This window comes from Chromobacterium sp. Rain0013, assembly GCF_015291765.1.
GTDB lineage: Bacteria > Pseudomonadota > Gammaproteobacteria > Burkholderiales > Chromobacteriaceae > Chromobacterium > Chromobacterium haemolyticum.
Map to the genome: position 1 here is coordinate 3801606 of NZ_CP031514.1, position 115343 is coordinate 3916948.

Genomic DNA, 115343 nt, shown 5'->3' on the forward strand with positions numbered 1-115343 from the left:
GGCGGCGTGATGCTGGCCGGCCACACCGATGTGGTGCCGGTGGACGGCCAAGCCTGGAACAGCGACCCTTTCCGCCTCCAAGTGCGAGACCAACGCGCCTACGGCCGCGGCAGCGCCGACATGAAAGGCTTCATCGCCGCCGTGCTGGCCGCCGTGCCGGACTTCGCCGCCGCCCGGCTGCGCACCCCGCTGCATATCGCGCTCAGCTACGACGAAGAAATCGGCTGCATCGGCGTGCGCCGGCTACTGGACGTGCTGGGCGGGCTGCCGACGCTGCCCAGAATGGGCATAGTCGGCGAGCCCACGCTCATGCGCGTGGTGGCCGCCCACAAGGGCAAGCTCGCCTATCAAGTGCGCCTTCGCGGCAAGGCCGGACACTCCAGCCTGCCCCAGGCCGGCGTCAATGCCGTGGAATACGCGGCGGAGCTCATCGTCTTCATCCGCCAACTGGCGCGACAGCGCGCAACGGAAGGTCCGTTCGACCCGTTATATCCCGCGCCTCACACCACCCTTCATGTGGGCGCCATGCGTGGCGGCAGCGCTCTCAACATCATTCCCGAATACAGCGAATTCGAATTTGAAATCCGCCACCTGCCGGAAGACGAGCCGCAAACGCTGCTGGCCGCCATCATGGACTTTGCCCGCCAGCAACTGCTGCCCGCCATGCGCGCGGTGGACCCCGACGCCGACATCGTCTTCACCGAACGCAGCGCCTACCCCGGCCTGCTCACCGCGCCGGACGCCGAAGTGGTGCGCTTCGCGCAATCGCTGCTGGGCGACACCCGTCCGCCGGCCAAGGTCTCCTTCGGTACGGAAGCAGGCTTGTTCTCCCAACAAGTAGGCATCCCCACCGTGGTGCTAGGCCCCGGCAGCATCACCCAGGCGCACCAGCCGGACGAATGGCTGGCGCTGGAACAACTGAGCGCCTGCGACAGGCTGCTTGCCGTCCTGAGGCAGCGGCTTAGCGAGCCCGTTCCCTGACCGTAATGCGCCACGCCGGAACCTTCCCGCGCTTGCGGGGGCCTACCACGGTTACATCTCGCCCCGGACCGCCCCGCATGAAACCCGATACCCCCCAGGCCCAGCGCCTGAACGCCGCCATCGCCTGGGCGCACAGCCGCCCGGACGTGGACGCTCTGATCCTCACCGGCTCCTTTGCCCGAGACGACGGCAGCGTCGACATCCATTCCGATCTGGATTTGGAAATCATCAGTCCGAACCCGGCGGCGCTGGCCGACGACGACGGCTGGCTGCGCGACATCGGCCCCCTGATCACCGTGCTGCACCTGGGAGAAGGCCAAGCCTGGCCCACCCGCCTGGCCATCTACGCAGACGGCGTCAAAATCGACTTCACCCTGGCCGGCCCCGCCCGGCTGCAAGCCATGCGCAAGGACGGGCTGGACCCGCTGTACCAGCGCGGCTACCGCGTGCTGCTGGACAAAACCGGCGTGGCCCAAGGCCTGCCCGCGCCGCAAGGCCGCCCCGCCACGCCGGCCCTGCCCTGCGAGGAGCGCTTCCGTGAACGGGTGGAGGAATTCTGGTTCGAGGCCTTTCACATCCCCAAATACCTGGCCCGCGGCGAGCTGTTCGTCGTCAAATTGCGGGACTGGACCATGAAGGAACTGCTGCTGGAAATGCTGGAATGGCACGCCCACAGCCGCCCCGGCGCGGCGGCGGACTGCTGGCATATCGGCACCCGGCTGCAACACTGGGCCGAGCCTGAACACTGGCAGGCGCTGCAACAGGGGTTTGGCCGCTTCGACGCCGCCGACGCCGAACGCGCCTTCCACGCCACCCTGCGGCTATACAGCCAAGTGGCGCGCGAAGTGGCCGCCCGCGCCGGCTTCGACTACCCGGAAGCGGTGGAGGCCGGCATCCGCGACTTGATCCGCGCGCCGGCCTAAGAACCTGTTCAAAGTCTGCTGCGCTTCGTGAAGCGTTGCACGGTGAGTACGGCTTCGAAATGCTCATGTACCATTTGTACACTCCGCTTTCTCAGCCGCAACGCCTTGTCTCGCACTAGCTCGCGAGATCGTAAACCGGCTCTAAACCAACGGCGGCGCGGCGGCCCCCACCCGTCTCGCCAGGCGGGGGCCGCTTCCTTGGGCTTGACCTTTGGTCATGGTTAGATAGAATGCTCTATCTTTTAGGCGTTCGCTTCCGTTCGCCTTTCTCAGCCACGCGCCTCCTCTCAACGGAAGCACGCCAGCCAAGCCATACCGCAAACCGCCACGCCTCCCGTGGCCAGATACTTTGTCAGGAAATAAGATGCGTATCCACGCCCTTCTGCTGCCGCTAGCCCTTTACAGTGCGGCAGTTACCGCGGATTCATTCTCCCCCTCTCACCCGGCTTTTACCCAAATCAACAAGGCCATGACGGATAGTTTTCGCATGCAGCAACAACTGATGCGGATGCCCGCCCCGCCCGATAGGTTCAAGAGAGAGAATAAAGAAACACCGCCGCCTCAGGACGAGGCGGAGAAGGTTGATCGCCGGCAGGCGGAATCAGTAATAACGCCCCAACCACAGCCACGCACTGATGAGCAGAGCGATTAAAACAGGAGCGGAGTAAGCCCTGTCCCGCTTGGCGCCTTCGCCACCGGCGGCGCCGGGCTGAAACAGCGCCAAACGGGCACTTACAGTGGGGATATCTCGCTGACCTGATGCTGAAACACATAAGGATCGGACAACAGCTCAAACTGCTCATCGTCCGGATAAGTGACGGCGATATGGTAGTTGTCGCCGGCAAACGCCTTGACCGCCCCCAGATCCACCCAATTAAGAGCGGCTAACAAAAATCAGTTTCACGGCTGAGGCAAGGCGCGCCGACGCAGGCAGTACTTGAGTACGGCAAGTCGGCACAACGCAGCATCAGGAGTTTTGTTAGCCGCTCTCAAAGTGGCCAAAAAGAAATGCATCCACTCTCTCCGCACTTCCTGGCGGACAAAAGCGCCTAAATTGCCCTTGATGCTTCTGGAGTGCTGGACGCCAGTCCGTTCCAGATGCTCGGCAAACCACGCCTCACGCCCCAGGCATGCGCATCAACGCGCATGCCTGCGCTTTGCCATGCTTTAACGGCAGGTACATAGAGAGCGCTATGCACTCGCCGGTCGCAACGCTCGGTAATGCCAATCCCATCACGCGCCTGCCAAATCCTCTAGCGGATAGGCAGCTTGTTAATCTTGTTTCATCGCAGGAGTAACGACATGCCGCAATCTCTCTTCCCGCGCCGACGGCGCTACCGTACCCCGATCCTCGAAGCCCAGGAAGTTCTACTGCCCTTCGTCAGCCGCCTTCCCGGACGCACCTACCCGCACTACTGGCAAATGCCGCCCGCGCCGCCGAGGCCCACGCCTACGGCCGGGAATGCGCCGCCCACGTGCTGCAATGGTTCAAGGACAACCCGGCCTACGTGGGCCAGGGCCTGCTCAGCCGCATCGCTCGCGATATCGACTTCAGCCTAAGCGAGCAGCGCGGCTACTGGCTGGGCTTCTTCAATCATCTGGAATTGCTGATCTCGCTCAGCGCGCGGCGGATGAATGTCTACGCCTACACCGACCATCAACACCAGATGATGGACGCGCAGGTGGAGCGCTCCTTGCTGGAGCGACGGGTGTTGAAGAAGAGTAAGTAAAGGGAGGCCCCCGGCGAAAGCCGGGGGTTTGGTGTTATGGGCGCTTTGAGGTAGCACGTGCACTCGTCGGAGAAGCTAACTTTTCTTATGCTTTTCTGTATGAATGCACGAATCCCTTCCTCCCTGAACTGGCTGATCAACAAACGCGCCAGGCTCCTGAGTGACTTGCAGCAGTTAGAGGAGTCTCTCTCAGTGCAGCGTCAGTCGTTAGCGGCTGACGTACAAAAAGCCGAACAAGCTTTGGAGATGGCGCGCCATCGACTCCTGACTATGCCCGAGCACCTCGCAAGGGTGGTTGAAAATGCAAGGGCCAATCTAGCCGCAGTTGATGCTACCATTCGGCTGCATGAAGTGCAGATCGATCCGGAGATCATCCCACCTATCCGCAGTCATACGAAGAGAAGATGTTCCCGTTACGGCAACATGACAAGGATGGTCATTAATGTCCTACACGAAGCACAAACGACTCCCTTGACGACAGGCCAAATAGCGCTGTTGGTAGGGCCTGCCATGGGTGTCGAATTAGGCGGGAAGGAGTTCTCAGAATTTAGATTGAGTGTGCGATATCGTCTTAAGGACTTATGTAAGGAGGGACGGGTGCATCGAGTGGAACCGGGTCTCTGGATATTGCCAGGCTATCTCAGAGACCCATCCAGCTAACTAGCAATTAGCCTTTAAACAAAATTTCATTCTCACGATGATGGCCCTGCCAATATCCGCGCCACCATACGGATGGACCTTGATTGAAGAGTACAGTTAGCAGCAACTCCAGCTTTTGTCCGAATGCAACTCGCCGATTGTCTTCACGCCACGCAAACTCCGTTGCCCGATCTGCCATATATTTCGGCGTCGCCCGATGGGAAACCCCTTTGACCCATCTGCGCATCCGCGAGAAATAGCTTTCACACTGGTTATCATTCACCCCTTCGGGTGAAGAAAATTCAATTGAGTGATTAACAGTGCCATGTTGCCATTTTTTGCGCATTGCGACAGGGTCGACTTGATCGTCTAGCTTGGTATACGCAGGATTTTCGTCGGTCATGATATGCGAGCCAGGCGCAATATAACGATTCGCCAGGGCAGTGACATCAATCATATTTTCGCTTTTGCAGATGGCGGTAATGGTTCTTTCTCCGCCCTCTCCACGATTGAGTGATACCTGCCGCAATACGATCACAATCCGCCTATTTTTTCTGCATCGTTCCCAGTTTGTCCGATTGGTTCGCGAGCGTGGGGGCGTATCTTTAGCATTTCCCTTTTTCTTCTCGAACTTCTCTTTGACTCGGCCAGCAATTTCAACCAAACGATCAGATTTCCTGCGGCGCCGACCAAACCGTGGCATCCCACCAAAATGCGCGCCATCAATCTGGACAAGGCCAGATAGCGGCGTAAGATCTTGTGCCGTCATGAGTGCTTCTCGGATCTTTCCACCAAAGACGTGCGCTGTTTTGACCTGTACATCCATTTCATGGGATAAGCGATCGGTTGCAATGCCATTTGCGGCCTGTACGTACTGCATTAGACCTAACAACATTTTCTTATATGTCATTTTATGGCCATGGAGGGGCGTGCCAGATGTGACTGAAAAATAGGCATCGCAGTCTTTACATCGCCATTGGCGGCGTGCTTTGCGATAGTAATGGCGATTGATTGATCCGCAACTTGGGCAAACTTGCTGCTCGATAGATCGCCAGCGAACCTTGCAAAAATACTGGTGACATTCGTCTTCACTCATGTTTGCAACATGCATCAGGGTCAGGTCGCGAGCTGCGGCCGACTTAGTAAAAGGTTGAGCCATATCGATGTCCGGGAAAAATTATTCCTGGGCTGCGCGACAAACACAGCCACCCGCACCAGCGGTATCACCACTGGTGACCGGACCAGGTAGACGCGACAACGCGCATCGAGCGTAACTCGATGGTTGACATCGCATTCATTTGCACCGATACTAGTTCCAGAACGCCTCAGAAACGTTACTGAAACACCGCATCTAAAGCCCAGAGCTCCTCTGCAAAAGGAATTTGGGCTTTGTGCTTTCTGGTGTCCGGGTTTTGCGAAAAGCTATCTATCCGGATTACGTCATCCTGTTTTCCTCCCCTTCGTATCTTCCTGTCCTGCGGGTTCCGCGGCCCTGTTGGCCAGTGCTTCTAGCCAATCGGCAACCTCAGTAGTCAATGCAAACTTTCCACGCCTTCCAGGCACGGTGATAAGACGAACCTCTATCTGCTTCAGGCGTACAGCACGCCGAAATGATGCCGGCGAGGTAAAGCCAAGCGCCTGGTATAGGTCTGCCCTTCCAAGCAGCGGGCCATACCGCTCAAGAAGCAGCGCTCGGTAGTCAACTGACATATTCGCTCCTGTGCGTACGTTGACGTTCAAGCACGGCAACGAGTCCATTGAAGCAGGCAGCCCCTTCATCCGTCCTCCACTACATCTACGTCATTTCTGGTACTACTCATGTCACAGCACAAATCGTCAAAAACTCACTGAAAAATAAGGATAATTTTTATGACTTTGTGTTGGCGCGCCGGGGTGTATTTAGTATATTTATGTAATTTATGAACCCAAGCTAGGCGTAGATGGCGCAGCGGAAAAAGCAGGATTCAGAAGAGACCAAGAAAGGGCCGGCAGACAGTGAGTACTGGGAGTGGTTTGCCCCAGGCGCGGCCGAGCTTGAGCAGTTCGTTCAGCGCGCCAAGCTGCCTGGTGCGGCCCTGGCAGATGTGCATCCCGCCAAGCGGAGGCCTGGGCGTCGTCCAACTCCAATGCCGGAGAAGCTGCGGGCCTGGGTGTGGTATACGGAGGTACATGCTCGCACCCACCTAACGGACTATGCGCTCGATGGCCTTGTTAGCACTCGAAAAGGGGCCGATAGGGACAGAGTCTTCGAACGCATTAAACTTCGCGGAGCACTCCCCTCATCAGGTGCCGGCCAAATGCCAGGCATCTCACTTGGGAAGGAGATAGAAGCTTACCGTGATGATGAGGGAGGTCAGCCATTTGCGGGAACTTTGCCCCTCTTGGACTCACCTTTCTGGCATCTACTGTCCGATCAAAGGCTAGATCTGGCATGCACGAGGAATATCATTTCTAAGTGCTTGCTACTGAATGGGCTACAGCGTATTACAGGAAAATCTCGTGACTTCCTTGACTTGCAGCTCATCGGAACGGAGATTAAGGCTGGGCCAGGGGTGCCGAGTACACTACTTCAGCGTTACTTGTTCGTACTAGAGCAGGCGATGGAACGCATCCACCGTCCTCTGGATCGAGCTGGACTAGTCGGGGCACTCTTTCGTGAGGCCCATCTATTGTCCATCCTAGACCTATCATTTTGTCTGGCGGAGAAATTTCGAGAAGAGTTGCAGCGGCTTTGGGAGTTCCACTGGATGCAAAACTATGGCCAAGACCTTATCGATTATTCGATAAGGCAAGTCCTCTACCGAGAAATAGGGGCGCACCTAGACAGAACAGGCGGCGGCCTTCCCTCTTTTGAGACAGTAGTAGGCTTTATTGTCCCAAAAGAATAACTTTTCCTACGGGGGAATAGCACCTTAAAAAAACTATAGTTATCTGTGCGTATTCAGTGGCATGTACGACCATAGATTACACTGGTTCTATGCATGAGAGCGCATCACAGACAGTTGAAATCCGGTATGAAACAGAGAACAAGTTTGTATTCATCCTGTTCGGCCCCGCCATAAATTCGCAATATTCCTCGAACGTTTTGCACCGCTTTGTCGGGAAGTCGCCAGACGAACTCCGATAGCAGGCCTTCACAGTGACGCCCTTATCTAAGCGCTTCCTTTTGTCACGTGCATATCTCTCAAGAAGGCCACCGACAAATCCTTCTAGGGCTTGAGCACGAATCAAAACCCCATTTGAACCCTCATTACTACCTGCGGCCTCTGGGTACTTTTTATTCAACTTTCCCCAAATACTTGAGCGGAAGTCGTTTCTACAGAATGCTTTTTCTTCGATGATGCATACGTCGTCACTGGTGAGGAATCCTTTCTTGATGAACTGGATGATGCGGATTTTGCTGGAGTTGTCGCTGGAGTTCGACACGAAACTGAATTCGCAGATGCTCAGCGCGCTTAGCCAAAGCTCGCCGTTCATCCATAACCCTCTCAGAGGCTCGCATTCCGTGCCAAAAGTGTACAGATTGTAGATGTCGCCGGGATAGTCTCTGCTGGCGAACAATGTGCCCGTTTCAGCAAGGCTTGGCACGGACAATGCCCTAGTTTGGACCGAGACTTTTGGCAGGCTGGAAATAAGTAGTCCCGACTTAACAAGTTTCTTCTTCGGTCTTTCCTCTGGTCGAATAAATGGTAGGTACTTCCAATCGAAACAATTGATCGTAAAGCTGAAAGCGTCGCTACGATTAAGCCTGTCGTTGTACTTCGGGTTAAGAGTGTTTATCAGATATCTCTCCTGAATTGTCATATCTGATTCGCTTAGGCATCTAGAATAAATGACTATTTCCGTCTCATTGTAGCATTCGTCAGGAAGATGACCGCTATCTGTAAAATGGGTGCTCCGAATTCGACCCGTTAGGTTTTTTGTCTTTCCGACGTAAAGTGTTTTTTGATTAACATCGAGAAACTGGTAAACGAAGAAATTTTCTTTTTTCGGCACTATCTTCAATTTAAACTTCCTTATGCATCATTCTCGAATGGCATACTCTAATGTATGTATTTTTTAATCATTGATTCACATAGTTCAAGGTGCCCATAGGGATACTCGGTATCCAGCATTGACCCATCGCTCCTGTACCACTCCAGCAGAAAATTTTGAAATAACATCCCACGCACGACGGCAGGGGTGGCCTAACTCGAGTGCATCGAGCGATGCGCAATAGACAGGGTACTGCTCGATGAACAGATCCTTGCGGGCTGTTCTAGGGTTACTGAGCTGCTTTTCAAGAATGTCGAGTGTTGGCAGAAGCAAACCTATCAAACTCTCAAACTGCCCGGCAATTGCAATACCAGCAGGATCTGCATCCATGAAGGCGAGCACAGGAAGTTTAACGTTGGAGAGGAAACTAAGGACGTTATCAAACCTACTCTCGAAAGGGTCTCCACGATAAATCACCAAGGGCGATTGGAATTCTTCTGGCAAGTCGAACAATGTTTCATGGATTCGATTGAAGTTTTCGTAGTTTTCAACCACCAAAATACACGTATGCCCAATCTTGTCGGCAATCGCAGTCCAATCTGTGTCTAAATGGCTGCTCGGAGGCAGGAAGAGTTTCCTGTCCCCGATAACCAGCGGAGCATCCCCTAGGGCTTTAATAGATACACGGCCCCGCTTCAATGGGCTGCCTCCTGCTTTTTCATTTGGCGTCACAGCCAAACGTTCTCCACGAGACATCTCGGACACGTCGATAGGCCTGAGCGCGTAACCCTTCTTTGAAAGCCAGTCGCGCATCTCGTCCTTATCTTTGGCCGTGAAGTAAGCAGACCGCCCCCGCTTAGTTCCGAGCCCGCTATCGATCAATTCTTGGAGCGCATTAGTCAATGTGAACCGTTCTACATCCCGGGACACAATGCGCTGCATGGTCTTAGCCATTTTCTCGCTTAACATCATGGGACTCTTTTCATAACGATGGCGTCGCTGATCAACACATTGCCATCGAACATGGAATCTGAGTGACTGATCAAGCGAAGCATCCAGTCGGCCTCTTTCCCCTTGGTGTCATGCTCGGCCAACACCCGGAGTAGCCAGATATCTTCCGAAAAGCCACCTAAAACATCTGGATTTGCCCCCCACCACTCTCTCGCAGAGACCCCCTCGATCGACTTGGCTGCTTCTCGGAAAAAAAGCCGGATTGCCTTGCGGATTGGAGATTCAGGAGCCTTGAGTGCCTCATTGGCCAAGTCTTCTTCGATAAAGCCCGCCGGTCGCGTTCTTCGGCTCTTGCCAGCGTCGACATATGGCACTGCTCGTGCGATTTCAGCGAGGAACTCTTCATTCTCTGGCGAGCTGACATCCGGGTGTGTGCTTAGATTCAGCGGATTAGCATAGGTCAGCCATTCGGCCGGATTAGCGTCCTCATCCCAGTTCTTCGGTTCCCAGTCTAGATTTCGGTTGAGGTAAAGCGCGAAGGCCCGAAGGCGTTTGGCCCGCTCCTCAATCTTTCGGAACTCAAACAGGTATTGGTTGAGCGTGCCAAGAATTGACCACAACGACTCGGTAAACGCTGGTATCCGATCAAGTAGCAATGAACGGAATGACAAAGATAGTTCTTCGTGGCCAGCAAGTTGAAGTCCGATATCAGAGAAATGGAAACTTTCCAGGAGATCTACAAGTTGTTGCGTACGGTGCTGATAATGGAGATTCTGCGCCTTCTTTTCAGCGATCGTAGAGACCGCCGCAAACTTGGTGGCAACTTGGGCTTGTAGCACTGTCAGTTCATCATCGATGGCATCGGCGATATCACTGATTGCTTCCCGCGTTTCAACTTCGTAACGCTCACAATCTGAATCACGCCCCTCATCGAAGGCCACAAAGAAGCCATCTACTAGCTTCGTAAATCGCTCAAATCGCTCCCCCACGTTGGCGCCAATGGAGAACAAACGCTCGGTATTTAACGCCGCATTGAGGAACTGCCGGAAACTGGCACGAAGCTGGTACTCTTCTCTAATGTATGGTGACAAAAGCCGGTTTTGCAGGAGCTTTGCGATGTCCTTACTGTTCTCGTCGGTCTTTTGGATACTGCCTTGATGGTACGCAGAAGCAATTGTCCCACTAGTGGCGCTAAGCTTCTCCATCAGCAGAATTACCGGATCGATACCACTCATAGCAAGTGCCTCTGCTCTGGGTCGACCGCTTCCTCCCCCGCTGGCTCAGTGATGCCTTCGTTTTCCATCAAGAAGTCGATCACCTGATAGTAGTAGTCGAGTTTGCCTGTGAACCGATATAAGAGTTGCTCACGACTAATCTGGATCAGGTAGCCCCACCTCTCCATCTGCAAAATTACCTTGTCCAGCATGCTCTTTGGCGACGCATCCGAAACGACAAAATCTTTTGACAGCGATCCGAATTCCCGCAGCATCTCCGCTAAATGTGGATTCTGTGTGGCCGCGCTGAGTAGCATGGTGTACTCAAGACGATCCCCTGGCACCGGGCTGCTGTCTTTCTTTTCTACTTCCATGCATAGCGTAAGGAACTGCACTAATGGCCGGATCGTTTGCTTGATGCTGGCGAATACGCGCTTTATCTCTTGGCGCTCTGCGGTAGACGTTCTTTTCCATGTGACATAATACGCTTGCCCATTTGGCGTCATGGCCAATCGTCGGCCAAGCCTTTCCAAGAAAGTTGATACCTCTTGCCGTGCCGAGTCTGTACTGAGCCACCGAAAAGCCTCCGGTGTTGTCGTTTCACAAACAAAAGCCCCTTCCAGTAACCGAGTCGTGACCAGTTCAAACATGACTTACCTCCTTGTTCTCGGTACTAACTTCATCGAGACTAATCATCCCGATTTTCCTGCCAGGTAGGATTTTGTAGTTCTTGCTAAACAACTCGGCCAAGTCAAGATCCACATCAGGAAATGCGGAGATCATGGTGATATGATTTTGACTCATGAGGCGAAGTAACGTTTTCGCATTTGGAAAACTTAAATCCTTCAGCTCATCGACGACAAATGGGACCACTACTGGTTCTGTACCACGGATACGGTTTACAAACCCGATCAGCACAATACAGAGAATAATGTACGAAAGACCATTGCTACTCATCTGGGCAAGCTCTTGCTCATTACTGGCAGTTTTGTTGCCCTGATTGTTCACATTAGCACTTATCTTCAGGCTAATAAGATCCACCGGATCGGCTATCAGCCCGGTCTCTTCACTGACCACTCGAGCAACCGCTCGGGCCGCATCCACAAAACTTGCTGGGGGCAACACATATGAACCGGCCGCATGCCATGCATCGTATTCTCGATGCAGGTTACCGACGGCTTCCCAATAATCTTGGGTATCGATATTCGCCCGGATCTCGGTGTTCACATCAGAGATGCTTGCAAAAGCGGAGCCCTGCCCGAGACTGTCACGTAGCTGGCTGGCAAAGATGCTGACATTTTTCTTGAAATCGTTGAGATTATTCCAGAAGGCAGAGATTTTCTGGGCCATGGTCTTGCCTTGCTGCAATAGGGAGTTTCGATTTACCACATGCTCTTCGTTGAACCAGCTACGGAAGACCTCTAGCCATTCGTACTCTTTGCCTGGTACGGGATACCCCAAACGGGTCAGCTCCGTAGTGTAAAATTTCTCCGGACCGGTGCCGGCGTATGCCGACATCTGCCGTCTTAATTTCTCGACTCCACGTCGAATAACATCTCGATGTTGAGATAATTCATCCTGTAGGCGCTTGCGTTGGCTGGAAATCTGGTCGATATCAAACTCCAGCACATCACCGGCCAACGATTCCAGGATGTCGATATCCAACGGCCAAGCAGAGAGCTCCCTTAGCTGATTCTGCGTTTTAGTCAATAGTGCGCGGGTAGTGACGATATGCTGCTCTATCTGATGGATCTTCTCCTGCTGTGCGCCTAGATCCTCATCGCGCTGCCTAGCCAGAGCAGTCAACCTCATCTCGCTCTGCACTTCTTTCCCTTTGGCTCCTTCTAGCTCCTTTTCCTTTGCAGTTTTTTGCGACCACGTGTGATCCAACCACTCCCGATACTGAGCCACTTCGTGGCGCAGATCCTGGGCTTCTGCGATGCGCCTTTCGAGGGTTCTAATCCTGTCACGAATACTTTCAAGAACGTCAGTGGCAACGCCTTTGCTTTTCAAGCTCGCGGTTCTATCCTGGTCGATTTGGGTGAGCCTCTCTTCCAGTTCACTCGCCAAAATGTGCTCTTGTTCCGTGATTTGTTCCAGTTCCTCCCTCTCTGATGCATTGAGTGCCCGTAATGCGGCATCATAGGATTGGCTGGCATCAATCAGTTCGGCCTTGTGCTTCTGCTTGATTTCCAGAACATGGGTGTTAGCCATCTCAAGGTTATTATTACAATTAGCTAACCTTTCTTTAGCCCCTGCAACGGCCAGGGCATGGCTTTGCTGTACCTTGATTGTCGCGCCCCTGACCGCTTCCTCGGCCGCTGTTCTGGCATTTTTAGCTGTCAGTACCTGAAACTCATGCTGGCCCAGGCTGGCTTTTGCATCTCTGATCAGCCCCCCTTTATCCTCTAGCGCCGCGTGTAGCGCATGGAGCTCTGCTGTTTTTACCTCGAGACGATTCTTTGCTAATTTGATTTCTTCTTGTATGGCTTCTTCGTTGCTGAAAAGCCCGGCCTGAAGTTTTTCGAGATCGATCGCTACACCGTAGAGGTTATCTCCTTCGCTCAAGGCAGGGGACAAGTCTGTCCGTAGCAGCGTCTCCGCAGACACCAGTCGGCCAATATTCGATGCCCAATCAGGCTTGTGATGCCGCAAGAAACCGAGAAGCGTGTGTTCTCCAGCATTGTCGGCGGCAAGTAGGTTATCCAGCTCTAGTTGGGCCTTCTCTATCGCCTGATTGTGTGTAGTGATCTGCTGCTCAAGGGAGCTAAATTCTCGAGTCAGCTTTTGATAGGTATTCCTTAGCGGCTCTTCCTGTTCGCGCAGCGCCTCGAGGTCGTACATAGCGGTCTGCTGACGCTCGCGAGCGGCTCCCAAAGCATCTTCAAGAGCAGATTCAGCGCGGGCATTATTCACTTCGCCTTCCAGGCGTGCCTTTTGGCCCGTCAGATCAGTGACAGCCTTCTGCGCCTTTTCCAACTCCACCACATGGGCTTCACGAATATTGTTCGTACTTTCCTTATCTGCCGCAGCGAGAGCGGTTTTCTCTTGGGAATATGCTGTAATCACACGACTTCGCGCTTGCTCAAGAGTGGATTTTCTCGCTCCTGAGACCGTCTTCGCTTGATCTGCCATCTCATCGAAGACTTGAGTGATCGACTTAACCTGGCTTTCCAGATCACTAAGTTGCTTTACAAGTGGTGCTCTCTCATCGTTGAGGCTGTCCAATGCATCGACTTTTACCACTTTGCCGGCAAGATTATTTTGGTCAAAGTAGGATTTTCGGGCCAAAAGCTGTGCAAGAAAATCTCGAATACTCTTGGTTGCGCCCTGAGCAAGGGACAATTGATCAGCCAGATGCTGGTATTCACCAGAATACTTGGACTGGCTCGCTGACAAATTATTTTTTGCGGTGAGCAACGAGCTCTCGGCTTCATCAATTTGCTGCCGGTAGTAGTCGTGTAACAGCTTTGTTTGCGAGTGGAGCTTGGTGAAACCGATTTCGGCAATGCGCCGGTGATGGTCCGATGTTTCAAGCTCAGACATCAAAGGTGACATTGCCATTAATTCAAAATGCGCTTCGTATTCAGCTACCCAATTGGTTAGATCCCGCCGCCCCGTACGTAGCATGAAGCCTTCGTCATTTGGCAGTACCGCTGAAACAATCATTCGCTTCAAGTCAAAGAAAGTGGTGGCTCGCTGAAGGATACCGGTAACAACCCGCTCAAGATGCGTGAGCCGGCCAGTGCCACCAGCAAATGAAAAGCGTGCAGCCAGGTTGCGAAATTCACGGCTGGCGGTGTTTTGGATGACCTGCTGGTATTGATGTAGAGACAGCGCCTTCGAAATGAACACACCCTGCTTGTCAACATGCCGATAGAGGTCGCGAGACTGGACAACCTGGCCGCTGTCCTTGAACAGCTCCAACTTGAAGGCGCTATCGATAAAGCGGTACTCGACCCCATCCCCAGTCTGTCCACTCGCATGGATGATGGCCAGGGCCTTCTGCCCTCGACGCTGATACTCGAAGACGACATAGGAGGCTGTCGTCGGGAAGTAATATCTTCCGAACCGCTCCGTCACAGCATTGCCTTTGATAATTCGCGACGGGCGCTCGCCAAAGAACATTGGCAGGAGCCGCAGCAATGTGGTCTTCCCGGCACCATTCTCACCATTGATCGTAATGTGGTCGCTGACATCAACCTCGGCAATACGATTCCGACAGTAAGAGTCAATGAGGATGATGCGCAGTAGTCGATAGTCCAAAGCCTGCCCCTTTGATGATACGATGTTATCGTATAAGATAAGTTATCGTATATGATAAATGCCAAATGCACAATGGGTGAAGTATGTCAAACAAGCCTGCGCTGAGAGATCATCGTTTGAGAATTATGGAGGGGGTGCTTGCCTGGGAGGGGGAGATCGGCAACACACGCGTTCGCGAGCTGTTCGATATTCAACCCGTCCAGGCTAGCCGCTTATTAGCAGATTTCCGGGCGCTGATGAGCAACCGAATCGTGGAAGATGGGCGAGCAAAGGTACTTAAGCCATCGGACAAGGAAGGATTGATGACGGACATCCCACTAGAGGATTACGTCCGACATACATCAGCTTTTGCAGACCCACGTCCATACATCATTGATGCCAGAGTCGACCTAACAGAGGTGAAGCCTGTCACTTTCGCCACGCTACGAAGTGCCGTCAAAAACGGGACTGGTGTAAAAATCCGCTATACATCAATGAGCAATCCAAACCAAAACGACAGAGTTATTTTTCCTCACTCGATTATTCTCATAGGCCGTCGATGGCACGTGCGGGCTTGGTGTGTAACTCGCCATGAATTCCGTGATTTTACATTAGGTCGAATTCTGCAAGCGTCGCCAGTTTATGATGCTGCCCCATTCGGGAGAAGAGAGGACAAAGCTTGGAATGAGATCGTTTCCCTAAAGCTCTTTGCACACAGAAAGCTTTCCCCCGAACAGCAACAAGTAGTAAGAATTGAGTATTTCAATGGCGAGGAGCATAGAATACTTCCTACTAGGGCTTGCTTGGTGCAGTATGTAATTCAAGACTTACGTGTTGCCATTAATCCAGAAAAAGAGTTGCCGCCAGATTTTCAGCTTGAAATATCGGCAAAAGAGCCTCTGATCAATTTCCTTTTTTAGCGATTCTTGGATTGTTTATAGACCTTGCCATCCACAAACACGATTTAAAGAATTTACATTTAAAGACAAACGGCGTATTTTCAATCCGGTGCCAGCGACAATCACAAGGATATTTTATGAAAGTATTCAAATTAAGACCTGAAGAGGATGACTGTATCGCATTAACCGATATCAATTATCGTCGAGCAACAAGCTCCGATGCTCCATGGGTAGTTTCGAAAAATGGTAAGCCTGCGCATTATGCAGTGTGTCCGGAATGTAGCAACCCAATTATTGTCATTGGTCTGGATGCCGACAACAGACAAGATAAGAATGGCAAACCTCTATCACTCCATGCAAGGCATTGTGCTGGTGATGTAGCACCGGTGGTAGCTCATTATCATCAAGATGCTTATGACAATTGCCCTTTGGCAAATCCAAAAGCCTTTACGGGTGACCCTATTAAACGAGAACCAGGGGCATTTTCGCAGGAAATATTGGAATTACTGCAAAATGAAGCTGACACAGTAAAATCCTTTATGGAAAGTAGCCTTGGCATCATATTAACCGATGAAGTTTTTCAACAGATAATTGAAAAATTTGTTGCGCAAGAAGGTTATCTATACCGTTCCATCGGCAAACTAAATCTACCATATGCTGTTTTGTTCATGGCAAAAAATCAGACAGTTGCCCCAAAGAAAAAAGCTTGCAAACTTAGAAGTAAAGGCGAGAACTCGCCGTTCAAGCAAGCGGTACTTCGTAGCAAGTATTTTGAAATTGACCAGAGCTATCATTTCATCAAAGCCAAAAAAGATGCTCCTCGTGGAGTGAGGCTTAACTTCTTCTTTGACAAGCATATTATTCCAGCCAGCGAGGATAGGCCGCAGGTGCTTGGGCTGGTGATAGAGGAGGAGTACAACGGCAATAAAGAATTTTTAATTCAATGCAATGTAGAATTTGATCTTTATTATTTTTACAATACGATTACAAAGAAACGGCGGGAGCGTAAAATTGCCGCAACCATTTTAAAAAAGCTACTAATAGCGCATTAAGGTTGTTTTGACAAAAAAGGGAAATATTCCTTAAATTTAATGGCTTGCGCCTTTGGCTTGTTTGGGTTTGAGATTTAGTCGCCCTCCATCTATCGTTTTGTTCGACCAACGCTTGCCAGAGCCAAGCCTATCTACATGCTTTTGTAAATCGCACCCCCAAGGATAACCACTACTAAGCCCGAGATCTCTGACAAGTCTGATTACTTTGACACGAGTACAGTGCAACAAGAAGTCATCGAGAACACTTGGGCGCATACCGCTAAGCATCACAACCAAATTGAATGCTTCTTCTACTGATTGACTCTTACCTATGTCGCTTGCCAACTCAACTAAAGCACGCTCAGGAATCGAGACCAGTACGCAGGGGTTACCGTTTGGTAATGGTTTGAGCCCCTTTCCACAATGGAGTGCATCATCGAACAGTTTGGTTGTTTGGTAAGTGAATGGCATGTACTTCACAACCCACGGAGGGAAGTCATATGGCCTTCCACCCCAAAGTCGAATTTGCTCGCGAAAGGCAATGTTGTGGCGGACGCCATGCCAGTTCAGGGCGGTTTTTCCACCAACATGTAAGTTGGGAATACGCTTACTCAAAAAAGCGATGATCCCATCTGTCGTTGGTGTATCACCTGCCAATAAGTAGGCACCACGTGACAGGCGTTGCAACCAACCAGCCCGAGCCAAGAGAGATGCTTGTGAGGGACTAATATCCATTCTGCGTAGCATCTCGACATCAAGAGGCTGTCCACGTGGTGCGGTGCGCATCAACTGCTGCACGACCTGATTAACCATTCCTGTGATCTGCGTTATTTATTTGGAGAAACTCCGGGAATATTTGTAATTTTTCAGAAAATTTAATGCATCGCCTTGCCGAGGCCCCATCCTCTTCCTTGTACGGTCGGCACAGCTTGTGCTCATCAGGTCATCCATTAGCGGACAGAGTCAATGTCCCGTCCATCCTCAAACAGAATCTCTTGCTGTAGAGCACCTAGCACCCGTCCTTCATGTGTATCTACCTTGAGAACGAAGGGATGACTGCCTCTGCACCCGAGAAAGTATGCCCCCTCAAGGTAGCGGCCAGTGAGCTGATACGGATCTGTATAGACATATGTCATGGCACTGACAATCCGGCTTTCATCGCGGATCAAACCATTCCCTGGGGCAAAAAGAGCGATCTCACCGCCACGACGTGAACACTTTGCATACGACCAGGCGAGCGATTCAAGCCCATTTACCATCAGGCTGTTGGCACCGAGTGTTTTGCCATCCAAACGTCCGTTAGGTGGCAAGTCATCTTGCTCATAAATCGCTTTGGCCTTTCCTTTCCATACAGGTGACTGACTGACAAATGCCTTAAACATGACGGGTTGCCGTTGCCCCATGAACGTGTTCCTAAGATTCGCAACGAGTTGGAACTCTTGGGCACATTCTGTTCCCCCGACCTTAAAAATATTCTCTGCGGCCTGCTTCCCATACAGTCGCTCAGAGGTGCTGATAACGCGTCCCGTCATGGCATCGTGGGTGTTATTTGTAAACATCCAGCCGGAGGAGCACACACTTGCCACCGCCTCATGAAACATGCGGTCGGTGACTCCATGTGGTGTGAATAAGGAGTTACTTCCTTTGGTCACCAGCGTCATCGTTCTACCTAGCGGTACAACGGACTCAACCTCAGGCAGAGCGGCAAGTGACTCGCGCAATGATGGGCTTGAGGCTACGGCTGGATGTGCTGCCAGCAGGAGGTTGGCCAGCAACAAGGTACAAGTTTTCGTCATAGACACCACGCGCATACGTAGATGGCCTAGTAGCAACCTTAGGCCATACGAATAAAAATGCTAATCGTAGTATGTAGAATCATGGTATGCAACAACGGACATTCAGAAGATGTCCGTCAAACCCAATCAATGTGCTCTGGTCGCCGTTTTTGCGGCAAACGTAAGGCGCAGGCGTCTCGAACTAGGCCTCTCTCAAGAAGAGTTGGCCGAAGCTGCTGGCGTGCATCGCACTTATGTTGGAATGCTGGAGCGTGGGGAGAAAAACGTTACGATCTATAACATTGAACGGATAGCAGTTGCGTTGGGGGTTGAACCGCCACGCTTGCTTGAAAAGCTCTAAGGAAGATCGAAGCCACCAGGGCCAAATCAGTTCACCGGATGTTGCAACCGATTGTTGTTGTCAGCCGGATGAGCGAGGAGTGTCACCAACGCTAATCTCGCGTCTGGCGAAAGAAATGGACGTGGAAATTAACTGCTTGCTAGCGCCTGCGGCCAGGCCTGTCTGACGCTCTCTTGCAGAGTCATGATCGATATTGGGCATAGCGTGCAGAGATGCGCTCGCCGGTTGAAGTCAGCTGCACGACACAGTTGTTCGGCGAGTCGACGAAGACGCCGTGCAGCATCTCCCCGAACTTGTCTTTCGAGTACGACATGTCTGGGCCGATGTCAGCAAGTGTGCCTGCCAGGTAGTCCGGTAGCCGGATGAGTGCATCGAACCGGTGCTGGCCTGTTTTCTCGGGGAGCTCGAAGAAGGTCTTCGGCAAGTCGAGTATCAAGTTGCCCTGGTCGCTGAGCTCCAGACCTGGCTGAGTTGATGATATGAGCACGAAGTAGAGGTAGGCCAGGTCGTACACGACGGTGTCATTGTGCTCAATCAGCTTATCCCGGTCAGAAATCCACCGCAGATAGCCAGCTTGGGTCGACTGCGTCACGAGATAGAACATCGTGGCCGCAAATCCAGAAGCCAAATGAATCTGGCGTGACAGCTTGGCATTAAGTCCTTTCCGGGCCAAATCTTTCTCAAAGATTTTAAGACGCTGAAGCACTTCATCGAAGTAGGCCGGGTTCAAGGTAGCGCTGGCCGGCGAGTTCTGTCGAAAGATTTCCACCAGTTCGCAGGCATCAGGGATGAAGCTCGCCATGTGTTCGACCCGCAAGTAGTCGCGCAGGAGCGCTGACTCCCGATCAATGACGAATGACACGCTAAAGGTTACCGGTTGGGGACACGTCAGGTACTGCATCAACCCCAGCGGTACTTGCCGGACCTTCTTAATGTCCCGCGGTGCCACGGCTGAGATGTACTCAATAATGTTCTCCGTCTTGTCGTGATTTGCAATAACCACAAACGAGAAAACATCGTTCTTTTTGCCATCGTCACCAACGCAGTAGTCCGAGACGATTGTCCAAGGCATACCTCTGGGATATCCAGCGAACCACTGCGCCATCAGTTGCTGCACCGTCTTTGTTGCAGTTATCAATACGGGTAGCAAATCAACCATTTCTGGACCTTCTTGATAGAGGCGCAGCATATCCACTTGCTGGGGGATGCGTCATTTTGGCGAATCAACCGGATCGTACTTCCCTAGCTTGCCTTAGAGACTGCAATCCAGCCTGCACGATGTGCGTGAGCATCATGCAGCGAGTGATGCCATGATTGGCCAGTAGTCGCATGATATGCGGCTACTGCGCGATCAAATACCGGATCGACTTGGCATTCTCGCAAATCGAACCAACCGGATAGGTTTTCGGGCCAAAGCCCATCCAGTACATCGGCCAGCAGATCGCGGTCATGTTGAGAGTCGCATGCCAACACCACACCAGGTGGAAGTGAATCGAACCACTCATGCAGCCTGCCAGGTAGAGCTGCTTTGCTTATGCTTGCCCCATCTATCTGGCCAAGCTGGGAGCACACGGCAGCCTGCACAAAAGCATTGCACTTCAAGCGATCGAAGTCCTGTACCTCCAGGTAGAGCACATGCTGGCCATCCTCACTGACCATGCCAATACTGATCAACTCGCAATCGATGAAGTCGGTGAACTCGGTATCTAAGAAGATCAACATGCGCTTCCCTCCTAACAAACCTGCTCGCTTGGCTGTGTTCCATGCACTCCTGACCGGGGCCAGTATGCAAGGGGTCTAGGGCCGGACTTATCGCCGGTACGACCTTCGTTCAATCTTTAACATATCAATGTCCTAATTGCCGTGTTCGGTGTCAGATAGACGGTGCACCAAGATGAACGTTTGACAAGTCTCTTCGGCTGACTTGATCAGAGTCAACGCTGGACCTCGAAGCTTCTATGCATGCATCACGGCTGCATGTAATGCCAATTGAGTTTTTATGGCTAACATTTTAAGCTGTGTAGGTCACTAAACGCTGATACTAACGCTTTAACTTTTTAGAACATTTGAATTAAGCGAGGCTACTTGCATGTTGACATGGCTAGACCAATTTTGCCGGCGCGCAATGGAAGAATGCGATGTGGAGAAACACGGCAATGATCCGCGTAAGGCGATGGCATTCATCATCATGCAGATAATCCATGCAGCTCAAACTGGCCGTCGCCCTTTCGAGGGCCTAGTCGACGAAGCGTTCTACACAATCCTGTCACCAATCGTCGCCCCCTATCTACCTAAAGAGGTAAGCTTCGGATTCAGCGATGGTGCTCCACCGGAACGACCGCTAGGCCTAGTTTTAACTAGACAGACTGCAAGTCTCTTATCCGCCGTCAAAAGCTTCGATGCCCCAGACGAGCTATGGCGCGAAAAAATTGGGACTCGACGCACAATTTATGTAGATATTCCGCACGGGGCGCTGACATTCGACGCTAACCCGGGAAAGAACGATATTGTGCAATTGAGAGCAATTCTCGCGGCACCTTATCTCCCACAGGATATGGATGGGCATACGTACTTTGTCGTGCAGCTTACTGAACGTGGCTCAGAGCAGGGACGAGGAAGGATCGCCGGTGTGCTATGCCCAGATGGAACTATTAAGCTATCTGCCAACGAGAACAAATTACTGGCCACTGACTTTGAGTTGCAACCGCCATTTGTGCACCCAGATTTGCACAAGGCAGTATTGGGGCGTGCCGGGACATTCTTGAGGTTGGTGTTGGCCTACTATCTTTTCGGCCCACCTGAAGTACGTGAAGACATCGCTGTTACACCTTCTGAACGTCTCAATAAAGGAAAGCCTCGCAACGGACAGGGCTTGTTTGCGATGACTAGGTTACAGCCGTCTGCAAAAGTCGGAAGACCTCAGAATACCATTCCATCTTCATGGTCGTTGTCAGAACGGCAGGAGGTGGATGGTCACTTTAAGCTTCAAGCCTATGGCCCACAGTGGTCTCAACGACGCATGATTTGGGTATCCAGCTATGAGCGCGGACCTACGGGCACGCCGGTTCGGGCCAAAGGGGTCCACATATAAAAAACATCCATGCTATTTGGAAGCGCTGACGATAGCGCAGAAGGCTTCCAGACGTTGCGTGAATCGGTGCCAATGAAGGTGTATCAGCGCCTGTTTAGCTCGTGCCACAGGCAAGTATCATCTGCCGGGCTGCATACAACTATTTGAAAGTTAAGATTGCGTTGTGCGACGCAGTCGATGGAACGGAAACGATGCTGCTGCCCGATATAGATTTCGCTTCAATCCGTCTTCACCGCAAAACCCAGGCAAGTGCCTTTGAAGAACTTTGCTGTCAGCTAGCCGGCGATGAGCAGTTAACCCCTGCGAGAGCCAGCTTCGATCGAAAAGGCCCCGGAGGCGATGGTGGCATAGAATGCTTCGCCACCCTGTCTGACGGGACCGAGACTGGCTGGCAGGTGAAGTACTATTGGGACATGGCAAGTGCTATCAAGTCGCTCGACGAGTCCCTAAGTCAAGCGCTCACCAAGCATCCGCGGATGACGCGGTTCATCGCATGCCTCCCGATTGATCTGGCCGATTCACGCAAAGCCGACGTCAAGACCGCACTGGATCGATGGAATGCTTGGAAGAATGATCGCATCGCCAAGGCCGCGCTGGCGGACCGAAAGATCGAGATCGACCGTTGGGATGCCTATGAACTCAAAAAGCGCTTAACGGCATCAAACCCTACCGCCGCTGGCCGAGTTGCCTACTGGTTCGACCAGACCCTTTTAACTACTGAGTGGTTTCGCAAGAGCTTCGAGCGGACCCGCATCGGGCTTGGTGAGCGTTACAGCCCCGAAAGCCACATCGACCTGCCCATTCGGCGCGTAATCGAGGCCACCGCGCTGGACCCCCGGCTCTTCACTGATTTGGCCAAATTCGGCCATGCCATTGCACAGAAGCTGGCGGAAACCAACCACGCCGACGTAGCTGCCGTCGCCGCTTGCAACGATGCCATCAAGGCGCTCATTCTGGCGGCTGTAACACCAAGCGAAACGATCTCTATACCTGCGCTGCGCAAGGCTGTTGAGGTGGCGCGGAACACGGTTATGATTTGGTATAGCGTCCAGAGGGATGCAATTCCTTCGAATCAGCCTAATCCTCTGGCGACCGCCATCTCGAATCTATTATCAATCATCAACAGTGTTACGCGTGAACTGGCCGAACAGCACTGGAATCATATCGACACCCGTGCGCTATTGGTGATTGGAGAGGCGGGCTCTGGTAAGTCACATCTTTTGGCTGATGTATGCGATCACGCAATTGAAGAAGAGCGGCCTGCCGTTATGGTTCTCGGTGGCAAGTTGCCGGATGCCGAACCTTGGGAAGAGATTCTGAAGGATCTAGGCCTACCGCGGGATCTTCAGGCTGGGACCTTCTTGGGGGCGCTAAACGCTGCTGGTCAAGCTGCGGGCGTTCGCACCTTGCTGATGATTGATGCCCTCAACGAAAGGAATGGTCATGCGATCTGGCCCGAACGCCTGGCTGGGCTGGTGCATGACGTAGGCCGATTTGAGTGGATTAGCCTGATTTTATCTTGTCGCTCGACTTACGAGCGCTTGGTCATCCCTGAGGAGCTGGGTAAGGAAAGACTGCCGAGAGTCAAGCATGGGGGCTTCTCGGAGCGCCAGGCGCGCCAATATCTCAAAAAGCGCGGGATCAGCTTGGCCGAGGAGCCCAACTCGATCGAAGAGTTTGAAACACCGCTGTTTCTGCGCATTTGTTGCGATGCACTTTTGCTTGAAGACCAGGCAATCTTGACGAGCAGGCTTGGCGGTGTCACGGAGATATTCAAGCTTTATACAGATGCCATAGTAAAACGCGTGACCAAACAGATCGGCGCCGCGCCCCAGCGTCGCTTTGCTGAACGTGGCATCGGCGCCCTCGCACAGGAGATGGCCGACACAGGGCGCGAAGAGGTGGCCGCTAGCCGTGCTTACGATCTCATTTCCGCGTTCTTTCCATCAACGATCGCAGCCGAACACGACCTCCTATTTCAACTTCAGAACGAGGGCCTGCTGACCGCGCAGCCATCTTGGACGGATGAGGCAGAGGAGGAGTATCGATTTACCTTCCAGCGTATGAGCGATCACGCCATCGCCAGCAACCTCCTTGATCGCAGCATTGTCAGCGGCAACGTAGTTGCGGCTTTCACAAGCGATACGGCGCTTCGTAGAGCTGTTGTGGATGCATACTCGTCGATAACGCTTGGCTTGATCGAAGCACTTGCCGTACAACTGCCCGAACGGTTCGGCGTCGAATTGAATGACATGCCTGGCCTACCGGATCGATGGGCAGTGTCCGCGGCTTTTGAAGAAAGCCTGCTAACTCGAAGCGACAAAAGTTTCAGCGATCGGACATGGACGCTAATTGAGGAAGTGGGTGGGGCTCGACTACGGTTTGAAACCCTTATTGCGCTATCGACTGATCCTGGGCGAGACCACAATGCGGAGTTGCTCGACAAGGAATTACTCACCTTGCCAATGCCTCATCGAGACGCCGTTTGGTCAACACATTTGGCCGAGCACAGCAATCAGACCAAGCGTCTCATCGATTGGATACGCGAGGCCGATCAGGAGGCGATACGTCCGGAACGTGCAGCCTTGGCAGGACTTCAACTTTGCTGGTTTCTGACCACCTCGGCTCGAACAGTGCGTGATACAGCCACCAAAGCGCTGGTGGTACTTCTAGCCAGCCGTCCAGAATTGGCAAGAAGCCTATGGTCGCACTTCAAGATCCTCGATGATGCATATGTCACCGAGCGATTGGTCGCTGCAATTTATGGTGCGGCCATGCAGGGGCGTTGGAGCGCCGATGAGCTTTTGGGGGTTGTCAAAAACCTTCATGCGGATCTCTTTGTCAGTGTCGACTTTCCGGCCAATATCCTGACTCGCGATCATGCGCGTGGTCTTGTTCTATATGCCGAACATCAGGGAGCTCTGCCCAAAGACTTCGATGTGTTTCTTGCCAATCCGCCCTACGGGAGCGACTGGCCCATAGAGTACGTCACCGAAGAACAGATCGACGCCTATAAACGGTCTTACCGTGGTGGAGCAAAGCACCGCGATGAGATCACGAGCTCTACCGTTTTTGACGGCGACTTCGCTCGCTATCAGCTTGACTACGCTGTCAGCGATTGGAGTGTGGCAACTAAGGGCTCGGGGCCTATCCCTACGGCAAAAGAGCTTGCTCAACGCTGGCTTGAGAGATTCTGCACAACGGCATCACCAGAAATGCTCGCCGCTCATGAGGCGCTTATGAGCGTTATGTCCGCAGTTACCAACGCCAACCATTGGGAGAAGCGCCAGGCTGTCGACCAAGCAAAAGCCGCTTTCCGAGCTGCCGTCGGGGAAGAGATATACGCCCAATGGAGTGCGGAGGCATCTGCCTGGCGTGAAGAAGGCATGTTCCAACGGATGGGCAATCGCCGTGATGAACCTGCCGAGTTCAATCTCGCTTGGGCTCGACGCTGGGTGTGCAAGCGTGCCCATGATCTCGGATGGTCCGAAACCCTGCACGGCGACTTCGATGCCTCAATCAGTAATGATCGCCACACTCATAGGGTGGAGCGCATTGGTAAGAAGTATCAATGGATTGCGCTTTATGAGCTCTGCGCGAGAATGGCCGATAACCTCCAGCCTTTACCAGGTAGGGATGATGCGGGCGACATCTTGCGCCTGCGCAACATTGATCCCTCTTTGCTAGTGACGCAAACCGAAGACGATGGTTGGCGTCGTTTTGATGAGGCGAGTTTCTGGCTCCCACCGGGGCCTGATTTCAAACCTGTAACGGTCAGCCAGGCGCTAGATTGGCTTGATACCAATCAAGATGTATTCGATGGACAAGATAACATTGAGGTTACCAATCCGGTCGATGGCAGGAGATGGCTGGTACTCAATGGGTTTGAAACGTGGCGTGGCGGTAGCGAAGCTATTGAGCGGGAAACCTGGCGTCGGATCGGGTGTTTTGTGGTCAGGCAAACCGATCTCAAGAAGGTTTTATCCCTGCTGGAGTACCAGCACTTCCAGGGCAGTGGTGATGTGCCTTCGGCCCGCAGCGGCGGCCTACATGCCTATTTAGGGGAGCATCCTTGGTCTTGGCGGTTTGATGACGACGAAGACAAGCCCGACGACGAATGGATAAGAGGGTGGCACCCCGTTAGGGGGGCAAAGCAAGCGATCAGAATCCGTCCAACCACGGCAGAATATTTGGCCGAGTCCTCAGGTTACGACGCCTCGATTAACCAGAACATCAACCTCAACCTTCCCGCTGGTTGGTTGATGGATGGCCTCGGGTTGCGCCTTACCGATGGTGTGACAATCAAGTATGTCGATGCAGATGGTAACGTGCGTTTCATGGACCCATCGGTGGCCATGACAGGGCGCAGTGCCGCGCTGATTGACCTCGAAGCTTTCCTAGCATTCCTGAAGCAGGAGAAGCTTGTTGCAGTCTGGTCGCTAGCCGGAGAAAGGAATGTGTATGGCGGAAGCCATGGCGAAGGCTTTGGTGGCCGGTGGACATTTACTCGTATCTTCCACTCCCATGGCGACAAGATAGTTGCTTTGGATCGCTATCAAACTTTCGAAAAGCCTAGTGCGAGCCAGCTTGATGCCCTACAAACGGCAGAAGGTAAATCCTAAGAACACTACAGTTATCCGGCCTCACAGCAGCGATGGTTACTATCATCACAGTCTGATTGAGTGATCAAATAATTATTAAAAGCGCAATAGGTAGGTACATTAGGTATCAATTTGTCAAAGCCTAGTAGTGCCAATAAAGAAATGCTTTTTTATTGATGCGAACCATTTCCTACAGATTTTAGGGGAAGAGAAACTGAATGCGGTTTATTGTTAATTTCAGAGAAGGCGAGTCCCCAAAAACTAACCGATATCCTCATGTCGTTCTCATTCAGGACAACTGGGATGACTACGGTTATAAGTCCACCTTTCATGCGACGCTGCACCTTTCTCCCGATGAAAGTCACGATCTCGGGAGTATAAAAATAATCCAGGTCGAAAAGACTGGCGGCTACACTCAAATGCCGCGCAAGCCGTTCGAGCGCCTCCCCATCGGCTATGCCTCATTGGGTGCCGATCTCAACTACTATGAAACGCTCTACAAGCTTGGTCGAGATATATTCCAGCCCTACCTCGAAGGCTTGCGAGATGTCGCATTCGATGACGAGGTGAAAGCAAGTGTTGAAGATACTGAGGGATATCGCGTTTCTTTGCTGAGGTTTGGAGGTGCGGAGCGGACAGTCGCTGACGCTGCGAGGCTGCTGCGTGCCCCAGTACTGCCGTCTAAGCGCCGCAACGCTGGTTTCCTAGTTAAATTCAAGACGAGTGTTGCCCGTGAAGCGAATTCCTTCACAGTGGACTTCGATTTTCGACGACGCAGTCGCCTTCCCAACAGAATCAACGCACTGATCGGTTACAACGGAACCGGTAAAACGCGTCTCCTCTCGAACTTGGCTATCGTCGCGAGCGGCTACGGTTACAACACCAAGGAGGATTTATTGCAGAGTGCCGCGGGGAGATTCGTTGGAACTCAGCCACCATTTAAGACAGTAGTCGTGGTTTCCTACAGTGCGTTTGACACATTCGTCATTCCTGGGCGGACTGACATTGAGAAACAGCGGCTTCAAGAGCGGGGGGAGTTATTCGGCTATGTCTATTGCGGTTTGCGTGAGTTGTCAGACGATAATGCGCCACACGGTAAACAAGCCTACCGCCTGCGCACACCAGACGAAATTGAAGCTGAGTTTCTATTGGCGCTCAAGCGTGTTCGTGAGGCAGGTAGATTACAAGATCTTCTTGAGGTGCTGAAACCTCTTCTGCGCGACCCCTCCTTTCAACGCATTGGGTTGACACAGCTAATTGCCAATCGTGATTACGATGAACTCGGCGATCTTTTCCGCAAGCTGAGCAGCGGGCACAAAGTAGTCCTGAAGATCGTAGTGGAATTGACTGCTCACATCGCAGGCTCGGAGCCGACGCTTGTTCTTATCGATGAACCTGAGACCCATCTACATCCACCGCTGCTCGCAGCGTTCCTGAAGAGTGTGCGCTCATGCCTCGATACATTCGACGGCTATGCAATCATTGCCACTCATTCCCCAGTCGTATTACAGGAGACGCCAGCCAGGTACGTGCGGGTTCTGCGTCGTGCTGCGGACCAAAGCAGAATTGTCGCAACATCGATTGAGACCTTTGCCGAGAATATTGGCGTCATCACTCAAGAAGTATTCAACCTGGGCGACGGATCGACGGATTGGCACGAGACGCTGAAGATTCTTGCACGACAAAATACCTTGGAAGATATTGAGGTGATGTTTGGCCACAAATTGGGATTCGCTGCGAGGTCCTATGTGCTAAGCATTCGCGACGAGCTTGAGGACTAGTGGATGCGTGCGATTCAACTACTAGCTGTTGATAATACGGCGATCTTCGATGATATAGCTTCTGCAAAACATCGTCAGAGGCGCGCCCAGTTGCGCGCCGCACGCGCTAACGTCCTCGCGGCATATCAAGATTATGAGAATGCCGTTCCTGAAGTCGGAGGGCTTGTGGAGGCTGTACTGACAGCAACACAGAAGGAAGCACTCCTACACGCCTACACGGTCGAGACCGCGCCGATGACCAAATTGCGTGGCGATCTTCTGAATCGAATTTCTGTAGCGCGTTGCCCGTTTTGTGGGATTAGTGAGTCCTCGACGCTCGACCATTATTTGCCTAAGGAGCGATATCCAGAATTTTCCGTCTTTGCAAAGAACCTCGTACCATGCTGTGCGGTTTGTAACACGCGGAAAAAAAATCGTATTCTTGAGGTGGGCTCGGATATACGGATGTTCCTACATCCATGTTTCGATGTTATTCCGGCTAGTGAATTTCTCGCTGTACGCGTCCGGATGGATGCTGATGCGTTGATTGTTACATATCGCCTGATGCGACCAGCGGGGATGACCCTAAGAACATTTCGCCATCTCCAATCTCACTTCACCGAACTTGATTTGGCAGATCGCTACCGCCGAATGGGTCTTGAGCATCTTGGTGGTCAATATCCGGCGCTCAAGAGAGCCTATGGACAAGGTGAAGATGCTGAGCGGGTAGCAGCGAAGCTGCTTGAAGGTTCGGAGGACTTCAAAGAGGTTTTTGGGCCTAACTATTGGTTGGTCAAACTCTATCAGGCGTTAGCTACCAACGATGAATTTTGCGATGGAGGCTTTGAGGTTGTGAAGGTGCAGACTCATCCTATCTAATCGTTTAGCATGCCGGAAAGGCACCTTGCTAAGTTTGGGCCACAAGATGCTCTTCGTCTGAAAACTTCAAAGCAAGTCACTGACCAGGTAGTGCAACTTGCAAAGATTCTGGATGGATCGGAAGTACCGTTTTTCAATAATGCTAAATGCGTAAAAATGGCGCGCCAAGATTTTGATCTGGCGCGCCATTTCTGCTTGTTCACTGCTAGCTCTTATTGTGCAAGTACTACCTCAAAGCGGTTATGGGGGGATTGTCGGTCATAGAGGATAGCCATGCCGATGTATTAGCATGACCGCTATCGCTCAGGAGCGGATACTCAGGGGGCATAGCGCCAGAACATTGGCCTCCCAGCTCCTTCCGGCATGGAGCGGATTTCTGCCAGGCGGTGGTTAGGTGGACGAATTCCCTGTAACAGCAAGTTGATGTCGTTGATCAGAGAACGGCTGGCAGCAAAGGTATCGTGATTCATCCCCAATATCTCCTCTCCCATAGTTGTTACGTCAATAGCATCGACGCCGGCCACGATAAGCGGCTTGCCCCCAACCACATCTCCGGCCCGCGACTGCTTGGCCAAGGCTCGCGAGATTTTCATCGCCTTATCGGCAGAGGATGCGTACAGGGTCATGCCGCTTACGATTTGGGACACTTTGGTCGCGGCCTGCTTATATTCGTCACCATCCACATCGGGTGCAGCCATAACTAGTTGGCCGATCTTGAGGGGGGAGGCCGTCTGCGCGTAGTTGTACAAGGCATCGAGCACCACCAGGTTGCCCATGCTATGAGCCAGCACGTGCACTTTCTTGATGCCTGCCTCCCGCTCCAGAAGTTTAATCAGCTCAATGAAATGGGCACGCGCAAAGAGTGCGCTGTTACGATCCCACTCGTACTGCAGCTTCTCGCCATAGGAAGGCCATGAGAACAACACCGCCGTACCTTTATACTGCAGATCCCAGACAACCTGGGCCGCCCGGAACACTGCATCAGCGAACGAAGTGTTGTAACCGTGCACAAAGACCAGCGCCTCATCCCCTTTATTCGCAGCAAGATTCTTCCACTGAGTACGATTAAGTAGCTCCACGCTCTTCAGGATGAAATGTTTTCGAGGGTCCGCCTGCTCCTCGCCGAAGGTAAGCCCCAACCACTGATACCCGCTGTCCGGCAGCTCGATGTTGCCGATACGGTGGTCGTCCGGCACATGCACTCGGACCAAGCCGAAGACCAGTGCGTCCGAGCGCTCCGGACCAAAATCCATTATCCGCCCCTGGGCCTTGCGCGCTCGATCGGTAGCAAACAAGAAGTCCACGGAGCGCAGGTCAGCGTCTTTTGCCAACTTGGTCGGTTCCACTGACTTACTAGATATACTCTTGGGTGACCTGTCTGGTCCCAGGTTCACCGTGGTAAGGCTTATCTCGTATCTCTTTGGATCGACTTCGCCAAACACAAAGACCTTCGATTCGGTCAACCTAGCCATACCAGTATTGACGCGGGTCATCTGCATCAGACCAGCCCGCGCGTTACTGAGAAAGCCCTTTGGTGCGCCCTGAGCCACGACCGTGTTGTCATAAATGTCGACGTTAGGGAACTGGTACTTGGCGTCGGTCAACAGAGCCTGCTTGGCATCATCAGAAGGTACAAAGCCATCGAACTGCAAACCATTTTTGAGCCGGCTAACAGTCCAAGTAAAAAGCGGAACCCTCGCCGGTGTGATGGCCAAGTTTCCGGCCTTCAGATCAGATGGCAGGCTTGCCTGGATCTCCACCATCAGCGTATGTGCGTTCTGATCCGAACGGGCCTGTCCTTCAATGGAAAACACACCTGCCATGATGCTGACCTGACCGTTGGCCAAGTGAGCAAGCTGCGCAAGTGCATAGCTAGCTTGCGCCCGGCTGATACCCCCCACCGCCACTTGCATGTTGTCCTGGATGGATTCGACTGGAAAGATTTGTCGCGCCTCACGGACGATAGCCCGCCGGGTCTTTGTATCGGACGCCCCCCCAAGGAGCCGGATATGGGCGTGGGCTACGTCGGACAAATTGTTCAGCTCGACTGGACTGCGTTGTACTATCCAAACGGCCTGAGCATCTCCGCCATGGGCATTGAGAGGCCAAGGCGGAAGTAGTTGCACGATGAATAGGCCGAAGAGAAAGCTGATGAGCGTTTTCATGATGGCACCCGCCTCCACTCGAGCAATCGATCACCATCCAATACTTAAGGCTCTTGCCCATGTGCGAGTCGCCATAGGTAACTGCCACACATACCATCTCACGAATAATGCAAAATGGATCAGTCGATGCAATATAGATCATCAGAACAGAAAAATGCCCGTTTATATGTGGCCCTGAGCAGATACTAAGAGCAGATAGTCTAGCGGACTGCTTTGGCAATGAATGTTCATTGCTATCACGCTCGACAGACGGTACACGACCCAAATGCTTCTAGGGAAACCATGGCAGTTCGAGGCCAGAGAGTTAGAACTGACCCGTATAAGTCTCTTCCGTATCGTGGCTCCCCTCGTCTTCCTTTTGTTCTTCGGAGAAAAGCAGGCCGTGCTCGTAGGAGCCATCCCCTGGGTCATGTAGTACCAATTCTTCGAGGTCGTCGAAGTCTAAATCGAAGAAATCGTTCTCGCTTTCCAGATTTTTGGCTTTCAATGCGACCGGCTTGACCTGGAACAATGGGGGAAGCTTCACCGTGTCATCGTAAAAGCGGACTCCCGCATTCATCAATATGGAGAAATACGGGTCGGCGGCCACATGCGTGGAGGTGAAGCCGCCCCAACCTCGAACGCCGGCCTCGTAGGATAGAAGCCACAGCTCACCCCAGAGGGCATCGGTAGTTTGATGGTTTCGCCAAAGGGTGGAGGGCGGTGCCTTTGGCAGTTTTCCCGCGGCGTCCATATCCATCAGCAACAACGCACACACCGAGCTGTTCATTTCAGCAATAGAGTCGACGTTTCTCATGGTTAAGACAAGGTCAAGCTCCTTAGCCATCCACAGGCTCCATGCGACTTCGCTGTGGTGCCCGAGAGAGGAATGGTCCTCGATTACCGCGGTGATCATGCGAGAAAGTCTACCTTTTCCGAGCGGATATCCGACTCGCGAATATGACAACAGGATTCTAGCTACGATTTGTAATGTGTTCGGATATGCCATCGCAACATGGCACAAGTGGGCCTCAAACGTATCCCAGTACTGCTTTCTGACGATAGTGGCAGACACACGCTTGAGAGCGTAAAGCATGACGCTCTCGTCGAAGTTCTCCCTGGCGAGGTCTTTGGCTAGTTCGAAGAAGTGATTCAGATCGGAGGCGTGCCGCCGTCCCTTCGGAGCGATGTCGAAGGCCCGCAGCTTATGTGTCCAAAAATCCTCAGTGATTTCTATGACGGGACAAGTCTTGGTCTTCTCGAAATTGATTTGGAGCTCGAACTCTCGAAGGGAGCGAATGAGCGCGGCCAATGCCCGCTCCGCATCCTTGGCCGTCTCGAAAAACAGGAAATAGTCATCCACATAGCGGAATCCAGCTGGCCAGCCCTTGAAATGTTTATGGAACTCGAGATCTACGGCTGTCGCCACCACCTCGGCGATAATGTGGGACGTATCCGGGCCAATCGGAATCCCGATAGTCTGACCATCCTGGCACTGTCGGAGATCCAAGTCTAGAAGGTTGCCAAACCATTTCGCGGTGAGCCCGCGATTCTTTTTTGCTTTGGACTTCGTGTGCACTGCCCAGGGAACTGAATGGGTGTAAATCGTCGGGAAGAACCGGGATAGATCAGTTTTCAACATGTACCTGTAGCCGGCCGACTTGGCGATTTTACGGTCATATAGGAACTGCATCGGGGTGATGCTGGTAGCGCGGCCGCCGTTCCGAAGGAATCGTGGCCGGCTAGCACTTAGTTTCGATTTTCTGTAGAGGGAGACAATCTTTCCCCAATGCTCGACCACCCTGAACGATATGTATGTCTGGGCAACGGGGTTGGGTAGGCTAATGGTTCGGCGCTGATGACCAACGCGCGCGACGCTGAAAATCTCGGCTTTCGTGTCAGGGGATTTGAGTGTGCCTTTTTTACCCTCCCTCTCAGGCACAAGAGCACTCCATTCGGTCATAAACGCTATGTAGTTCGAAGCAAGATCGCGCGTAGTGAATGAAGGGGGAAGTTGGGAAGGCAGATACCCGAGTTTCAGAAGCCGTTGCACTCTATCCATTGTCCGAATCCTTACCCTTGTATTTGTTGTCCTGTGTGCGCAGTACCGAAAGCACCCAGATATATCGCTCGTCATATTTTATGGCAAATCAAACCACCTGCTTCCGCTAAGCTCGCATGCGTACTAATAGAAGCACATCACGAATTGCTTTTCGAAGTTTCGAAATAGGAGATAGCTACCGCGTTGGGCTGCCCGACAGACCCACTCAAATATTTGTCATTAGCTCGATACTAAAAGGAGTGCTCGCTTACGGCTATGGATTCAGCCAGGGGCAACAATCTACACAACTCCGGCAGCTCAGCCCAGCAGTTACCAACGGCCGCTTTGGCCAATTCCGAGACCCTGAGCAACTGCTACTAGGCTTCCCCCTCAACTCTCCCCACTTAAGCCGCCCCAACATCTCCTGCCACAGCTCCCGGTACACCAGATTGCTTGCACCTTCTCCATGTCCAGGGTTGTTGGCATTGGGGCGGCGTATCGGTTTGTTCAACGCGAACTGGTGGTGCGCCGGAATGCGCATGGCCTTGTAGGCGATGCCGGATGGCCGAGGCAAAGTTTTCCTGCACGTGATAGGAGCCGAGCAGTCTGTCCGGCCGCGTTGCGCCGGGGGATCAATGGCCGACCTGTCTTGGACAGCCAGCGGCCAGCCAATGGACAATGGACAATGGCTTCCATTTTCTCCCCGATTAACAGAGTCCGCCTGCAGTGGAGCTCTCGCCAAGCGACGCCCCCTTCTTCACTTCTCCTCCCCCACCCAAGAGCCTGTCCAAAGCCAGTGAGGAGTGGCCCGTGCCCCTGTAGCCGCTACTTCTCTCACATGTCACGGAGGGTCACACCCCTGCTAAATGTGGCTTTATTTTCCTATTTCGGAACTTAAATCAAACAAATATTCCGAAAATGGAAAAATAGCTTTGACTCAAGAACATGACAGATTTAATCTGAACTCAGATCATCTCGTGGCGTGCCGGCATGCCGGCGCCTCATAACCCAAAAGGAAACCGAAGTGGCAGATGAATACAAGCTTGATGAGTTGGACCTGGCCATCGTGGAAGCACTCGGCGATAACGGCCGGCTCTCCCCCTCCGAGATTGCGACAAGAATCGGAGACATCTCGGAACGGACCGTCCGCACCCGTCTCGCCGCCATGATCGAAAACAAGCTCATCTATGTAGGCGCCATGCCGGACCCATCGGCCGTTGGCGCCAGCGTGCTGGCCGACGTCACCATCGATGTCGAGCCCGGCAAGGTGTCCGAGGTGGCCAACCGGCTGGTGGACTTTGAGTGCATCAACTATGTGGCGATCACCTCCGGCGGCCAAGCCATCGCCATGGCCATGTCGGCCGCCACCAACCTGGAATTGCTCGAGTTCGTCGACACGGTGATCGGGAAAATCCCAGGCGTACGCGCCACCAACGTAGTCATCCTGCTTTCCATCCTCAAAACCTTTGGCTGGAAGACCAAATCCGCCGAGAAATTGAGGGCCAAGCTGCAAAACCAACAATAAGACCCGCTAACAAAACCCCTGATCCTGCGTTGCGCCTCCTTGTCGTACCACTTGTACGGCCTGCGTCGGCGCGCCTTGGCTCAGGTTCTCTGCGAGGTTTTGTTAGCAGCTCTAAACGTATCGCAACGATCAATACGACATCGGCATAGAGGAAGTGTAATGTACAGAATCGGTATCGACGTCGGCGGCACCAACACGGACGCTGTCGTGCTCAAGGGCCAGCAGGTGGTGGAAAGCGTCAAGCTTCCCACTACCGAAGATGTCATCACCGGGGTCACCAGCGCCCTGGCGGTTGTGATGGCGAAGGGCGCTATCACGGCGAACAACGTGTCCGCCGTGATGATAGGCACCACTCATTTCCTGAATGCCTTGATTGAAGGCAATGGGCTGAACAAGGTGGCGGTGCTGCGCTTGTGCGGCAACGCCACCGCTTCCCTGCCGCCGATGGTGGATTGGCCGCCGGCGCTGCGCGAGCAAGTCTCCGGCTATGTGTCCGCATTGCCCGGCGGCGCGGAATACGACGGCGCGCCCATCGCCGAGCTGGACGTGGCCAAGCTGAAGGCAGCCTGCCGCGATATCAAAGAACTTGGCCTGACTTCCATTGCGATCTGTTCCGTGTTTGCCCCAGTCAAGGCCGACGATGAAGAACGGGCGCGCGACATCGTGATGTCCGAAATTCCCGGAGCCAGGGTCTCTCTGTCCCATGAGGTGGGCCGGCTTGGCTTGCTGGCGCGGGAAAGCGCCTGCATCCTCAACGCCAGCTTGCACCAGCTGGGCAAGAAAACCTTATCGGCGCTGTCCCAAGCCCTCGCGAGGCTGGAGCTCAACTGTCCGCTCTACCTGACTCAGAACGACGGGACCTTGATGAGCGCGGCCTATGCCGAGCGTTTCCCCATCTTCACGCTCGCCTCCGGCCCAACCAATTCCATGCGCGGCGCGGCGTTTTTGTCCGGGCTGAAAAACGCCATTGTGATCGATATCGGCGGCACCACTTCGGACATCGGCCTGCTGGTTGAGGGCTTTCCGCGGGAGCGGGTGCAAGGCGCGGAAATTGCCGGCGTGCGGACCAATTTCAAAATGCCGGATGTTTTGTCCGTTGGCCTTGGCGGCGGTTCCATCGTCAATAGCGCTGGAAGCGACCTCTCCATCGGCCCGGTCTCGGTGGGTTACCGGCTCAAGCAACAAGCCAGGATATTCGGCGGCGACACCCTCACCGCCACCGATATCGCCGTCGCGCACGGGATGCTGGTTCTGGGCAACCCCGCCATGCTGGGCGATCTCTCTCCCGCGCTGGTCGACCGCGCCGTCGACCGGATGCAAGACATGCTTTCAGCCGGCATCGAACGGATGAAGCCCGGCAAGCAGGATATCCCGGTCATTCTCACTGGCGGCGGCTCCGTGCTGGTCAAAGGCGAGCTCATCGGCAACTGCCGGGTGATTCGCCCTCCTCATTACGCGTCGGCCAATGCCGTTGGGGCGGCAATCGCTCAAATCTCCGGCGAAGTGGACAGGATCTTTTCCGTGGGGCGAGACCAACGCGCCGCGGCTCTGGAGGCGGCCAAAACCGAGGCCCGGCAGAAAGCCGTCGCCGCCGGGGCCAACCCCGACACGGTAGACATCGTGGAGGTGGACGAAACCCCTCTGGCCTACCTGCCGAACAATGCAACACGCATCCGCGTAAAAGCCATCGGAGATTTGCTGGCATGAAAAACTGGATTCTGAACGAACAAGACCTGGATTACATCGCCCTGGGGGCGGCCGTCTTGGGCACGGGCGGCGGCGGCAACTCCTACCTTGGAAAATTGCGCGCGCGCGAACAATTGCGCGCAGGCCGAACCATCGAGGTAATGTCGCCGGACGCGCTGAATGATGAGGACGCCATTATCTGTGTCGCCGGCATTGGAGCGCCAACGGTGGGCTTCGAAAAAATCGAAGAAGGGCAAGAATGCCTGCGTGCTTTCCGGGCGGTGGAGAGCGAGTCCAAGATCCAGGCCCGAGCCTTGATGACCGACGAAATAGGCGGGTCCAATTGCTTTGAACCGATGATTGTCGCCGCGCTCACCGGCCTGCCGGTTGTCGACGCCGACGGGATGGGCCGCGCTTTCCCTGAGATGCAGATGAGCACGCTTGCCATCGCCGGCTGTCCGGTTTCTCCCTTTGCGCTGTCGGACGACAAAGGCAATGTCGTGGTATTCCGCCATGTCATTTCCTTCCACTGGCTGGAAAAACTGGCGCGTGCCAGCACAACGGCGATGGGCTGTTCCGCCGGGTTCGCGCTAGCGCCGATGACCGGGCTGGAAATCAAAAACCACGGCGTCCATCACACCATCAGCCAGGCCTGGAGTTTGGGCAAACAAATCAGCGACGCGCGCGACAACAAAATAGACCCCATCAGCGCGCTGCTCGCGGAAAACAATGGCCGCTTGCTCTTCAAAGGCAAGATTTCGGACGTTAGCCGCGCCACCAGCAATGGCTTTGCTCGCGGCCAAGTTGAACTGGACGGTCTGGATGGTCATTCCGGATTGAGCATGGTGATCGACTTCCAGAACGAAAACCTGATCGCCCGCGTCAACGGCGAGGTCGTGGCCACCGTGCCTGATCTCATTTGCGTGCTGGACTCCGAATCCGGCCAACCGATAGCAACCGAGGAAATTCGTTTCGGCCTCCGGGTATCGGTCATCGTCCTGCCCGCCTCGCCGCTCTTGCGCACTCCGCAGGCGCTGGACGTAGTTGGCCCGAGAGCGTTCGGCTACGACATGGACTACAAGCCGGCGGCGGACTACATCAAACCGTTGCGGCGCCATGCCAACCCCAGTCAGCCGGAACGGATTGCCGGCTAACCCCAGGCATACATACGGCTTAGCTTTGATCCAATACCGCAGGGAGCATCCAAATGAAGCAATCCGCATCTCGTTTGACCGCCGGTTGGGTTTGCGCCGGTTTGCTGTCCTCTCTTCTGGCCATGAGCAACAGCGCCAGGGCTGGGGACGACAACACGCTTAACGTCTACAACTTCTCGATGAATATCGGCCGCGACACCGTACGCAAATTCGAGAAGGAAACCGGCATCAAGGTCCGCTACGACATTTACGATACCGACGATACGCTGCTGACCAAGCTGATGGTTGGCCACTCTAATTACGACGTGGTCTTTCCCAGCAGCAGTTACTTTATCAAAGAGGTGGGAGCCGGACTATTTGCCAAGCTTGACCAGAAGAAGATTCCCAACATCAAGAATATAGATCCGCAGATCAGCAAGGCCTTGATGAATGTTGACCCCAAAGCCAGCTACGCAGTGCCTTATATCTACGGCGTGACCGGTGTGGCCTACAACGCCACGGAAGTCCGGAAACGCCTTGGCAGCGAAGCGCCGGTGGACAGCTGGGATCTGGTTTTCGACCCCAAGTGGGTGGCCAAGCTGAAGGGCTGTGGGGTCTCCCTGGTGGACAACGGGGCGGAGACGGCAGCCGACGTCTTGCTCAAACTCCGCCTGAACCCCAACTCCAAATCGCCGGCCGACTATAAGGCAGCGTTTACGCATTTGAAGAAGGTCCGCCCTTACGTCACTCAATTCAACGCGACCACTTATATCGACGAAATGGCCAACGGCAACTTATGCGTTTCCACCGCGTTCTCGGGCGATGTATTAACCGCCAAACTACGCGCAAAGGAAGCCGGGCACTCCACCGATCTGAAGTTTGTGATCCCCAAGGAAGGCGCCCCCTTATGGATTACCTTGATGGCCATTCCGGCCGACGCGCCGCATATGGACAACGCCCTGAAGTTCATCAACTTCCTGCTGCGCCCGGATATTGCGGCGGAAATCACCTCTGAAATCAAATTCCCAAGCGCCGTGAAGGCGGTGCGAAACCTTGTCTCGCCCGATATCGCCAATGACACGATGATTTACCCCTCGGACGCGGACCGCAGCCGTCTGATTCTCGAACAGGATGTCCCCCCGGCGATCACTCGCCTGATCAACCGGGAATTCACCGAACTCAAAGCCGGACGCTAACCGGCGCTCCCTGAATATTTCAAGAATAACGCCCCCGCTGTCAGGCGGAGGGTGCGGGGAAGTCATGTCCTAAGAACCTGTTCACGATCTCGCGAGCCAGGGCGAGACAAGGCGAAAACGAGCGAAAAAGCGGAGTGTACGAGGGGTACATGAGCATTTTGAGCTTGTACTCACCGTGCGACGCTTCACGACGCGCAGCAGATCGTGAACAGGTTCCAAGACCAATAAGCGCAAAGGAGATGGAGATGGAGAAAGAGATGAAGGCACTGCTTGGGGCTGCGCTGATTGCAGCTTTGCCCCCGGTCGCATTGGCCGCCTCGGCCAGCGACAGCGACAGCGATGCGGCGGCGCGGCTGGAAGCCCTGCAGCATAAGGTCGAGGCTTTGGAGAATGCGCTCAAGAACGCCGGTATCACGCCTTCCGGCGAATCCGCGCGGGCGGACGAGAGCGAAGAGATCAAGCAGCGCCTGAACAAACAGGAATTGATGCTGCAGTCGCTCACCGATGCCGCCAGCACCGGCCCCATCGCCGGCCTGTCGGTCACCGGTTATCTGGACCCGGTCTACCTCTATAACGCCAACGCGAAAGACAGCGGCTTCCGCTTCCTGGACCACAGCAACAATTACAGCTACTACAACAGCTCAATCGGCGACGTATACCTGGACATCAAGAAAATTTTCGGCACCGGCCCCACCGCGCCCTTCGCCGAGATCCAGATCATGCCCAACCGCGGCGCCGGTAACGTCACCCTGGACGGCGGGTCCGGAGGCGGGCTATTCAACGCCGCCCAAGTCACCTTGCCCTTGAGCAGCACTCAGCAGATCATCGCCGGCCTGATGCCCAGCGTGTCCGGCTACGAATCTCAGCAGTCCAACATCTTGCCCACGCTAAGCCATAACCTGCTCTACGATTTCAGCGTGCCGGGCTATTTTGTCGGCCTGGGCTATACCGGTTCAACCGACAGCGGCGATTACACCTGGAAAGTGCTGCTCGGCAATGAGCAGAATCGCACCCATCCCCACTTGGCGGAGAATGCCGACGGCGGAGCGCAAAGCAACCGGACGCCAACGCTGACATGGCGGATCGACAAGGTAAAAGGCCTCTGGGACTGGGGCTGGTCCGCGGCGCTAGGGAGGCAATCGGTCTACTCCGGCAATGCGCAGAGCAGTTGCCCCGCCGGCCGCTACGGCTTGAACTGCCTGAGCGACAAACCGTTCACGCCCTATATGTTCACCGAGTTGGACGCCGCCTACGTGGCCGCCGATTTCACATTCAACGCTGAGCTGGACTTCGGCCGTCAAAAATCCGCGGCCTGGAACGGCGGGGACGCAAGCTGGTGGGGCGCCTCGCTGCTGGCCGTGCGCAAGTGGAGCTTCGCACCGCTTGGCCTGCTTGGGTCCGCTCTGCGCTGGGACTACCTGGATACCGGCCGCAACGGAGGCGGCGCCGGCACCACCTATACCGGCGGCACGGCGCTGAGTGGGATGCAGGCCTCCGCCGGCACCGATGGCGTCAACGGCTTCGGCATTGCCCCGGCCTGTTTGGCCGCTTCCAACAACGGCGGGCTGGATTGCCGCGGCGCCAGACGCCAGGACGTGGCGCTGGACTTCATGCTCTACCCCACCTCGCAACTCACCGTAAAGTTCGAATATCGACACGACTGGGCGGATCAGGCGGTGTTCCAGAGAAGCGACGGCAGCTGGAGCAAAAGCAACAACCTGATCGGCAGCAGCCTCATCTACACCTTTTGATCCGTGAGCGCCCCCGCGCATGCTTGCCCTGCATCCCCCGGATGCAGGGATTTTTTTCCCCACCGATTTGCAACGATGAATGTTAACAGCCCCTGCGTCCGCTTCAGGAAGACGCAAAGGGGCGGGCTGTACCTTTAGACCCGATAACAAAACCCCTGATCCCGCGTTGCGCCTCCTTGTCATACGACTTGTACTGCCTGCGTCGGCGCGCCTTGGCTCAGGTTCTCTGCGAGGTTTTGTTAGCGGCTCTTATTTCTATTAAAGAGAGGAGAAAAGATCATGATCATGCCCATGAGTCATCGAGAGAAGGAAGCCATCCAGGCATCGAAGGCGGATTTCGTTCAAATCATCGACGTCGTAAAGAAGTTCGGCGACGCGACTGCGGTCAATCATGTCAACCTCAGCGTGGCCAAAAACGAGCTCTTCGCTCTGCTGGGCAGTTCGGGCTGCGGCAAATCGACGCTGTTGCGCATGCTGGCCGGCTTCGAACAGCCCACCTCCGGCCGCGTGCTGATCGATGGCGACGACTTGGCAAAAATCCCGCCTTACCGGCGCCCGGTCAACATGATGTTCCAGTCCTACGCCCTGTTCCCGCACATGTCGGTGGAAGGCAACGTCGCCTTCGGCCTCAAGCAGGAAGGCCTGCCCAAGAACGAGATCCGCGACCGTGTAGACGCCGTGCTCGAACTGGTGCAGATGCGCAAGTTCGCCAAGCGCAAGCCGCACCAGCTGTCCGGCGGCCAGCAACAGCGCGTGGCCCTGGCCCGCTCGCTGGTCAAGCGCCCGAAACTGCTGCTGCTGGATGAACCCATGTCCGCGCTGGACAAGCAAATCCGCCAAGCCACTCAGATGGAACTGGTCAATATCCTGGATAAGGTGGACGTCACCTGCGTGATGGTGACGCACGATCAAGAAGAAGCCATGACCATGGCCAACCGCCTGGCGGTGATGAGCGAAGGCGCGATCATCCAGATCGGCACCCCGCATGAGGTGTACGAATACCCAAACAGCCGCTTTACCGCCGAGTTCATCGGCTCCACCAACCTGTTCAACGGCAAGGTGGTGGAAGATGAAGTCGACCACGTGTTTATCGAGGCCCCGGACCTCAAAACCCGGCTGTTCGTCAGCCACGGCATCACCGGCCCGCTTGGCATGGACGTGAGCGTATCGGTGCGCCCGGAACGCATCAACGTCACCCGCGCCAAGCCGGAGCAGCAATGCAACTGGGCGCGGGGCACGGTTTCCAACCTGGCCTACATGGGCAGCTACACGCTGTTCCACGTCACCCTGGAAAACGGCAAGGTGGTGATCGCCAACGTGCCGAGCCTGGCCCTGATACGGGACGACGCTCCGTCCTACGATGACGAAGTGTTCGTCAGCTGGGCCGAAACCAGCGCCTTGGTGCTGACCAAATGAAAAAGCCGACCCAACGCTGGCGGCCTTCGGGCCGCACTGGGGTGATCGCCATCCCCTTTGTGTTTCTGACGCTGTTCTTTCTGGTTCCGTTCATGCTGGTGCTCTGCATCAGCTTCGCCCAGCAGCGGATTGGCGTGCCGCCGTACACCTCGCTGTTTGAGATGCAGGACAACATCTTGCAGATCCAACTCAACCTGGACCACTACGTGTTCATGTTGCACGACGATCTGTATCTGGCCACTTACCTGTCCTCGGTCAAGATGGCGGCGGCGTCCACCCTGCTCTGCCTGCTGATTGGCTACCCGATGGCCTATTACATGGCGCGGGCGGACGCGAGCATGCGCAACACTCTGATGATGATGGTGATGCTGCCGTTCTGGACGTCCTACCTGGTCCGCGTGTACGCGTGGATCGGCATCCTGAAAAACGACGGTTTCCTCAACAACTTCCTGATGTGGCTGGGCGTGATCCATGAGCCGCTGTGCCTCTACCACACCAACTGGGCGGTCTACATCGGCATGGTGTTCTCCTACCTGCCGTTCATGATCATGCCGCTGTACGCCCACTTGGTGAAGATGGATCTGCTCCAGCTGGAGGCAGCCTACGACTTGGGCGCCAAGCCGTGGAAGGCCTTCGTTCAAGTGACCTTGCCGCTATCCAAGAACGGCATCATCGCCGGCAGCCTTTTGGTGTTCATTCCGGCGGTGGGCGAGTACGTGATTCCGGAACTGCTGGGCGGCTCCGATACGCTGATGATAGGCCGCGTGATGTGGGGCGAGTTCTTCAACAATATGGATTGGCCGATGGCGGCGACGGTGACCTGCGCGATGGTGCTGCTCTTGCTGGTGCCGATGGCCTTGTTCCAGCACTACCAGCTGAAAGAGATGGAAGGGGATAAACCATGATCAAGCCGAGCAAACCGCTGTCGTATACCGTGCTTGGACTGGGTTACGCCTTCCTGTACCTGCCCATCGTACTGCTGGTGATCTACTCGTTCAACGAATCCAAGCTGGTCACCATCTGGTCCGGCTTCTCCACCAAGTGGTACGCCGCGCTGCTGGACGACGAAGAACTGCTGAGATCTGCCTGGCTGAGCTTGAAGATCGCCCTGCTGACCGCCAGTTCTTCCGTGGTGATCGGCACCGTGGCCGGCTATGTGCTGGCTCGCTTCGGCCGCTTCCGCCTGTTTCCATTGTTCGCCGGCATGATCAGCGCGCCGCTGGTGATGCCGGAGGTGATCATCGGCATCTCTATCCTGCTGCTGTTCGTCAATCTGGAGAACTGGGTGGGCTGGCCGCAAGGCCGAGGGCTGACCACCATCTGGATCGGTCACACCGTGCTGTGCGTGTCCTACGTCGCGATCATCGTGCAGTCCCGAGTGCGGGAGCTGAGTCTGTCGCTGGAAGAGGCGGCGATGGGCCTGGGCGCCACTCCGTTCAAGACCTTCTTCGTCATCACCCTGCCGCTGATCTCTCAAGCGCTGGTGTCCGGCTGCTTACTGTCATTTACCTTGTCGCTGGATGATCTGATCACGTCGGCGTTTTTGTCCGGGCCCGGTTCGACTACCCTGCCGATGGTGATCTTCTCACGCGTGCGCCTCGGCCTGAATCCGGAAATGAACGCGCTGGCTACGGTCTTCATCACACTAGTGACCGTGGGCGTGGTGGCAGCCAATCGGCTGATGAGGGCACAGGAACGCCGCCGCGCCAAAGAAATGCGCATGGCTTTTGCACAAGATTGACAACGTACTCGGTCAATCAAGCAGGCGAGGATGGCGCTCTAAACAACATGGCTTTCTTATGCGGCCAGCCCCGCCTGCCCCCTATCTCTATCCCCGCTTAAGCTCTTCCAACATCTCCTGCCACAGTTCCCGATACACCGGATTGCTGGCGCCTTCGCCATGTCCAGGATTGTCGGCATTGGGGCGGCGTATTGGTTTGTTCAGCGCGAACTGGTGGTCCGCCGGGATGCGCATGGCGTTGTAGGAGAGGCGGATGACTGGGGCAAAGTTTTCCTGCACGTGATAGGTGCCGAACAACCTGTCCGGCGGCGTGGCGCCGGGGGCGGCATACCAGGAGGCGATGCGGTTGTTGGCGCGCATGTCCCAGCCGCCGGAAAAATCGATCACGCCTCTGACGACCACGCGCTTGGCGATGTAGGCGGCCATGCCGCCGCCTTGGGACTGCCCGGACAGCACGATTTTGCTCCAGTCTATGGCTTGCTTGTCCAGATACTGTTCCCAACGGCCTTTGGGATCGGTTTTGGACAGATAACGCAGCAGAGCGGCCAGTCTATGGACAATGGCGTCCTTGGGCTTGTCCTTGATCAGCGAGGTGGTGTTTTCTCCAAAGGCGCGCTTCTGACGCAATTGCTCCGCGCAGTCTGGATTAGCCGCCAACACCGGCCGGGTACAGACCTGAGAGACAGCCGGCGTATCGATATAGGACAGGATGATGAAGCGGTAGCCCTGGGCCAGCGCGGTGTCGATGAAGGCTTGCTCGTTTGTCGCCGTTCGCGTGGTTTCGCCGCCGGTTCCAGGCAGGAAGACCAGCAACGGCTCGCGCCCGCCCTTCTCCGCCGAAAAAACGATGTGCGGCCCGCTATCCGCCACAATCCCGCCATCGGTGTCCGCGGGGAGAATATCCTTGCGGACGGCGTCCGCCCATGCCGCCGAGACGGTACAGAGCAGCAACGCAGCAGCAGCTGCTTTGCCACCCCATTTGATCCAGACTGTCATTGCATTCCTCGCATACTAATTAAGTGGATTGAATTGCCCCGACGGCCTGGGCTTGCATGAGCCCTTGGCTAGTTTTTCAAAACCTGTTTACGATCTGCCGCGCGTCAGCGGGATGGATAGAAAGGGGCGTTGAAAACTGCTTCGAACTGCTCACGTATCATGTAATACACTCCGCTTGCTCAGCCGCTTTCGCCTTGTCTCGCTCTAGCTTGCGAGACCGTAAACACGTTCTGCGACTCTACTCGCCATACCCTGCGCGCAAAAGCGCGGCATGGCCGGTTTGCGCCAAGAGTTTGTTTACGATTGTTTCCATGAACAAACTTAAGATTTCGCGAGCCAGAGTGAAGTAGGGCGAAAGCCTTTGAGCACCGGGAATGCACAGGCGCCGGGCGACGAATCAGGGGGCTTAATCAAGACCTCAGGCGCACATCCCAAGGCACGTCCCGCACGCTGAGTATCCGGCAGGCGCTGGCGTCGGGATGGAGGGGATTGAGCAGGTAGTTGTGGGCATTGGGGGCCACCGCGCTGGGCACTTGCAGCGCGGCGGAAGCCTGGCGTTGCAACCAATGGCGGCCCAGGCTCTGGGTGAGCGCGGGTTGCAAGGTCCAGTCAGCAGGCAAGCTGGCCTGGTCCAGCACTTGCGCCAGGCGGTCCGGCAACTCCACTTGAAGCAGGGTGAAGGTGGCCGGCAGGCTGGCCACCTCCAGATGCACCAGCGCTTCCAGCATGGCGCTGGCCGGGTGATCCGCCAAGTAGACGATGGGCTGGCCGGCGGGGTGCCAACGCCCGGGCCAGCGCAACCCGCCCAGCCCGTTGAGGTCGGCGTAACGACTGATGCGCCAGACAATCACGCGGCGTAGCCTTCGTTGGCTTGGGCAATCAACTGTTCCACCAGCCGCGCGCCGGGCTCGGTATGGGCCATGTCCAGCGGCGATTTGCCCTCAAAACGATGCAGCGGCTTGCGTAGCCATTGGGCGGCGGCGTCCTTATCACCGAACAGCTCTTCCGCCAACAACAGCAGCTTGGCCACACGCACGCCCCGTTCGGACTCCTCGGTGTTCAGCGTCTGTCCCTTCTTGATGCGATGGGACAGGGTGCGTGGCGGGATGACGAACTCCAGTTCGCCGCGGCTGAGGCCGGCGTCCACCAGGCGTTCCAGCATGCCGGTGTCCACGCCCAGTTCCACCACTTTGGCCACATCGAAATCGTTGCGTATTTCCTGCCCCACCAACACGCTGAGTTCCTGCAACAGATTGTGTTCCACCATGGGCGGGACCGGTGTTTCCGGTACGAAGACTTGCAGCGCTTTCATGGCCCCTCCTTGATTTGGCAATTTGCCAATTAATTATCAGCATTTTGCCGAAGCAAGACAAGGAGCGCCGCGAGCGGCGACGATTAACCGCTCAGCCTTGCGAAAAAGTCGCGGTAGAGCTCAGGTTCACTGACTTGCTTGCTGCGGGAGTCGCCATTGCTGTCCCAAATGGTGCGCTGGAAGCGGGCTCTCAACCAGACACCCTGTCCGCCGACGGCCGGCCGCAGGGTAATCAGCGCTTCCAGGGTTTGGTGATCCGGTTTGCCGGGCAGGCCCATTTTCATTTTCAGCAGGCCGCGCAGAACTTCCCGACTGGTGCTGACCAGCTTTTCATGGCGCTCGGCGCGCAACAGGGAAAAGTCCGCGTCTTCCTCCAGCCGGCCGTAGCCCATCGCAGCCAGCGCCTTGCCGCCGGCGCGCAGCGCTTGCGCCACGGTAACGCCGCGCCAGTAAAAGTCCCGGGCCTGGTGATAAGAGGCGGTTTCGGCGGCGTCCAACTCCACGCGCACCTGGGTGGAACTGTAACGCAGCAGGCGGCCTCCTTCGCCCACCACTTGCTCGTTGTCCGCGGCGCACGCCGCGCCGCTCAGACTCAGCGCAGCCAACACAATGCCAGCCATCGCATAACGTCGGCTGGCCACAAGCGGGCCGCCGGCTTGGTTCAGTCCTTGCCTTGAGCGCAACGACTGATGCGGAAAGGATGTCTTCATCTCGTCAGTATTGTTTTGACATTTGAAAACTCTAACACAGACATTATGGCGTTTACATTGCCAAAGGCATGAAAACAACTCATGCCAGCTCCTTTACCTGGCCTTGGAACTCCCCCTGAGCCGTCCGCCTGGGCATACACCCTATATTGCCGCTTTGCGATGCAAAAATAACCATTAGGACTATCACGCGACGTGAATTATGATTGCGCCTATTCAATGAAGACGCACGCTTCCACTTCGTCACGAGGAGAGGCGCTGGCATTGAAACACTCCGTCGTTCCGGCCTGTGGGCCCATTCCTGATATTCCAGAGTCCCGGCCCCAGCTGGAGTCCATGCCAGCACGAAGCGCTGCGCCTTCACACCTTGACGCAATCGCCAGTTCACAGGCGTTTGCTATGAAAAAGACGAATACCGGCACCAATGGGGGGCATTATGTTAAGTCAATTCACTATCGGGCAGCGCATCGCCGCGCTGGCAGGCAGCTTGCTGTTTGCAGTGGCTTTGGTGGGGGGGTCCGGCTGGTGGTCGCTGAACCAGATGGACGGCGAGCTGACCTCGCTGTTTGACCAGAAAATCGCGTTCCGCTACCAGATGAACGCCATGCAAAGCAGCATGCTGCACATCCGCCAGGATGAGAAGAACATCTTCATCAGCATCGGCAACCCGGACAACTCGGACCAAAGCATCCAGACCAACAAACAATTGCTGGACAAGCACATCGCCGAGTTCAAGAATCAGGCCGGCGCCGCCAAGTCCATGGCGATGGCGGCGGATCACCAAAAAACCTTCGACAGCATGCTGGCCGGCATCTCCGGCTATGAGCAAGGCATGAACGGGTTGTACCAGAAGATCGCCAGCGGCGAAATCAACCGGGCCAATGTGGGCGACGCCGGCATCACGCCGTTCAAGCCCAAGCTCTATGAGGCGCGCGACGCGCTCAACAGCCTGAGCAAGCTGGCCGACGACTCGGCGCAATCCGCCGAGGACGCGCTGGCGGTCAGCATGAAAAACACCCGCAATATGATGCTGACCATCCTGGGCCTCGCCCTGGTGGTGGGCGTCGCCCTGGCCTTCGCCATCGTCCGCTCCATCACCCGCCCCTTGCAAGCCATGCAGCAGACTATGCGCCATGCGGCGGAGAAAAACGACCTGACGGTGTCGGTGGATCAGACCGGCCGCGACGAAGTCAGCGAAACCGGCCGCGCGCTGGCGCAGCTGCTGGGCAATCTGCGCGCCTTCCTGCAGCAGACCCGCGAGGACGCCAAGCAGGTGAACGACACCGCCCACGCGCTGTCCGGCGTATCCAAGCGCATCGCGGAGGCGTCCCAGGTGCAAACCGACGCGTCTTCGTCCACCGCCGCCGCGGTGGAGGAGATGACGGTGAGCATCAATCTGGTGGCCGAGCATGCGGTGGAAATGGCCGGCGAAGCCAAGAGCAGCATGAACGAAGCGGTGAGCGGCAGCGAGGTGGCCGGCCAGGCCGCGCAGCAGATGTCCGAGATCGCCAGCGTGATCAGCCGCTCAGAAACCATCATCATTGGCCTGAACCAGCGCTCCGATGAGATCGGCAACATCGTGGACGTGATTCACGACATCGCGGAACAGACCAATCTGCTGGCCTTGAACGCGGCGATTGAAGCAGCGCGCGCAGGCGAAACCGGCCGCGGCTTCGCGGTGGTGGCGGACGAGGTGCGCAAGCTGGCGGAACGCACCGCGCAAGCCACCGGCGAAATCTCCGAGAAAATCAAGGCAGTGCAAGGCGACACCACCACCGCGGTAGCCAGCATGCGCGAAGCCACCGAGCGGGTGGAAGCCGGCGTGGCGCTGAGCGGCACCTTGTCCGAACGCCTGGCGCAGATCCGCATGCTGTCCACGCGCCTACTCGAGAAAACCAGCGAGATCGCCGAGGCGATGCGCGAACAGAGCACGGCCAGCAACGACGCCGCCAAGAATGTGGAGCGCATCGCCAATATGGGCACGGAAAACGGCTTGTCGGTGGAGGAGTCCTCCGCCATGGCGCAGCAGCTGTCCGGCCTGGCTCATGGACTGGATGCGGCCATTAACCGCTTCCGCGCGGATTGAGATAAAAAGCGTCAGAACTTGTTCAAGGTCTAGCTTCTCAAGCGTGAGGGCGCGTCCGGCTTGGTCCGGCCGCGTCCTCATGCCACAATCCGGGTTTTCGCCCGCCCTCTTCCCTACATGTCCGTCCTCGAGCCGCTGTACGCGCCGTTCGTCTCCTCCCCCGCCGTGCTGCTATGGCCGGCGCTGTTCCTGCTGTTGAGCCGGCAACTGCGCAGACGCGCCTGGTTCTGGCCTTATGTGGCGCTGTCGCTGCCGGGCACGGCCTTGCACGAGCTCTGCCATTTTCTGGTGGGCTGGCTGCTGCGGGCGCGGCCCAGCCGCTTCAGCGTGTGGCCGCGCCGCAACGGCCGGCAGCTGACGCTGGGCCAGGTGGGTTTCACCCGGCTGACGTGGTGGAACGCGCTGCCCATCGGCATCGCGCCCTTGCTGTTGCTGCCGCTGGGCTGGGGCCTGCTGGCGCTGGCGGCCCGCTGGCCGTGGCTGAGCCCGGCGGCGGCCGGCCTGGGCTTTCTGGCGGCGCAGTGCTGGGACGGCTGCCTGCCCAGCAGCACGGATTTGAGCCACGCCGGGCGCTCGGCGCTGGCTTACGGCGCGCTGGCCTGTGCCCTGTTGGGCGCTTACGCGCTGCTGCATTACGGTTTCCGCGCACTGGCCGGACAATAAAAAAACCGCCGGTTTCCCGGCGGTTTCGTATCCAAGGCGCGCCGACTCTCAAGCCGGCGCCATCCCCACCCAGCCCTGCGGAATGGACTCCAACAGCTTCCGGGTATAGCTCTCCCGCGGCTCGCGGTAGATCTGGTCCGCGTCCGCCTGCTCCACCACTTCCCCCTTGTTCATCACCATCACTTGGTCCGAGATGTGTTTCACCACCGCCAGGTCGTGCGAGATGAACAGATAGGACAGGCCGTATTCGTCCTGCAGGTCTTGCAGCAGGTTCAGCACTTGCGCCTGCACCGACACGTCCAGCGCCGACACCGATTCGTCGCAGATCAGCACTTCCGGTTTCAAGGTCAGGCAGCGCGCGATGGCGATGCGCTGGCGCTGACCGCCCGAGAATTCGTGCGGATATTTCTGCAAGGCCCCCGCCGGCATCCCCACCTTGTCCAGCAGGGTTTGCGCCAGCTGGCGCCGTTCGCCGCCGTCGCGGCCGATGCCGTGCAGCTGCATCGGTTCGCTCAGGATCTGCTCCACCGTGAAGCGCGGGTTCAGCGAGGCGTAGGGGTTCTGGAAGATGATCTGGATGCGGCGTTTGTAGGCGTGGAAGGCCTTGGCGTCCATGCCCAGCAGGTCCTGGCCGTGGAAGAACGCCTGGCCGCCGCTGGCCTGGTGCAGCCGCACCAGGGTCAGGCCGACGGTGGTCTTGCCGGAGCCGGATTCGCCGACGATGCCCAGGGTTTTGCCCTTGGCCAGTTTGAAGGACACGTCCTTGACCGCGTGGAACTGGCGTTTGCCGAACAAGCCTTCGCGCACGTCGAAGGATTTGCTGAGGCCCCGCACGTCCAGGATGATGTCGTCGTCCGCCCGGTAGCCGCGCTCGCGCTGCGGCGGTTCCACGTAGCCGCCCGGTTGCAGGAAGTCGTCGATCACCGCCAGCCGCTGCGGCCGCCGGTCCAGGTGCGGCCGGCAGGCCAGCAGCGCCTTCGTGTAGGCGTCCTGCGGCGCGTCGAAGATTTGCTGCACATTGCCCTGCTCGCGGATTTCGCCATGACGCATGACGATGACTTCGTCGGCGAACTCGCCCACCACGCCCAGGTCGTGGGTGATGAACAGCACCGCCATGCCGTGCTTCTTCTGCAAGTCCGCGATCAGTTGCAGGATCTGCTTCTGGATGGTCACGTCCAGCGCGGTGGTGGGTTCGTCGGCAATCAGCAGCTTGGGTTCGCAGGCGATCGCCATCGCGATCATCACCCGCTGCTGCTGGCCGCCGGATAGCTGGTGCGGGTAGCTGTCCACCTTGCTTTCCGGTTCCGGCAGGCCCACTTCGCGCAAGAGTTCGATCGCGCGCCGGCGCGCGGCGCGGCGGCTCAGCTTGGCGTGCAGCATCAGGGCTTCCATGATCTGCTCGCCCACGCTGAACACCGGGTTCAGCGAGCTCATCGGTTCCTGGAAGATCATCGCAATGTCTTTGCCGCGCAGCGCGCGCATCTCGGCGCCGCTGGCCTTGAGCAGATCCCGCCCTTGCAGCAGGATCTGGCTGTCCGGGGCGATGTGCGCGTGCTGCGGCGACAGCAGCCGCATGATGGCCATCGAGGTCACCGATTTGCCGGAGCCGGATTCGCCCACCAGCGCCACGGTGCGCTTGGCCGGGATGTCGAAGCTGACGCCCTTGAGCGCCTGGAATTCGCCGCCGTTCTCCTGGCGGAACGCCACTTTGAGGTTGCGCACCGACAGCAGGGTCTGGTTTTGGGTCATAGTCTGTTCTCCCCCACTCACTTCGCCGCCGCGCGCGGGTCCAGCGCGTCGCGCAGCGCATCGGTCAACATGCTGAAAGCGGTCACCAAGGTGGACATGAACACCACTACCATGGCCAGTTGCCACCAATAGCCTTGCAACAGCTCTTCCGGCACTTCCGCCAGCATGGAGCCCCAGCTGACTTGGCGCACGTCCACGCCGAAGCCGAGGAAGGACAGGATCACTTCGTACTTGATCAGGCCCACCATCAAGAGGGAGAACTGCACCAGCAGCAGGTGGGAGACATTGGGCAGGATGTGTATGAACATGCGGCGGCTGTGGCTGGCGCCGATGGCGTCCGCCGCCTGCACGTATTCGCGCGAGCGGTTCTTGATGAACTCCGCGCGCACCAGGCGGAAGGTGCCGGTCCAACTGGTCAGCGACAGCACCAGAATGACGGTGGCGATGCCGCGCCCGGCCACGGCGGCGAAGGCGAGCAGCAAGAGCATGTCCGGCACCGAGGTGAACACGCTGTAAAACCACATCAGGAAGTCGTCCACCTTGCGGCCGAAGTAACCGGCCACCGCGCCCAGCGAGGTGCCGATCAGGATGGACAACAGCGCGCCGAAGAAGCCCACCAGCAGCGAGGTGGCGGTGCCCTTGATCACTTTGTCCAGAATATCTCGGCCGCGCTGGTCCGCGCCGAAGGGCAGCGACTCCACTTTTTTCACCTCAGGCTTGGCATATTGGGCCGCGTGGGGACGCGCGGCTTCCAGCCAATCGTGGATGGGGTCTTCCGACGGCTTCAGCCGTTCGGTGGGCACAATGGCAGTGGAAGGGCCTCCGGCGGCGGCTGTGGTGTCCTGCTGGCGGTATTGTTCCAGCAACAGTGTGGGCGGCGCGTAGGAAGCGGCGATTTCGTCGTTCCAGCCGCGGCCGGCCAGGTTGAGCCAGCCGGCGGCCGCCAGCAGCATGAAAGCCACCACTACCCAGAGCGAAACGAAGCCGATGCGGTCGCGCTTCAAGCGTTGCCAGCCCAGCGCCCACAGGCTGCGCGAGGGGGCGGCCGGCGCGGCGCCGGCGGTGTTTTGCAATGTTGTCATGTTTTGTGCTCCGCGCTTACTTGAGTTGCACGCGTGGATCGATCCACTTGTAGATGATGTCGGCCAGCAGGTTGAACACCATGGCGGCGGCGGCGATGGTCACGGTGATGGCTTTGATCACCGGGAAATCGCTCTTGTCCACCGCCATCAGCAGTTCATTGCCCATGCCGGGAATGCCGAAAAAGCGCTCCAGCAGCATCGAACCCAGCACCAGGAAGGGCAAGGACATCATTACCGCGGTGACCACCGGGATCAGCGCGTTGCGCAGCACGTGCTTGAATAGCACGGTTTTTTCCGACAGGCCCTTGGCGCGCGCGGTGCGCACGTAGTCGTGGCCCAGCTCTTCCACCACAAAGCTGCGGTAAAAACGCACATTGGGCGCCAGCGACACCAGCATGCCCAGGATCAGCGGCAGCGGCACGTAGATCAGCAGGCTGCGCAGTAGGCTGCCGTCGTCCCACCCCATCACCGGAAACCAGTCCAGTTTGAAAGCCAGCAAGTACTGGCCGACGATGATGTAGGCCAGCGAACTGATGGACATGGCCACAGTGCAGATCAGGGTCACCATGCGGTCGGTCAGCGTGCCGCGGTAGTAAGCCACGACGATGGCGATGGGCAGCGCGGTCAGCAGCTCAAACACCAGCAAGGTGCCGGTCAGCGTCAGCGAGGGGCCGATGCGCGAGGCCAGCGTGGCGGAGACCGATTGCTGGGTGGACCAGGAAGTGCCAAAGTCGAAAGCGGCCACTTGCTTGACGAAGAGCCAGAACTGCTCCGGCAGGCTTTTATCCAGGCCCAGCTGGGCACGGATATTCAGCAGCATTTCGGGCGTCAGGCGCTTGCCCGCCAGGATGTAGGTGGGGTCTCCGCCCACCCAGTTGAACAGCACGAACACCAGCAGCATGACGCCGAACATCGTCGGCACCATCTGCCAGATTCGGCGAATGATGAAATTGAACATCGGGAATCTCCAGCAGGTGGAACGCGCCACCTGGCGCATTTAGGTCAATCCAAGCCTCAAGGCCGCTGGCTCAGGTCAATATCGACATAGCGCCAGGAGCCGGCAACGCCATCGACCGACATAGGATGCACTTTCACGCCTTTCACGTACCCGTGGCTGACGATGTTGTTAAAGCGCGTCACCCCCGGAATCATCGGCTGATAAGCGGCCGCTACCCGGTTCATCCGATCAAACTGCTTATCCCGCTCCGGACCATTCGGCAGGATTTGGGATGCCAGGTAGGCCCGGTCATAATCCGGGTGGCTGAAAAACGTCTTGCTGCCCTGGCCGATCAAACCGCTCCATAACGACGAAACGAAGTCATCCCCGTCCGGCGTCGCCGCCGACCCGCCTAAAGTCCACATTTGCAGTTTTCCGGCATAAGAGGCCTTGAGGTTTTCGTTCCACTTGGCCACTTTGAAGACGACGCGCAGCCTGATGCTGTCGAAAGTCTTCTGCCATATCTGGTTGAACTGCTTGTCGAAAGCACTGCCCTGAGTGGCCTGAGTGATCAACAGCGGCTGACCGTTGGGCTGGCGACGGTAGCCGTCCGGACCGATCTTGTAACCGGCCTGATCCAGCAAGGCATTGGCCAGCGCCGGGTTGAAATCCGGCGCGCCACGGAAGTGCGGGTCATTGCCCACCATGTTCAGGGGCACCAGATTCTGCAACTGGATAGCCTGGCCGCTATACAGCAGCTTGATCACTTCCTGGCTGGGATAGGCCATGCCGATGGCGCGGCGCAAGGCGACCTTTTGCTTGCTGTAGCCGCCCACCACCGGGTCGCGCATATTGAAGAAGGCATAAGTCACATCCATGCCCAGATTGTGGTGCAAGCGGATGCCGCGCTGCGCCAGCATCGGATTGAGGCTGGCCTGGAAGGGGTTGGCCTCGCTGCTGTGCACGGTGGAGGGAATGGCGGACTTGGGCACGCCGGACACATCCAGTTGCTTGTTGAGGAAGGACAGCCAGCGCGGCTGCTCCTCTTCCAACACCTTGATATCGATGCGTCCCACGATGGGCAGGGTCTTGCCCTGTAAATCTCGCATGATTTCGGCATTGGCCGGATCTGCGGCGGCAACGCTGCTGAACACGTCCTTGCGGTATCCCGGATTAGCCTCCAGCATGATCCGGTTGCCCGGCTTCCAGTCTTTCAACATATATGGGCCGGTGCCCACCGGATGCGAGTTGGTATCCTTGGCGTAAGCCTCGATCGCCTCCCGCGCCACCGCGCCGGCGTTTTGGGCCGCCAGGGTATTGATGAAATTGAAGTTGGGCTTTTTCAACCGCAATTGCAGTGTGTAACGGTCCAACACCTGGATGCCTTCCATTGGACCGTCGTAATTGAATTTCCCGGTTTTGCGGGCCTGCTTTCCCGCTTCCTCCAAACCGATGATGAAATCGGTAAAGCCCGCCGGGCTGGGCGAGTTCACCACCGGATCGGCAAATCGCTTGAAGCTATAGGCGTAGTCCATAGCGGTCAGTTCCCGCTTTTTGCCTTTAAAAACGGGATCGTCGGCAAAATAGATGCCGGGCCGGATCTTGATGGTGAACACCTTTCCGTCAGCGGATACCTGAGGCAAACCTTGGGCCGTGGCCGGCGTCACGACAAGCGGCCGCGCCAAATAGTCGTATCGATACAAGGTATCGAAGATATTGTCGATCACCCCCAAAGAGTAGACATCGTACACTTTGGCCGGATCGAAACCGGACTCAGGCGCGACGAAAGTCACCCGTAGCGTCTTGTTCATATCGGCCGCCTGAGCGGACGCGAATAGGCCCGCCCCCGCCAGCAGCGGGGGCAGCCATTTCCAGCGATTCATCTCGCTTACTCCTTTGTGTCACGGAGCCGGGAAACCCGGCGTCTCTATTGTTATGCCTGCTCCAGCATGAGGAAATGCCATGAGCAAGTGCCGTGACTGTAAAGCGAATCCGCCGGCTAGATCAACAAGAAACTATCAAAATGGCATCAAAGAAAAAACATATCTATGCATAGAAAAACTCATGCTAAGCCAAGGACTTGGGTCCATCTCAAGTCGCCGCGCGCAAGGCCCAGTCAAAACAACGGGTTGGCAGCAAGCGGCGCAGCCACCAATACAGTTTGGTAGGAAAGGTGACCCGGTAGCGCGCCGCCGGCTTGGCCGCCGTGATGGCGCGGTGAACCGCCTCCGCCACCGCGCTGGCCGGCAGGGTGAACGGCGCGGCATGGCCCTCTTTCTTCAGCCGCGCCAGTTGCTGTTGGTAGGCCTCTTTATGATGGCTGGCGTCGATGTCCACGTTTTTCAGGAAGCGCGCCAGCGCATTGGGGCGGAAACGGCTTTCTATCGGCCCCGGCTCCACCAGGGAGACATGGATATTGGTGCCATGCAGCTCATGGCGCAGGGTGTCGCACAGGCCTTCCATCGCGAACTTGCTGGCGTTGTAGGCGCCGCGCCAGCGCATGGCGGCGAAACCGAGGATGGAACTGTTGAACACGATGCGGCCATGGCCCTGGGCTCGCATTACTTTGAGCGCGGCGTTGGTCAGCTCCCAGGGGCCGAATAGATTGGTCTCGAACTGCTCGCGCATCGCCGCTCGGCTGATGTCCTCCACCGCGCCAGGCTGGCCGAAGCCGGCGTTGTTGAACAAGGCGTCCAGTCGCCCGCCGGCCATCTCTACCGCCTGTGCCAGTCCTTCGCGAATGGAATCGGCGTCGTCCACGTCCAGCCGGATGCAAGCCATGCCCTCGCTGCGCAAGCGCTCCACGTCGGCGGCGGCGCGGCAGCTGGCGATCACGCGCCAGCCGCGCTGGGCCAGGATTACGGCCGTGTGGTAGCCGATGCCGCTGGAGCAGCCGGTAATCAGAATGGTTGGTTGCGAATGCATGCTGGCCCCTGTCGTTTTCAATTGGCGACACCCTACCTCAAATGCGGGCGACGGGGAATTGTCCGCTAGACGCGCTCGCTTTCCGCGCCGCTATCATCCCAACAGCATCCTTGCTTGCCAAAAGCGCTCAATCGCCTCTGTCGCCGCACCCGGTAATTGGACTAGAATGACGGCCTTAAAGAGCCGCCTGCGCCCACGCGACACCGACGGAGCCCGCACAGAGCGGCCACCACGAAAGCACCATAAGGAAAACGCCATGGCTAAAGCCAACAAAGCGCCGGCCAGTTTCGAAACCGCACTGGCCCAACTGGAAGACATCATCCAGGCGATGGAAAGCGGCGACATGCCGCTGGAAACGGCGCTCGGCTCCTACAAGCAGGGCATAGAATTGATCAAGTTCTGCCAGGCCAAACTGGCCGACGCGGAACAGCAACTGAAAATACTCGAAAACAACGAACTCAAACCACTGGAATTGTCCAATGGCCAATAAACCTTTCATGGCCTGGATGACCGAGATCCAGCAGCAAGTGGAAGGTGCGCTGGAACGCCTGCTGCCCTCCGATCAGCACACGCCGCAAAAACTGCACGAAGCGATGCGCTACGTCTGCCTGGGCGGCGGCAAGCGGGTACGCCCGCTGCTGGTGTTCGCCGCCGGCGAATTGGTGGGCGCCTCGGCCGACAACCTGGCCCGCATCGGCGCCGCGCTGGAGATGGTCCACGTCTATTCGCTGGTGCACGACGACATGCCCTGTATGGACGACGACGTGCTGCGCCGCGGCAAGCCCACTTGTCACGTGGCTTACGATGAAGCCACCGCGCTTTTGGCGGGCGACGCGCTGCAAACCCATGCCTTCGATACGCTGAGCGCGCCGCTGCCGGGCGTGGCCCCCGCGGCTCAGCTCGCCATGGTTCACACCCTGGCCCGCGCCGCCGGCCATGCCGGCATGGCCGGCGGCCAGGCCATAGACTTGGCCAGCGTGGGCAAGGCGCTGAACCAGCCGGAACTGGAATACATGCATTTGCTGAAAACCGGCGCGCTGATCCGCTCGTCGGTATTGCTGGGCGCCATGGCCGGCCGGCCGTTGAGCGAGGAGGAAACCGCCCGTCTGGACGTGTTCGCCAAGCGCATGGGCCTGGCCTTCCAGGTGGTGGACGATGTGCTGGACTGCGAGGCGGACACCGCGACGCTGGGCAAAACCGCAGGCAAGGACGCCGCCCACGACAAGCCCACCTACGTCAGCCTGATGGGGCTGTCCGAAGCCAAGCAGTTTGCCCGCGACTTGCGCGACGAGGCGTTTGCCGCGCTGGAAGGATTTGGCGATTCCGCCCAACGATTGAAGGAACTGGCCGACTACATCGTCGCGCGCTCGTTCTGAGAAGCAGAAAACTATGTATCCCTTGCTCGAGACCATTCAATGCCCTGCCGACCTGCGCAAGCTGTCGCGCCAGCAGCTTGCGCCGCTGGCCACGGAACTGCGCGACTTTCTGGTGGAAAGCGTCAGCAAGACCGGCGGCCACTTCGCCTCCAACCTGGGCAGCATTGAGCTGACCATCGCCCTTCACTATGTCTTCAACACCCCGGACGACCGCCTGGTGTGGGACGTGGGCCACCAAACCTATCCGCACAAAATCCTGACCGGCCGCCGCGAACGCATGGGCAGCATGCGCCAGAAAGGCGGCTTGGCCGGCTTTCCCAAGCGCGACGAATCGGAATACGACACCTTTGGCGTCGGCCATTCCTCCACCTCCATCGGCGCGGCGCTGGGCATGGCGGTGGCGGCCAAGACTCAAGGCATAGAGCGCAAAAGCGTGGCCATCATCGGCGACGGCTCCATGACCGCCGGCCAGGCTTTTGAAGCCCTCAACAACGCCGGCGCGATGGACACCGACCTGCTGGTGGTGCTCAACGACAACGAGATGTCCATCTCGCCCAATGTGGGCGCGCTCAACAACTACCTGGCCAAGCTGATGTCCGGCCGCTTCTACGCGGCGATGCGCGAAGGTTCCAGCAAGGTGCTGGGCATCGCTCCGCCGCTGAAGGAGATCGCCAGCAAGGTGGAAGAGCACGTCAAGGGCTTCTTCACCCCGGGTACCCTGTTCGAGGAGTTCGGCTTCAACTACATCGGCCCCATCGACGGCCACGATGTGGACGTGCTGGTGGACACCCTGAGCAATATCCGCAGCCTCAAGGGGCCGCAGTTCCTGCACATCGTCACCAAGAAAGGCCACGGCTACAAGCTGGCGGAGAGCGACCCGGTCAAATACCACGGCGTCACCAAGTTCGATCCCAATAACGGCCTGGCCAGCGGCAAGGGCGGCGGGAAGCCGCAGTACACCCAGGTGTTCGGCGACTGGATCTGCGACATGGCCAAGCGCGACCCGCGCCTGGTGGGCATCACTCCGGCAATGCGCGAAGGCTCCGGCCTGGTGCGCTTCGAACAAGAGCACGCGGACCGCTATTACGACGTGGCCATCGCAGAACAGCACGCGGTCACCTTCGCCGCCGGCCTGGCCTGCGACGGCGTCAAACCGGTGGTGGCCATCTACTCCACCTTCCTGCAACGCGCTTACGACCAGCTGATCCACGACGTGGCGCTGCAAAACCTGCCGGTCTTGTTCGCCATCGACCGCGCCGGCCTGGTGGGCGCGGACGGCCCCACCCATGCGGGCGCCTTCGACCTGTCCTTCCTGCGCTGCATTCCCAACCTGACGGTGATGGCGCCTTCGGACGAAAACGAATGCCGCCAGATGCTGTACACCGGTTTCCAGATGAACAGCCCGGCCGCGGTGCGCTATCCGCGCGGCACCGGCCCCGGCGCCGAGATCCAGGCGGAAATGGCGGCGCTGCCGCTGGGCAAGGGCTTGGTGCGCCGCCAGGGCGAAAAAGTGGCCATTCTCGCCTTCGGCAGCATGGTAACGCCGGCGCTGGCCGCGGCCGAGGCGCTAAACGCCACCGTGGCCGACATGCGCTTCGTCAAGCCGCTGGACGCGGAACTGGTGTGCCGGCTGGCGGAAAGCCACGATCTGGTCATCACCGTGGAGGAAAACGTGGTGATGGGCGGCGCCGGTTCGGCCTGTGTGGAGGCGATGCAAGCAATGGGCATCCTTAAACCAGTGCTGCAATTGGGTCTGCCGGACGATTACGTGGAGCACGGCGATCCGGCCGGCTTGCTGGCCGACTGCGGCCTGGATGCCGCCGGCATCGAGCGCAGCGCGCGCCAACGGCTGGCCATGCTGTAAGAGCCTGCTCACGATCTCGCAAGCAAGGGCGAGACAAGGCGAAAACAAGCGAAAAAGCGGAATGTACAAGGGGTACATGAGCATTTTGAGCGTGTTTTTAACGCTGTATCGCCGCTGCGCAGCAGATCGTAAACAGGTTCTCAGCCCTCTCCTTGCGACAACACAAAGCCCGGCTTGGCCGGGCTTTGTTTTACCTGAAACCGCCTTTGGAAACGCTCAAGACTCCAGCAGCTCCAAAATGCGCCGCGCGGTTTCCTCCGGCCGCTCCAGCGGGAACAGATGGCTGCCCTGCTGCATCTGCACCTGAATATTGAAGTGTTTGCGCATGAAGCGCAGGTCCGCCGGCTTGAGCACATCCGAACCGGCTCCCGCGATAAAGGCGGCCGGCACTTTCAATTGGCCGCGATAACGAGGAAAATCATGCGGCAGCGCGCAGTAAATCTCATGTTCTATCTGCGGACGGAATTTGAGCTTGCGCCCGCCCTGTCCGTCGTCCACGGTGCCGTGCTCGGCGTAGTCGGCCAGGCAGTCCGGATCGAAACGGGCAAACATCGGCTTGCGGGCGAAGTAGTCGTGAACCATGGCCACCGATGCCCAGTTATCGCGCCGCTTCAGGGTGTTGCCGCCCGGGGTGACGCGGTCGATGAAGCCCAGCTTCTTGGCCAGCCAAATGCCGCGCGAGCGGAACGGCCCCATCAGCGGCGAATCCAGAATCACAATGCGCTTGAACAACTCCGGCCGGCGCAATGCGGCATAGAACATCAAAAAGCCGCCCAGCGAATGGCCGACGCCGACGATGGGCCCTTGATAGTGGCTTTCGATGTGCGCAATGGTTTCCTCCACCAGATGGGGCCAGCAGTCTGTCACCGGATAGGCCGGATCATGGCCGATGGCATCGAGGAAGCCCACTTGGTGGCGCTCGCCCAACGCGGCTAGAAACTTGCGGTAAACCGAGGCCGGAAAACTGTTGGCATGAGCAAAGTGAATCGTTTCTCGCATGATGTATGGTGTTGCGCCCTAGTTTTTATATAAATATTCTATCTTACCGTTTGCCCGGAATTTGAATTTAATGCATATTGTTTTCGCATAGCAAGACGCGGCGGCAACCCAGTCCGCCGCCCTCCGCGCCCCGCCCGGCCGCCAAGGAACCAATGCCTGAGCGCGCCGGTCATTCAAACGCTAACGACCATAAACCATAGAGTCATCCCGTGCCAATCAACTTATCGCTACTCTCATCCCGGATCGTGGGCTTGCTCGCGGTCTCGCTGGCCTGCCTGGGCTTGAGCCTGCCCGCGCACGCCGTCAACCAGGACGATCTGCTGCCGGCGGAGCAAGCCTTCGCCGCCAAGGTTGAACGCGCCGGCGAACAGCTCAAGCTGACGCTGGACGTGGCTCCCGGTTACTACCTGTACCGCGACCGCACCCAGATCAGCAGCCAGCCGGCCAAGCTGGTGGGCGCGCCGCAGTTCCCGGCCGGCAAGGAAAAGAACGACCCGTACTTCGGCAAACAAACCGTATTCACCGGCAAAAACGTGATAACGGTGCCGCTGCAAGCCAATGCGCCTGCAGAGTTTGAGTTGCAAGTACGCCTGCAAGGCTGCGCCGACGCCGGCGTGTGCTATCCGCCTTACACCCACAAGCTCAAAGTGGGCGGCACGCCGTCCGCCGGCGGCAAGCTGGGCGAATGGCTGTCGGAGGCGCCCCCTCAGGGAAAGTCCCCGGCCGGCAACAATGAGCTGGCAGCCCAGGGTTGGCTGACCACATTGGGCACCTTTTTGCTGGCGGGCATCGGCATGGCGTTCACCGCCTGCATGTACCCGCTGCTGCCCATCGTCTCCTCATTGATTGCCGGCCAGGGCGCTACCCTGACCCGCCGCCGCGGCTTCCTGTTGTCCTTCACCTATGTGCAAGGCCTAGCGCTGACTTACACCGTGGTCGGCGTCATCGCCGGCCTCACCGGCGCCTTGCTCACCGTATGGCTGCAACAGCCGGCGGTGGTGCTAAGCGCCAGCGCGCTGATGGTGGTGTTCGCGCTGTCCATGTTCGATCTGTTCACCATCCAGCTGCCGTCGGCGCTGCAATCGCGGCTGGCCGACACCTCCAATCATCTGTCCGGCGGCAAATTCGCCACCGTATTCGCGATGGGCGCGCTGTCCGCGCTGATCATCGGCCCCTGCGTCGCCCCGCCGCTGGCGCTGGCGCTGGGCTATATCGGCAGCACCGGCGACGCCGCTCTGGGCGGCGCGGCGCTGTACGCGATGGCGTTGGGCCTGGGCCTGCCGCTGATCCTGATCGGCACCTTCGGCGGCCATGTGCTGCCCCGCGCCGGCGGCTGGATGAAAACAGTCAAAGCCGGCTTCGGCGTCGTGATGCTGGGCCTGGCCATCTGGCTGGCCACGCCCTTCCTGCCGGGCGCGCTGGTCATGCTGCTGTGGGCCTTGCTGCTGATAGGCAGCGCGGTGTCCCTGGGCGCGCTGGAGGCGCTGCCGAGCAACGCCGGCGCTCCGCGTCGCTTGGGCAAGGCCGCCGGGGTGGCTCTGCTGCTGATCGGCGCGGCGCAATTGGCCGGCCTGCTGGCCGGCGCCGACAACCCGCGCTACCCCTTGCGCTGGCTGGGCCAGGGCCAGGCGGAGGCCAAGGCCGCGGCGGCGTTCCAGCCGGTGGCCAACAGCGCACAACTGGATGCGCTGCTGGCCAAGGCCAAGGCGGAAGGCAAGCCGCTGTTGCTGGATTTCTATGCCGACTGGTGCGTGTCCTGCAAGGAGATGGAGGCGGAAACCTTCCCGAATCCGGCGGTCGGCCGCCAAATGCAGGGCTATGTGCTGGCCAAGGCCGACGTCACCGCCAACAACGCGGAGCACCAGGCTTTGCTCAAGCGTTTCGGCCTGTTTGGCCCGCCGGGCATTATCTTGTTCGACAAACTGGGGCAGGAAGCGGATCGCGTGATCGGCTTCACGCAGGCGGAAGCCTTCGCCAAGACCCTGGCGACGGTGAATCCGCAATAGCGACAAGCGCCAATTGCATTCACGCTCATTGCATTGCAGAATCAGCGGGCCGATCTTTCGATCGGCCCGTTTTCATTTTCCGAGAGCCCCATGGCCATCAATAAAGCGTTCTCCAATGTCAGCATCCTGGCGGTGTTTCAGATCGCCATCATCGCGCTGCTGGTGATGTCCTGCCTGCGCGTGATCCAACCCTTTCTCGGCGCTCTGACCTGGGCCGCCATCATTGCCATTTCCGCTTGGCCAATGCATTGCCGACTACGGCAAAAGCTGGGAGAGCGCCACAAATTGGCCGCCCTGCTCATCGTGCTGGCGCTGGCCTTGGCCCTGGCCATCCCCATCGGCCTGATGGCGCTGACCCTGGCCGACACCCTGCCCCACCTGTCCGGCCTCACCCACGACCTGACCCAGCTGACGCTGCCCAACGCGCCTACTTGGCTGGCCAATATCCCGGTGGTGGGCGAAAGCCTGCAAAAGCTGTGGGGCAGCGTGCAGGCCGACCTGCCCGGCTTCTTCGAAAAAATCCGCCCGGCGGTCAACCAAGGCGCGTTGTGGCTGCTGTCCGGCGGCGCCAATCTCAGCCTGAGCCTGCTGGAAATCGTGCTGGCCATCATTGTGTCCGGCTTGCTGCTGATCAATGGCGACCGGCTGTGGGACATGGTGGAGCTGATCGTGATCAAGCTGGGTGGCGCGCCGGCCGGCGAATTGCCGGACGTGATAGCCCGCACCATACGCAGCGTCACCACCGGCGTGGTGGGCACCGCGCTGGCGCAGACCATCCTGTGCGTGATCGGCCTTTTGATCGCCGGCGTGCCCGGCGCGCTGGTGCTGGGCTTCCTCTGCTTCATCGTCGCGGTGGCGCAAATGCCCACGCTGATCGTCTGGCTGCCGGCCGCGGCCTGGGTGTTTTACACCGGCAACACCGGCCTTGGCATCTTCCTGCTGGTCTGGGGCTTCTTGCTGATCAACACCATAGACAATATTCTGAAGCCCTTGCTGATCAGCCAGGGCGCGCAGATGCCGCTGTCGCTGATCTTTCTGGGCGTAATCGGCGGCCTGATCGCCTGGGGGGTGATAGGCCTGTTCATCGGCCCCACCCTGCTAGCGGTAGCCTTGACCATGTTGCGCCATTGGCTGCGCCCGGAATGCCCGGAGCCCAAGACCGGCGAGGACGACACCTGCGAACAGGTCGGCGCTTCCGAATAACGCATCAAAAGAGGCTGTTGACGATCTGCTACGCGTCGGCGCTGCGGCATTGAAAACGGCCTCAAAATGCTCATGCATCGTGTGCGCACTCCGCTTTTTCAGCCGTTTTCGCTAGCGCTCGCAAGAGAGTAAACACCTTCCAAATACAAAAGGGCTCGCATGCGAGCCCTTTTGTATTTGGCGCTCAAAACGCCGGACACTCCACTTCCCAGTCTTCCTCGCTCAGATGCAAATGGCAGGCCAGCCGCCAAGGCCGCGCTTCGGTCCAGCATTCGCTGGCGGCCAGGGCGGCGTCGATGGCGCCGGCGCGGAGCAACACGTTGCGCTCCTTGCGGCTGGGCCGCTGCTCCGCCTCCGGTGTCGCCAGCCTCACCTTGCAGGTGCCGCACGTGCCCTGCCCGCAACGCCAATGCAGGGGCACGTCCGCCAGCCGAGCCAGGTCCAGCAGGTTATCCCCAGCCGCCGCCTGCTGTTCGCCGAGCAGTGCGCCGTTTTCGTCGACGAAACGGATGGTGGGCACGGCTCACTGCACCAGCGGCAAATAGGGCAGCATATCGCCGCGCGCCACGGCCTGACCCGGCTCCAAGCGCACCAGGCCGTCAGCCCAGGCGCAGGACATCAGCACGCCGGAACCTTGCTGCGGGTACAGTTCCAGTTGCCAGCGGCCGTCCACGCACACGCGCCGCACGCGGATGAATTCGCTGCGGCGCGCATCCGGCCGGGTCCAATCAAAAGCCGCCGGATAAGGGCCTTCCGGCGTCAGCGCCGATACTGGCAGGCCGGCGCGCCGCTCCAGGAAGGCCCTCGCCAACACCTGGAAGGTGACGAAGCCGGACACCGGGTTGCCGGGCAGACCGATGAAATCCGCCTGCCCCACCTTGCCGTAGGCCAGCGGCTTGCCCGGCTTGATTGCCAGCTTCCACAGGTCTAGCGAGCCCTCGGCCTCCACCGCGGCCTTGACGTGGTCTTCCTCACCCACCGACACCCCGCCGCAGGTCATGATCACATCGGCGGCATCCGCGGCGTCTCGCAGCGCCTCGCGCGTGGCGCCAAGAGAATCGCGGACAATGCCCAGATCAATCACCTCGCAGCCCAGGCGCATCAACGCCGGCGCCAGCCAATAACGATTGGAGTTGTAAATCTGGCCGGCGGCCAGCGGCCGGCCCGGCTCCACCAGTTCGTCGCCGGTGAAGAATACCGCCACCCGCAACGGGCGGAACACCGTCAGCGTCTCCACGCCGATGGACGCAGCCAGACCGATGTCGGCGGGGTTCAGCACCTTGCCCGCCGGCAGGATTTCCTGACCGACGCGGATGTCTTCGCCGCGGCGACGAATGTTCTGGCCGGTGCTGGCCGGCTGGCTGAAACTGACTGTGCCGTCGTCGGCCGTTTCGGCCTGCTCCTGCATGATGACGGCGTCGGCGCCGGGCGGAATGGGCGCGCCGGTGAAAATGCGCGCCACGCTGCCGGCGGCCAGCGCTTGCGGCACGCTGCCGGCGGGCACTCGCTGCGACACCGGCATCGCCGCGGTTTGCTCCGCGGCGCGCAAGGCGTAGCCGTCCATCGCGCTATTGTCGTGCGGCGGCACGTCCAGCGTGGCCAGCACCGGCTCGGCCAGCACGCGGCCGGCCGCGGCCAGCAGTTCGACTTGTTCAGTGGCGGCCAGCGGCTGCGCGCGTTGCAGCAGCCAGTCGCGGGCTTGTTCAAAGCTCAGCATGGGACAGGTCCAATCTTGAAATCAGGAAGGCGGCGACAGCGTCCGCGTCGTCGCGATGAAACCAGGGGATGTCCAGCGCCTGCGGCAAGTCGCCGACCACGGCCAGCACTTGCGGATCGACCGGATGCAAGGCCGGCGCGGCCAAAGCGCTGTTGACCACTTCTATCTTGGGAATGGCTTCCTGTTTGAAGCCTTCGGCCAGGGCCAGGTCGCAGGGGCCCAGCATGGCCAGGTGGGCGGCCAACGGCAGCTCGTTGCTGTCCGCCAGTTCCTCCACCAGCATACGGCGACGGGCCGAAGCCAGCAGCACTTGCGCCGCGCCGGCCTGGCGGTGGCGCCAGCTATCCTTTCCCGGGGTGTCCCAGTCCACATCGTGGTGAGTGTGCTTGATCACGGCGACGCGCAGGCCGCGCGCCGTCAGCCGGGGAATCAGTTTTTCCAGCAAGGTGGTCTTGCCGCTGCCGGAATAGCCGGCGAAACCCAACACGCGCATGGCGCAGACGCCCCCATAAAGATTCAGGCGGCCATGATAGCATGGCCGCCCGCGGGCTTGACTCCTACCAAGGAGCTAGCCGCCTAGAGCGTATTTACGATCTTGCCGGCTAGAGAGAGACAGGCGAAAACAGCTGAGAAAGCCGAATGCGCATCCAGTCCATGAGCATTTCGAAGGCGGTTTTAACGCCGTATCGCCCAAGCGCAACAGACTTTGAACAGGCTCTTAGGCCGCATGAGCTAGCTTGCTGGCGGGCTCCGGTGTTTCAAAACGTTTCCAGTCCACGATCATCACCTGGGTCAGCCCGCAGTCCACCGCCAGCTGCGCCTCGATTTCCTCCAGCACCTGATGGCAATGGATCACGCCGTTGATCACCACTTCGGCCCGGCGCATCACGCTGTCGTCCGGCGTGACAAACCATATGCAGTAATGGCCCATATTCGCTCCCCCAGGTGGTTTCATCGCGACGACAAGCGCATTTGGCCATCGTCAACTACAAATATCGTCCCAGTTGCCGCCAAACTTCAAGTTTTCTGTCAAACGCCAGGGTATGCGCCGGGCTGGAAGATGGCAAGGCCAGGATGTCCAGGGCCAGCCCGTCCAGCTGTCCGGCCGCGCGCGCGGCGGTGGCGCCGTTGAAAGCGACCGCGCGCAGCCGCGGCAGGCTTTGCGCCAGCTCGCGCAAATCGTTGGACTGCTGATCGCGGATGTCGGCGTCCAGGCTGCCCCGGCGCCGCGCGCTGGCAATCACGTCCCAGAGCGCCACGCCGGCCTGCTGCAGCGCCTCCAGGCGCTCGGCGTAGGCCAGTTCGACCAAGCGCCGGCCAGTGATGACCTGCATCAGCGGCCAGAATTGATTGCGGGGGTGAGCGTAGTACTGGCCGGCCTGCAAGGAGGCGTCGCCGGGCAAGGAACCCAGCACCAGCACGCGGGCGTCCGGCCTCGCTACCGGCGGGAAGCAGGATTTGGCGCCCTCTCCGCTCAAAACAACTGCCCCTGCTGGCGCGCCAGCCAGGCTTTGACCGGACCAAAGCTCTTGCGGTGAGCCGTCAAGGCGCCGTGCCGTTCCAGCGCGGCCAGGTGTTCCGCGGTGGGGTAACCCTTGTGGCGAGCGAAGCCGTATTGCGGATAGAGAGCGTCCAGGGCCACCAGTTCGGCATCACGCGCGGTTTTGGCCAGAATGGAGGCCGCGGAGATGGCCGCCACCTTGGCGTCGCCCTTGACGATGGCTTCCCCCGGCACCGGCAGCCCCTTGGGCACACGGTTGCCGTCGATCAGCGCGCGCGTCGCCTGCGGCTGCAGGCCTTGCACCGCGCGTGTCATCGCCAGCATGGTGGCGTGCAGAATATTGAGCTTGTCGATTTCCTCGACACTGGCGCTGGCGATGCACCAGGCCAGCGCGTCCCGCTTGATCAACAAGGCCAGCTCGTCCCGGCGGGCCTCGCTCAGCACTTTGGAGTCCGCCAGGCCGGCGATAGGCTTGGACGGGTCCAGAATCACCGCGGCGGCGAACACCGCGCCGGCCAGCGGGCCGCGGCCAGCTTCGTCGACGCCGGCGATCCTCTCCAGATCAAGCCCGCTCATTGCCGCCCCGCCACCTGCAACACCGCGTCCGCGGCCAGCGCGGCCGTGTCCTGACGCAGCGACTGATGCAGCTCGGTAAAGGTCTGCACCATCTCGCGGCGCGCGTCCTGATCTTCGTACAGCCTTTGCATCTCCGCCGCCAGCTTGGCCGGCGTGGCCTGTTTCTGCAGCAGTTCCGGCACCACGAAGCGCCCGCACAGGATATTGGGCAGGCCGACGTAGGGCAGACGGATTTTGCGTTTGACCAGGCGGTAAGTCAGCGCGGACAGCTTGTAGCTGATCACCATCGGCTTCTTGGTCAGCGCCACTTCCAGCGTGGCGGTGCCGCTGGTGACCAACACCGCGTCGCTAGCGATCATCGCCATCTGCGCGTGGCCGAACAGCTTGCGCAAGGGCAGATCCCAGCCCTTGTGACGGGTCAGCATGCGGTCGAACAACTCCATCGTTGGACGCGTGGCCAGCGGCACCAGGAACTGGCCGTCCGGATAGCTTTTCAGCAGCAACTTGGCGGTTTCGATGTACAGCGGCGCCATGTGCTCCAGTTCGCCGATGCGGCTACCCGGCATCAGGGTGAACACCGGCGCGCGCTGCGGCAGCCCCAGTTGTTCGCGCATCGCGCTCTGGTCCGGCCTCAACGGGATCTCGCTGGCCAACGGGTGGCCGACATAGGTCACCGGCACCCCGGCCTGGCGATACAAGGGAGGCTCCATCGGGAACAAGCACAGCATGTGACTGACGCTGCGGCCTATCTTCTGCACCCGCTCCGGACGCCAGGCCCAAACCGAGGGGCTGACGTAGTGAACGGTGGGAATGCCGGCGCGTTTGAGCGCGGCCTCCAGATCCAGGTTGAAGTCAGGCGCGTCAATGCCGATGAAAACATCCGGCTTCTCCGCAATCAGGCGGTCGCGCAGGGTACGGCGGATGCGCAGCAGCTCCGGCAAACGCTTGAGCACTTCGGCGTAGCCCATCACCGCCAGCCGGCTTTGCGGCGCATGGCTGACGAAGCCCCTGGCTTCCATCCGCGGGCCGCCGATGCCGGCGAACTCGATGTCGGGATAGCGCGCCAGCAGCGCATCCATCAGGTGGGCGGCAAGAAGGTCGCCAGAGGCTTCCCCAGCCACCATGGCGACCTTCAGTGCCCGCTTGCTTTTAAACAAAGTGTCGGGCATGGATCTTAGCGAATGATGCCTCTGGCGGACTGGCCAAAGAAGCGGGTGAACGGCGCCAGCTCGTCGTGGCCGACGGCGGCTTCCTCCAGGATGGCGGCCTTGGCGTCTTCGAAGGGCAGACCCTGGCGGTACAGTGTCTTATAAGCGCCACGCACGCGGCGGATCTGCTCTGCGCTGAAACCCCGGCGTCTCATGCCTTCGGCGTTGATGCCGGAGGGCACAGCGCGGTTGCCGTGGGCGGTCACAAATGGCGGGATGTCCTGAGCCACGGCGCTGGCGAAAGCGGTCATCGCATGCTCGCCAATAATGACGAACTGGTGCACGCTGGTGAAACCGCCCAGGAACACCCAGTCGCTGATATGTACGTGACCGGCCAGCGTAGCGTTATTGGCCAGGATGGTATGGCTGCCCACCTGGCAGTCATGCGCTATGTGCACATAGGCCATCACCCAGTTTTCATTGCCCACGCGGGTCACGCCACCATCCTGCACCGTGCCGGTATTAAAGGTGCAAAATTCGCGGATGGTGTTGTTGTCTCCGATTTCCAGGCGGGTCGGCTCGCCAGCGTACTTCAGGTCTTGCGGTATGGCGCCCAGCGAGCAGAACTGGAAGATGCGGTTGTTCTTGCCGATGGTGGTGTGCCCTTCGATCACCACATGGGGACCAACCCAGCTGCCGCTGCCGATGCTGACGTTGGGGCCGATGATGGAGTAAGGACCGATCTCGACGTCGTCGGCGATCCGGGCCTTGGGGTCGACGATGGCGGTTGGATGGATGGCCATGATCACACCTCGCGCTTGGCGCACATGATTTCGGCTTCGCAAGCCAGCTGGCCGTCCACCAGCGCGCGGGCGGAGTACTTGCCGATGCCGCGCTTGCTGGTGATCAGCTCCACTTCGAAGGTCAGTTGATCGCCCGGTACCACTTGGCGCTTGAAACGGGCGTTGTCGATGCCGACGAAGAAATACAGCTCGTTCTCGGCGCGCTCGCCCTGGCTGCGGATGGCCAGGATGCCGGCGGCCTGAGCCATCGCCTCGATGATCAGCACGCCCGGCATCACCGGATACTGCTCGAAGTGGCCAACGAAGAACGGTTCGTTGATGGTGACGTTCTTCAGCGCCTTGATGCGTTTGTTTTCCTCGAATTCGGTGACACGGTCCACCAGCAGGAAAGGATAGCGATGCGGCAGATAGCGCATGATTTCGCGGACATCAATGGTGATGGCGTGTTCAGACATTGGGGGATTCCTCCTGATTCTTCATTTCTTTGAGCTCACGTTCGAGCTGCTTGAGCCGCTTGGCCATATCATCCAGGTGACGGACGTGCACGGCGTTGGCCAGCCACTCTTTCATCGGTTGCAATGGGTAAGACGAGGCGTAAGTGCCAGGCGTCTTGATCGACTTCGACACCAGGGTCCCGCCGCCGATATGGGTTTTATCCGCTATTTCAATATGGCCGACGAACATCGCCGCGCCGCCCACCGTGCAGTAAGCGCCAATTTTGGCGCTGCCGGCGATGCCGACGCAGCCGGCGATGGCGGAATGCTCGCCGATCTGTACGTTGTGGGCGATCTGCACCAGGTTGTCCACCTTGGCGCCTTTCCTGATGACAGTGTCCGCCATCGCGCCGCGATCCACCGTGGTGTTGGCGCCGATTTCCACATCGTCCTCAATGATGACGCGGCCGGTTTGCGGAATTTTGAACCAGTGGTCCTTATCCCAGGCCAGGCCGAAGCCGTCCGCGCCGATCACGCTGCCTGAGTGCACGCCGACGCGGTTGCCCAGCACACAGCCGTGGTACAGCGTGACGTTGGGGTACAACACCACGTCGTCGCCCAACACACAGTCGTCTCCCACCACCACGCCCGGCAGCAGACGGCAGCGCTCGCCGATGACCGCATTACGGCCGATGCTGACGTGCTCGCGCACCTCGGCGCTGGCCGCTACCCGAGCGCCCTCGCCCAGCACCGCGCTGGGGTGCACGCCGGCTTGCGGCTGCGGCTGCGGGTGGAACAAGGCCGCCAGGCGCGCGAAGTAGAGATAGGGGTCGGCGGCGACGATCCAGGAGCGCTGGCTCCAGGCCTCGCTCTGCGCCAGCTCTTCCGCCATCTTGGGCGAAACGATCACCGCGCTGGCGTCGCTGTCGTCCAGCTGCTTGCGATACTTGGGGTTGGCCAGAAAGGCGATATCGCCGGCCGCGGCCGCTTCCAGCGGCGCCAGGCGGCCGACCGTCAGGTCCGGGCCGGCCCGCTCGCCGCCCAACCTTTCGATAATAAATGAGAGGGTATAAGCCATCAAAAACGAAAGCCGACCTGGGGTCGGCTTGCTCCCGTAATTATGTGTTGGCGCACCGGCCACAGCCGCGCACATCCGGGGCGGCCGTTAGAACCTGTTCAAAGTCTGCTGCGCTTCGTGGAGCGTCGCACGGTGAGTACAAGCTCAAAATGCTCATGTACCCCTCGTACACTCCGCTTTTTCGCTCGTTTTCGCCTTGTCTCGCCTTGGCTCGCGAAACTTTTAACAGGCTCTTAGGCCGCCCCGCCCTGCCTTCAGCGTTCCAGTTCCTTCAGAACCTTGGGCGTCAGGTCGTACTTGGGGTTCACATACACCACGTCTTGCAGGATCAGATCGTACTGCTCGCGCTCGGCAAGTTGCTTGAGCGCGCGGTTGGCCCGCTCCTGCACCGAAGCGAACTCCTCGTTGCGGCGCTGGTTGAAGTCCTCGGACAGCTCGCGGCCCTTGGCCCGGTAATCCCGGTCCAGCGCCGCGTACTCGCGCTCGTAGCGCTTGCGGTCGTCGGAATTCAAGCTGCTCTTGGCCAGCTGGGACTCCAGCTCCTTGGCGCGCGCCTCCATCTTCTTCAGCTCGTTGCGCCGCTCGGAGAACTCCTTGTCCAGACGTTTCTGGATGGCGATGGCCGGCGCGGCTTCGCGATAGATGCGCTCAGTGTTGACATAGCCCATTTTGAGTTCGGCCGCCTGGGCCGACATGGCGACTGCCGATACGATGGCGGCCGCCCACAGCAATGCTTTCATATAACAACCCCGTCAATTTTAGAACACGGTACCCAGCTGGAATTGGAAGCGCTGGACTTTGTCGTTGTCCTTCTTCTTCAGCGGATTGGCGATACTGAACTTCATCGGACCGATCGGAGACAGCCAGGTCAGCGCCACGCCCGCGGAATAGCGGATGCCGTCGCCGGCGGAACTGCCCGCCACAGACGGATCCCACAAGGTGCCGGCGTCGAAGAACAAGCTGGTGCGCACCGACTTATTGTCCTTCATTCCCGGGAACGGGAACAGCACTTCTGCGTTGGCCACCGCCTTGCGGGTGCCGCCCAGGTAGTCGCCGTTGGTGTCGCGCGGACCGATACTGCTGGTGTCGTAACCGCGCACCGAGCCCAGGCCGCCCATGTAGAAGTTCTGGAAGAACGGCAGGCGCGAGGTTTTGCCGTAACCGTCGGCATAGCCCAGTTCGCCGTTCAGCATCAGGGTGAAGGTTTTGCTCAGCGGGAAGAACCAAGTCTGCTGGTGAGTCAGGCGATAGTACTGCAGATCGCCGCCCGGCAGGCCGGCGTCCGCGCCCACCTTGATCACCGCGCCGCGGGTAGGCCACAGCGCGCTGTCGCGGGTATCCCGGCCCCAGCTGATGGTGCCCAGCAAGGTATTGTTGCTGCTGCCGTACTGGTTGACGAAGTCCTTGTAGCGCTGCGGACTGTTGTTGTAGGTGCTGATCTTGGTGTTTTCCGCGCCGATGCTGAAGTTGATGCGGTCGTACTCGGTCACCGGCACCCCGAAGCGCACAGCCCCGCCTATGGTGCTGGTCTTGTACGCGGAGATATTGGTGGCGTCCGGGTTGTAGACTCGGTTGTACAAGTCGTAGCCCAGGCTGACGCCGTCCGGCGTGAAGTACGGATCGGTGAAAGACAGCGAGATATTCTTGTTCACCTTGCCGGTGGACAGGCCCAGCGACATGTATTTGCCGGAACCAAAGATATTGCTCTGCGACAGGTTGGCGGACAATTGCACGCCCTCGCCCTGCACGAAGCCGATACCGGCGGATACGCTGCCGGTGGAGCGTTCCTTCAGGCTGATGTTCATGTCCACCTGGTCGGCGGCGTCGGGCACCGCCGGGGTTTCGATATTGACGTCTTCGAAATAGCCCAACAGCTCAACGCGTTCCTTGCTGCGCTTGATCTTGTCCGCGCCGTAAGGGGCGCCTTCCAGCTGGCGCAACTCGCGTCGAATCACTTCGTCGCGGGTCTTGGTGTTGCCGGCGATATTGACGCGGCGAACATAGGTCTTGCGGCCCGGATCCACGAAGAAGGTAAAGGCCACCGTCTGTTTGTCGTGGTCGATGTCCGGCAGCACGTTGACGTTGGCGAAGGCGTAGCCGGCCTGGCCCAGACGGTCGCTCAGCGATTTCACCGATTCGGTGATGCGCTCGTTGTTGAAAGTGTCCCCGGACTTGGCCTGAATCAGCTTGCGCAGGTCCGCTTCCGGCACTTTGAGGTCGCCGGCCAGCTTGATGTCGGAGATGGTGAACTTCTTGCCTTCGTGAATATTCACCGTCAGGAACATATCCTGCTTGTCGGCGCTGATCGACACCTGGGTGGAGTCGATGTTGAACTCGAGATAACCCTGGTTCTGGTAGAAAGCTTTAAGTTTCTCCAGGTCGCCGGTCAGCTTCTGCTTGGAATATTGGTCGTCCTTGGTTACCCACGACAGCCAGCCGCCGGTGGTCAGGCTGAACTGGTCGATCAGCTCGGACTGTTTGAAGGCATTGGCGCCAACGATGCGGATTTCCTTGATGCGCGCGGTCACGCCTTCGTTGATGTCCAGCGTCACCGCCACGCGGTTGCGTTCCAGCTTGGTGACCGAGGGAGTCACTTCCACGGAGTACTTGCCGCGGCTGTAATACTGGCGCTTGAGTTCCTGCACCGCGCCGTCCAGCAGCGCCTGATCGAAAATCAGCGATTCGGCGAAACCGTTATCCTTCAGCGCCTTTTTCAGTTGGTCCTTGCTGAACTCCTTGGCGCCGTTGATGTTGAGCTGGCTGACCACCGGGCGCTCTGCCACGGCCACGATCACCACGCTGTCGCGCGATTCGATGCGCACATCGTTGAAGAAGCCGGTAGCGAACAAGGCCTTGATCGCCTCGTTGGCTTTCTGGTCGTTAAAGGTGTCGCCCACCTTGACCGGCAGATAATTGAACACGGTGCCGGGTTCGGTGCGCTGCAGGCCCTCAACCCGGATATCCTTGATGACGAAGGGATCAACAGCCCAGGCCATGGAGGCCGTAGTCAAGCCCAATACGGCTGCTGCAAGCAATTTCAATTTCATAGATCGGTTTTAACCCCCAAATAGGCGGCTGAAATCATTCAGCAAGGCAAACGCCATCAAAGACGCCAGCAAGATGAAGCCAATTTTTTGTCCGAACAATTGCGCCCGCTCACTGACGGGGCGGCCTCTGATCAACTCCGCGACATAATACATTAAGTGCCCGCCATCCAGAACTGGAATCGGCAGCAGATTCAGCACGCCGATGCTGATGCTGATCAGCGCCAGAAACTCCAGATAAGGCGTCAAACCCTCGCGCGCGGTCTGGCCGGCGACATTGGCGATGGTCAGCGGACCGGACAAATTATCCAGGGAAGCCTGGCCCATCAGCATGCGCCCCATGAATTTGACGCTCATCCAGCCGGTGTCCCAAGTCTTGGCCAAGGCGGCCAGACCGGCCTGCGCCACCGAGTAATGCTCGGTGTACAACAGTTGGCGGCCCCAGACTGCGTCCGCCTGCGGCGCGGCGCCGATGCGCCCCACCACCTCGCCGTCCTGCTGGTGGGCCTGCGGCCGCACCTTGATGCTCAGGGTGTCCGAACCGCGCTGGATTTTCACTTCCAGATCCCTGCCGGGGCTGTTGCGCACCTCGGCGACCCATCCCTCCCAGTTGCTCAGCGGCTTGCCGTTGAGCGCCAGCAGTTTGTCGCCCGGCTTGAGGCCGGCGCTTTGCGCGGCGCCGCCCTCCTCCAACGCGCCGATCACAGGCAAAAAGCGCCCCGGCGTCAGACCGGTGCTGCCTTGCTGCATCGCGGTCACCGCCTTGTCGCCAAAACGTGCCGGGTCAATGCGACGTTCAGCCCGAGCGCCCGCCGCGGTCTCCACCTGCACCACGGTGGCGTCCGGCGACATTGCCGCCTCCACCAGAGCAAGACGGATCTGCTGCCAATTGGCCACGGGCTGACCAGCCACGTTCAGGATGCGGTCGCCGGGCGCGAAGCCGGCCGCCGCCGCCGGGGTCTGCGCCACCACGGTGCCGACCAGAGGCTTGATCTGAGTCACCCCCTGCCCCATCACCACCCAATACAGCAGCACCGCCAGCAAAAGATTGGCCAGCGGGCCGGCGGCGACAATGGCGATGCGCTTCAGCACATGCTGATTGTTGAACGCCTGCGGGCGCAACGCTTCCGTCACCGGGCCCTCGCGCTCGTCCAGCATGCGCACATAGCCGCCCAGCGGGATCGGACAGATGACCCACTCGGTGCCCTTGCGCCAATATGACCACAGCGGTTTGCCGAAGCCGATGGAAAAACGCAGCACCTTGACCCCGCACAACCGGGCCACCCAATAGTGGCCCAGCTCGTGAAACGTCACCAGCACGCCGATGGCGACCAGGAAGGCGAGCAGAGTCAGCATGCGGCCACCCGCTGCAACGCGAAGGCGCGCGCTTCCTCATCCTTGGCCAACAAGGCTTCCAACGAGTCGCTGCCTGCCAGGCTGACGCCGTCCAGAGCGGCGGACACCACCGCGGGGATGTCGACGAAACGCAGGCGTCCATTCAGGAAGGCGTCCACGGCGACTTCATTCGCCGCGTTCAACACCGCCGGCGCGTCGCCGCCCAGGCGCAACACGTCGAAAGCCAGTTTCAGGCAAGGGAAACGCTCCAGATCCGGCGCTTCGAAAGTGAGGTTGGACAAGGAGGAAAAGTCCAGCGAGCCCACACCGGCCTCGACCCGCTCCGGCCAGGCCAGCGCGCAGGCGATGGGGGTGCGCATATCCGGCGCGCCCAACTGGGCCATCACCGAACCGTCGCGATATTGCACCATGGAATGAATCACGCTTTGCGGATGCACCACGACTTCGATGCGTTCCGGGGGCGCGGAAAACAGCCAATGCGCCTCGATCACTTCCAACCCCTTATTCATCAAGGAAGCGGAATCGACGGAAATCTTGCGCCCCATCACCCAGTTGGGATGACGACAGGCGTCGTCCGGAGTGACGCGCAGCAAGTCCTCTGCAGAAGACTGACGGAAGGGGCCGCCGGAGGCGGTAAGGATGATCTTGCGGATGCCGGCGGCGTCCAAATTGCCGGCGTAGTCGTGCGGCAGCGACTGAAAGATGGCGCTGTGCTCGCTGTCCACCGGCAGCAGGGTCGCGCCGTGGCGGCGCGCCGCGTCCATGAACAGACGACCGGCCACCACCAACGACTCCTTGTTGGCCAACAAAATGCGCTTGCCGGCGCGCGCCGCCGCCATCGCGGACGGCAGGCCGGCGGCGCCGACGATGGAGGCCATCACCACATCGGCCTCGGGCAGCGCCGCCACCTGGACCAAGGCGGCCGGGCCGTGCAGCACCTCGGCGTTCACGCCAGCCTCGGCCAACCGGGCGCGCAAGGTGTCCGCGGACGCGGCGTCGCCGGTCACCACGTAAGCCGGCCGGAATTGCAAGGCCTGCTCGAACAAGCGCTCAATCTGACGATTGCCGCTTAGCGCCACCACCCGGTAACGCTCGGGGTGGCGCGCCACCACGTCCAACGTATTGGCGCCCACGCTGCCGGTGGCGCCGAGAACGACAATCCCTTGCGGTTTCGTCATTGAAAGTGTTCCTGCGGTTACATGCCGCCCAGAGCCCGCAGCGCGTTGCTGACGGCGAGGACGGCGATAAGACTGTCGATACGGTCGTACACGCCGCCGTGACCGGGCAACAAGCTGCTGCTGTCCTTGATCCCCGACGCGCGCTTGAACCAGGATTCCAGCAGATCGCCCATCACGCTGACCGCGCTCAGCGGCAGCGCCAACAGCAACAGCGCCCAAATCGGCAAGCCGATGTCTATCCAGCCCAGATGATCCACCAGCGCCACGTACAGGGCCACGCAGATCACGCCGCCGTACACCCCTTCCCAGCTCTTGCCCGGGCTGATGGACGGCGCCAGCTTGCGACGGCCGAAAGCCTTGCCGGAGAAGTAAGCGGCAATGTCCGCCACCCACACCAGGCCCATCACCGCCAGCAAGGCGAAGGCGTCCGCCGCGCCGGGATGCGGCCGCCATTCCAGAAAGGCGAACCAGGCCGGCAACATCAGCAGCCAGCCCAGCAGCCAGGCCGTCGCGCCCTGACGGATGCGCCAACGCTTGGCCAGCCAGCACGGCACCAACAACAACCAGAACGCCAGCGTCATCGCATGCTCAACCAGGCCCAGCCGGTAATGGCCGAACCAAGCCGCCGCGGCCAGCGCGCTGCTGACGGCCAGATACAGCCATTTGCCTGCGCCCGCCATGCCGGCCATGCGGCTGAATTCCCACAAGGCCAGCACGATGATCAGCCAGGAGAAACCGGCCCAGGCTTCAGCCGGGAATAGAAACAAGGCCGCCAGCATCAGCGGCAACAACACCAGGGCGGTCAGAACGCGTGTCAGCAGCATGGCTTAGCGCCCATCCCGGCGCAGATGCTCGGGCAATTGTTCGCTGGTGCGTCCAAAGCGGCGCTCACGGGACTGGTAAGAAGCGATGGCGGCTTCCAGCGCCGCGCGATCAAAGTCCGGCCACAGCGTTTCGGTGAAGTGCAGTTCGGAATAAGCCAACTGCCACAGCAGGAAGTTGCTGATGCGCTGCTCGCCGCCTGTGCGGATGAACAGGTCCGGCTCAGGCGCCCACGGCATCGACAGACGCCGGGTCAGCGCCTCTTCGTCGATATGAGTGACGCCCTCGGCGATCAGGCTATTGACCGCGTTGAGGATATCCCAACGGCCGCCGTAATCGGCGGCGATGTTCAAGGCCAGACCATCGTTGCCGGCGGTCTTTTCCTCGGCGCGCAGGATGCGTTCCTGCAGATCCGCGCTGAAACGCTCGCGAGAACCCAATACCCGCAAGCGGATATTGTTGTTGTGCAGTTTGCTCACCTCATGCTCCAGCGCGCGAATGAACAGGTCCATCAGAAAGGAGACTTCCTCCTGCGGACGCCGCCAGTTCTCGGTGGAGAACGCGAACAGGGTCAGACATTCGACGCCCAACTCCTTGCAGGCTCCGACGATCTCGCGCACGGTGTCCAGGCCGCGCTTATGGCCGGCCACGCGCGGCAAAAAACGCTTCTTGGCCCAACGACCGTTGCCATCCATGATGATGGCGATATGCCGCGGCACGGAACGCACCTCCGGCACATCCTTGGTAGAGCTTGCAAACAAAACGCGGGGCTCCTTAGACGGCCATCAGGTCGGCTTCCTTGGCTGCCAGGACCTTATCGATTTCGACGGTGTATTTGTCGGTCAGCTTCTGGATGTCATCCTGGCCGCGACGCTCGTCGTCTTCGGTGATGGCCTTGTCTTTGAGCAGGTTTTTGAACTCGTTGTTGGCGTCGCGGCGGATGTTGCGAACGGCCACGCGCGCGCCTTCGGCTTCTCCGCGCACCACCTTGATCAGGTCTTTGCGACGCTCTTCGGTCAGCATCGGCATCGGCACGCGGATGATCTCGCCCATGGAGGCCGGGTTCAGGCCCAGGTCGGAGTCGCGGATCGCTTTTTCGATCTTGGCCAGCATCGGTTTTTCCCAGGGCTGCACACCGATCGTACGCGCGTCCACCAGCGTCACGTTGGCCACCTGGCTGATGGGCACGTCGCTGCCATAGTAGTCCACCATGACATGATCAAGAATGCCGGTATGGGCGCGACCGGTGCGTACTTTGCTCAGGTCGGTCTTAAACGCTTCCAGCGACTTCTGCATTTTCTGCTCGGCAGATTTCTTGATGTCGTTAATCATGTCTACTCCAAATCGAAACTTAAAAAGACAAGGCGAAAACGGCCATTGCCGCTTTCGCCTTCAGCAATTTTCAAACTCAGCAGTGTACCAGCGTGCCTTCGTCTTCGCCAAGCACGACCCGGGTCAGCGCGCCGCTCTTGAAGATGCTGAACACCTTGATGTTCAGGTTTTGGTCGCGGCACAGCGCGAAGGCGGTGGCGTCCATCACCTTGAGATTGCGCGAGATCGCCTCGTCGAAGGTCAAGGTCTGATAACGTATCGCGTCCGGGTTCTTTTTCGGGTCGTCCGTGTACACGCCATCCACTTTGGTGGCTTTCAGCATGATGTCCACGTTCATTTCCATGCCGCGCAACGCCGCGGCGGTGTCGGTGGTGAAGAAGGGGTTGCCGGTGCCGGCGGCGAAGATCACCACCTTGCCCTCCTCCAGGTACTGCATGGCCTTGCCGCGCACATAAGGCTCCGCGATCTGCTGCATGGTCAGCGCCGACTGCACGCGCGCGATCAACCCAGCCTTGGTCATCGCGTCCTTCAGCGCCAGCGCGTTCATTACCGTCGCCATCATGCCCATATAGTCCGCGGTGGCCCGGTCCATGCCCGCAGCAGCCGGCGCCACGCCGCGGAAGATATTGCCGCCGCCGATCACCACGCCCACTTGCACGCCAAGCTCCACCACCTCCTTGATCTGCCCCACGATCTGCTCGATCGTGGTGCGGTTGATGCCATAGTTGTCATCGCCCATCAGGGCTTCGCCGGACAGTTTCAGCAGGATGCGTTTATAGGCAGGAACTTGGCTCATGGTAACCTCGGTTTGGCTGGATATTCGGTTTTTAGTTTGCAAAACGGCACCCTGCAGGCAGGGTGCCGTCAATACGTCTCGCGACTGAGATCTTACAGCTTGGCGGCTGCAGCCACTTCAGCGGCGTAGTCTACTACTTTCTTCTCAATGCCTTCGCCCACTACGAACATGGCGAACGCCTTGACGGAGGACTTCTTCTCGGCCAGCAGCTTTTCAACGGTCACGTCCGGGTTCTTGACGAAGGGTTGGCCCATCAGGGTCACTTCGGCCAGGAACTTGTTGACGCGGCCTTCCACCATCTTGGCGACGATGTCGGCCGGCTTGCCGGATTCGGCGGCCTGCGCGGTGTAGATCTTGCGCTCTTGTTCCAGAGTTTCGGCCGGAACCTGATCCTTGGACACGCAGATCGGCTTGGAAGCGGCGATGTGCATAGCCACGTCCTTGCCCACTTGCTCTTCGCCGGCGAAGTCGACGATCACGCCGATCTTGGCGCCGTGCAGGTAGGTGGCGATAGCGCCTTCGGTCTGGTAGCGAACGAAACGACGGATGGTCATGTTCTCGCCCAGCTTGGCGATGGCGGCCTTGCGGATGTCTTCAACGGACTGGCCGTCGATTTCCACAGCGGACAGTGCTTCCACGTCAGCCGGGTTGGCGATCACAACAGCCTTGGCGGCAGCGGCGGCCAGAGCCAGGAAGGTCGGGTCCTTGGCAACAAAGTCGGTTTCGCAGTTGACTTCCACCAGGGCGCCAACACCGCCTTCAACGAAGGAACCGATGATGCCTTCAGCAGCCACGCGGCCAGCCATCTTGGAAGCCTTGTTGCCGGACTTGATGCGCAGGATTTCTTCAGCTTTGGCTGCGTCGCCTTCGGCTTCCACCAGAGCTTTTTTACATTCCATCATGCCGAGGCCGGTAGCCGCGCGCAGATCCGAAACCATTTTTGCGGTAATTTCCGCCATACTTCGCACTCCTAATGATTTTGATTACGTGGGTCTAAAAAAAGGGGCTTGCGCCCCCTTTTCGTCTGCTTACTCGGCTTGAGCCGATTCAGCAGCCACGATCTCTTGCAGAGACTGGGCGCGGCCTTCCAGCACCGCGTCGGCCATGCCGCGAGCGTACAGGCGGATGGCGCGGCTGGAGTCGTCGTTGCCCGGGATCACGTAATCGATGCCGTCCGGGGTGTTGTTGGTGTCAACAACGCCGATAACCGGGATGCCCAGTTTCTTGGCTTCGACGATGGTGCCCTTCTGGTAGCCAGTGTCGATAACGAAGATGGCGTCCGGCAGGCCCTTCATATCCTTGATGCCGCCCAGCGAACGCTCCAGCTTGTCGACTTCGCGTTGCAGGTCCAGCAGTTCTTTCTTGTTGTAACCGGTATCGCCAGCGGATTCCAGAATGGCGCGCTTCTCTTCAAGACGCTTGATCGACTGCTTCACGGTCTTGTAGTTGGTCAGCATGCCGCCCAGCCAGCGGTGGTCAACAAACGGCATGCCGCAACGGGCAGCTTCTTCACGTACGATCTCACGAGCCTGACGCTTGGTGCCCACGAACATGATGGAACCTTTGTTGGCGGCCAGACGACGCACATAATCCTGGGCTTCCACGAACAGCGGCAGAGTCTTTTCCAGGTTGATGATGTGAATCTTGTTGCGGCTGCCAAAGATGTACTTAGCCATCTTCGGGTTCCAGAAGCGGGTTTGGTGGCCGAAGTGAACGCCGGCCTCAAGCATTTGACGCATGGTAACGTTGGTGGACATGCAAAAACTCCTTAAAGGGTTAAGCCTCCATCCGCGCAGACAACCTCGAACCGAGGCACCCTTTGGCGCGGATGTGCGTAATAGATGATTTTCCCCCGCCAGTATGGCAAGGGACGCGGGATTCTAGCACCGGACGGCGATCCGCTCAAGCCTCGTCGCGCGCCTCGCGCGCTTTTTCACGCTGACGGCGCAGTTTGCGCCGCGTCATCCGCGCCACAAAGAAGGTGGGCAGCACGCCCAGAAAGAACAAGATGGATAGCGAAGCCAGCACGCTGTGCTGCGCCACCGCCAGCATCAGCACCACGTAAAGCCAGCCCAGCAACACGATCAGCAGCATATTTAAACAATCGTTTGAATTTTCCGGCAAAGCCGACAACAATGACAGCGCCGGGTCCAGCCCATTGCGCCCGCCAACCCTCGACCGACCGATATTGTAAAGCGAGCCCCGCCCCATGCAAACCGCCATTACCCGACTGCTCGACATCCAGCGCCCGCTAATCTGCCCCGGCATGAGCTACATCGCCACCCCGGAACTGGTGGCCGCCGTCGGCAACGCCGGCGGCCTGGGCATACTCGCCACCGGCCCGCTGACGCCGGAACTGACGCGACAAGCCATCCGCCGCGTACGCGAACTGAGCGACCGGCCCTTTGGCGTCGGCTGCACGCTCATGATGCCAGGCGCCAAGGAAAACGCCATGGTCGCCCTGGAAGAACGCGTGCCTGTGATCAATTTTTCGCTGGGCAAGGGCGATTGGCTGATTGAACGCGCTCACCCCTACGGCGGCAAGACCATCGCCACCGTGGTGACGGAAAAGCACGCGCGCTCGGCGGAAGCCTCCGGCGCCGACGCCCTGCTGGTCACCGGCCACGAGGCCGCCGCCCACGGCGGCGCCGTCACCTCGCTGGCACTGATCCCGGCCATCCGCAAGGCCAGCACCTTGCCCATCATCGCAGCCGGGGGCTTTGCCGACGGCCAGGGACTGATTGCCGCGCTGGCGCTGGGCGCCGATGCCGTGGCAATGGGTACGCGACTGGCCATGAGCAAGGAAAGCCCTGTGCACCAGCGCACCAAGGAGATGATTCGGCAACGCGGCGTGGCCGACACCTTGTACTCCAAGAACTTCGACGGCCTGTGGTGCCGAGTGATGGACACCCCCGCCGCTCGCCAAGCCACGCGCAAGCCGCTTAGCCTGCTGGCCGCCGCCTGGCGCGCCAGCGCCGCCGCGCGCAAGCTGGGCATGCCCATCGCCAAAGTCGTGCTGGGCGGCCTGCTGAGCCAACCCCAAGCACTGCGGCAACTGGCGCAGTTCGGCGCCGCCACAGAATCCATCCGGCTAGCGATAGAGGACGGCGACCACGACAAAGGCGTGCAGCTGATTGGCCAGGCCCAGGGCCTGATCGACGATGTGCCCGGCGTCGCCGAGTTATTTGAGCGCATCCTGACCGAAGCACACACCTGCCGGCAAAGACTCGCCGCCCTGGACCTCTGACAAATAAAAAACCGCCGCCCCCATTAAGGGAACGGCGGTTTTTGCAAGGCCAGCGTGAATCAGGACGCGGCGTTGGCTTTGGCCATCTTGCGACGATCCGATTCGTTCAGATAACGCTTGCGGATGCGGATGGACTTCGGCGTGATTTCCACCAACTCGTCGTCGTCGATGAACTCCACCGCGGACTCCAAGGTCAACTTGATCGGCGTGGTCAAACGCACGGCTTCGTCGGTGCCGGAGGCGCGCACGTTGGTCAACTGCTTGCCCTTGACCGGGTTCACCACCAGATCGTTGTCGCGGCTATGAATACCGATGATCATGCCTTCGTACAGCTTCTCGCCCGGGGCCACGAACATGCGGCCGCGGTCTTCCAGCTTCCACAGCGCGTAAGCCACCGCTTCGCCGTTCTCTTGCGAGATCAGCACGCCGTTGTGACGGCCCGGCATATCCGGCTTGACCGGCGCGTAGTCGTCGAACACGTGGCTCATCAAGCCGGTGCCGCGAGTCATGGTCATGAAGTCGGACTGGAAGCCGATCAGACCGCGCGCCGGAATATGGTATTCCAGGCGAGTGCGGCCGTTGCCGTCGGATTCCATATTGGTCAGTTCGCCGCGGCGACGACCGATTTCTTCCATCACGCCGCCCTGGTGATCGTCTTCCAGGTCGATGGTCAGGTTTTCGTACGGCTCGCACTTCTGACCGTTGATCTCCTTGAACACCACGCGCGGCTTGGCCACGGCCATTTCAAAGCCTTCGCGACGCATGTTTTCCAGCAGAATGGTCAGGTGCAGCTCGCCACGACCGGACACGCGGAACACGTCGGAGTCGCCGGTGTCTTCCACGCGCAGCGCTACATTGGTCAGCAGTTCCTTGGTCAGACGATCGCGGATTTGACGCGAGGTCACGAACTTGCCTTCGGTGCCGGCCAGCGGCGAGGAGTTCACCATGAAGTCCATCGTCAGCGTCGGCTCATCCACGGACAGCATCGGCAGGCCTACCGGCTGCTCTTTGTCGCAAATGGTCACGCCGATGCCGATATCCTCGATGCCGGAGATGATGATGATGTCGCCCGCCTCGGCTTCTTCAACCGGAACGCGGTCCAGGCCCTGATAACCCAGAACCTGGTTGATGCGGCCGGAAGCCACTTGATCGTCATGGTTCATCACCACCACTTGCTGACCCGGCTTGATACGGCCGTTCAGCACGCGGCCCACGCCCAGGCGGCCAGTGTAAGTGGAGTAGTCCAGCGCGGAAATCTGCAGTTGCAGCGGCGCGTCGGCGCTGCCCGGCGGGGTCGGCACGTGCTTGAGCACGGTGTCGAACAGCGGGCGCATATTGTCGGACTCTTCTTCCAGCTCCAGCTTGGCGAAACCGTTCAGGCCGGAAGCGTAGATAATGGGGAAGTCCAGCTGTTCGTCAGTCGCGCCCAGCTTGTCGAACAGGTCGAAAGTCTGATCCACCACCCAGTCCGGACGCGCGCCCGGACGATCCACCTTGTTGATCACCACGATCGGGCGCAGACCCAGCGCCAGCGCTTTCTTGGTGACGAAACGGGTTTGCGGCATCGGGCCTTCTACGGCGTCAACCAACAGCAGCACGCCGTCCACCATGCCCAACACGCGCTCAACTTCGCCGCCGAAGTCGGCGTGTCCCGGAGTGTCGACGATATTGATGTGCACGCCTTCGTATTCGATGGCGGTGTTTTTGGCCAGAATGGTGATGCCGCGTTCTTTTTCAAGATCGTTGCTGTCCATTACACGCTCGTCCACCTGCTGGTTCTCGCGGAAGGTACCGGATTGACGCAGCAGTTGGTCTACAAGCGTGGTCTTGCCATGGTCGACGTGGGCGATGATGGCGATATTGCGAATTTGTCGGGTCATTTTTGGAGGAGGATGGATACAGAAAAATCGCTGGATAATAGCACAAAAAACAGTCCCTACCAAAAATTCCGGCGGGCGACAAGCGTTGGGCTTTTGCGTACACTGCGCGGCAAACCGATTTTCGACGAGGAAACGCGCTATGTACGACTGGAACGCCTTATGGAAAGAACACGAGGCCTACCGCACCGGCTACGCTGTCCAGTACAACGACGCCAACCAGTTGGCAGACGCCTTGTCCGCCACGCTGATCAAGCCGGCCGCGGACATAGAAGACGTGGCCGTCTACGACAATGGCGACCGCTACCTGCTGGCCGGCCACAAAGACGGCCTGCAACTGCTGGAGATCGCCAAGCACAGCCTGTTCGACATCACGCTGCGCTTCGTCACCGAGGACGAGGAGCAGGACATCGCCCCGCCCTACATCGAAATCCATGTCGACAACCTGGCCACTGAAGAGCAGGCGGTCTGGCGCGCCGCGGTCAGCCGCGACGAAGAAGGCCGGATCTGGGTAGGCAAGCGCGCGCTGGACGAAGGCGTGGTGCCGGCCATGCCCTTCGACGAACTGTCCTTCACCGACAACGCCCGCTTCCGCGAATCATTGACCCGCGTTTGGCACGAAGACCTGCCGCAACTGAAACCCGCCCTGGACGCTTGGTTCCAGCACGGCGCGCTGAGCGCTCCGGCCGACGAGCCCGCCCACTACGGCGACGCCGCGCGGGTACGGCAGATTTGCGACCGCTACGCCGAGATCGTGCGTCGCGAACAGGCGCTGCTGTCGCGCCAGTTCAGCGACCCGGAACTGCACCTGATCGCCCAAGTACTGAAAGGCGTGCATTTCGACGACGCCGCCGCCTGCCGCGGCGTGTGGCTGGCGGTGGAGGCGCGCATCATCGAGGAAGAACTGGATCAGCAGTGGAAAGTGGATGGGGAAAAGCTCCTAACCAAGATGAAGGCGCTCAGCTATGCGCAGGAAGTGGCGCTGATAGAAGCGCTGTCGCCGTTGCCGTCCAACTGAACACCTGAAACCGGAACGCGGGTAAAATGCCCCCGATCCGAGCAATCACTCCAATATATCCAAGCGACCGGCCCCGCCAGCACGCGCCGCGCCGGCCCTCATCGAGAAAGACTGAAAGATATGGCTCAAACAAGCGCCCTGAGACAACTTCCGCAAAGCAACTTGTTCCGCCCCGGCGACGTTTTCGTCTTGTTCGGCGAACTGTTCGGCCGCGGCTACGCCAACGGCCTGATCAATGAAGCGCGCAAGGCCGGCATGGACATCATCGGCATGACCGTGGGCCGCCGCGACGAAAACAACCAACTACGCCCGCTGAACGAGGAAGAATTGGCCGCGGCCGAAGCCAATCTGGGCGGCCGCGTGATCAATGTGCCGCTGATGGCCGGCTTTGACCAGGATGGCTCGCCGACGCCGACCGAGCTGCTGGCCTCCCTGACCCTGAAAAGCTGGCAGGACGACAAACTGGACTGGGCTCACATCGGACAATGCCGCCAAATCGGCGTGCAGCGCTTCAAGGATGGGGTTGCCAAGGCGATGGCCCAGCTGGACGCCATGATCGACGACGGCCGCAACGTGTTCTTCGCCCACACCATGGCCGGCGGCATTCCCAAAGCCAAGGTCTTCCTGGCCATCGCCAACCGCGTCTACAAGGGCCGCGGCGAGCGCTTCCTGTCCACCCAGGCGCTGCTGGACAGCGATCTGGGCAAGCTGATCCTGCAAAACTTCGACGAAGTCACCGCCAACACCTTCCAGCACCTGATAGACGGCAGCGCGGCGCTGCGCGGCCGGCTGGAAGCCGCAGGCGGTCAGGTGCGCTACACCGCCTACGGCTACCACGGCACCGAGATCCTGATCGACGGCGATTACCAGTGGCAGACCTATACCAACTACACCCAGGGCTACGCCAAGATGCGCCTGGAAAACATCGCCCGCGCCGCCTGGGAACAGGGCGTCAAGGCCACGGTGTTCAACTGCCCGGAAATCCGCACCAACTCCTCGGACATCTTCGTCGGCGTGGAGCTGCCGCTGCTGGCGTTGCTGCGCGCCTTGAAACGCGAGGACGGCGGCGCTTGGGCCGACGCGCAATGGCAAGCCTGCGCCGCCCTGCTGCAGGACGGCCACACGCTGGAAGAGGTACTGGAGAAGATAGACGCGCTCAATAGCGGCGAGGTGATGCGCGGCTTCCGCAATTTCGACGCCTGGCCGATGCCGAACAGCCCGGAGCTGGCCGAGGTGATGATAGGCACGTCCGACGCCATCGTGGATATGCACCAGGACAAGAAGGCCTTGATCACCGACTACCTGAGCAGCCTGGTGATCGACGCCACCGGCCCGCTGATGTTCCACGAAGCCGCCGCGCCCGCCGGCCCGGTGCTGTGGCTGAACCACGACATCATCGCGCGCCAGCTGAACCGGATGCACGGCTAAACCCGCTCCGCCCGAAGTCACACACAAACCGGCGCGCCCATCTGGGCGCGCTTTTTCGTTCAACGCGCCTCTCAGAGCGTGTTGACGATCTCGCAAGCAAGAGCGAGACAAGGCGAGAACCGCTGAGAAAACGGAATCGTCATGCGGCACATGAGCATTTCGAAGCGGCACTCACCGTGTCGCGTCTCACGACGCGCAGCAGATCGTAAACAGTGCCTCAGCCCGCCACCACCGGAAACAAGGTCAACACCACCTTCCCCAGATTGCGGTTGGCCTCCACGTAGGCGTGCGCATCGGCCACCTGAGTCAAGGGGTAGCTGGAATCCAGCGTCAGGCGCAGCTTGCCCTGCTCCAGCGCCGGCAAAATCCGGGCTTCCACCGCCCGCGCCAAGCGCGCCTTCACTTCCAAGGGCTGCGGCCGCAGCGTGGAACCGATCAGCGCGATGCGCTTCATCAGCAGCGCCCCAAGATTCAGCTCCGCCTTGGCGCCGCCGAGCAGGCCGATATTGACCAACCGCCCATCCGGCTTCAAGGCCGACAGATTATCGTTCAGATAGCTGGCGCCCACCGGGTCCAGCACCACGTCGACGCCTCCCCAGTCCTTGACCATGGGCCCGAAGGCCGGCGTCTGCCGGTAGTTGAACGCCTGGACCGCGCCCAACTCGCGGCAAAACGCCGCCTTCTCCTCGCTGCCCGCGCTGGCGTAGGCCTGCGCGCCCAATAGACCAGCCAACTGGATTGCCGCCGCGCCCACGCCGCTGGCGCCGGCGTGCACCAGCACAGTCTCTCCGGCCTGCAAGCCGGCTTTTTCCACCAGATTGAACCAGGCCGTCATCCAGGCCTCTGGCAGGCTGGCCGCCTCCACCCAGGACAGCCAGTCCGGCTTGACGATGGCCAGGGCCTCTTCCAGCACCGCGTATTCCGCGTAGCCGCCACCGCTGATCAGGCCGAACACCGCATCTCCGGGCTGGAAACGCGAACCCGCGTCCGCCTCTTCCACCACCCCGGCCACCTCCAGACCCAGAATGGGGCTGGCGCCCGGCGGGGGCGGATAATGTCCGGCGCGCTGCGCCAGATCGGCGCGATTGACGCCCGCGGCCATGACCCGCACCAATAGCTGCCCGGCGCCCCGAAGCGGCGGCGCGATTTCGTCCACCTGCAGGGTGTCGACTCCGCCTGGAGCCGACTGCACAACTGCCAACATACGTCCCCCTTCCACTGACAAACAACTGATTAGCAATACAAAACTTTGCCAAGCCGGGCTTGGACGAGTATGATTTCGGCCCTTGCCTGGATACCGTGCGTCGGACCGAGGCAGGACTACCGTCTCGCAACACTGGGTTCCCTCACCCCAATCCAAACAAAAAGGCCGACATCATGTTTAGCTTTACCCGCCAACAGCGGCTGTCCGCGCTGCTGTGGCTGTCTCTGTTCCACATTGCCATCATCGCGTCCAGCAATTATCTGGTCCAACTGCCCATCACCGTGTTCGGCTTCCACACCACCTGGGGCGCGTTCACCTTTCCGTTCATCTTCCTGGCCACCGACCTGACCGTGCGCGTGTTCGGCGCACAGCTTGCCCGTCGCATCATTTTCGCGGCGATGTTGCCGGCACTGGCTATCTCTTACCTGATCTCCACCTTGTTCTACCAAGGCGCCTGGCAAGGCGCCGCCGCGCTGGCCAGCTTCAACCTTTTCGTCGCCCGCATCGCCGTCGCCAGCTTCGCCGCCTACGCGCTGGGCCAAATCCTGGACGTGCAGGTGTTCAACCGCTTGCGACAGTTGAAAACCTGGTGGATCGCTCCGGCCTCGGCCATGTTGTTCGGCAATATCAGCGACACGCTGGCCTTCTTCTTCATTGCCTTCTACCAGAGCAGCGACCCGTTCATGGCCGCCAACTGGGTGGAAATAGCACTAGTGGACTACAGCTTCAAATTACTGATCTGCCTGCTGTTCTTCCTGCCCATGTACGGCGTGATCCTGAACCGCATCCTGAAGCAACTGAGCTTGCGCGGCGTGGAGCCGCAGCTGCGCGCGGCCTGAGAACGTGTCCACGATCTGAACCGCCCCGCCTTCAGATCAAACGCCCCCAGCAGATGGGGGCTGACACGGCCTTTTCCAACGCGCCGACACAAGCCAAACACGGCCGGATTGATTACAATCGGCCATCATGAGTGAAAACTGCTTCCATTGCGGCCTGCCGGTGCCGCCCGACGTCCAGTTCCCGGTCAAATACCGCGAAGTCGATCAGCCCACCTGTTGCGCCGGCTGCCAAGCGGTGGCGGTCACCATCATCCAGTCCGGCCTGTCCGATTACTACCAGCACCGCACCGAAGGGGCGCGCCAGGCCGAGCCGGTGCCGCGCGAGTTGCTGGAGCAGATCAAACTCTACGATTCCGACGAGCTGCAGCGCAGCTTTGTGCGCTTTGAAGCGGAAAACCTGCGAGAAGCCTCCCTCATGCTGGAAGGCATCACCTGCGCCGCCTGTGTTTGGCTCAACGAGCAGCACATCCGCCAGTTGCCCGGCATCGTCAGCGTCGACATCAATTACAGCAACCATCGCGCTCGCGTGCGCTGGGACAATAGCCGGGTCCAATTGTCCGCCATCCTGGAAGCGGTCAGCGCCATCGGCTACCGCGCCCACCCCTACGACGCCGAGCGCCAAGAAGCGCTGAACCAGAAAGAACGCAAGCAGGCGATCAACCGCCTGTGGGCCGCCGGCCTGTCCATGATGCAGGTGATGATGTACGCGGTGCCTATCTATCTGGCGCCGGACGGCGAGATCACGCCGGACTTTCTATGGCTGTTGCACTGGTCCAGCTTCATCCTGACTCTGCCGGTGGTGCTCTACTCCGCCGTGCCCTTCTACCGCGCCACCTGGCGCGACCTCAAAACCCGGCGCGTGGGCATGGACACCCCGGTGACCATCGGCATCCTCACCGCCTTCCTGTCCAGCTTCTGGGCGCTGATCAACAAAGTGGAACACGGCGTCTACTTCGACTCGGTGTCGATGTTCGTGTTCCTGCTGCTGGGCGGCCGCTACCTGGAGGGCATCGCCCGGCGCAAAGCCGGCGAGGCCACGGAAAGCCTGGTCAAGCTGATCCCCGCCTTCGCTCATCGCCTGACCGGCTGGCCGGATAACCGCCAAAGCGAGGAAACCACCGTGGCGCAGTTGCGCCCCGGCGACGTGATTCTGGTCAAACCCGGCGAGACCATTCCCGCCGACGGCCTGGTGCTGGACGGCCATAGCGCCAGCAATGAAGCGCTGTTGACCGGCGAAAGCCGCCCGGTGACCAAAGACGCCGGCGCAGCGGTGATCGCCGGCAGCGTCAATGCCGCCAGCCCGCTGGTGGTGCGGGTGGAACAGACCGGCCAGGACACCCGGCTGGCCGGCATCGTGCGGCTGCTGGACCAGGCGCTGGCGGAAAAACCGCGGCTGGCAGTGATCGCCGACCGCTTCGCCAGTTGGTTCGTCGCGCTGCTGCTGCTGGCCGCGGCCGGCACCTACCTGGGCTGGCACTACATCGAACCGGACCGCGCGCTATGGATCATGGTGGCGGTGCTGGTGATTTCCTGTCCCTGCGCGCTGTCGCTGGCCACCCCGGCGGCCTTGACCGCCGCCTCCGGCCACCTGGCGGCCCTGGGGGTGCTGACCACCCGCGGCCACGCGCTGGAGACCCTGCCCAAGATCAGCGACGTGGTCTTCGACAAAACCGGCACCCTGACCCATGGCGACATGCGGCTGCTGGACAGCTGGACCGCCCCCGGCCGCGACGCGGCGGCGGCGCTGGCCACGGCCGCGGCGCTGGAACAGGGTTCGGAGCACCCGGTGGCGCGCGCGCTGCTGGCCGCCGCCGGCGACGGCCCGCACCAGGCCGCGGAAGCGCTGCGCAACCATCCGGGTCAAGGCGTGAGCGGCCGGCTGAACGGCCGCGACTGGCGCATAGGCTCGCCGGAATTCATCGCCGCTCAGTTGGGCGGCTGCCCTCTTCCTTCCGCAGACTGGCACGGCGACAAAACCCTGATCGCGCTGGCTGACGAAACGGAACTGGTCGCCATGTTCGCCATCGGCGACGCCGTGCGCGCCGACGCCGCGCCGCTGCTGCGCCAGTTGAAACAGCGCGGCTTGCGCGTGCATCTGCTCAGCGGCGACGGCGACGGCCCTGTCTCCAATCTGGCGCGCCAGCTGGACATGGACGCGCATATCGCCCGCGCCGCGCCGGAGGATAAATTGGCCTACGTCGGCCGGCTGCAAGCCGCCGGCAAGCGCGTGCTGATGGTGGGCGACGGCATCAACGACGCGCCGGTGCTGGCCAAGGCCGACGTGTCCATCGCCATGGGCGGCGGCACCGACGTGGCGCGCGCCAGCGGCGACATGGTGCTGATTGGCGACCGGCTGGGGCTGATCGCCAACGCGTTCGAACTGTCTCGCAAGACCTTGTCTGTGATACGTCAAAACTTGTGGTGGGCCGCCGCTTACAATATCGTGGCGCTGCCCTTGGCCATCACCGGCCACGTTACGCCGTGGATCGCCAGCCTGGGCATGGCGTCCAGCTCTCTCATCGTAGTCGGCAACGCCCTCCGACTGGTCAAACGGAAATCCTGATGGAAAGCCTGTATCTGCTCATTCCGCTCAGCCTGGTGCTGGCCTTCGTCATCGGCGGCATTTTCTGGTGGGCCACCCGCAACGGCCAGTTCGACGATATGGAAGGCCCGGCGCATCGCATTCTGATGGACGACGACAAGCCCAAGGACGGCGGCGGCAGTGGCGATGCTCCGCGCGGCGATTAAAGCGCCGTCCACCCGTCCAAACCACTCCCGGCGCCGTCCGTGCGCCGGTTTTTTCCGACCCGCCGCGGTGCGCCCCATTGTCCCGCAGCGGACCGAACCCTCACCCAAATCGAATAAAATCAAGGACAAAGCGCTTCAATCGCTTTCGTTCTCCGATTTTTGCTGTAAAATCGCGCACCTTGAGCAATATTAGCTAATCATCATCTAATAATCGTTGGATCCGCCTGGCCCGGCGCCATGCGCCAGCCGGTCAGCTTCCGCACCTTCATCTCAGGGTTGTTCGTGAATACCTTACAAGCTCTCGTCGGCATGTTGTTCCTGCTGGGCACCGCCTATGCGCTGTCCACCAATCGCAAAGCCATCAACTGGCGCATCGTGCTGATCGGTCTGATCATGCAAAGCACGCTGTTCTTGGTCATCAACTACGTACCGGCCGCGCGCGCGGTGTTCGAAGCCTTCGGCTCCGGCTTCGCCAAAGTACTGACCTTCTCCGGCGAAGGCGCCACCTTCGTGTTCGGAGACCTGGCCAAACCCAACGGCAGCATGGGCTTCTTGTTCGCCTTCATGGTCTTGCCCGTGATCATCTTCTTCTCCGCCTTCAGCGCCCTGCTCTACCATCTGGGCATCCTGCAACGCGTGGTGGCCGGCATGGCCTGGGTGATGAAACGCAGCATGAAGCTGTCCGGCCCGGAAAGTCTGACCGTGGCGGGCAACATCTTTCTCGGCCAGACCGAGGCCCCGCTGCTGATCCGCCCCTATATCAAGCACATGACCCGCTCCGAGCTGGCCTGCGTGATGATTGCCGGCATGTCCACGCTGGCCGGCGGCGTACTGGCCGCCTATGTCGCCTTCCTCGGCGGCAGCAATCCGGCGGAACAAGCCAAGTTCGCCACCTATCTGCTGATGGCTTCCTTCATGAACGCGCCGGCAGCCGCGGTATTCGCCAAAATAATCTACCCGGAAACCGATCGCGGCCATACCTCCAGCGACAAGCTGGACTACAGCCAGGAAGACGATCAGGGCAGCTTCATCAACGCCATCGTCAACGGCGCGATGTCCGGCATGAAGATGGCCGCCGCGGTGGCCACCATCATCCTGGCCATTGTGTCCATGATCGCGCTGGCCAACTTCGTCGTGAAAGACGGCATCGGCGCGGCGCTGGGCGTCAACGAGATGATCAAGGCCTCCACCAACGGCGTGTTCGACGGGCTGACATTGCAATACCTGTTTGGCCAGGCCTTCCGCGTGTTCGCCTTCATGATGGGCGTGAGCTGGCACGAAACCCTGGAAGTGGGCAGCCTGCTGGGCCAAAAGATCGTGGTCAACGAGTTCATCTCCTACCTGGACCTGGCCAAGATGAAGGCCGCCGGCACCCTATCGCCTCAAGCCATCCTGATTTCCACCTTCGCGCTGTCCAGCTTCTCCAACTTCAGCTCGGTGGGCATTTGCGTCGCCGGCATCGGCGCGCTGGCCCCGTCGCGACAGAAGGAACTGGCCCAGATCGGCATGCGCGCGCTGGCCGCCGCGGTGATGGCGGGCTTCATGACCGCGACCACCGCCGGCCTGTGGATGTCCATTTTCTAAGCACCGGTTTACGATCTGCTGGGCGTCGGCGATACGGCGTTGAAAGCGGCTTCGAAATGCTCATGTACCACGCGTACATTCCGCTTTCTCAGCCGGTTTCGCCTTGTCTCGGGAGATCGTAAACCGGTTCTAAAAACAATCACCGCGTTTTGATCTAGTTGTAGCGTGGGCAAGCCCAAAGGACTTGCCCACGCTACGAACTCAGGCCTTTGTGCGCGGCGTCTTAATCTTTATGCAACCCCGCGCTCCATCGCGGGGTTTTTCATTAATCCGCGGCGGCGTGCTAAGCTGCCGCCATTTTCACGCGCGGCACCGCTAATGGAACGCAAACACTGGGATATCTTCTGCGCCGTGGTCGACAACTACGGCGACATCGGTGTCGCCTGGCGGCTGGCGCGCCGGCTGGCCCACGACTTTGGGCTGGAAGTGCGGCTGTGGGTGGACGACCTGGCCAGCTTCGCCCGTATCGCGCCCGATCTGGACCCGGCCCTGCCGGCCCAGCGCCTGGCCGACATCGACATCCGTCACTGGCCGGCGGACGGTCCGCCGGCCGACACCATGCCTGCCGACGTGGTGATCGAGGCCTTCGGCTGCCGCTTGCCGGAAGGCTTTGAACAGGCGATGGCGGCCAAGGCGATCAAGCCCGTGTGGATCAATCTGGAATACCTGTCGGCGGAAGACTGGACACGTGGCTGCCACCGCCAACCCTCTCCCCACCCGCGCTTGCCGCTGACCAAGCACTTCTTTTTTCCCGGCTTCGGTGCGGATACCGGCGGCCTGATTTGCGAGCAGGGCCTGCTAGACGTCCGCCGCCAATGGCAGGACGACACGCTAGCGCGCCGCGCCTACTGGCAGCTACTGGAGCTGCCGGAACCGGCCGCGGACGAATGGCGAGTCAGCCTGTTCGCCTATGAAAACCCGGCCATCACCAGCCTCCTGGCCGCCTGGGCGTTGGGCGAACGCCGGGTGACCTGCCTATTGCCGGAAGGCAAGGCGCTGCCGGACGCGGCCCGCGTCTTCGGCTACCCATTGCGCGCCGGTATGCTGGCGCGCCAGGGCTCGTTGACGGTCAAAGTGTTGCCGATGACCGACCAGGACAGCTACGACCTGCTGCTGTGGTCCTGCGACCTTAATCTGGTGCGAGGCGAAGACAGCTTCGTGCGGGCGCAATGGGCGGGCAGGCCGTTTCTCTGGCACATCTACCCGCAGGACGACGACGCCCATCTGGCCAAGCTTGATGCCTTTTTGTCACAGTACGGCGCGGCGCTGCCCGCCGGAGCGGCGCGAGCGCTGACCGCCGCCAGCCATGCCTGGAACCACGGCGCCGATATGGCCGCCGCATGGACGGAATTGGCCGCATGGCTGCCCGCATGGCGCGAACACGCCGCCATCTGGCCGGAAAAATTGCTGGCGGACGGTGATCTGGGCGACAGACTACTGCACTTTGTCCGGGAAATCGGCTAAAATACGCCGTTTTTCGGAAACCTTTTTTCCGACTTCAATCAAGAGTTTGGGACTTTTAGTAATGAAAACCGCACAAGAACTCCGCGCCGGCAACGTATTCATGGTAGGCAGCGACCCGATGGTCGTGCAGAAGGCTGAATTCAGCAAATCCGGCCGCAACGCCTCCGTTGTGAAAATGAAAATGAAGAACCTGTTGACCGGCGCCGGCAGCGAAGCCGTATATCGCGCAGACGACAAGTTCGACGTCATCGTGCTGGACCGCAAGGACTGCACCTACTCCTACTTCGCCGATCCGATGTACGTGTTCATGGACACCGAATTCAACCAGTACGAAGTGGAAGCCGACAACCTGGGCGACACGCTGAACTACATCGTCGACGGCATGGAAGAAGTGTGCCAAGTGACCTTCTACGACGGCAAGGCCATCTCCGTTGAACTGCCGACCACCGTGATCCGCGAAGTGGAATACACCGAACCGGCCGTACGCGGCGACACCTCCGGCAAAGTGCTGAAGCCGGCTCGCCTGGTGGGCACCACCTTCGAAGTTCAGGTTCCGGCCTTCGTCAACACCGGCGAAAAGATCGAAATCGACACCCGCACCAACGAATTCAAGAAGCGCGCCTAAGCGCCCTCTTGCTTCGCAGTGCCCAAAGCCGCCTCGCGCCAATGCGCCGGGCGGCTTTTGTTTTGAGCGATGTCGGACCGCGCCTCAGCACCCGATCGCAATCGAGGCCAGCACTTAGCCCTGCCCTGCCTGCAAGACCCGCCTCCGCGCAAAATCCAGCCACAGCTCCGCCACCTGGCGCGGCTGCTCCATCATCGGCAGATGACCCACCCGCTCCAACACCCGCTTTTCGCTGCCGGCGATGGCGGCGGCGAAGCAATCCGCGTCCTCCACATGCAGGATGCGGTCCTCGCGGCCCCAGACGATCAAAGTCGGCGCCTGGATGCTTGCCAGCAAGGGCCGCTGGTCCACGCTGTCTAACAGGTCGTCGAAAATCTTGCGCTCCACCTCAACGCGTTCCGCCTTGCGCGCCGCCGTCACCTCGATGGCGAAGCCGGGCACCGGCGGCGGCCGGTACATCGCCCAGTGCAGCATCGCCCGCACTCCGTCCGCGCTGCTCATGTCCAGCAGCGGGTTCTCGCCGCTGCTCTGCCACAGCCCAGCCATTTCACTAGCGTTGTCACCGTTGCCGGAACCGGCGCCGGCGGCGTTGAGCAGGGTCAGGCTGGCCACGTGCCGCGGATAACGCGCGGCGAAGTTGGCGGCGATGGCGCCGCCCATGGAATTGCCGATCAAGTGGACATGCTCCACGCCCCAAACCTCCAGAAACACGCGCAGCCGATCCGCTTGCGCCTCCACTCGGTAGCTGATGTCCAGGTTGGACATGCTGTCGCCGTGGCCTGGCAAGTCTGGTGCTATCAGCCGGAATGACTTGGGCAGGCGACGCGCCAGCATCGCCCAGTGGTCTTTTTCCGCGCCAAAGCCATGCAGCAGCACCAGCACCGGCGCGCCCGCCGGCGCGGCGCGCTCCAACCAGCTCAATTCACCCTGCTCCAGCCTGCGCCGTCGCGGCTTCAGCCCGGCCCAGCGCCGCTGCTGGCGCACTCCCCAGTCAAACAATCGTTGCTTGCCATTCCAGATCCAGCGTCGCCACATTGCAACCTCCTTGGAAATCCATCGATGGTGAATAGTGCTTAGAGTCTGTTCACAGTCTCGCGAGCAAGAGCGAGACAAGGCGAAAACGGCTGAGAAAGCGGAATGTACACGTGGTACATGAGCATTTCGAAGTTGCACTCACCGAGCCACGTTTCACAGCGCGCAGCAGATCGTAAACCGGTTCTCAGCCGCGCTCCAGCACCTCTGCCACCCTGTGCTGCAAAGCCGGCAGCAGTTCGGCCTCGAACCAGGGATGGCGGCGCAGCCACAGTTGATTGCGCGGGCTGGGGTGCGGCAAGGGCAACAGCGCCGGCCAGTGCTCGCGCCAGCGCTCCACCGCCTCGGTCAGCCGCGGATAACGGCCAGGCAGGTGATACCGCTGGGCGTACTGACCCAGCAAAATCGTCAATTGCAGATGAGGCAGGCCGGCCAGCAAGGGCTGACGCCAGGCGGCCGCGCATTGCGGAGGCGGAGGCAGATCCCCGGACTTGCCGGTGCCGGGGTAACAGAAAGCCATCGGCAGAATGGCGATGCGGGTCTCATCGTAAAACACCGTTTTGTCCACGCCCAGCCAATCGCGCAAACGCTCGCCGCTGGGGTCGTCGAACGGCAGGCCGGACGCATGCACGCGCCGCCCCGGCGCTTGGCCGGCAATCAGGATGCGCGCATCCGGATGCCACTGCAGCACCGGGCGCGGACCATGCGGCAGCTTGTCCGCGCACAGCCGGCAAGCTCTCACTTCTTGGAGCAGGCCGCCGGCGTTCATGCGCGTCGCCGTTTACAGCACCACGCCGGCCGGCGGCTGGTCGTGAGTCTGGCCGACGGACTGGTGCGGCAGCTCCAGATAGCTGCGTGACTGCATTTCGGTCAGCCGGCTGGCGGTGCGGAAGAATTCGCCGGCCTGCACCCCTTCGGTGTACAGCTGCTCCGGCTCGGCGGCGGCGGAGGCCACCAGCTTGACGCGGTTGTCGTAGAACACGTCCACCAGCCAGGTGAAGCGGCGGGCGATGGAGGCCTCGCGCGCGGTGATCTTGGGAATGCCGCTAACAAAGACGGTATGGTATTCGGTGGCGATTTCCAGGTAGTCGGTTTGCGCGCGCGGGCCGTCGCACAGGGCCAGGAAATCGAACCAGATCACCCCGGCGGCCAGACGCTTGACCGGAATCTCGCGGCCCAGCACCTGGATGGAGCGTTTCTTCTGCTCCACGCCGTGGCTCAGGCGCTGGAACAGCTGCTCCATTTTCTCCTCGCTGGCCGCGTTCGCCGGCACCATGAACAGCGGCTCGCGCGTCAACTCTCGCAACCGGTAGTCGTTGCCGCCGTCCACGTTCAGCACTTTCAGCTCGCGCTTGATCAACTCGATGGTGGGCAGGAAGTTCTGCCGTTGCAGGCCGTTGGGATAGAGGCCGTCCGGCGCGTAGTTGGAGGTGGTGACCAGCACCACGCCGCGCTCGAACAGCGCCGACAGCAGCCGGCCCAGCATCATCGCGTCGGCGATGTCGCTGACGTGGAACTCGTCGAAGCACAGCAGGCGGGTGTCGCGGGCGATCTTGTCGGCATAAGCCAGCAGCGGGTCCTTGCTGCCGGCCAGCGCGCGCAGCTCGCGGTGCACCTCGGCCATGAAGTTGTGGAAATGAATGCGACGCTTGCGGCGGTACGGCACGCAGGCGTAGAAGGCGTCCATCAGAAAGCTCTTGCCGCGCCCCACCCCGCCCCAGAAATACAGGCCCTTGGGCACATCCGGGCTGCGCAGGCTGCGTCCAAGGAAGCGGTTGCGCTTGTTCTTGAACTCCACCAGTTGGTGCCACAGCAAGTCCAGCTCCTCAATCGCCGCGGCCTGGGCCTCGTCGTGGATGAAACCGGGTTTTTCGCTGGCGGCCTGATACCAGGCCTTGGGGCTGAGATGGGCGTTCCCATCCGGGGAGAAAGTGTGCTGAGACATGGGCGGCGGAGTGTGCAAGCGCAATAAACGTACGGCCTGACATCATACCCCGTTTGCGCACGGGGGCAAAAACGATGCCGCCGCCCGAAAGGGGCGGCGTTCTTTAGAACAGACTCAGAACCTGTTCAAAGTCTCGCGAGCTAGGGCGAGACAAGGCGAAAACAAGCGAAAAAGCGGAATGGTCACGTGGTACATGAGCATTTTGAGCTTGTACTCACCGTGCGACGCTTCACGAAGCGCAGCAGACTATGAACAGGTTCTCAGACTAAACCGTCTCTTTGCGCCCGCACCTTGCTCAGCAAGGCGTCCAGCACCTCCCGCGTACGCTCCGGCGGGGCCGCGGCAATCGCGTACTTGCCGTCCACCACCAGCATGGGCGTGCTGAAGATCCGGTAATCCTTGGTGAACTGGGCGATAGCCTCCACTTGAGCCTTCACCGCGAAGGATCGATACACCGCCATGGTCTTGGCAACGTCCACGCCCGGCTGGCGGCGCAACCACTTCTCAAACTCCGCTTCCTTGCTCAGATCGACCTTGTCATGCTGCACCGCGCGGAAGGCCGCGCCATGCAAACGGTCCGAGAGGCCGGACACGTTCAAGGTGGCGAACACCCGCGCATACCCTTCCATCGGTTTGCCCCACACCACATGCTTGCGCACCACGCGCACGTCCGCTGGCTGGGTCTTCAGCCAGGCGGATATCGCGGCGTCTTGAGAGTAGCAATGTCGGCATGGGTAGGAGAAAAACTCCGCCACCTCAATCTGCTCGCCGCTGGACACCGGATGCGGTTTGGGCAACACCAGGTAATCCTTCCCTACCACGATCTGCGCTTGCGCCGCGCCCAGCGCCAGAACAAACCAACACAACAACAGTAACGCTCTCATTCACTACACTCCATTGATTCCGCCGTCGGGCTCCGTCTCAGTACATGCCTCGCGTTCAAGGGCGGGGTTAACTCTCAGGCCGTGGCCAACAAAGTCGGCACCTCAACCGCCTTGTCCACCTTGTTCAGCTTGATTTCGGATTTGGCCGGCCCACGCAGGCGCTGCAGCTCCTCCTTCAGCAGCTTGATTTCCTCTTGCAACCTATGCCGCATGTCCGCCTCCGCCTTGCGCACGTCCAAGCTCAGTTTTTTCTCCATTTCCGTTGTCAGTTTCTCATCGAGAAACGACTCGTACTTCTTGAACAGCTCATCGCGGTAAACATCCAGCTGCAAGCGCAGCATGAGGTTTTCCTCCTCCATTTCGGCCAATTTGTGCTGGAACTGGGCGGCATTCATATTGAAGTTCATGCGTTCTCCTGGCAGATGGCTCGCAAACGGCGCGATCAGCGCATGCCGACAGGCCGGAGCGGGGTTCCGGTTAAAAAAATATCCCTCTCCACGCAGGGAGAGGGAGGCAAACATGATGGGTTTGCAATAGACACTAGGCAGCTCAACACCGGGGGATCGGCGTGAGACCCTATGCAAAGAACGCCGCATAAGATGGGCAAAGTATGCGCAAACGCTCCGCGAAAAAATATCTGACCAGTACGAAAAGCCGGCTCAGCCACGCTTTATTGCGGGCGCGGAAGCAAGGCTCAAACCAGGCGGTTAAGACCGTTCAAGCCGTGATACAGACGCTGTTGCACCGGTTCCAGCAAAGCCACCGCCTCCTCGCTGCTAAACAGCAAGGGCTCGTCGCGGCGTTGCAGCAAGGTCAGGATGGCTTGCAAGCCGACATGAGCCGAACGAATCTCCATCAAGCCTTGCAACAGGCAAGCGTCCATTTCCGCGCACTGCTCGGCCATCTGCCGGCCAAGCTGAGACAACGCGGTCTGATCCGGCCGGGCCTCGAGCAAATCCTGATTCAGTTGTTTCAGTTGCTCCATCACGGGCAATTGGTCTTTCATCGCCGCTCTCCTTATGGGTGAGCCAGCGCGTGTTCAACGCCGGCGGCTATTTTCAAAATATGGGAGTCGCGGCCATGCAGCCCGCACACGCTCAAACCAATCTGATCCGTCAGCGGCAAGCTCACCGCGCAGCCGTCCAACAGATTGACGACGGCACTGTTGCGCAGAACCAGCCGGTTCAGGCGTGCGTAAACGTCCTCGTTCTCCAACTCCGCCAGCTTGGGCGGCAAAATCGCCACCGTGGGCATCAGCCAGGCGTCGGCCATGGACAAGCGATACGCGGCAGCGGCTTGCAGCTCGCGGCGTTGCTCCATCAGTTCCTGATACCTGACCGCGCTCAGGCCGGCCCCTTGTCGCAGGTCTCGGACAATGCGCCGGTCATAGCAAGCGCAGCCCTCGCCCTCCAGCAACGGGCCGTGGCACCGCCAAGCCTCCGCCGCCGCCAACCCGCCTTGAGCCTCCATGTCCGCAATCCGCTCCAACTCGGGAAAATCGAAACGGATAATGCGAGCGCCAGCCTGAGACAGGCGTGCCAGGGCGTCGTCAAAGGCCTGCGCCACGGCGGAGTCCACGTGCTCGGAAAGATAATCGTCAGTCACGTAGAAACGGCGTTTTTTTACATCGGGCGGCTGGCCGCGCGCGTGGGAGGGCGTCCAGCCGCCGCTGAGCACCGCGTCCAGGATGGCGCAGCAAGAAACCGAACGCGCCAGCGTTCCAACGGAGTCCAGCGACGGCGATAAAGGAAGGCAGCCCTGCATCGGCACCCGCCGCGCGGTGGGTTTAAAGCCAACCAGGCCGCAAAAGGCGGCGGGGATTCGCGCGGAGCCGCCAGTATCGATGCCCAGCCCGGCCGCGCTCATGCCCAGGGCCACGCTGACCGCCGCGCCGGAACTGGAGCCGCCCGCCACGCGCTCCGGATCTCCGGGATTAAGCGGCGTGCCGTAGTGCGAATTCAGCCCCAGGCCGGAGCATGCGAGCTCGCTCATATTAGTACGCCCCAGCAACACCGCGCCGGCGGCGCGCAGCGTCGCCACCACGGCAGCATCCCGGGACGCCGGCGGGTTGTGCGTGAACACGAGGGAAGCGGCGGTGGTGACCTGGCCCTGGATATCGAATAGATCCTTGACCGATACGGGAATACCCGCCAGCGGAGTGGGATAGACCCCGGCGGCGTCCACCTGCCGGGCCGTGGCCAGCGTGGCTTTGGCGTCCACCAGGGTGAAAGCCCGCTCGCCGGCCTCCTGGTGGCTGGCGATGGCGGCCAGCGCCTGCTCCGTCAGCGCCACGCTGCTGGTATTGCCTGACAGCAAGTCCCTGTGCAATTGCATCACGGTGGGCTTCATGACAAACGCCTTGCTGTGACACGTGGCAAACTCATGGCATTGCGACATAAGGCTCTCCTAAAGACGGCAGGCGATTGAACGCCTAGATTGAGCGCTTGAGGCCGCGAACGGACGCCACGGCCGTAGCATTGGCGCGCGCGCCTCCGCCGACGCTTGTCTGGAAAGGCAATGACGCCGCTCCCTGCCGCTCATCTTGAGCAGTGGAACTGAGTTGTCGCAGGCGAGCGGCGTAATCATCCAGCACTTCGATGGATAAACGCGTCAATACATATTGATGTGAGCCGGGAATGGACTTGGCCTGGAGTGCAGCCAAGGTGGAACGCAATAGAGAGAAGCCGTTCAAGGCCAGCGCACAAGCATCCAAGGTTTGGGACCGCAGGCGCAGTTGATCTTGTCCGTTGCCCGGAGGCGGTTTGGCTAAAGGAAGGAGGGAAAACAGTGGAGTCATTGCAGTCTCCAAGTCAGCTTTGGAAGCCTGCTCGGATAAGAGCAGGAGCGTGACAAGGTGGCAAGACCGGTTCCCTTATTAAGGCCGGCAGCTCCAAAGGAGCTCCCTGCCACGCCCTGCTCAGATGCAGATGCGTGGCAACAGACGTACGCAGTCCAGACGGACTTTGCTTGTCTGCGAATAAGGGAAAAATAGGCTTGCCTGCCCGGCGCGGCGTTATTTGGCGCAGCGCGAGGCAAAGAGTACTGAGACGGGGGCGGAGCGTCAAGCCGATGACACCCGCCCGGACAGGCTGCAAGCGGAATAGAGAGACTGTCAGAGCAGGTCTGAGCGTCTACAGCTTAGAACCTGTTTACGATCCGCTGCGCGTCGGCGATACGGCGTTGAAAACGTCTTCAAAATGCTCATGTACCGTGTGTACACTCCGCTTTCTCAGCTATTTTCGCCTTGTCTCACCTTAGCTCGCGAGATCGTAAACTCATTCTTAGGACTCCCCCTTCTCCAACAGCAAGCGCCCGCCACTGCTCAAATGCTCCACATCGCGGGCGCGCAGCGCATTGGCCGCCACTTGCGCGTCCACCCAGATTTGCGCCGTGAACAGCTTGCCGCGCGCCGGCTTGCCGTCCGCCACCGCCCATATTGTATGTTCGGCGTCCACCGCCACCTCCGCCGCGGCCGGCTCCAACGCCGCCTGTTCGGTGCGCGCGGCGGCCAGCAACACCGGCTGGCCGTCCAGCTGCGCCGCGCCCATGGTCATCCGGTAGTGGCCCTTGCCGCTCCATAACGCCATGCCCTTGGCGGCCGGCTCCGCCTCCAGCCGCAACCGGATGGCGATTGGCGCCTCGCATTGGATGCTCAGCGTCATCCGCCGCTTGCCCAAGGCCAGCATCCCGGCGGAGGAACGCGCGGTCTGGCCCTTGTTCAACACACCGTAATCTAGTTGCTCGCCGCTCAAGCGCATCACGCAGTTGCCGGCCAAGACAGCCTGGCACAAGAGCAGGCCGGCCAGACCGGCCGTTGCCCGCTTAATCATCGACTTCATTCCATGCTCCTCGCTCACGCTTCCGCCCGGCATACCGCGTCCAATTGCTCGTAAAACACCTGCTCGTCCACCGTCTCCGGCAGCGTGAAATCCAGCTGGCAACGGTTGCCGTTGGCCGTGGTCACGGTCAGCGCCTGTCCTGGCTCGGCATTGTCCAGAAACACCTTGCCGCCCTCCACCACGGTAGTGACGAAGCGATTGTCCGCCGTCAGCACCGATCCGCCGGCGCTCAGCGGCTGGCCCAAGCTATCCTTGACCTCCAACAACACGCGGCGGGTCTGGAACACATCGAATTCAACATGACGCACCGCGCCACGACTAACTTTCAGCTCCTTGTAGCCGTTCTTCAGCTCCACCGTGCGCGGCAGACTTTTCACATCCACTTCCAGCCGGCTGACGTCGTAAGCCGTCAAGCTGGGGATCACCGCGCGGCCGCCGGCATCGGTCCATACCGCGCCGCCCGGCGTGTTGACCCGCACCCCGGACACCTTGCCGGTGGACAATACGCCAAAGCTGTCCTGGATCTGCGCCGGGGAGGCGGTGACGCCGTCGCGGTGGAAGGCCAGGCCGCCGCTCAGCCCGGCGGAAAAATGGCGGCCGGCGTAGTTCTGCCCCATGCCCAGCCGGGCGCTGGCGTAACGCGGTTGCACGTTGACATTGGCGCTCACCCCGGTGCCGCGGCGGCTCTGTTCCGCGCTCAGCTGATAGCCCCAATACTCATTGACGGTTTCGCTGACCGAGGTATTCAGGCTGGTGTCGCCGCCGCTGCTGCGCACCGTGCTGTTGATGCGGCGCTTTTCCAGCGGCATGCTGAAATTCAGATACCAGGCTTGATAACGGCGGCCGTCAAAGGAATTGCGGCCGTTCTCCACGTTCAGATTCAGCGACATCCGCTTGAAAGACTTGCCCCAGCTGCCCAGCCAGCGGCTGGTGACATGTCCGTCAAAGCTGCGGCTGGTGGAATAGGACAGCCGGAAGCTGCCGGCGCGCTGATGGCTCCAGCCCAGGGAGGCCGAATACTGGGCGCGGGTGCGGCGCTTGCGCGCTTCGCCGGCCTGTTCTCGACCATAAGCCGTCGTCGCCTCGCCCAGATCGCGGTAGCCCTCGGACTGAAACGAGGCGGACAAAGACGCACTCATCGCCTCGCTCATCCGCGTGCTCATCGCCCAGTTGGATTGATGGCCAAACACGCCCTCTTCCCGCGCCAGGGAAGCCACCCCGCGCGCGCTCAAGCTGGTGTCCGCGCCCAGGCCGACATCCGCCCCCAGGCCCAGGGCCTGGTATTGCGGCGTGCTCAGCGCACCCAACGTCCCTTGCGCCCGTTGCCCCAGCGCCCAACTGCCGGAACCGGTCAGCAGCAAGGGTTCCACGCCGTCGTCGGCAACATCGCGCAAACGCCCCATGGCCAGCGAATAGCCCAGCGGCGCGGCCGCATCCAGCGCCAAGCTTGCCGCCGGCACGATGAAACGCCGCTCGCCGCCGTCGCTTTCCACCACCGTCACTTCCAGATCGACATGGCGGTTGTTGAGGCGGATATGGTCAAAAGAGAAGGGCCCGGCCGGCACTTGCGCAATATGGATCAACACTCCCGCCTGCCGCACCTCCACCCGCGCCACGCTATTGGCGATGCCCTCCACCCGCGCGCCGGGGCCGCCCTGCTCCAGTCCGCTCTCCGGCGTCCATTGCGCGCCCAGCAACTGGCCAGCGGCAAACAGCGGACTGTCGACATTGATCACGCCCAACTGCAGACGCGCGCGCTGGGAAACGAAGGAGCGTTGGGCGTAAGCGCCCAAGTCGCTGAACTGCCCTTGGCCGTTATTGGAGTAATAGAACTGGCGGCTGCGTACAATCCAGTCGCCAACGTTGAGGCCAGCCTCGGTGTCCAGCGACAAACTGCGACTGCCGCTGCCCAGTCCCTGATAGCTGCTCGCGCTGAGGTCGTAGTTCAGCATGCCGCCGACGCCGCCGCTTTCCAGCTGAATCTCTTCTTGCGGCCGCGGCAGGATGGCCGCGGTGGGTACCAACAGCGCCACCCGGTTCAGGTTGGGGTTCAACTGCACCTGGGTCTGCGGCCAAGCGCCGACAAAGTCGTAGCAGGCCGGCGCCACGGAGACGCCCTCCGCCTCATCCGGCGGCGGACCTTGCAAACGCGCCTGTTCCAACAAAGCCGGGCTGAAGCACAACTGGCCTTGCGCGTCGAACTCCGCCTCCACCTCGCCCAATGCCTCGCCATTGAGCGACAAGCTCACCAGCTGCCGGCCCTCGGCAAAGCGCGGCTTGCCGCGAAAGTACTCGGCCAAGGCCGGGTCCAGGCCGCGCGCGCGCAAGACATCGGCGTCGAACATCGCGTCTTCAGCCACTTCCGCGCCCAGCGCCAGCGACGGCGTCGCGCCCAAGGCCAACAGCAAGGCTGCCCACGCCTCCCCACGCCCACAGTAGGCCGGGAGCTCTTGCCAAACCGCCAATTTAGCCGGCCTTGGCCGTCAAAGGCGCGTCGTAGCTGTCCACCGTATAGCTATACAAGGTCGCGGGATACAGCGTAACCGCCTCGGCCTCTGTATCTGCTACTGGAAACGACAGCTTCTGCCCCGGCAGCACATAGTTATGCTCCAACTGCACCGCAGTACCCTGCGGCTTGAGGTGTACCACCTCTGCCATCCGCACCACATAAGGGCTGTCATTTTCCAGTAGCAGTTGCCCAGCTCCCATCGACCATTTCAGCAACTTCCATGGTTCGCGGTGTACCGCCAAATTCTTAGGATGAATAATCAATGGTAGGTTCTGACGTACAGAAATAGCCACTTGTGAAGAGTTTCCTGTGGAACCTTGAGGAATCCCTTCAAAAATTACCCGTTTCATTTGCTGGGTCTGCAGCCCCTTCTTATTCACCAACATAAATCGCACTTGCTGCTGATCACCAGGTTCAACGCGTGCCACCGGCGGCGTCAGCATTATCATTACGTCCTTTTCATTACGCTCTGGAAGATTTTCAATTTTGGAATACAAAAGCAAAGGATAATTATCCGTATTTTTCACCAAAATCGACCCACTACCATCCGTCTCATCCAGCAGTACCAATGTAGTTTCCGGCTGCATCCCTGCTGCCAGAACCACATTTACAAAAACAAAAAACAACATCGGCATTATTTTAATCATTTCTCACCACCCCCCCTTCTCCGTCAAGAAAACACAACAAGAGAAGGGGGTTAATAAAGGGCTCAGCAAAATCAGCACAAAGCCATTAATAACAAGAAAAATTAACTAGATGTCAATACCACAACTCCATAGTAACCGTCCCTCTAAATTCCTCTTCCTCAACCAACCCCAAACCCTTATTTAATGCAACAACCGATTTAATAGCTGTGGTCAGACTTGTAAATGGAACAGGCACGCCTTCCTGAGTTATAGGCGTATAGAAATTATCAGCCCACACCCAATCATGATTGAACCCAACCTTATGCCAATTATCTTGATTCTCACTACGCCCAAAGACAGCACCATCTACAGCGCCACTACTATCCGTAAGCACCGGGGCTCCTTGAAGTGAGAAGTAATGAATACCAAATTTTTTGTCATTAGATGTCTTATTCAAGCCAAACGCACCTTTACTTCCTTTGTTTTCAGAAAAGGCATCAACAAATTTGACACGAACACTAGTATCGCTATCACATTGTATGGTTATTTTTCGAGTATCGCCCTCCCTTCTAATAAATTTCTCCCCGCCACTTTCTGCATCAATCTCGCTACTAGCAATAATGCCATAATCCCAGGTATCCCCGCCCTCAAAAATCAATTTACACGCAGTCGGCTTAATAAGTCCCTTGACATGAAATTGAGTCGACTGTTGATAAACAGGGTCCTGCGCACTGGCCACTCCCACACAAAAAATGCTAGAAGTCACCACAACCAGTCCGATTAATTTCAACATAAAAACCTCATACTAAAGTTGATTGGAACCATGAAATATACACACCGACATCAAGAAAAAAATATGACTAGTACGAAATAATTACAGCACTATAAATACAGCGAGAATTAACCAAAAGCACATACTTATTTTAAACATTAAATAAATACGACGTCCGCTTTATGAAAAATTCATTAACCACGATCGTTAACAAATAGCATAAAAACACATCATCAATACGCACAAACAACAAACAGACAAGGAAAACAACGAGAAACTTATGAGAAGCTACTCAGCCGCTTCTGCCATAGTACGAATTAGCCCACCCCACTCAGCGCCAGCACGCCGATAACAACCATCATGATCACCACCTTGCATAAACAACTTGGTTTTAGGCTGCGGACTGAGTTGATATAGACGTTCACCCAACTCGATCGGCACCACCTCGTCGCCGGAGCAATGAATGAATAGCTTTGGCGCGGCAATGGCCGGCAGTTTGGAATAGGAGGAGAAGTTATGGCGGATCAGGGCGTCAAACGGCAGCCATGAAGCGGTATAGGATTTGGCGATGCCCGCGATGGACAAGAAGCCGCCGTCGATAATCACCCCGTCCACCCCCAGCGATACCGCGGCCAAATCCATGGCGATGGCCCCGCCCAAGGAATGGCCGTACACCAGATGCTTGGACGCCTCCGGCGATAGCTTCATGAACGCTTGCCAGGCGGCCCGGGCGTCGGCGTAAACCGAGCGCTCCGACGGCAAGTACCAGGCGCCGCCGCCGTAGCCGCGGTAGTCGATCGCCATCACCGCCAGGCCCAGCCGGCGCAGGCTGAGGATCAAATCAATATCGGTGTACAGCGTGCTGTCGTTGCCGTGTAGAAACAAGACCGCCGGCGCGGCGGGCGATTCGGCCGGCAACCACCATGCATGCACCAGGCCGCCACCTTCCGTCTTGGCAACCGGCAACCAGGTCTCCTGGTACGTCACGCCGTAATCTTGCGGGGTTTTGCCAGTTTGATACGAGGGACTAAGGATGAAGCAACGCTGCGCCAGCTCCCATAAGCTCAGCGTCAGCAAAACGGCGGCCAACAAGACCAGGATTTTTTTAAGCGTGCCCATGCGCACCGCCAGACTTTAAAACGCCACCCGCCATCAACAGAGCACCCAGTTCAATCTAAACGCCATGCTCGCCTGCCTGCCGTCTTTCAGGCCCAGGCGAAATCCAATCCGGCAGCTTAGCCATGCTCGGTGCGGGGGGATATTTGACCAGTACGAAATGCGCGCTGCTCAGCGGGGATCACACGCTAAAACGACTATACTGACCGGCCTATGCGTTAGCAGACAGGCAGGATGCGCGGGAACCCGCGGCGGGGAAGCGGCCCCAAGGAAGGGCCGCCGGGAGAAAAGGAAGGTATCAGGACTTGTACAGCAGCAAGAGGTCCGCGTCGCGTTCCGCGCCCAGTTTCCGCATGGCGCTGGCTTTCTGGGTGCTGATGGTCTGCTTGCTGCGCTTGAGTTTGGCGGCGATGTCGTTGACGGTGAGCCCGGCGACAAAGAGCCGCACCACCTCGGCTTCGCGCGCGGTCAAGGCACGCTTGTCGGCGGGTTGGGCCAGGTGGTCGACCTCCAGCAAACGCTCCACCGCCGGCGAGAAGTAGGCCGTTTTGGCCATGGCGCCGTAAACCGCCGGCAATAGGTGCTCAACGGCGTCGGATTTGCTCAGGATGCAGTGAATGCCCAAGCCGCGCAGCGAGCGCACCACCAGGGCGTTGTCCATCATGGTGAGCACCACGATGCCCAGTTCCGGGTACAGCCGGCGCAAGCGCTCGAACATGGCCGCGCCGTCGCCGGATTCACAGCCGGGCATGGAATAATCGGACACCAGCACGTCGCAAGGCTGACTGGCCAGCATGTCCCACAGAGCGGTGGCGCTATTGGCCTTGCCCGCCACGCGGATGGAGCGCTGCCCTTGCAAAGCGTGCTCCAAGCCGCTGAGCACTGAGGGGTGGTCATCCACCAAGAAGACTTTTATTTCCGCTGTCGCCATGTCGTTCACATGAAATTTAAACAATTGTTTTCAAGACATTCTATTTTTATAGCTAAGCAAATATCCTGAATATGGTCAACCGCCTAGCCAAGTCACCTTCCGGAAGCCGCATGCGCAACTCAAGCTCGCCCGCTCCCCAAAGCCAGCCCCTCAGCCGCTTGCGGCGCATCCAACGCGTCACGCTGTTTGGCGGCGGCATCGCCATTTCGCTGACCCTGTTGGCCTTGACCATGCTGACGCTCTGGCTTTCCGGCAAGGAGATGTTGTCCGACCGCCATCAGGTATTCGACGCGGAAAACACGGCCTTGAAGGTGGTGCTAAGAGGACATGCGATTGATCTCTACCACCAGGTGAGCCAGGCGGAGGCCGCCTGGTTAACCCTGCCTAGAAGGAACCCAACACTGCTACGCCAGTTCACCACGGGTAACGGTCAAGCTTGGCTGCAAGCTTCCCCCACTCTCCCCCCAACACTGGCCTTGGGCAAGCTATCCTCCCAGTATCCAGCGTCACGTTTCGAGCCTTATCTTGTCCTAGCGGAGCATGTCGCCAGCTCTCTATGCGGAGGGGACTGTGAATTGCGGAAATCCTTAACCGCATATCTGTATAGCCCGGACCAGCAGTTTCTGGCGATAGTCCCCCCTCCATTGTCGCCATTGGCGCAAAGTGATCAAAGAGCAAGAACTCAACTGTGGCGTGAGTTTTTCGCCAACATGACCATGCCGCCTCCCGTAGCAACCGCCGATAGCCAAAGCAAACGCCAACAAGTTTGGCTAGGCTCCGCCGCCACTCCACTGACCAAGCACCCCACTATTCGCCTGGCTCAAACCGCCATGGCCCACGGCAAGCCCTTCGCCGTGTTCGCCCGGGATATCCGCATCGATACCTTGCTGAACACCTGGCGCCCGGACATCAATGATGAAACCACCTTGCTCGCCAGCCCCTCGGGGGCGTTCTATTTAAGCATTGGCCACCAGGCGGCCCAAGGCGCGCAGCTCATCGCGGCACTGCGCAAAATGGCCTTGCCGGCAATCAGCAATTCAGTGTCGGACCTCCAATACCGCGATGGTCTATTCATCTTGCGCGCCCGCTTGCCCACACCGGGTTGGGTTCATATCCAAGTGTTTCCCTGGCATGGCTTGCTCAATGACGTGAGGCTGCCGCTGGTCATCAATCTCAGCGCGTTGCTGTTCGCCCTGATCTGCCTGTGGACCTTCATCCTGTTGCTGGACCGGAGAATCTTCAAACCCGCTTTTAGCAACGCTCAACGCATTTACGAAAGCGAGAACCTGAATCGCATCATGGTGGACACCTCGCCTTCAGGCCTGACTCTGCTGTCCATCGCCGATGGCTCTGTGCTGCTGGAAAACGAAGTGATGCGGCAGTGGACGCGGCAAGGAGCCATCTCCCGCCCGCCCCTGCACCTGCAGCTGCTGGACGCTCACCTGGCCGCGTCGCCGCTCGGCACCACGCCTTGCCACCGGGATATCCAGTTTGCGCTGGCAGACGGCAGCGCCATGGCCTTGCACAGCACCACGATGGCCACGCGCTATCAGGGCATCCGGGTCCTGCTGTGCAATGTAGTGGACATCACCGCGCGCAAGGCGCTGGAACGCCAGCTGGAAGCCGCGCGCCAAACGGCGGAAGCGGCCAACCAGGCCAAGTCCTCTTTCGTGGCCATGGTCAGCCATGAGATCCGCACTCCGCTGCACGCCATCGTCAGCAGCCTGGACCTGCTAGGCCGGGCCGGTTTGGCCGCGCCGCAGCAAGAGCGCTTGTCCGTAGCCAAGCACTCGTCGCAGGCGCTGCTGGCCATCATCAACGACATTCTGGACCTGTCCAAGGTGGAAGCCGGGCTGATGAGCGTGGAGAGCATCCCCTTTGATCTGGCCGCGCTCGGTCGCGAAGCCGCGGCCGTCATGGAGCCGCTGGCCCGTGCCAAGGGCCTGGAATTCTCCTGCATGATAGACGCGCACCTGGCGCCGGCTTATCTGGGCGACCCCGGCCGCGTCCGGCAGATCATGCTGAACCTGCTTGGCAATGCCATCAAGTTCACGCTCAGCGGCGAGGTGCAGCTGGAAGTCTACCTGCAGGACGACAGCCGCTCGGATTCGCCGGTGGTCATTGGGGTGAGTGACAGCGGCGTGGGCATTCCCGCCGAATATCGCGATCAAGTCTTCACCGAGTTCTCTCAGGCGGACCCCTCCATCACCCGCCGCTTCGGCGGCACCGGCCTGGGCCTGTCACTCTGCAAAAAGCTGGCGGAATTGCTGGCGGGGACGATTGAATTCACCTCCACCCCCGGGGTGGGCAGCACCTTCGTCGCCACCCTGCCCTTGCCGCCTTGCGCCGCCGCGCCAACCGTTAAGCCGCCCGCCGTCACACCGATCCCGGCAGCGCCCGCGGCCCGTGTCCTGGTGGTGGACGACCACCCGGCAATCAGGTCGCTGATTCAGGACCAGCTTTGTGAACTGGGCCACCAGGCGGACATCGCCGCCAACGGCGCCGCCGCGCTGGCGCTAGCCGCCCGCCAGGATTACGCCTTGGTGCTGACCGATCTGAGCATGCCGGACATCAGCGGCTACCACCTGGCCCAGGCCCTGCGCGACAACGGCTTTTCCGCCCCCATCGTCGCCATCACCGCGCAGGCCGGCAACGCGGAACAACCGCTCTGCGCTCAGGCCGGCATCGACGAGCTCATGCTCAAGCCCTTTACCCTGGAAGAGCTGGATCAGGTGATCCGCAAACACCTGGCGCTGAGCCCCCCCAGCGCCCAGCGTCCCACAGCCCCCACGCCTTTATCCGCTGTCCGGCGCGCCGAACTGCTGAACGCGCTGAACCATTCGCTCCTGCTGATGCGGCGGGCGCTGGAACCGATGGACAAGCCACTGTTGATGCAGCAGTTACACGCCACCAAGGGCGCTTTCGCCATGGCGAGGCTGGCGCCTGTGGCGGAGTTGTGCGCGAAGATTGAACAAGCGCTAGAAGCCGACCGACGCGAGGAAGCCGGCACGCTGCTGGATCAATTGGAGGCGTTGGCACGCGCGCGCCTGGCTCAAACGTGAAACGACTATCTTTGTCCGGGCGGCATAGGCGACAATGACCAAGCGCTTAGAACCCTTGCAGAGGAGCCTCCCATGAAAATATCCGACATCCCGTTTGGAATCAGCGACTGGTCCGCGCTGGAGCCCACCCGACACGACGGCGAAACCGGCTGTGCCTATTGGCGCACCCAGCGCTTCGGCGACATCCGCGTCCGCATGGTGGAATACACGCCGGGTTACAGAGCCGATCACTGGTGCGTCAAAGGCCACATCCTGTTGTGCCTGGAAGGGGAACTGCACACCACGCTGGCGGACGGCCGCAGCTTCACCCTGAAGCCGGGCATCAGCTACCAAGTGGCCGACGACGCCGAGCCGCACCTGTCCCATACCGAAACCGGGGCCAAGCTGTTCATCGTTGATTGACACCCACTAAGCCGCTTCCCCCGTCTTTTGCCGCATTCCCAGTATCTGCTTGCAGCGAGGGTAGTTAGGACACCCCCAAAAATCCGGGCGGCCGGCCTTGCCGGCGACATGGCGCATAGCGATGCCGCAGCCGGGACAGGTAGGGGTGCGGTAGTCGCCGGCAGTGGCGAACTCCAGCAATTGCTGCCGGGCAGCGCTTGGCAGGCGCTCAATCAGCGTCAACAGCATTTCGCCGTCGATCAACGTAATGCGGTTGCTTCGCGCAACAATCTTGGCGTCGTCGGAGAACCTGCCGCTAGTCATGAAAAAAGCCTTAGCGATTTTCTCGTGGGTCATTACCCCCAGCAGCTCGCGGATCGGCTTCACGCCAACATAACGCTCACCCCAAGCCTTGCATTGCACTACCGAGGTGGCGCGGCCGGAATCATCCTGAAACAAACGAATATCAATGCCGCCGTCCGGCCCAAGCTGCGTGGTTTCGGAACGGATGCCTTTTAATTCGTAGAACTTCTGGCAAACATCCTCGAAACGTTTCCATTCGATATCGCGAATCAAGGCCAGCGTCCATTGCGCCGGCCGCTCCGCACGGGTAGCCTCCGGCTCCTTCCACGCCCTATTCTCCCGTGGCGCCAGGCCCAACGGCGGCACACTTGGCCGCTCCACCGGATCAAGCTTGAAGCTGAACCGCGGTTTGGCGGTCCGTCGCAACAAAGACCACGCGGCTACAGCCAGGAAGAACAACGCAATGGGCCAGCTCAGCGCGGAAAAAGCATCGGCTATCGGTTTCAAAAACGGATTTTTAGCCCAGATCGCAGGTAGAACACTTTTCAAGCCCAGCAGGCTAAACCCGGCTAAAATCGCGCTGACGTACCAGGGCGCAGCGACGAGAAGCTGGACGAAGCTTTCCTTTCTTTTCCGATATTTGCGTGCCATGTTTCACCATCAAATTATACCAAATGCATTTTAACTGCCGTGCGCGCAATATCGCAAACTGAATGCACAGGGCCGCCTCCGCGGCAAGAACGTAACCTAATCTCTCCCCACTCCATGCCATACTCTTGGCTTTCGAATCCCGTTTCCAAGCATTTTGGCCTTGGACGCTCAAACTCCGTCACCTCAATCGCGATTAAGGGGCTCCATGAAAAAACTCGGCCTGCTAGGCGGCATCAGTTGGGTATCAACGCTGGATTACTACCGTTATCTAAACGAAGGCGTCAACGCCGCGCTGGGCGGCCTCAACTTCGCCGAGTGCGTCGTCTACTCCCTGAATTTCAACGACATTCAGCGACGTGGATGGGATGACTGGGACCATACTCACGCGCTGCTGCTTAATGGCTGCCTGCATTTGAAAGCCGCCGGCGCCGACGCCATTGTGCTGTGCGCCAATACCGCGCATGCGGTTGCCGATCCGTTGGAAACGGCAGTGGGCCTCCCCATCATCCATATCGCCGACGCGACGGCTCGGGAAATCTCGCGGCGACAGTTGCAAACCATCGGCCTGCTAGGCACCAAGTTCACCATGGAACTACCGTTTTTTCAGGACAAGCTAAGCCGGCACGGCATCCGCGCCTTGATCCCGGAGCAGCAGAATACGCGCGATTTCATTCAGCGCACCTTGCGCGACGAGCTGGGCCGCGGCATGGTTTCGCCGGCCACCAAGCGCGCCTATCTGGAAGTGATCCGGCAACTGATCGAACGCGGCGCCGAAGGCATAGTCTTCGGATGCACCGAACTGCCGCTGCTGTTGAGCCAGACCGACGTGCCGGTGCCGGTATTCGACACCACTCAGATTCATATCCGCGCCGCGCTAGAGTTCGCGCTCTCCGATACGGAGTAAGCGCAATAGGTGCTTGGAGCTGGTTCTACGCCTAGCTAGCAAGAAACAAGGCAAAAACGACCCAAAAAAGCGAAATGTACTCGTGGCACATAAGCATTTTGAAGCCGCTTTCAACGCCGTATCGCCGAAGCGCAGCAGACTTTGAACAGGTTCTTAGGTCGAAAGAGCTACAGGCGCGGCCCCCGCTTCTACATATACTGCCGGCAGATTGCCTATGGCGAAAACACACCCACCCATCCGACATCAAGGACACTCCATGCTCACTAGCGCCCGCAATCAATTCGCCGGCAAGGTCGCCGCCATCCATCCCGGCGTCGTCAATGATGAGATCGACATCGCCCTGCCGGGCGGCGACATGATCACCGCCGTCATCACCCAGCGCAGCACCGCCAATTTGGGCCTGACCGTGGGCGGCGAAGCCTTGGCCATCATCAAGGCGCCCTGGGTGGTTCTGGCTCATCCCGAGGCCGGCATCAAACTCTCCACCCGCAACCGCCTGGAAGGCCGGGTGTCGGCGCTGCGTCCGGGCGCAATCAATACCGAGGTTGAAATCCGCCTCAACGGCGGAGACGCCCTGGTGGCCATGGTCACCAAGGAGAGCGCGGATGGTCTGGATCTGGCCGTCGGCAAGGCGATCATCGCCTTCTTCAAGGCCTCGCACGTGATTGTCGGTGTCCGCACCTGAGCCCACCAGCCCTGCAGGGAAGTATCGCCCACGGCTCCACCCGCCCTACGCGCGGCCGCTAGCCATGTGAAGGAGAGATGGAGCGCGGCGATGCCCGCGCGGGAATTCCATAGGCTCCATGCGGCAAGCCATTGCGTCCTCCCGCGCGCCGCCGGACGCGGATGCCGCAGCCAGAACGGGGCCGTCTGACTGTCTCGGGCCAGAATGCCCAGCCTCACCCCATAAGGCCGTTCCGGCGCGGAAACCGCCATGCCGAAACTACCGCACAACTCCGCCGCCAGCCGCGCCTGC

At 59.2% G+C, this 115343-nt stretch carries 100 protein-coding genes (1 of these 100 only partly in view); 39 read left to right on the top strand and 61 right to left on the bottom strand.

Features of this window, described 5'->3' with window-relative positions:
- From argE to DXT74_RS17460, 3 genes are all read left to right on the top strand, one after another.
- A protein-coding gene (argE, locus tag DXT74_RS17450; RefSeq protein WP_194426586.1) for an acetylornithine deacetylase crosses the window boundary here: on the top strand, positions 1-981 show its 3' portion. The gene continues 192 nt to the left of window position 1, outside the view; only the last 981 of its 1173 coding nucleotides appear in the window; its start codon lies off the left edge, out of view; its stop codon occupies positions 979-981.
- A 77-nt stretch (positions 982-1058) separates the two neighbouring features.
- Positions 1059-1904: an aminoglycoside 6-adenylyltransferase gene (locus DXT74_RS17455; protein WP_194426587.1), complete on the top strand. Its 846-nt coding sequence runs from the start codon at positions 1059-1061 to the stop codon at positions 1902-1904.
- A 364-nt stretch (positions 1905-2268) separates the two neighbouring features.
- Positions 2269-2556 (top strand): hypothetical protein, encoded by a 288-nt coding sequence (locus tag DXT74_RS17460; protein ID WP_194426588.1) that lies wholly within the window; start codon positions 2269-2271, stop codon positions 2554-2556.
- An 80-nt stretch (positions 2557-2636) separates the two neighbouring features.
- Here the strand turns inward: DXT74_RS17460 and DXT74_RS17465 are convergent, their stop codons facing one another.
- Positions 2637-2795, bottom strand: a complete 159-nt coding sequence (locus DXT74_RS17465) for an antibiotic biosynthesis monooxygenase (protein ID WP_194426589.1) — start codon at positions 2793-2795, stop codon at positions 2637-2639.
- Between the two features lie 584 nt (positions 2796-3379).
- On the opposite strand from DXT74_RS17465, the gene DXT74_RS17470 reads away from it, so the two are divergent.
- Positions 3380-3634, top strand: a complete 255-nt coding sequence (locus DXT74_RS17470; protein WP_194426590.1) for a hypothetical protein — start codon at positions 3380-3382, stop codon at positions 3632-3634.
- Between the two features lie 667 nt (positions 3635-4301).
- On the opposite strand, the gene DXT74_RS17475 is transcribed toward DXT74_RS17470, so the two are convergent.
- The 6 genes from DXT74_RS17475 to DXT74_RS17500 all read right to left on the bottom strand — a co-directional run bounded on the left by DXT74_RS17475 (position 4302) and on the right by DXT74_RS17500 (position 14679).
- Entirely contained in the window at positions 4302-5432 is a 1131-nt protein-coding gene (locus DXT74_RS17475; RefSeq protein WP_194426591.1) for an IS1595 family transposase, read from the bottom strand.
- Positions 5433-7237: 1805 nt separating this feature from the next.
- Complete coding sequence (locus tag DXT74_RS17480; protein WP_231138348.1) at positions 7238-8269, bottom strand: GIY-YIG nuclease family protein; 1032 nt, start codon at positions 8267-8269, stop codon at positions 7238-7240.
- Between the two features lie 84 nt (positions 8270-8353).
- Positions 8354-9220, bottom strand: a complete 867-nt coding sequence (locus tag DXT74_RS17485; RefSeq protein ID WP_194426593.1) for a hypothetical protein — start codon at positions 9218-9220, stop codon at positions 8354-8356.
- Positions 9217-10434, bottom strand: coding sequence for a hypothetical protein (locus DXT74_RS17490; protein ID WP_194426594.1), 1218 nt, complete (start codon positions 10432-10434; stop codon positions 9217-9219). Before DXT74_RS17490 ends, DXT74_RS17485 begins: the two co-directional genes overlap by 4 nt.
- Positions 10431-11063: a hypothetical protein gene (locus DXT74_RS17495; RefSeq protein ID WP_194426595.1), complete on the bottom strand. Its 633-nt coding sequence runs from the start codon at positions 11061-11063 to the stop codon at positions 10431-10433. Before DXT74_RS17495 ends, DXT74_RS17490 begins: the two co-directional genes overlap by 4 nt.
- Positions 11056-14679 carry an ATP-binding protein gene (locus DXT74_RS17500; protein WP_194426596.1) on the bottom strand — a complete coding sequence of 1208 codons (3624 nt, stop codon included), beginning with the start codon at positions 14677-14679 and terminating at the stop codon, positions 11056-11058. Before DXT74_RS17500 ends, DXT74_RS17495 begins: the two co-directional genes overlap by 8 nt.
- An 83-nt stretch (positions 14680-14762) precedes the next feature.
- Between DXT74_RS17500 and DXT74_RS17505 the strand changes: the two genes are divergently transcribed.
- Both DXT74_RS17505 and DXT74_RS17510 read left to right on the top strand, forming a co-directional pair.
- Positions 14763-15578 (top strand): WYL domain-containing protein, encoded by an 816-nt coding sequence (locus DXT74_RS17505; RefSeq protein ID WP_194426597.1) that lies wholly within the window; start codon positions 14763-14765, stop codon positions 15576-15578.
- A 116-nt stretch (positions 15579-15694) separates the two neighbouring features.
- Positions 15695-16609, top strand: a complete 915-nt coding sequence (locus DXT74_RS17510) for a hypothetical protein (protein ID WP_194426598.1) — start codon at positions 15695-15697, stop codon at positions 16607-16609.
- A 36-nt stretch (positions 16610-16645) separates the two neighbouring features.
- Here the strand turns inward: DXT74_RS17510 and DXT74_RS17515 are convergent, their stop codons facing one another.
- Positions 16646-17401 (bottom strand): type IV toxin-antitoxin system AbiEi family antitoxin domain-containing protein, encoded by a 756-nt coding sequence (locus DXT74_RS17515; RefSeq protein ID WP_194426599.1) that lies wholly within the window; start codon positions 17399-17401, stop codon positions 16646-16648.
- 137 nt (positions 17402-17538) lie between these two features.
- The gene (locus DXT74_RS17520; protein WP_194426600.1) at positions 17539-18249 is read right to left on the bottom strand and encodes a hypothetical protein; all 711 of its coding nucleotides are present in this window, start codon (positions 18247-18249) and stop codon (positions 17539-17541) included.
- A gap of 244 nt (positions 18250-18493) precedes the next feature.
- Here DXT74_RS17520 and DXT74_RS17525 point away from each other — a divergent pair, with 244 nt between their 5' ends.
- The gene (locus tag DXT74_RS17525; RefSeq protein ID WP_194426601.1) at positions 18494-18724 is read left to right on the top strand and encodes a helix-turn-helix domain-containing protein; all 231 of its coding nucleotides are present in this window, start codon (positions 18494-18496) and stop codon (positions 18722-18724) included.
- Between the two features lie 181 nt (positions 18725-18905).
- Here DXT74_RS17525 and DXT74_RS17530 read toward each other — a convergent pair whose 3' ends face one another.
- Both DXT74_RS17530 and DXT74_RS17535 read right to left on the bottom strand, forming a co-directional pair.
- The gene (locus DXT74_RS17530; protein WP_194426602.1) at positions 18906-19913 is read right to left on the bottom strand and encodes a hypothetical protein; all 1008 of its coding nucleotides are present in this window, start codon (positions 19911-19913) and stop codon (positions 18906-18908) included.
- Positions 19914-19966: 53 nt separating this feature from the next.
- Entirely contained in the window at positions 19967-20446 is a 480-nt protein-coding gene (locus DXT74_RS17535) for a hypothetical protein (RefSeq protein WP_194426603.1), read from the bottom strand.
- A 367-nt stretch (positions 20447-20813) separates the two neighbouring features.
- Between DXT74_RS17535 and DXT74_RS17540 the strand changes: the two genes are divergently transcribed.
- The 4 genes from DXT74_RS17540 (at position 20814) to DXT74_RS17555 (ending at position 29055) form a co-directional block, all read left to right on the top strand.
- A complete protein-coding gene (locus DXT74_RS17540) occupies positions 20814-21815 on the top strand; it encodes a hypothetical protein (RefSeq protein ID WP_194426604.1) in 1002 nt (333 codons plus the stop codon).
- A gap of 191 nt (positions 21816-22006) precedes the next feature.
- Positions 22007-26437: an NACHT domain-containing NTPase gene (locus DXT74_RS17545; protein WP_196783784.1), complete on the top strand. Its 4431-nt coding sequence runs from the start codon at positions 22007-22009 to the stop codon at positions 26435-26437.
- Positions 26438-26634: 197 nt separating this feature from the next.
- A complete protein-coding gene (locus tag DXT74_RS17550; protein ID WP_194426606.1) occupies positions 26635-28197 on the top strand; it encodes an AAA family ATPase in 1563 nt (520 codons plus the stop codon).
- 3 nt (positions 28198-28200) lie between these two features.
- Positions 28201-29055: an HNH endonuclease gene (locus tag DXT74_RS17555; protein ID WP_194426607.1), complete on the top strand. Its 855-nt coding sequence runs from the start codon at positions 28201-28203 to the stop codon at positions 29053-29055.
- Between the two features lie 317 nt (positions 29056-29372).
- Here DXT74_RS17555 and DXT74_RS17560 read toward each other — a convergent pair whose 3' ends face one another.
- Positions 29373-31220 (bottom strand): alpha/beta hydrolase, encoded by a 1848-nt coding sequence (locus DXT74_RS17560; RefSeq protein WP_194426608.1) that lies wholly within the window; start codon positions 31218-31220, stop codon positions 29373-29375.
- A gap of 304 nt (positions 31221-31524) precedes the next feature.
- On the bottom strand, positions 31525-33261 hold the full coding sequence (locus tag DXT74_RS17565; protein ID WP_194426609.1) for an RNA-directed DNA polymerase: 1737 nt from the start codon (positions 33259-33261) through the stop codon (positions 31525-31527).
- Positions 33262-34264: 1003 nt separating this feature from the next.
- Between DXT74_RS17565 and DXT74_RS17570 the strand changes: the two genes are divergently transcribed.
- The 8 genes from DXT74_RS17570 to DXT74_RS17605 all read left to right on the top strand — a co-directional run bounded on the left by DXT74_RS17570 (position 34265) and on the right by DXT74_RS17605 (position 43688).
- Positions 34265-34765 carry an Lrp/AsnC family transcriptional regulator gene (locus tag DXT74_RS17570; protein WP_194426610.1) on the top strand — a complete coding sequence of 167 codons (501 nt, stop codon included), beginning with the start codon at positions 34265-34267 and terminating at the stop codon, positions 34763-34765.
- A 159-nt stretch (positions 34766-34924) separates the two neighbouring features.
- Positions 34925-36472 carry a hydantoinase/oxoprolinase N-terminal domain-containing protein gene (locus DXT74_RS17575; protein ID WP_194426611.1) on the top strand — a complete coding sequence of 516 codons (1548 nt, stop codon included), beginning with the start codon at positions 34925-34927 and terminating at the stop codon, positions 36470-36472.
- Entirely contained in the window at positions 36469-37605 is a 1137-nt protein-coding gene (locus DXT74_RS17580; RefSeq protein WP_194426612.1) for a DUF917 domain-containing protein, read from the top strand. Before DXT74_RS17575 ends, DXT74_RS17580 begins: the two co-directional genes overlap by 4 nt.
- Before the next feature lie 53 nt (positions 37606-37658).
- Positions 37659-38780: an extracellular solute-binding protein gene (locus tag DXT74_RS17585; protein ID WP_194426613.1), complete on the top strand. Its 1122-nt coding sequence runs from the start codon at positions 37659-37661 to the stop codon at positions 38778-38780.
- Between the two features lie 257 nt (positions 38781-39037).
- Positions 39038-40531, top strand: coding sequence for a DUF3138 family protein (locus tag DXT74_RS17590; RefSeq protein WP_194426614.1), 1494 nt, complete (start codon positions 39038-39040; stop codon positions 40529-40531).
- Between the two features lie 285 nt (positions 40532-40816).
- Positions 40817-41947: an ABC transporter ATP-binding protein gene (locus DXT74_RS17595; protein WP_231138349.1), complete on the top strand. Its 1131-nt coding sequence runs from the start codon at positions 40817-40819 to the stop codon at positions 41945-41947.
- Positions 41944-42852 (top strand): ABC transporter permease subunit, encoded by a 909-nt coding sequence (locus tag DXT74_RS17600; RefSeq protein WP_194426616.1) that lies wholly within the window; start codon positions 41944-41946, stop codon positions 42850-42852. The genes DXT74_RS17595 and DXT74_RS17600 overlap by 4 nt, the downstream gene beginning before the upstream one ends.
- Positions 42849-43688 (top strand): ABC transporter permease subunit, encoded by an 840-nt coding sequence (locus DXT74_RS17605; RefSeq protein WP_194426617.1) that lies wholly within the window; start codon positions 42849-42851, stop codon positions 43686-43688. Before DXT74_RS17600 ends, DXT74_RS17605 begins: the two co-directional genes overlap by 4 nt.
- Positions 43689-43775: 87 nt before the next feature.
- On the opposite strand, the gene DXT74_RS17610 is transcribed toward DXT74_RS17605, so the two are convergent.
- The 4 genes from DXT74_RS17610 to DXT74_RS17625 all read right to left on the bottom strand — a co-directional run bounded on the left by DXT74_RS17610 (position 43776) and on the right by DXT74_RS17625 (position 46706).
- On the bottom strand, positions 43776-44684 hold the full coding sequence (locus DXT74_RS17610; protein WP_196783785.1) for a hypothetical protein: 909 nt from the start codon (positions 44682-44684) through the stop codon (positions 43776-43778).
- A 410-nt stretch (positions 44685-45094) separates the two neighbouring features.
- On the bottom strand, positions 45095-45535 hold the full coding sequence (locus tag DXT74_RS17615) for an RES family NAD+ phosphorylase (RefSeq protein WP_194426618.1): 441 nt from the start codon (positions 45533-45535) through the stop codon (positions 45095-45097).
- Positions 45532-45996: an antitoxin Xre/MbcA/ParS toxin-binding domain-containing protein gene (locus DXT74_RS17620; RefSeq protein WP_194426619.1), complete on the bottom strand. Its 465-nt coding sequence runs from the start codon at positions 45994-45996 to the stop codon at positions 45532-45534. The genes DXT74_RS17615 and DXT74_RS17620 overlap by 4 nt, the downstream gene beginning before the upstream one ends.
- 83 nt (positions 45997-46079) lie before the next feature.
- Positions 46080-46706, bottom strand: coding sequence for a hypothetical protein (locus DXT74_RS17625; RefSeq protein ID WP_194426620.1), 627 nt, complete (start codon positions 46704-46706; stop codon positions 46080-46082).
- A gap of 433 nt (positions 46707-47139) precedes the next feature.
- Here DXT74_RS17625 and DXT74_RS17630 point away from each other — a divergent pair, with 433 nt between their 5' ends.
- Together DXT74_RS17630 and DXT74_RS17635 are read left to right on the top strand one after the other, a co-directional pair.
- Complete coding sequence (locus DXT74_RS17630) at positions 47140-48789, top strand: methyl-accepting chemotaxis protein (RefSeq protein ID WP_179140803.1); 1650 nt, start codon at positions 47140-47142, stop codon at positions 48787-48789.
- A 117-nt stretch (positions 48790-48906) separates the two neighbouring features.
- Complete coding sequence (locus tag DXT74_RS17635) at positions 48907-49452, top strand: hypothetical protein (protein ID WP_194426621.1); 546 nt, start codon at positions 48907-48909, stop codon at positions 49450-49452.
- A 48-nt stretch (positions 49453-49500) separates the two neighbouring features.
- Here DXT74_RS17635 and DXT74_RS17640 read toward each other — a convergent pair whose 3' ends face one another.
- From DXT74_RS17640 to DXT74_RS17660, 5 genes are all read right to left on the bottom strand, one after another.
- Positions 49501-51201, bottom strand: coding sequence for an ABC transporter ATP-binding protein (locus DXT74_RS17640; RefSeq protein ID WP_194426622.1), 1701 nt, complete (start codon positions 51199-51201; stop codon positions 49501-49503).
- A gap of 17 nt (positions 51202-51218) precedes the next feature.
- Positions 51219-52283 carry an ABC transporter permease gene (locus tag DXT74_RS17645; protein ID WP_043639856.1) on the bottom strand — a complete coding sequence of 355 codons (1065 nt, stop codon included), beginning with the start codon at positions 52281-52283 and terminating at the stop codon, positions 51219-51221.
- A 16-nt stretch (positions 52284-52299) separates the two neighbouring features.
- Positions 52300-53241 (bottom strand): ABC transporter permease, encoded by a 942-nt coding sequence (locus DXT74_RS17650; protein ID WP_043639860.1) that lies wholly within the window; start codon positions 53239-53241, stop codon positions 52300-52302.
- Between the two features lie 56 nt (positions 53242-53297).
- Complete coding sequence (locus tag DXT74_RS17655) at positions 53298-55103, bottom strand: ABC transporter substrate-binding protein (protein ID WP_194426623.1); 1806 nt, start codon at positions 55101-55103, stop codon at positions 53298-53300.
- A 208-nt stretch (positions 55104-55311) separates the two neighbouring features.
- A complete protein-coding gene (locus DXT74_RS17660) occupies positions 55312-56145 on the bottom strand; it encodes an SDR family NAD(P)-dependent oxidoreductase (protein WP_043639872.1) in 834 nt (277 codons plus the stop codon).
- A gap of 256 nt (positions 56146-56401) precedes the next feature.
- Here DXT74_RS17660 and DXT74_RS17665 point away from each other — a divergent pair, with 256 nt between their 5' ends.
- From DXT74_RS17665 to dxs, 3 genes are read left to right on the top strand one after another with little or no spacing between them, the layout of a single operon-like run.
- The gene (locus DXT74_RS17665; RefSeq protein WP_019100400.1) at positions 56402-56635 is read left to right on the top strand and encodes an exodeoxyribonuclease VII small subunit; all 234 of its coding nucleotides are present in this window, start codon (positions 56402-56404) and stop codon (positions 56633-56635) included.
- Positions 56625-57521 carry a polyprenyl synthetase family protein gene (locus DXT74_RS17670; RefSeq protein ID WP_081548169.1) on the top strand — a complete coding sequence of 299 codons (897 nt, stop codon included), beginning with the start codon at positions 56625-56627 and terminating at the stop codon, positions 57519-57521. Before DXT74_RS17665 ends, DXT74_RS17670 begins: the two co-directional genes overlap by 11 nt.
- Before the next feature lie 13 nt (positions 57522-57534).
- Entirely contained in the window at positions 57535-59385 is a 1851-nt protein-coding gene (gene dxs / locus DXT74_RS17675) for a 1-deoxy-D-xylulose-5-phosphate synthase (RefSeq protein ID WP_194426624.1), read from the top strand.
- Positions 59386-59601: 216 nt separating this feature from the next.
- Here the strand turns inward: dxs and DXT74_RS17680 are convergent, their stop codons facing one another.
- Positions 59602-60384, bottom strand: coding sequence for an alpha/beta fold hydrolase (locus DXT74_RS17680; RefSeq protein WP_043639885.1), 783 nt, complete (start codon positions 60382-60384; stop codon positions 59602-59604).
- 251 nt (positions 60385-60635) lie between these two features.
- Here DXT74_RS17680 and dsbD point away from each other — a divergent pair, with 251 nt between their 5' ends.
- Both dsbD and DXT74_RS17690 read left to right on the top strand, forming a co-directional pair.
- Entirely contained in the window at positions 60636-62390 is a 1755-nt protein-coding gene (dsbD, locus tag DXT74_RS17685; RefSeq protein ID WP_370551729.1) for a protein-disulfide reductase DsbD, read from the top strand.
- Positions 62391-62480: 90 nt separating this feature from the next.
- Entirely contained in the window at positions 62481-63593 is a 1113-nt protein-coding gene (locus DXT74_RS17690; RefSeq protein WP_052052309.1) for an AI-2E family transporter, read from the top strand.
- Positions 63594-63777: 184 nt separating this feature from the next.
- On the opposite strand, the gene DXT74_RS17695 is transcribed toward DXT74_RS17690, so the two are convergent.
- The 21 genes from DXT74_RS17695 to DXT74_RS17795 form a co-directional block, all read right to left on the bottom strand.
- Positions 63778-64113 carry a 2Fe-2S iron-sulfur cluster-binding protein gene (locus tag DXT74_RS17695; protein WP_043639888.1) on the bottom strand — a complete coding sequence of 112 codons (336 nt, stop codon included), beginning with the start codon at positions 64111-64113 and terminating at the stop codon, positions 63778-63780.
- Between the two features lie 3 nt (positions 64114-64116).
- Positions 64117-65310, bottom strand: a complete 1194-nt coding sequence (gene glp / locus DXT74_RS17700) for a gephyrin-like molybdotransferase Glp (RefSeq protein WP_194426626.1) — start codon at positions 65308-65310, stop codon at positions 64117-64119.
- Positions 65297-65803 carry a molybdopterin-guanine dinucleotide biosynthesis protein B gene (mobB, locus tag DXT74_RS17705; RefSeq protein WP_081557121.1) on the bottom strand — a complete coding sequence of 169 codons (507 nt, stop codon included), beginning with the start codon at positions 65801-65803 and terminating at the stop codon, positions 65297-65299. The genes glp and mobB overlap by 14 nt, the downstream gene beginning before the upstream one ends.
- 225 nt (positions 65804-66028) lie before the next feature.
- Positions 66029-66241, bottom strand: a complete 213-nt coding sequence (locus tag DXT74_RS17710; RefSeq protein WP_019100291.1) for a hypothetical protein — start codon at positions 66239-66241, stop codon at positions 66029-66031.
- Between the two features lie 55 nt (positions 66242-66296).
- Complete coding sequence (locus DXT74_RS17715; protein ID WP_194426627.1) at positions 66297-66788, bottom strand: DNA-deoxyinosine glycosylase; 492 nt, start codon at positions 66786-66788, stop codon at positions 66297-66299.
- Positions 66785-67387: a ribonuclease HII gene (rnhB, locus tag DXT74_RS17720; RefSeq protein ID WP_194426628.1), complete on the bottom strand. Its 603-nt coding sequence runs from the start codon at positions 67385-67387 to the stop codon at positions 66785-66787. The genes DXT74_RS17715 and rnhB overlap by 4 nt, the downstream gene beginning before the upstream one ends.
- Entirely contained in the window at positions 67384-68556 is a 1173-nt protein-coding gene (lpxB, locus tag DXT74_RS17725) for a lipid-A-disaccharide synthase (RefSeq protein WP_194426629.1), read from the bottom strand. The genes rnhB and lpxB overlap by 4 nt, the downstream gene beginning before the upstream one ends.
- Before the next feature lie 5 nt (positions 68557-68561).
- Entirely contained in the window at positions 68562-69338 is a 777-nt protein-coding gene (gene lpxA, locus DXT74_RS17730) for an acyl-ACP--UDP-N-acetylglucosamine O-acyltransferase (RefSeq protein WP_081556723.1), read from the bottom strand.
- A 2-nt stretch (positions 69339-69340) separates the two neighbouring features.
- Positions 69341-69793 (bottom strand): 3-hydroxyacyl-ACP dehydratase FabZ, encoded by a 453-nt coding sequence (gene fabZ / locus DXT74_RS17735; RefSeq protein ID WP_043639907.1) that lies wholly within the window; start codon positions 69791-69793, stop codon positions 69341-69343.
- Positions 69786-70850, bottom strand: a complete 1065-nt coding sequence (lpxD, locus tag DXT74_RS17740) for a UDP-3-O-(3-hydroxymyristoyl)glucosamine N-acyltransferase (RefSeq protein ID WP_043639910.1) — start codon at positions 70848-70850, stop codon at positions 69786-69788. The genes fabZ and lpxD overlap by 8 nt, the downstream gene beginning before the upstream one ends.
- 254 nt (positions 70851-71104) lie before the next feature.
- Positions 71105-71590 carry an OmpH family outer membrane protein gene (locus DXT74_RS17745; RefSeq protein ID WP_043639914.1) on the bottom strand — a complete coding sequence of 162 codons (486 nt, stop codon included), beginning with the start codon at positions 71588-71590 and terminating at the stop codon, positions 71105-71107.
- A gap of 18 nt (positions 71591-71608) precedes the next feature.
- Positions 71609-73897, bottom strand: a complete 2289-nt coding sequence (gene bamA / locus DXT74_RS17750) for an outer membrane protein assembly factor BamA (protein WP_043639920.1) — start codon at positions 73895-73897, stop codon at positions 71609-71611.
- Positions 73898-73906: 9 nt separating this feature from the next.
- Entirely contained in the window at positions 73907-75250 is a 1344-nt protein-coding gene (rseP, locus tag DXT74_RS17755) for an RIP metalloprotease RseP (RefSeq protein WP_194426630.1), read from the bottom strand.
- Positions 75244-76428, bottom strand: coding sequence for a 1-deoxy-D-xylulose-5-phosphate reductoisomerase (gene ispC / locus DXT74_RS17760; RefSeq protein ID WP_194426631.1), 1185 nt, complete (start codon positions 76426-76428; stop codon positions 75244-75246). The genes rseP and ispC overlap by 7 nt, the downstream gene beginning before the upstream one ends.
- A 17-nt stretch (positions 76429-76445) precedes the next feature.
- Complete coding sequence (locus DXT74_RS17765; RefSeq protein ID WP_194426632.1) at positions 76446-77252, bottom strand: phosphatidate cytidylyltransferase; 807 nt, start codon at positions 77250-77252, stop codon at positions 76446-76448.
- A 3-nt stretch (positions 77253-77255) separates the two neighbouring features.
- The gene (gene uppS, locus DXT74_RS17770; protein WP_231138351.1) at positions 77256-77945 is read right to left on the bottom strand and encodes a polyprenyl diphosphate synthase; all 690 of its coding nucleotides are present in this window, start codon (positions 77943-77945) and stop codon (positions 77256-77258) included.
- A 79-nt stretch (positions 77946-78024) separates the two neighbouring features.
- Positions 78025-78582, bottom strand: coding sequence for a ribosome recycling factor (frr, locus tag DXT74_RS17775; RefSeq protein WP_043639935.1), 558 nt, complete (start codon positions 78580-78582; stop codon positions 78025-78027).
- A 76-nt stretch (positions 78583-78658) separates the two neighbouring features.
- Positions 78659-79378 (bottom strand): UMP kinase, encoded by a 720-nt coding sequence (gene pyrH / locus DXT74_RS17780; RefSeq protein WP_019104408.1) that lies wholly within the window; start codon positions 79376-79378, stop codon positions 78659-78661.
- A 92-nt stretch (positions 79379-79470) separates the two neighbouring features.
- Positions 79471-80337: a translation elongation factor Ts gene (gene tsf, locus DXT74_RS17785; RefSeq protein ID WP_019102340.1), complete on the bottom strand. Its 867-nt coding sequence runs from the start codon at positions 80335-80337 to the stop codon at positions 79471-79473.
- Positions 80338-80406: 69 nt separating this feature from the next.
- Positions 80407-81135, bottom strand: a complete 729-nt coding sequence (gene rpsB, locus DXT74_RS17790) for a 30S ribosomal protein S2 (RefSeq protein WP_019102339.1) — start codon at positions 81133-81135, stop codon at positions 80407-80409.
- Between the two features lie 145 nt (positions 81136-81280).
- A complete protein-coding gene (locus DXT74_RS17795; RefSeq protein WP_019103093.1) occupies positions 81281-81472 on the bottom strand; it encodes a hypothetical protein in 192 nt (63 codons plus the stop codon).
- Between the two features lie 115 nt (positions 81473-81587).
- Between DXT74_RS17795 and DXT74_RS17800 the strand changes: the two genes are divergently transcribed.
- Positions 81588-82625, top strand: a complete 1038-nt coding sequence (locus DXT74_RS17800) for a nitronate monooxygenase family protein (RefSeq protein WP_194426634.1) — start codon at positions 81588-81590, stop codon at positions 82623-82625.
- 59 nt (positions 82626-82684) lie between these two features.
- On the opposite strand, the gene typA is transcribed toward DXT74_RS17800, so the two are convergent.
- Complete coding sequence (typA, locus tag DXT74_RS17805; RefSeq protein ID WP_194426635.1) at positions 82685-84505, bottom strand: translational GTPase TypA; 1821 nt, start codon at positions 84503-84505, stop codon at positions 82685-82687.
- Between the two features lie 139 nt (positions 84506-84644).
- Here typA and DXT74_RS17810 point away from each other — a divergent pair, with 139 nt between their 5' ends.
- Positions 84645-85520: a hypothetical protein gene (locus DXT74_RS17810; RefSeq protein WP_194426636.1), complete on the top strand. Its 876-nt coding sequence runs from the start codon at positions 84645-84647 to the stop codon at positions 85518-85520.
- A 120-nt stretch (positions 85521-85640) separates the two neighbouring features.
- A complete protein-coding gene (locus DXT74_RS17815; protein ID WP_194426637.1) occupies positions 85641-86948 on the top strand; it encodes a hypothetical protein in 1308 nt (435 codons plus the stop codon).
- Positions 86949-87165: 217 nt separating this feature from the next.
- Here DXT74_RS17815 and DXT74_RS17820 read toward each other — a convergent pair whose 3' ends face one another.
- Positions 87166-88152: an NAD(P)H-quinone oxidoreductase gene (locus DXT74_RS17820; RefSeq protein ID WP_194426638.1), complete on the bottom strand. Its 987-nt coding sequence runs from the start codon at positions 88150-88152 to the stop codon at positions 87166-87168.
- 173 nt (positions 88153-88325) lie between these two features.
- On the opposite strand from DXT74_RS17820, the gene DXT74_RS17825 reads away from it, so the two are divergent.
- The 6 genes from DXT74_RS17825 (at position 88326) to efp (ending at position 95412) form a co-directional block, all read left to right on the top strand.
- Positions 88326-88991 carry a 7-cyano-7-deazaguanine/7-aminomethyl-7-deazaguanine transporter gene (locus DXT74_RS17825; RefSeq protein ID WP_194426639.1) on the top strand — a complete coding sequence of 222 codons (666 nt, stop codon included), beginning with the start codon at positions 88326-88328 and terminating at the stop codon, positions 88989-88991.
- Between the two features lie 127 nt (positions 88992-89118).
- Positions 89119-91554: a heavy metal translocating P-type ATPase gene (locus DXT74_RS17830; RefSeq protein ID WP_081556715.1), complete on the top strand. Its 2436-nt coding sequence runs from the start codon at positions 89119-89121 to the stop codon at positions 91552-91554.
- Positions 91554-91739: a cbb3-type cytochrome oxidase assembly protein CcoS gene (gene ccoS, locus DXT74_RS17835; protein ID WP_194426640.1), complete on the top strand. Its 186-nt coding sequence runs from the start codon at positions 91554-91556 to the stop codon at positions 91737-91739. Before DXT74_RS17830 ends, ccoS begins: the two co-directional genes overlap by 1 nt.
- 282 nt (positions 91740-92021) lie before the next feature.
- Positions 92022-93323: a NupC/NupG family nucleoside CNT transporter gene (locus DXT74_RS17840; protein ID WP_039755819.1), complete on the top strand. Its 1302-nt coding sequence runs from the start codon at positions 92022-92024 to the stop codon at positions 93321-93323.
- A gap of 318 nt (positions 93324-93641) precedes the next feature.
- Positions 93642-94787: an elongation factor P maturation arginine rhamnosyltransferase EarP gene (earP, locus tag DXT74_RS17845; protein WP_194426641.1), complete on the top strand. Its 1146-nt coding sequence runs from the start codon at positions 93642-93644 to the stop codon at positions 94785-94787.
- Positions 94788-94848: 61 nt separating this feature from the next.
- On the top strand, positions 94849-95412 hold the full coding sequence (gene efp / locus DXT74_RS17850; RefSeq protein ID WP_019103034.1) for an elongation factor P: 564 nt from the start codon (positions 94849-94851) through the stop codon (positions 95410-95412).
- 114 nt (positions 95413-95526) lie between these two features.
- On the opposite strand, the gene DXT74_RS17855 is transcribed toward efp, so the two are convergent.
- From DXT74_RS17855 to DXT74_RS17920, 14 genes are all read right to left on the bottom strand, one after another.
- Entirely contained in the window at positions 95527-96447 is a 921-nt protein-coding gene (locus tag DXT74_RS17855) for an alpha/beta fold hydrolase (RefSeq protein ID WP_194426642.1), read from the bottom strand.
- A 184-nt stretch (positions 96448-96631) separates the two neighbouring features.
- Positions 96632-97213: a uracil-DNA glycosylase family protein gene (locus DXT74_RS17860; RefSeq protein WP_194426643.1), complete on the bottom strand. Its 582-nt coding sequence runs from the start codon at positions 97211-97213 to the stop codon at positions 96632-96634.
- 12 nt (positions 97214-97225) lie between these two features.
- Positions 97226-98389, bottom strand: a complete 1164-nt coding sequence (zapE, locus tag DXT74_RS17865) for a cell division protein ZapE (protein ID WP_043639979.1) — start codon at positions 98387-98389, stop codon at positions 97226-97228.
- A gap of 260 nt (positions 98390-98649) precedes the next feature.
- The gene (locus DXT74_RS17870) at positions 98650-99273 is read right to left on the bottom strand and encodes a thiol:disulfide interchange protein DsbA/DsbL (RefSeq protein WP_194426644.1); all 624 of its coding nucleotides are present in this window, start codon (positions 99271-99273) and stop codon (positions 98650-98652) included.
- A 74-nt stretch (positions 99274-99347) separates the two neighbouring features.
- Positions 99348-99680, bottom strand: coding sequence for a hypothetical protein (locus DXT74_RS17875; protein WP_081551239.1), 333 nt, complete (start codon positions 99678-99680; stop codon positions 99348-99350).
- A 287-nt stretch (positions 99681-99967) separates the two neighbouring features.
- On the bottom strand, positions 99968-100279 hold the full coding sequence (locus DXT74_RS17880) for a DUF1484 family protein (protein WP_043639985.1): 312 nt from the start codon (positions 100277-100279) through the stop codon (positions 99968-99970).
- An 11-nt stretch (positions 100280-100290) separates the two neighbouring features.
- Entirely contained in the window at positions 100291-101622 is a 1332-nt protein-coding gene (locus DXT74_RS17885; protein WP_194426645.1) for an amidase, read from the bottom strand.
- Positions 101623-101704: 82 nt separating this feature from the next.
- Positions 101705-102070, bottom strand: a complete 366-nt coding sequence (locus DXT74_RS17890) for a hypothetical protein (protein WP_194426646.1) — start codon at positions 102068-102070, stop codon at positions 101705-101707.
- A 484-nt stretch (positions 102071-102554) separates the two neighbouring features.
- Positions 102555-103112, bottom strand: a complete 558-nt coding sequence (locus DXT74_RS17895) for a hypothetical protein (protein WP_194426647.1) — start codon at positions 103110-103112, stop codon at positions 102555-102557.
- 14 nt (positions 103113-103126) lie between these two features.
- Positions 103127-105520: a fimbria/pilus outer membrane usher protein gene (locus tag DXT74_RS17900; protein WP_194426648.1), complete on the bottom strand. Its 2394-nt coding sequence runs from the start codon at positions 105518-105520 to the stop codon at positions 103127-103129.
- 58 nt (positions 105521-105578) lie between these two features.
- Positions 105579-106268, bottom strand: coding sequence for a fimbria/pilus chaperone family protein (locus DXT74_RS17905; protein WP_196783786.1), 690 nt, complete (start codon positions 106266-106268; stop codon positions 105579-105581).
- 112 nt (positions 106269-106380) lie between these two features.
- Entirely contained in the window at positions 106381-107040 is a 660-nt protein-coding gene (locus tag DXT74_RS17910) for a hypothetical protein (protein ID WP_194426649.1), read from the bottom strand.
- A gap of 267 nt (positions 107041-107307) precedes the next feature.
- Complete coding sequence (locus tag DXT74_RS17915; protein ID WP_194426650.1) at positions 107308-108138, bottom strand: alpha/beta hydrolase; 831 nt, start codon at positions 108136-108138, stop codon at positions 107308-107310.
- A 295-nt stretch (positions 108139-108433) separates the two neighbouring features.
- Positions 108434-109066 (bottom strand): response regulator, encoded by a 633-nt coding sequence (locus DXT74_RS17920; protein WP_194426651.1) that lies wholly within the window; start codon positions 109064-109066, stop codon positions 108434-108436.
- 110 nt (positions 109067-109176) lie between these two features.
- Between DXT74_RS17920 and DXT74_RS17925 the strand changes: the two genes are divergently transcribed.
- Together DXT74_RS17925 and DXT74_RS17930 are read left to right on the top strand one after the other, a co-directional pair.
- Positions 109177-112128 (top strand): ATP-binding protein, encoded by a 2952-nt coding sequence (locus DXT74_RS17925; protein WP_194426652.1) that lies wholly within the window; start codon positions 109177-109179, stop codon positions 112126-112128.
- Positions 112129-112200: 72 nt separating this feature from the next.
- Complete coding sequence (locus DXT74_RS17930; protein ID WP_043591534.1) at positions 112201-112530, top strand: DHCW motif cupin fold protein; 330 nt, start codon at positions 112201-112203, stop codon at positions 112528-112530.
- A 6-nt stretch (positions 112531-112536) separates the two neighbouring features.
- Here the strand turns inward: DXT74_RS17930 and DXT74_RS17935 are convergent, their stop codons facing one another.
- A complete protein-coding gene (locus DXT74_RS17935) occupies positions 112537-113463 on the bottom strand; it encodes a restriction endonuclease (protein WP_194426653.1) in 927 nt (308 codons plus the stop codon).
- A 205-nt stretch (positions 113464-113668) separates the two neighbouring features.
- Here DXT74_RS17935 and DXT74_RS17940 point away from each other — a divergent pair, with 205 nt between their 5' ends.
- Together DXT74_RS17940 and DXT74_RS17945 are read left to right on the top strand one after the other, a co-directional pair.
- On the top strand, positions 113669-114367 hold the full coding sequence (locus DXT74_RS17940; RefSeq protein WP_194426654.1) for an aspartate/glutamate racemase family protein: 699 nt from the start codon (positions 113669-113671) through the stop codon (positions 114365-114367).
- A 256-nt stretch (positions 114368-114623) separates the two neighbouring features.
- The gene (locus DXT74_RS17945; RefSeq protein ID WP_194426655.1) at positions 114624-115052 is read left to right on the top strand and encodes a molybdopterin-binding protein; all 429 of its coding nucleotides are present in this window, start codon (positions 114624-114626) and stop codon (positions 115050-115052) included.
- Positions 115053-115343: the final 291 nt, after the last annotated feature.

What these genes read in the sequence shown, in the direction of transcription:
- DXT74_RS17515 (WP_194426599.1), bottom strand. Translation starts at nt 17,401, where the DNA reads ATGGTTAATCAGGTCGTGCAGCAGTTGATGCGCACCGCACCACGTGGA.
- DXT74_RS17825 (WP_194426639.1), top strand. Translation starts at nt 88,326, where the DNA reads ATGTTTAGCTTTACCCGCCAACAGCGGCTGTCCGCGCTGCTGTGGCTG.
- DXT74_RS17620 (WP_194426619.1), bottom strand. Translation starts at nt 45,996, where the DNA reads ATGAAAGCGCTGCAAGTCTTCGTACCGGAAACACCGGTCCCGCCCATG.
- DXT74_RS17585 (WP_194426613.1), top strand. Translation starts at nt 37,659, where the DNA reads ATGAAGCAATCCGCATCTCGTTTGACCGCCGGTTGGGTTTGCGCCGGT.
- DXT74_RS17810 (WP_194426636.1), top strand. Translation starts at nt 84,645, where the DNA reads ATGTACGACTGGAACGCCTTATGGAAAGAACACGAGGCCTACCGCACC.
- DXT74_RS17905 (WP_196783786.1), bottom strand. Translation starts at nt 106,268, where the DNA reads ATGATTAAAATAATGCCGATGTTGTTTTTTGTTTTTGTAAATGTGGTT.
- DXT74_RS17890 (WP_194426646.1), bottom strand. Translation starts at nt 102,070, where the DNA reads ATGACTCCACTGTTTTCCCTCCTTCCTTTAGCCAAACCGCCTCCGGGC.
- dxs (WP_194426624.1), top strand. Translation starts at nt 57,535, where the DNA reads ATGTATCCCTTGCTCGAGACCATTCAATGCCCTGCCGACCTGCGCAAG.
- DXT74_RS17625 (WP_194426620.1), bottom strand. Translation starts at nt 46,706, where the DNA reads ATGAAGACATCCTTTCCGCATCAGTCGTTGCGCTCAAGGCAAGGACTG.
- ccoS (WP_194426640.1), top strand. Translation starts at nt 91,554, where the DNA reads ATGGAAAGCCTGTATCTGCTCATTCCGCTCAGCCTGGTGCTGGCCTTC.
- DXT74_RS17880 (WP_043639985.1), bottom strand. Translation starts at nt 100,279, where the DNA reads ATGAAAGACCAATTGCCCGTGATGGAGCAACTGAAACAACTGAATCAG.
- DXT74_RS17640 (WP_194426622.1), bottom strand. Translation starts at nt 51,201, where the DNA reads ATGACCCAAAACCAGACCCTGCTGTCGGTGCGCAACCTCAAAGTGGCG.
- DXT74_RS17800 (WP_194426634.1), top strand. Translation starts at nt 81,588, where the DNA reads ATGCAAACCGCCATTACCCGACTGCTCGACATCCAGCGCCCGCTAATC.
- DXT74_RS17505 (WP_194426597.1), top strand. Translation starts at nt 14,763, where the DNA reads ATGTCAAACAAGCCTGCGCTGAGAGATCATCGTTTGAGAATTATGGAG.
- DXT74_RS17690 (WP_052052309.1), top strand. Translation starts at nt 62,481, where the DNA reads ATGGCCATCAATAAAGCGTTCTCCAATGTCAGCATCCTGGCGGTGTTT.
- DXT74_RS17580 (WP_194426612.1), top strand. Translation starts at nt 36,469, where the DNA reads ATGAAAAACTGGATTCTGAACGAACAAGACCTGGATTACATCGCCCTG.
- DXT74_RS17680 (WP_043639885.1), bottom strand. Translation starts at nt 60,384, where the DNA reads ATGCGAGAAACGATTCACTTTGCTCATGCCAACAGTTTTCCGGCCTCG.
- earP (WP_194426641.1), top strand. Translation starts at nt 93,642, where the DNA reads ATGGAACGCAAACACTGGGATATCTTCTGCGCCGTGGTCGACAACTAC.
- DXT74_RS17815 (WP_194426637.1), top strand. Translation starts at nt 85,641, where the DNA reads ATGGCTCAAACAAGCGCCCTGAGACAACTTCCGCAAAGCAACTTGTTC.
- DXT74_RS17915 (WP_194426650.1), bottom strand. Translation starts at nt 108,138, where the DNA reads ATGGGCACGCTTAAAAAAATCCTGGTCTTGTTGGCCGCCGTTTTGCTG.
- DXT74_RS17920 (WP_194426651.1), bottom strand. Translation starts at nt 109,066, where the DNA reads ATGGCGACAGCGGAAATAAAAGTCTTCTTGGTGGATGACCACCCCTCA.
- rnhB (WP_194426628.1), bottom strand. Translation starts at nt 67,387, where the DNA reads ATGAGCGGGCTTGATCTGGAGAGGATCGCCGGCGTCGACGAAGCTGGC.
- DXT74_RS17935 (WP_194426653.1), bottom strand. Translation starts at nt 113,463, where the DNA reads ATGGCACGCAAATATCGGAAAAGAAAGGAAAGCTTCGTCCAGCTTCTC.
- lpxD (WP_043639910.1), bottom strand. Translation starts at nt 70,850, where the DNA reads ATGGCTTATACCCTCTCATTTATTATCGAAAGGTTGGGCGGCGAGCGG.
- efp (WP_019103034.1), top strand. Translation starts at nt 94,849, where the DNA reads ATGAAAACCGCACAAGAACTCCGCGCCGGCAACGTATTCATGGTAGGC.
- uppS (WP_231138351.1), bottom strand. Translation starts at nt 77,945, where the DNA reads ATGGATGGCAACGGTCGTTGGGCCAAGAAGCGTTTTTTGCCGCGCGTG.
- DXT74_RS17665 (WP_019100400.1), top strand. Translation starts at nt 56,402, where the DNA reads ATGGCTAAAGCCAACAAAGCGCCGGCCAGTTTCGAAACCGCACTGGCC.
- DXT74_RS17875 (WP_081551239.1), bottom strand. Translation starts at nt 99,680, where the DNA reads ATGAACTTCAATATGAATGCCGCCCAGTTCCAGCACAAATTGGCCGAA.
- mobB (WP_081557121.1), bottom strand. Translation starts at nt 65,803, where the DNA reads ATGCGCGTGTTGGGTTTCGCCGGCTATTCCGGCAGCGGCAAGACCACC.
- DXT74_RS17765 (WP_194426632.1), bottom strand. Translation starts at nt 77,252, where the DNA reads ATGCTGCTGACACGCGTTCTGACCGCCCTGGTGTTGTTGCCGCTGATG.
- DXT74_RS17830 (WP_081556715.1), top strand. Translation starts at nt 89,119, where the DNA reads ATGAGTGAAAACTGCTTCCATTGCGGCCTGCCGGTGCCGCCCGACGTC.
- DXT74_RS17460 (WP_194426588.1), top strand. Translation starts at nt 2,269, where the DNA reads ATGCGTATCCACGCCCTTCTGCTGCCGCTAGCCCTTTACAGTGCGGCA.
- DXT74_RS17455 (WP_194426587.1), top strand. Translation starts at nt 1,059, where the DNA reads ATGAAACCCGATACCCCCCAGGCCCAGCGCCTGAACGCCGCCATCGCC.
- glp (WP_194426626.1), bottom strand. Translation starts at nt 65,310, where the DNA reads ATGCTGAGCTTTGAACAAGCCCGCGACTGGCTGCTGCAACGCGCGCAG.
- DXT74_RS17545 (WP_196783784.1), top strand. Translation starts at nt 22,007, where the DNA reads ATGCTGCTGCCCGATATAGATTTCGCTTCAATCCGTCTTCACCGCAAA.
- ispC (WP_194426631.1), bottom strand. Translation starts at nt 76,428, where the DNA reads ATGACGAAACCGCAAGGGATTGTCGTTCTCGGCGCCACCGGCAGCGTG.
- DXT74_RS17535 (WP_194426603.1), bottom strand. Translation starts at nt 20,446, where the DNA reads ATGTTGATCTTCTTAGATACCGAGTTCACCGACTTCATCGATTGCGAG.
- DXT74_RS17495 (WP_194426595.1), bottom strand. Translation starts at nt 11,063, where the DNA reads ATGTTTGAACTGGTCACGACTCGGTTACTGGAAGGGGCTTTTGTTTGT.
- DXT74_RS17520 (WP_194426600.1), bottom strand. Translation starts at nt 18,249, where the DNA reads ATGACGCTGGTGACCAAAGGAAGTAACTCCTTATTCACACCACATGGA.
- DXT74_RS17525 (WP_194426601.1), top strand. Translation starts at nt 18,494, where the DNA reads ATGTCCGTCAAACCCAATCAATGTGCTCTGGTCGCCGTTTTTGCGGCA.
- DXT74_RS17575 (WP_194426611.1), top strand. Translation starts at nt 34,925, where the DNA reads ATGTACAGAATCGGTATCGACGTCGGCGGCACCAACACGGACGCTGTC.
- DXT74_RS17485 (WP_194426593.1), bottom strand. Translation starts at nt 9,220, where the DNA reads ATGATGTTAAGCGAGAAAATGGCTAAGACCATGCAGCGCATTGTGTCC.
- DXT74_RS17910 (WP_194426649.1), bottom strand. Translation starts at nt 107,040, where the DNA reads ATGTTGAAATTAATCGGACTGGTTGTGGTGACTTCTAGCATTTTTTGT.
- DXT74_RS17610 (WP_196783785.1), bottom strand. Translation starts at nt 44,684, where the DNA reads ATGACAGTCTGGATCAAATGGGGTGGCAAAGCAGCTGCTGCTGCGTTG.
- DXT74_RS17530 (WP_194426602.1), bottom strand. Translation starts at nt 19,913, where the DNA reads ATGCTGCGCCTCTATCAAGAAGGTCCAGAAATGGTTGATTTGCTACCC.
- DXT74_RS17820 (WP_194426638.1), bottom strand. Translation starts at nt 88,152, where the DNA reads ATGTTGGCAGTTGTGCAGTCGGCTCCAGGCGGAGTCGACACCCTGCAG.
- frr (WP_043639935.1), bottom strand. Translation starts at nt 78,582, where the DNA reads ATGATTAACGACATCAAGAAATCTGCCGAGCAGAAAATGCAGAAGTCG.
- DXT74_RS17475 (WP_194426591.1), bottom strand. Translation starts at nt 5,432, where the DNA reads ATGGCTCAACCTTTTACTAAGTCGGCCGCAGCTCGCGACCTGACCCTG.
- DXT74_RS17870 (WP_194426644.1), bottom strand. Translation starts at nt 99,273, where the DNA reads ATGAGAGCGTTACTGTTGTTGTGTTGGTTTGTTCTGGCGCTGGGCGCG.
- rpsB (WP_019102339.1), bottom strand. Translation starts at nt 81,135, where the DNA reads ATGTCCACCAACGTTACCATGCGTCAAATGCTTGAGGCCGGCGTTCAC.
- pyrH (WP_019104408.1), bottom strand. Translation starts at nt 79,378, where the DNA reads ATGAGCCAAGTTCCTGCCTATAAACGCATCCTGCTGAAACTGTCCGGC.
- DXT74_RS17590 (WP_194426614.1), top strand. Translation starts at nt 39,038, where the DNA reads ATGAAGGCACTGCTTGGGGCTGCGCTGATTGCAGCTTTGCCCCCGGTC.
- DXT74_RS17655 (WP_194426623.1), bottom strand. Translation starts at nt 55,103, where the DNA reads ATGAATCGCTGGAAATGGCTGCCCCCGCTGCTGGCGGGGGCGGGCCTA.
- DXT74_RS17885 (WP_194426645.1), bottom strand. Translation starts at nt 101,622, where the DNA reads ATGAAGCCCACCGTGATGCAATTGCACAGGGACTTGCTGTCAGGCAAT.
- fabZ (WP_043639907.1), bottom strand. Translation starts at nt 69,793, where the DNA reads ATGTCTGAACACGCCATCACCATTGATGTCCGCGAAATCATGCGCTAT.
- DXT74_RS17595 (WP_231138349.1), top strand. Translation starts at nt 40,817, where the DNA reads ATGCCCATGAGTCATCGAGAGAAGGAAGCCATCCAGGCATCGAAGGCG.
- tsf (WP_019102340.1), bottom strand. Translation starts at nt 80,337, where the DNA reads ATGGCGGAAATTACCGCAAAAATGGTTTCGGATCTGCGCGCGGCTACC.
- DXT74_RS17600 (WP_194426616.1), top strand. Translation starts at nt 41,944, where the DNA reads ATGAAAAAGCCGACCCAACGCTGGCGGCCTTCGGGCCGCACTGGGGTG.
- DXT74_RS17490 (WP_194426594.1), bottom strand. Translation starts at nt 10,434, where the DNA reads ATGAGTGGTATCGATCCGGTAATTCTGCTGATGGAGAAGCTTAGCGCC.
- DXT74_RS17560 (WP_194426608.1), bottom strand. Translation starts at nt 31,220, where the DNA reads ATGAAAACGCTCATCAGCTTTCTCTTCGGCCTATTCATCGTGCAACTA.
- DXT74_RS17645 (WP_043639856.1), bottom strand. Translation starts at nt 52,283, where the DNA reads ATGACAACATTGCAAAACACCGCCGGCGCCGCGCCGGCCGCCCCCTCG.
- lpxB (WP_194426629.1), bottom strand. Translation starts at nt 68,556, where the DNA reads ATGCCCGACACTTTGTTTAAAAGCAAGCGGGCACTGAAGGTCGCCATG.
- DXT74_RS17630 (WP_179140803.1), top strand. Translation starts at nt 47,140, where the DNA reads ATGTTAAGTCAATTCACTATCGGGCAGCGCATCGCCGCGCTGGCAGGC.
- DXT74_RS17565 (WP_194426609.1), bottom strand. Translation starts at nt 33,261, where the DNA reads ATGGATAGAGTGCAACGGCTTCTGAAACTCGGGTATCTGCCTTCCCAA.
- DXT74_RS17555 (WP_194426607.1), top strand. Translation starts at nt 28,201, where the DNA reads ATGCGTGCGATTCAACTACTAGCTGTTGATAATACGGCGATCTTCGAT.
- DXT74_RS17930 (WP_043591534.1), top strand. Translation starts at nt 112,201, where the DNA reads ATGAAAATATCCGACATCCCGTTTGGAATCAGCGACTGGTCCGCGCTG.
- DXT74_RS17710 (WP_019100291.1), bottom strand. Translation starts at nt 66,241, where the DNA reads ATGGGCCATTACTGCATATGGTTTGTCACGCCGGACGACAGCGTGATG.
- rseP (WP_194426630.1), bottom strand. Translation starts at nt 75,250, where the DNA reads ATGCTGACTCTGCTCGCCTTCCTGGTCGCCATCGGCGTGCTGGTGACG.
- DXT74_RS17550 (WP_194426606.1), top strand. Translation starts at nt 26,635, where the DNA reads ATGCGGTTTATTGTTAATTTCAGAGAAGGCGAGTCCCCAAAAACTAAC.
- DXT74_RS17945 (WP_194426655.1), top strand. Translation starts at nt 114,624, where the DNA reads ATGCTCACTAGCGCCCGCAATCAATTCGCCGGCAAGGTCGCCGCCATC.
- zapE (WP_043639979.1), bottom strand. Translation starts at nt 98,389, where the DNA reads ATGTCTCAGCACACTTTCTCCCCGGATGGGAACGCCCATCTCAGCCCC.
- DXT74_RS17860 (WP_194426643.1), bottom strand. Translation starts at nt 97,213, where the DNA reads ATGAACGCCGGCGGCCTGCTCCAAGAAGTGAGAGCTTGCCGGCTGTGC.
- DXT74_RS17795 (WP_019103093.1), bottom strand. Translation starts at nt 81,472, where the DNA reads ATGCTGCTGATCGTGTTGCTGGGCTGGCTTTACGTGGTGCTGATGCTG.
- DXT74_RS17745 (WP_043639914.1), bottom strand. Translation starts at nt 71,590, where the DNA reads ATGAAAGCATTGCTGTGGGCGGCCGCCATCGTATCGGCAGTCGCCATG.
- lpxA (WP_081556723.1), bottom strand. Translation starts at nt 69,338, where the DNA reads ATGGCCATCCATCCAACCGCCATCGTCGACCCCAAGGCCCGGATCGCC.
- DXT74_RS17510 (WP_194426598.1), top strand. Translation starts at nt 15,695, where the DNA reads ATGAAAGTATTCAAATTAAGACCTGAAGAGGATGACTGTATCGCATTA.
- DXT74_RS17540 (WP_194426604.1), top strand. Translation starts at nt 20,814, where the DNA reads ATGTTGACATGGCTAGACCAATTTTGCCGGCGCGCAATGGAAGAATGC.
- DXT74_RS17635 (WP_194426621.1), top strand. Translation starts at nt 48,907, where the DNA reads ATGTCCGTCCTCGAGCCGCTGTACGCGCCGTTCGTCTCCTCCCCCGCC.
- DXT74_RS17855 (WP_194426642.1), bottom strand. Translation starts at nt 96,447, where the DNA reads ATGTGGCGACGCTGGATCTGGAATGGCAAGCAACGATTGTTTGACTGG.
- DXT74_RS17895 (WP_194426647.1), bottom strand. Translation starts at nt 103,112, where the DNA reads ATGAAGTCGATGATTAAGCGGGCAACGGCCGGTCTGGCCGGCCTGCTC.
- typA (WP_194426635.1), bottom strand. Translation starts at nt 84,505, where the DNA reads ATGACCCGACAAATTCGCAATATCGCCATCATCGCCCACGTCGACCAT.
- DXT74_RS17650 (WP_043639860.1), bottom strand. Translation starts at nt 53,241, where the DNA reads ATGTTCAATTTCATCATTCGCCGAATCTGGCAGATGGTGCCGACGATG.
- bamA (WP_043639920.1), bottom strand. Translation starts at nt 73,897, where the DNA reads ATGAAATTGAAATTGCTTGCAGCAGCCGTATTGGGCTTGACTACGGCC.
- DXT74_RS17940 (WP_194426654.1), top strand. Translation starts at nt 113,669, where the DNA reads ATGAAAAAACTCGGCCTGCTAGGCGGCATCAGTTGGGTATCAACGCTG.
- DXT74_RS17605 (WP_194426617.1), top strand. Translation starts at nt 42,849, where the DNA reads ATGATCAAGCCGAGCAAACCGCTGTCGTATACCGTGCTTGGACTGGGT.
- DXT74_RS17925 (WP_194426652.1), top strand. Translation starts at nt 109,177, where the DNA reads ATGCGCAACTCAAGCTCGCCCGCTCCCCAAAGCCAGCCCCTCAGCCGC.
- DXT74_RS17670 (WP_081548169.1), top strand. Translation starts at nt 56,625, where the DNA reads ATGGCCAATAAACCTTTCATGGCCTGGATGACCGAGATCCAGCAGCAA.
- DXT74_RS17660 (WP_043639872.1), bottom strand. Translation starts at nt 56,145, where the DNA reads ATGCATTCGCAACCAACCATTCTGATTACCGGCTGCTCCAGCGGCATC.